Annotated in this window: 93 protein-coding genes and 2 pseudogenes (2 of these 95 running past the window's edge); 32 read left to right on the forward strand and 63 right to left on the reverse strand. The window is 39.4% G+C overall.

Annotated elements, in window-relative coordinates; genetic code table 11:
• On the forward strand, positions 1-174 hold the final stretch of the coding sequence (locus LXL81_RS04815) for an FAD-dependent monooxygenase (RefSeq protein WP_234645573.1). The gene continues 930 nt to the left of window position 1, outside the view; only the last 174 of its 1,104 coding nucleotides appear in the window; the start codon falls outside the window, past its left edge; its stop codon occupies positions 172-174.
• Positions 175-459: 285 nt separating this feature from the next.
• Here the strand turns inward: LXL81_RS04815 and LXL81_RS04820 are convergent, their stop codons facing one another.
• Positions 460-1,482, reverse strand: a complete 1,023-nt coding sequence (locus tag LXL81_RS04820; RefSeq protein ID WP_234645574.1) for an LLM class flavin-dependent oxidoreductase — start codon at positions 1,480-1,482, stop codon at positions 460-462.
• A gap of 390 nt (positions 1,483-1,872) precedes the next feature.
• Positions 1,873-3,486 carry a xylulokinase gene (locus tag LXL81_RS04825; protein WP_234645575.1) on the reverse strand — a complete coding sequence of 538 codons (1,614 nt, stop codon included), beginning with the start codon at positions 3,484-3,486 and terminating at the stop codon, positions 1,873-1,875.
• Positions 3,487-3,672: 186 nt separating this feature from the next.
• Between LXL81_RS04825 and LXL81_RS04830 the strand changes: the two genes are divergently transcribed.
• Together LXL81_RS04830 and LXL81_RS04835 are read left to right on the forward strand one after the other, a co-directional pair.
• A complete protein-coding gene (locus LXL81_RS04830; RefSeq protein ID WP_234645576.1) occupies positions 3,673-4,230 on the forward strand; it encodes a pyridoxamine 5'-phosphate oxidase family protein in 558 nt (185 codons plus the stop codon).
• A gap of 787 nt (positions 4,231-5,017) precedes the next feature.
• On the forward strand, positions 5,018-5,455 hold the full coding sequence (locus LXL81_RS04835) for a hypothetical protein (RefSeq protein ID WP_234645577.1): 438 nt from the start codon (positions 5,018-5,020) through the stop codon (positions 5,453-5,455).
• Between the two features lie 148 nt (positions 5,456-5,603).
• Here the strand turns inward: LXL81_RS04835 and LXL81_RS04840 are convergent, their stop codons facing one another.
• The 4 genes from LXL81_RS04840 to LXL81_RS04855 all read right to left on the reverse strand — a co-directional run bounded on the left by LXL81_RS04840 (position 5,604) and on the right by LXL81_RS04855 (position 11,667).
• The gene (locus tag LXL81_RS04840; protein ID WP_234645578.1) at positions 5,604-8,720 is read right to left on the reverse strand and encodes an efflux RND transporter permease subunit; all 3,117 of its coding nucleotides are present in this window, start codon (positions 8,718-8,720) and stop codon (positions 5,604-5,606) included.
• Positions 8,721-8,758: 38 nt separating this feature from the next.
• Entirely contained in the window at positions 8,759-9,829 is a 1,071-nt protein-coding gene (locus LXL81_RS04845; RefSeq protein WP_234645579.1) for an efflux RND transporter periplasmic adaptor subunit, read from the reverse strand.
• Between the two features lie 10 nt (positions 9,830-9,839).
• Positions 9,840-11,150 carry a TolC family protein gene (locus LXL81_RS04850; RefSeq protein WP_234645580.1) on the reverse strand — a complete coding sequence of 437 codons (1,311 nt, stop codon included), beginning with the start codon at positions 11,148-11,150 and terminating at the stop codon, positions 9,840-9,842.
• A 103-nt stretch (positions 11,151-11,253) separates the two neighbouring features.
• Complete coding sequence (locus tag LXL81_RS04855) at positions 11,254-11,667, reverse strand: MarR family winged helix-turn-helix transcriptional regulator (RefSeq protein WP_234645581.1); 414 nt, start codon at positions 11,665-11,667, stop codon at positions 11,254-11,256.
• A gap of 973 nt (positions 11,668-12,640) precedes the next feature.
• On the opposite strand from LXL81_RS04855, the gene LXL81_RS04860 reads away from it, so the two are divergent.
• Together LXL81_RS04860 and LXL81_RS04865 are read left to right on the forward strand one after the other, a co-directional pair.
• A complete protein-coding gene (locus LXL81_RS04860) occupies positions 12,641-13,705 on the forward strand; it encodes a sensor histidine kinase (RefSeq protein ID WP_234645582.1) in 1,065 nt (354 codons plus the stop codon).
• Positions 13,683-14,435 carry a LytTR family DNA-binding domain-containing protein gene (locus tag LXL81_RS04865; RefSeq protein ID WP_234645583.1) on the forward strand — a complete coding sequence of 251 codons (753 nt, stop codon included), beginning with the start codon at positions 13,683-13,685 and terminating at the stop codon, positions 14,433-14,435. Before LXL81_RS04860 ends, LXL81_RS04865 begins: the two co-directional genes overlap by 23 nt.
• 383 nt (positions 14,436-14,818) lie before the next feature.
• On the opposite strand, the gene LXL81_RS04870 is transcribed toward LXL81_RS04865, so the two are convergent.
• The gene (locus LXL81_RS04870; RefSeq protein WP_234645584.1) at positions 14,819-15,208 is read right to left on the reverse strand and encodes a response regulator transcription factor; all 390 of its coding nucleotides are present in this window, start codon (positions 15,206-15,208) and stop codon (positions 14,819-14,821) included.
• A 355-nt stretch (positions 15,209-15,563) separates the two neighbouring features.
• Here LXL81_RS04870 and LXL81_RS04875 point away from each other — a divergent pair, with 355 nt between their 5' ends.
• Positions 15,564-16,841: a sensor histidine kinase KdpD gene (locus LXL81_RS04875; RefSeq protein ID WP_234645585.1), complete on the forward strand. Its 1,278-nt coding sequence runs from the start codon at positions 15,564-15,566 to the stop codon at positions 16,839-16,841.
• A gap of 545 nt (positions 16,842-17,386) precedes the next feature.
• Here LXL81_RS04875 and LXL81_RS04880 read toward each other — a convergent pair.
• Positions 17,387-17,626: a helix-turn-helix domain-containing protein gene (locus LXL81_RS04880; RefSeq protein ID WP_234645586.1), complete on the reverse strand. Its 240-nt coding sequence runs from the start codon at positions 17,624-17,626 to the stop codon at positions 17,387-17,389.
• Between the two features lie 529 nt (positions 17,627-18,155).
• On the opposite strand from LXL81_RS04880, the gene LXL81_RS04885 reads away from it, so the two are divergent.
• Genes LXL81_RS04885 through LXL81_RS04895 form a run of 3 tightly spaced genes read left to right on the forward strand, consistent with a single transcriptional unit; the run spans position 18,156 to position 24,162 of the window.
• Entirely contained in the window at positions 18,156-19,565 is a 1,410-nt protein-coding gene (locus LXL81_RS04885; RefSeq protein ID WP_234645587.1) for a redoxin domain-containing protein, read from the forward strand.
• Positions 19,566-19,589: 24 nt separating this feature from the next.
• A complete protein-coding gene (locus LXL81_RS04890) occupies positions 19,590-22,814 on the forward strand; it encodes a SusC/RagA family TonB-linked outer membrane protein (RefSeq protein WP_234645588.1) in 3,225 nt (1,074 codons plus the stop codon).
• A 10-nt stretch (positions 22,815-22,824) separates the two neighbouring features.
• The gene (locus LXL81_RS04895) at positions 22,825-24,162 is read left to right on the forward strand and encodes a RagB/SusD family nutrient uptake outer membrane protein (protein WP_234645589.1); all 1,338 of its coding nucleotides are present in this window, start codon (positions 22,825-22,827) and stop codon (positions 24,160-24,162) included.
• Between the two features lie 71 nt (positions 24,163-24,233).
• On the opposite strand, the gene LXL81_RS04900 is transcribed toward LXL81_RS04895, so the two are convergent.
• The 5 genes from LXL81_RS04900 to LXL81_RS04920 all read right to left on the reverse strand — a co-directional run bounded on the left by LXL81_RS04900 (position 24,234) and on the right by LXL81_RS04920 (position 27,291).
• On the reverse strand, positions 24,234-24,482 hold the full coding sequence (locus LXL81_RS04900; protein WP_234645590.1) for a hypothetical protein: 249 nt from the start codon (positions 24,480-24,482) through the stop codon (positions 24,234-24,236).
• A gap of 128 nt (positions 24,483-24,610) precedes the next feature.
• Positions 24,611-25,039: a MauE/DoxX family redox-associated membrane protein gene (locus LXL81_RS04905; RefSeq protein ID WP_234645591.1), complete on the reverse strand. Its 429-nt coding sequence runs from the start codon at positions 25,037-25,039 to the stop codon at positions 24,611-24,613.
• A 169-nt stretch (positions 25,040-25,208) separates the two neighbouring features.
• Positions 25,209-25,769 carry a Crp/Fnr family transcriptional regulator gene (locus LXL81_RS04910; RefSeq protein ID WP_234645592.1) on the reverse strand — a complete coding sequence of 187 codons (561 nt, stop codon included), beginning with the start codon at positions 25,767-25,769 and terminating at the stop codon, positions 25,209-25,211.
• A 21-nt stretch (positions 25,770-25,790) separates the two neighbouring features.
• Positions 25,791-26,978: a hypothetical protein gene (locus LXL81_RS04915; protein ID WP_234645593.1), complete on the reverse strand. Its 1,188-nt coding sequence runs from the start codon at positions 26,976-26,978 to the stop codon at positions 25,791-25,793.
• 169 nt (positions 26,979-27,147) lie between these two features.
• Positions 27,148-27,291, reverse strand: a complete 144-nt coding sequence (locus tag LXL81_RS04920) for a hypothetical protein (RefSeq protein WP_234645594.1) — start codon at positions 27,289-27,291, stop codon at positions 27,148-27,150.
• 472 nt (positions 27,292-27,763) lie between these two features.
• On the opposite strand from LXL81_RS04920, the gene LXL81_RS04925 reads away from it, so the two are divergent.
• The gene (locus LXL81_RS04925; RefSeq protein WP_234645595.1) at positions 27,764-28,603 is read left to right on the forward strand and encodes a class I SAM-dependent methyltransferase; all 840 of its coding nucleotides are present in this window, start codon (positions 27,764-27,766) and stop codon (positions 28,601-28,603) included.
• Positions 28,604-28,844: 241 nt separating this feature from the next.
• The gene (locus LXL81_RS04930; protein ID WP_234645596.1) at positions 28,845-30,170 is read left to right on the forward strand and encodes a sulfatase-like hydrolase/transferase; all 1,326 of its coding nucleotides are present in this window, start codon (positions 28,845-28,847) and stop codon (positions 30,168-30,170) included.
• Positions 30,171-30,406: 236 nt separating this feature from the next.
• Here the strand turns inward: LXL81_RS04930 and LXL81_RS04935 are convergent, their stop codons facing one another.
• The 6 genes from LXL81_RS04935 to LXL81_RS04960 form a co-directional block, all read right to left on the reverse strand.
• Complete coding sequence (locus tag LXL81_RS04935; protein WP_234645597.1) at positions 30,407-30,928, reverse strand: hypothetical protein; 522 nt, start codon at positions 30,926-30,928, stop codon at positions 30,407-30,409.
• A 40-nt stretch (positions 30,929-30,968) separates the two neighbouring features.
• Entirely contained in the window at positions 30,969-33,647 is a 2,679-nt protein-coding gene (locus LXL81_RS04940; RefSeq protein ID WP_234645598.1) for an outer membrane beta-barrel protein, read from the reverse strand.
• Positions 33,648-33,737: 90 nt separating this feature from the next.
• Positions 33,738-34,295: a hypothetical protein gene (locus LXL81_RS04945; RefSeq protein WP_234645599.1), complete on the reverse strand. Its 558-nt coding sequence runs from the start codon at positions 34,293-34,295 to the stop codon at positions 33,738-33,740.
• Positions 34,296-34,690: 395 nt separating this feature from the next.
• Positions 34,691-35,122: a hypothetical protein gene (locus LXL81_RS04950; RefSeq protein ID WP_234645600.1), complete on the reverse strand. Its 432-nt coding sequence runs from the start codon at positions 35,120-35,122 to the stop codon at positions 34,691-34,693.
• A gap of 20 nt (positions 35,123-35,142) precedes the next feature.
• The gene (locus tag LXL81_RS04955; RefSeq protein WP_234645601.1) at positions 35,143-35,766 is read right to left on the reverse strand and encodes a porin family protein; all 624 of its coding nucleotides are present in this window, start codon (positions 35,764-35,766) and stop codon (positions 35,143-35,145) included.
• A 166-nt stretch (positions 35,767-35,932) separates the two neighbouring features.
• Positions 35,933-36,226 (reverse strand): helix-turn-helix transcriptional regulator, encoded by a 294-nt coding sequence (locus tag LXL81_RS04960; RefSeq protein WP_234645602.1) that lies wholly within the window; start codon positions 36,224-36,226, stop codon positions 35,933-35,935.
• Between the two features lie 812 nt (positions 36,227-37,038).
• Between LXL81_RS04960 and LXL81_RS04965 the strand changes: the two are divergent.
• Positions 37,039-37,920, forward strand: a pseudogene (locus LXL81_RS04965) (IS982 family transposase).
• A gap of 188 nt (positions 37,921-38,108) precedes the next feature.
• Here LXL81_RS04965 and LXL81_RS04970 read toward each other — a convergent pair.
• Positions 38,109-39,116 (reverse strand): serine protease, encoded by a 1,008-nt coding sequence (locus tag LXL81_RS04970; RefSeq protein ID WP_234645603.1) that lies wholly within the window; start codon positions 39,114-39,116, stop codon positions 38,109-38,111.
• A gap of 1,232 nt (positions 39,117-40,348) precedes the next feature.
• On the opposite strand from LXL81_RS04970, the gene LXL81_RS04975 reads away from it, so the two are divergent.
• From LXL81_RS04975 to LXL81_RS04985, 3 genes are all read left to right on the forward strand, one after another.
• A complete protein-coding gene (locus LXL81_RS04975; protein ID WP_234645604.1) occupies positions 40,349-40,678 on the forward strand; it encodes a transposase in 330 nt (109 codons plus the stop codon).
• A 215-nt stretch (positions 40,679-40,893) separates the two neighbouring features.
• Positions 40,894-41,541 carry an IS3 family transposase gene (locus LXL81_RS04980; RefSeq protein ID WP_310589553.1) on the forward strand — a complete coding sequence of 216 codons (648 nt, stop codon included), beginning with the start codon at positions 40,894-40,896 and terminating at the stop codon, positions 41,539-41,541.
• Positions 41,542-41,921: 380 nt separating this feature from the next.
• Positions 41,922-42,116, forward strand: a complete 195-nt coding sequence (locus tag LXL81_RS04985) for a hypothetical protein (protein ID WP_234645606.1) — start codon at positions 41,922-41,924, stop codon at positions 42,114-42,116.
• 135 nt (positions 42,117-42,251) lie between these two features.
• Here the strand turns inward: LXL81_RS04985 and LXL81_RS04990 are convergent, their stop codons facing one another.
• From LXL81_RS04990 to LXL81_RS05005, 4 genes are all read right to left on the reverse strand, one after another.
• The gene (locus tag LXL81_RS04990; RefSeq protein WP_234645607.1) at positions 42,252-43,370 is read right to left on the reverse strand and encodes a sensor histidine kinase; all 1,119 of its coding nucleotides are present in this window, start codon (positions 43,368-43,370) and stop codon (positions 42,252-42,254) included.
• 28 nt (positions 43,371-43,398) lie between these two features.
• A complete protein-coding gene (locus tag LXL81_RS04995) occupies positions 43,399-44,238 on the reverse strand; it encodes a LytTR family DNA-binding domain-containing protein (protein WP_234645608.1) in 840 nt (279 codons plus the stop codon).
• Positions 44,239-44,363: 125 nt separating this feature from the next.
• Positions 44,364-47,441, reverse strand: coding sequence for a lantibiotic dehydratase (locus LXL81_RS05000; RefSeq protein WP_234645609.1), 3,078 nt, complete (start codon positions 47,439-47,441; stop codon positions 44,364-44,366).
• Between the two features lie 925 nt (positions 47,442-48,366).
• Positions 48,367-48,891 carry a response regulator gene (locus tag LXL81_RS05005; RefSeq protein WP_234645610.1) on the reverse strand — a complete coding sequence of 175 codons (525 nt, stop codon included), beginning with the start codon at positions 48,889-48,891 and terminating at the stop codon, positions 48,367-48,369.
• Between the two features lie 807 nt (positions 48,892-49,698).
• Here LXL81_RS05005 and LXL81_RS05010 point away from each other — a divergent pair.
• Positions 49,699-50,304 carry a DNA alkylation repair protein gene (locus LXL81_RS05010; protein ID WP_234645611.1) on the forward strand — a complete coding sequence of 202 codons (606 nt, stop codon included), beginning with the start codon at positions 49,699-49,701 and terminating at the stop codon, positions 50,302-50,304.
• Positions 50,305-50,730: 426 nt separating this feature from the next.
• Here LXL81_RS05010 and LXL81_RS29240 read toward each other — a convergent pair.
• A pseudogene (locus LXL81_RS29240) lies at positions 50,731-50,934 on the reverse strand (helix-turn-helix transcriptional regulator); the annotation flags it as partial.
• Positions 50,935-51,497: 563 nt separating this feature from the next.
• On the opposite strand from LXL81_RS29240, the gene LXL81_RS05015 reads away from it, so the two are divergent.
• Positions 51,498-52,835 carry a T9SS type A sorting domain-containing protein gene (locus LXL81_RS05015; RefSeq protein ID WP_234645612.1) on the forward strand — a complete coding sequence of 446 codons (1,338 nt, stop codon included), beginning with the start codon at positions 51,498-51,500 and terminating at the stop codon, positions 52,833-52,835.
• A gap of 278 nt (positions 52,836-53,113) precedes the next feature.
• Positions 53,114-53,596, forward strand: coding sequence for a hypothetical protein (locus LXL81_RS05020; protein ID WP_234645613.1), 483 nt, complete (start codon positions 53,114-53,116; stop codon positions 53,594-53,596).
• Positions 53,597-54,443: 847 nt separating this feature from the next.
• Here LXL81_RS05020 and LXL81_RS05025 read toward each other — a convergent pair.
• Positions 54,444-55,088, reverse strand: a complete 645-nt coding sequence (locus LXL81_RS05025; protein ID WP_234645614.1) for a porin family protein — start codon at positions 55,086-55,088, stop codon at positions 54,444-54,446.
• 515 nt (positions 55,089-55,603) lie between these two features.
• Between LXL81_RS05025 and LXL81_RS05030 the strand changes: the two genes are divergently transcribed.
• Positions 55,604-57,106: a choice-of-anchor I family protein gene (locus LXL81_RS05030; RefSeq protein ID WP_234645615.1), complete on the forward strand. Its 1,503-nt coding sequence runs from the start codon at positions 55,604-55,606 to the stop codon at positions 57,104-57,106.
• A gap of 477 nt (positions 57,107-57,583) precedes the next feature.
• Here LXL81_RS05030 and LXL81_RS05035 read toward each other — a convergent pair whose 3' ends face one another.
• Both LXL81_RS05035 and LXL81_RS05040 read right to left on the reverse strand, forming a co-directional pair.
• Complete coding sequence (locus LXL81_RS05035) at positions 57,584-57,916, reverse strand: hypothetical protein (RefSeq protein WP_234645616.1); 333 nt, start codon at positions 57,914-57,916, stop codon at positions 57,584-57,586.
• A gap of 240 nt (positions 57,917-58,156) precedes the next feature.
• Entirely contained in the window at positions 58,157-58,771 is a 615-nt protein-coding gene (locus LXL81_RS05040; protein WP_234645617.1) for a DUF1579 family protein, read from the reverse strand.
• Positions 58,772-59,944: 1,173 nt separating this feature from the next.
• On the opposite strand from LXL81_RS05040, the gene LXL81_RS05045 reads away from it, so the two are divergent.
• The 3 genes from LXL81_RS05045 (at position 59,945) to LXL81_RS05055 (ending at position 62,379) form a co-directional block, all read left to right on the forward strand.
• Positions 59,945-60,529: a sensor histidine kinase gene (locus LXL81_RS05045; protein WP_234645618.1), complete on the forward strand. Its 585-nt coding sequence runs from the start codon at positions 59,945-59,947 to the stop codon at positions 60,527-60,529.
• Positions 60,526-61,260: a LytTR family DNA-binding domain-containing protein gene (locus LXL81_RS05050; protein ID WP_234645619.1), complete on the forward strand. Its 735-nt coding sequence runs from the start codon at positions 60,526-60,528 to the stop codon at positions 61,258-61,260. The genes LXL81_RS05045 and LXL81_RS05050 overlap by 4 nt, the downstream gene beginning before the upstream one ends.
• Before the next feature lie 498 nt (positions 61,261-61,758).
• A complete protein-coding gene (locus tag LXL81_RS05055; RefSeq protein ID WP_234645620.1) occupies positions 61,759-62,379 on the forward strand; it encodes a DUF2490 domain-containing protein in 621 nt (206 codons plus the stop codon).
• A gap of 548 nt (positions 62,380-62,927) precedes the next feature.
• Here the strand turns inward: LXL81_RS05055 and LXL81_RS05060 are convergent.
• Positions 62,928-63,353: a hypothetical protein gene (locus LXL81_RS05060; protein ID WP_234645621.1), complete on the reverse strand. Its 426-nt coding sequence runs from the start codon at positions 63,351-63,353 to the stop codon at positions 62,928-62,930.
• Positions 63,354-63,530: 177 nt separating this feature from the next.
• Positions 63,531-63,917 (reverse strand): helix-turn-helix domain-containing protein, encoded by a 387-nt coding sequence (locus LXL81_RS05065; protein WP_234645622.1) that lies wholly within the window; start codon positions 63,915-63,917, stop codon positions 63,531-63,533.
• A 107-nt stretch (positions 63,918-64,024) separates the two neighbouring features.
• Between LXL81_RS05065 and LXL81_RS05070 the strand changes: the two genes are divergently transcribed.
• From LXL81_RS05070 to LXL81_RS05080, 3 genes are read left to right on the forward strand one after another with little or no spacing between them, the layout of a single operon-like run.
• Positions 64,025-64,777, forward strand: coding sequence for an SDR family NAD(P)-dependent oxidoreductase (locus LXL81_RS05070; RefSeq protein WP_234645623.1), 753 nt, complete (start codon positions 64,025-64,027; stop codon positions 64,775-64,777).
• Between the two features lie 56 nt (positions 64,778-64,833).
• Complete coding sequence (locus LXL81_RS05075; RefSeq protein ID WP_234645624.1) at positions 64,834-65,457, forward strand: NADPH-dependent F420 reductase; 624 nt, start codon at positions 64,834-64,836, stop codon at positions 65,455-65,457.
• A 30-nt stretch (positions 65,458-65,487) separates the two neighbouring features.
• Positions 65,488-66,246 (forward strand): SDR family NAD(P)-dependent oxidoreductase, encoded by a 759-nt coding sequence (locus LXL81_RS05080; protein ID WP_234645625.1) that lies wholly within the window; start codon positions 65,488-65,490, stop codon positions 66,244-66,246.
• Positions 66,247-66,447: 201 nt separating this feature from the next.
• Here LXL81_RS05080 and LXL81_RS05085 read toward each other — a convergent pair whose 3' ends face one another.
• From LXL81_RS05085 to LXL81_RS05105, 5 genes are all read right to left on the reverse strand, one after another.
• On the reverse strand, positions 66,448-67,389 hold the full coding sequence (locus LXL81_RS05085) for a glycerophosphodiester phosphodiesterase family protein (protein ID WP_234645626.1): 942 nt from the start codon (positions 67,387-67,389) through the stop codon (positions 66,448-66,450).
• A 365-nt stretch (positions 67,390-67,754) separates the two neighbouring features.
• Complete coding sequence (locus LXL81_RS05090; protein WP_234645627.1) at positions 67,755-69,242, reverse strand: alpha/beta hydrolase-fold protein; 1,488 nt, start codon at positions 69,240-69,242, stop codon at positions 67,755-67,757.
• A 377-nt stretch (positions 69,243-69,619) separates the two neighbouring features.
• A complete protein-coding gene (locus LXL81_RS05095; protein WP_234645628.1) occupies positions 69,620-70,054 on the reverse strand; it encodes a response regulator in 435 nt (144 codons plus the stop codon).
• Positions 70,055-70,079: 25 nt separating this feature from the next.
• Positions 70,080-71,222: a PAS domain-containing sensor histidine kinase gene (locus LXL81_RS05100; protein WP_234645629.1), complete on the reverse strand. Its 1,143-nt coding sequence runs from the start codon at positions 71,220-71,222 to the stop codon at positions 70,080-70,082.
• 1,846 nt (positions 71,223-73,068) lie between these two features.
• Positions 73,069-73,422 carry a response regulator gene (locus tag LXL81_RS05105; RefSeq protein ID WP_234645630.1) on the reverse strand — a complete coding sequence of 118 codons (354 nt, stop codon included), beginning with the start codon at positions 73,420-73,422 and terminating at the stop codon, positions 73,069-73,071.
• 258 nt (positions 73,423-73,680) lie between these two features.
• Between LXL81_RS05105 and LXL81_RS05110 the strand changes: the two genes are divergently transcribed.
• Positions 73,681-73,887 (forward strand): hypothetical protein, encoded by a 207-nt coding sequence (locus LXL81_RS05110; protein WP_234645631.1) that lies wholly within the window; start codon positions 73,681-73,683, stop codon positions 73,885-73,887.
• Between the two features lie 857 nt (positions 73,888-74,744).
• On the opposite strand, the gene LXL81_RS05115 is transcribed toward LXL81_RS05110, so the two are convergent.
• From LXL81_RS05115 to LXL81_RS05135, 5 genes are all read right to left on the reverse strand, one after another.
• On the reverse strand, positions 74,745-76,532 hold the full coding sequence (locus LXL81_RS05115; protein WP_234645632.1) for a HAMP domain-containing sensor histidine kinase: 1,788 nt from the start codon (positions 76,530-76,532) through the stop codon (positions 74,745-74,747).
• Between the two features lie 321 nt (positions 76,533-76,853).
• On the reverse strand, positions 76,854-77,189 hold the full coding sequence (locus LXL81_RS05120; RefSeq protein WP_234645633.1) for a hypothetical protein: 336 nt from the start codon (positions 77,187-77,189) through the stop codon (positions 76,854-76,856).
• Positions 77,190-78,058: 869 nt separating this feature from the next.
• A complete protein-coding gene (locus LXL81_RS05125; protein ID WP_234645634.1) occupies positions 78,059-78,700 on the reverse strand; it encodes a response regulator transcription factor in 642 nt (213 codons plus the stop codon).
• A gap of 641 nt (positions 78,701-79,341) precedes the next feature.
• Positions 79,342-80,805 (reverse strand): T9SS type A sorting domain-containing protein, encoded by a 1,464-nt coding sequence (locus tag LXL81_RS05130; RefSeq protein ID WP_234645635.1) that lies wholly within the window; start codon positions 80,803-80,805, stop codon positions 79,342-79,344.
• Positions 80,806-81,239: 434 nt separating this feature from the next.
• The gene (locus tag LXL81_RS05135; RefSeq protein ID WP_234645636.1) at positions 81,240-81,890 is read right to left on the reverse strand and encodes a response regulator transcription factor; all 651 of its coding nucleotides are present in this window, start codon (positions 81,888-81,890) and stop codon (positions 81,240-81,242) included.
• 660 nt (positions 81,891-82,550) lie between these two features.
• Between LXL81_RS05135 and LXL81_RS05140 the strand changes: the two genes are divergently transcribed.
• Positions 82,551-86,765, forward strand: a complete 4,215-nt coding sequence (locus LXL81_RS05140; RefSeq protein WP_234645637.1) for a hybrid sensor histidine kinase/response regulator — start codon at positions 82,551-82,553, stop codon at positions 86,763-86,765.
• A gap of 288 nt (positions 86,766-87,053) precedes the next feature.
• On the opposite strand, the gene LXL81_RS05145 is transcribed toward LXL81_RS05140, so the two are convergent.
• Genes LXL81_RS05145 through LXL81_RS05155 form a run of 3 tightly spaced genes read right to left on the reverse strand, consistent with a single transcriptional unit; the run spans position 87,054 to position 89,237 of the window.
• A complete protein-coding gene (locus tag LXL81_RS05145) occupies positions 87,054-88,133 on the reverse strand; it encodes a hypothetical protein (protein ID WP_234645638.1) in 1,080 nt (359 codons plus the stop codon).
• A gap of 21 nt (positions 88,134-88,154) precedes the next feature.
• The gene (locus LXL81_RS05150; protein WP_234645639.1) at positions 88,155-88,958 is read right to left on the reverse strand and encodes an RNA polymerase sigma factor; all 804 of its coding nucleotides are present in this window, start codon (positions 88,956-88,958) and stop codon (positions 88,155-88,157) included.
• A gap of 45 nt (positions 88,959-89,003) precedes the next feature.
• A complete protein-coding gene (locus LXL81_RS05155) occupies positions 89,004-89,237 on the reverse strand; it encodes a hypothetical protein (RefSeq protein ID WP_234645640.1) in 234 nt (77 codons plus the stop codon).
• Positions 89,238-89,397: 160 nt separating this feature from the next.
• On the opposite strand from LXL81_RS05155, the gene LXL81_RS05160 reads away from it, so the two are divergent.
• From LXL81_RS05160 to LXL81_RS05175, 4 genes are all read left to right on the forward strand, one after another.
• Positions 89,398-89,619, forward strand: coding sequence for a helix-turn-helix transcriptional regulator (locus LXL81_RS05160; protein WP_234645641.1), 222 nt, complete (start codon positions 89,398-89,400; stop codon positions 89,617-89,619).
• A gap of 548 nt (positions 89,620-90,167) precedes the next feature.
• The gene (locus LXL81_RS05165; protein ID WP_234645642.1) at positions 90,168-90,401 is read left to right on the forward strand and encodes a helix-turn-helix domain-containing protein; all 234 of its coding nucleotides are present in this window, start codon (positions 90,168-90,170) and stop codon (positions 90,399-90,401) included.
• 467 nt (positions 90,402-90,868) lie between these two features.
• The gene (locus LXL81_RS05170) at positions 90,869-91,096 is read left to right on the forward strand and encodes a helix-turn-helix domain-containing protein (protein WP_234645643.1); all 228 of its coding nucleotides are present in this window, start codon (positions 90,869-90,871) and stop codon (positions 91,094-91,096) included.
• Between the two features lie 312 nt (positions 91,097-91,408).
• Positions 91,409-93,163: an alpha-L-rhamnosidase C-terminal domain-containing protein gene (locus tag LXL81_RS05175; RefSeq protein ID WP_234645644.1), complete on the forward strand. Its 1,755-nt coding sequence runs from the start codon at positions 91,409-91,411 to the stop codon at positions 93,161-93,163.
• 129 nt (positions 93,164-93,292) lie between these two features.
• Here the strand turns inward: LXL81_RS05175 and LXL81_RS29245 are convergent, their stop codons facing one another.
• Positions 93,293-93,394 (reverse strand): hypothetical protein, encoded by a 102-nt coding sequence (locus tag LXL81_RS29245; protein ID WP_409013860.1) that lies wholly within the window; start codon positions 93,392-93,394, stop codon positions 93,293-93,295.
• Complete coding sequence (locus LXL81_RS05180) at positions 93,391-94,023, reverse strand: Fic family protein (protein ID WP_234645645.1); 633 nt, start codon at positions 94,021-94,023, stop codon at positions 93,391-93,393. The genes LXL81_RS29245 and LXL81_RS05180 overlap by 4 nt, the downstream gene beginning before the upstream one ends.
• Positions 94,024-94,562: 539 nt before the next feature.
• Here LXL81_RS05180 and LXL81_RS05185 point away from each other — a divergent pair.
• On the forward strand, positions 94,563-96,389 hold the full coding sequence (locus LXL81_RS05185) for a gliding motility-associated C-terminal domain-containing protein (protein ID WP_234645646.1): 1,827 nt from the start codon (positions 94,563-94,565) through the stop codon (positions 96,387-96,389).
• 138 nt (positions 96,390-96,527) lie between these two features.
• Here the strand turns inward: LXL81_RS05185 and rfbD are convergent, their stop codons facing one another.
• The 18 genes from rfbD to gmd all read right to left on the reverse strand — a co-directional run.
• On the reverse strand, positions 96,528-97,379 hold the full coding sequence (gene rfbD / locus LXL81_RS05190; RefSeq protein ID WP_234645647.1) for a dTDP-4-dehydrorhamnose reductase: 852 nt from the start codon (positions 97,377-97,379) through the stop codon (positions 96,528-96,530).
• Between the two features lie 79 nt (positions 97,380-97,458).
• On the reverse strand, positions 97,459-98,589 hold the full coding sequence (locus LXL81_RS05195) for a YjbH domain-containing protein (protein ID WP_234645648.1): 1,131 nt from the start codon (positions 98,587-98,589) through the stop codon (positions 97,459-97,461).
• Positions 98,576-99,436: a YjbH domain-containing protein gene (locus tag LXL81_RS05200; protein ID WP_234645649.1), complete on the reverse strand. Its 861-nt coding sequence runs from the start codon at positions 99,434-99,436 to the stop codon at positions 98,576-98,578. The genes LXL81_RS05195 and LXL81_RS05200 overlap by 14 nt, the downstream gene beginning before the upstream one ends.
• A gap of 9 nt (positions 99,437-99,445) precedes the next feature.
• Complete coding sequence (locus tag LXL81_RS05205; protein ID WP_234645650.1) at positions 99,446-100,483, reverse strand: hypothetical protein; 1,038 nt, start codon at positions 100,481-100,483, stop codon at positions 99,446-99,448.
• A 121-nt stretch (positions 100,484-100,604) separates the two neighbouring features.
• Positions 100,605-101,969, reverse strand: coding sequence for a sugar transferase (locus LXL81_RS05210; RefSeq protein WP_234645651.1), 1,365 nt, complete (start codon positions 101,967-101,969; stop codon positions 100,605-100,607).
• Positions 101,970-102,373: 404 nt separating this feature from the next.
• Complete coding sequence (gene rfbA, locus LXL81_RS05215; protein WP_234645652.1) at positions 102,374-103,231, reverse strand: glucose-1-phosphate thymidylyltransferase RfbA; 858 nt, start codon at positions 103,229-103,231, stop codon at positions 102,374-102,376.
• A gap of 114 nt (positions 103,232-103,345) precedes the next feature.
• Positions 103,346-104,413: a dTDP-glucose 4,6-dehydratase gene (gene rfbB, locus LXL81_RS05220; RefSeq protein ID WP_234645653.1), complete on the reverse strand. Its 1,068-nt coding sequence runs from the start codon at positions 104,411-104,413 to the stop codon at positions 103,346-103,348.
• A 35-nt stretch (positions 104,414-104,448) separates the two neighbouring features.
• Positions 104,449-105,006, reverse strand: coding sequence for a dTDP-4-dehydrorhamnose 3,5-epimerase (rfbC, locus tag LXL81_RS05225; RefSeq protein ID WP_234645654.1), 558 nt, complete (start codon positions 105,004-105,006; stop codon positions 104,449-104,451).
• Positions 105,003-106,103 (reverse strand): DUF1972 domain-containing protein, encoded by a 1,101-nt coding sequence (locus tag LXL81_RS05230; RefSeq protein ID WP_234645655.1) that lies wholly within the window; start codon positions 106,101-106,103, stop codon positions 105,003-105,005. Before LXL81_RS05230 ends, rfbC begins: the two co-directional genes overlap by 4 nt.
• Before the next feature lie 30 nt (positions 106,104-106,133).
• Positions 106,134-107,243: a glycoside hydrolase family 99-like domain-containing protein gene (locus LXL81_RS05235; protein ID WP_234645656.1), complete on the reverse strand. Its 1,110-nt coding sequence runs from the start codon at positions 107,241-107,243 to the stop codon at positions 106,134-106,136.
• An 11-nt stretch (positions 107,244-107,254) separates the two neighbouring features.
• A complete protein-coding gene (locus LXL81_RS05240; protein WP_234645657.1) occupies positions 107,255-108,070 on the reverse strand; it encodes a glycosyltransferase family 2 protein in 816 nt (271 codons plus the stop codon).
• Complete coding sequence (locus tag LXL81_RS05245) at positions 108,067-108,831, reverse strand: glycosyltransferase family 2 protein (RefSeq protein ID WP_234645658.1); 765 nt, start codon at positions 108,829-108,831, stop codon at positions 108,067-108,069. Before LXL81_RS05245 ends, LXL81_RS05240 begins: the two co-directional genes overlap by 4 nt.
• On the reverse strand, positions 108,812-110,056 hold the full coding sequence (locus LXL81_RS05250; RefSeq protein ID WP_234645659.1) for an O-antigen ligase family protein: 1,245 nt from the start codon (positions 110,054-110,056) through the stop codon (positions 108,812-108,814). The genes LXL81_RS05245 and LXL81_RS05250 overlap by 20 nt, the downstream gene beginning before the upstream one ends.
• A 55-nt stretch (positions 110,057-110,111) precedes the next feature.
• Positions 110,112-111,347, reverse strand: a complete 1,236-nt coding sequence (locus LXL81_RS05255; RefSeq protein WP_234645660.1) for a glycosyltransferase — start codon at positions 111,345-111,347, stop codon at positions 110,112-110,114.
• Between the two features lie 26 nt (positions 111,348-111,373).
• Complete coding sequence (locus LXL81_RS05260; RefSeq protein WP_234645661.1) at positions 111,374-112,432, reverse strand: polysaccharide pyruvyl transferase family protein; 1,059 nt, start codon at positions 112,430-112,432, stop codon at positions 111,374-111,376.
• Between the two features lie 60 nt (positions 112,433-112,492).
• On the reverse strand, positions 112,493-113,845 hold the full coding sequence (locus LXL81_RS05265; RefSeq protein ID WP_234645662.1) for a lipopolysaccharide biosynthesis protein: 1,353 nt from the start codon (positions 113,843-113,845) through the stop codon (positions 112,493-112,495).
• 90 nt (positions 113,846-113,935) lie between these two features.
• Positions 113,936-115,099, reverse strand: coding sequence for an acyltransferase (locus LXL81_RS05270; RefSeq protein WP_234645663.1), 1,164 nt, complete (start codon positions 115,097-115,099; stop codon positions 113,936-113,938).
• 41 nt (positions 115,100-115,140) lie between these two features.
• Positions 115,141-115,343, reverse strand: the end of a protein-coding gene (gene gmd / locus LXL81_RS05275; RefSeq protein WP_234645664.1) for a GDP-mannose 4,6-dehydratase. 940 nt of this gene lie beyond the right edge of the window; 203 of the gene's 1,143 nt are visible here — the last part of the coding sequence; the start codon falls outside the window, past its right edge; the stop codon is at positions 115,141-115,143.

Consider the following 115,343-nt stretch of genomic DNA (forward strand, 5'->3'; position numbering starts at 1 on the left):
ATCTTAGCAGATGCCATAGCAGAATGTGGTAATCATCAAACTGCATTCGAAATTTACAATGAAACCTTTCGGCCCATTGTAGAAAAGCTGCAAGCAACTGTATACGATGGTATATCGTTTGTGCTTCCGCCAACCATTGATAAGATTTACGCGCGAAATAAAATGGGAGAATAAAATATCAGGCGGCAATCAATATCTCAGTCAACTTTCTGTTATTATCTTTTTTGTTAGCAATCAATCTTATAACAAAATGCGAATTGAACTGCTTTGTTGACCGCATATACATAGTTTAGGGTAATTTTCTTTTTGCAGGGCATACGCCTTAACTAAACAGATTATAAAATACAATGTAAGCCTCATTAAAACGTGTGGCAAAACTGTGTTAATCCGAGTTTTGCCACACGAAATTGTCCTAAACTAGTGTGCTGTTTTTCTTTCTGAGTTAACACAAATTCTAGGTTAACGCCACCCGAGTCCTGGTGCTACTTGCTCTAAAATAGAAGATAGCAGATGAAGATTGTAATCAACCCCTAGTGTATTAGGTATTGTTAACAGGACAGTATCCGCTTCCTTGATGGCTTCGTCCTTAGCTAATTCTTCGATGAGCTGTTCTGGTTCTGCAGCATAGCTTCTACCGAATATAGCACGTTTGTCCTGTTCAATCATTCCGATTTTATCTCTTTGATCGGATTGCTGTCCAAAGTAATAGCGGTCCTGATCGTTTACTATTGCAAAAATCGAGCGGCTAACCGATACACGTGGTTCGCGCTGGTGTCCTGCCTTTTTCCAAGCTTCTTTATACAACCTGATCTGTTCGGCTTGCTGCACATGAAATGGCTTACCGTTTTCATCGTATTTTAGGGTAGAACTTTGGAGATACATTCCGTTCTCAGCTGCCCAAACAGCAGTAGCATTAGAAGCCGCCCCCCACCAGATACGTTCGCGTAATCCTTCCGAGTATGGTTCCAGGCGTAGTAAGCCAGGTGGGTTCGGAAACATCGGGTTTGGGTTTGGCTGCGCAAATCCTACACCCTGTAGTCTTTCCAGAAATTCGAGTGCTTTGCGGCGTCCCATGTCCCCGTCGTTTTCTCCCTCAGCAGGTTCGTATCCAAAATGCCGCCATCCGTCAATTACTTGCTCAGGTGAACCTCTGCTAACGCCCAGCTGCAATCGCCCCTGTGAAATTAAATCTGCTGCGCTGGCGTCTTCCACCATATACAGTGGATTTTCGTAACGCATGTCAATGACACCCGTGCCTATCTCTATCCTGCTTGTTTTAGCACCAATTGCTGAAAGCAGCGGAAAAGGAGATGCTAGCTGAGATGCAAAATGATGCACGCGAAAATAAGCGCCGTCTAAACCGATTTCTTCGGCGGCAACAGCCAGATCAATAGATTGAAGTAAGGTGTCACTAGCAGTCTGAGCTTTATAAGCCGGATGGTCAGCCCAATGCCCAAACGATAAAAATCCAATTTTCTTCATGACATATCTTTCAGTTTCATTTAAGGATTAGAAAGAATATTGAGTGTTAAAAGTTCCTGGTTTAGGATGCGTTTTGGAATTAGGCGGCCAGTGTTAAGAAGTCTGGCTAAAAAGCCGCACCGAAGATTAAAGAATTTACCAAAACAACAATCCGAATACCAATGAATTGATGGGAGTATACAAATAAAAAGACTTCCCATGCTTAGAATAATTTTACATTTTTACTTGTTACGGTATAATTACTGGTTTACATGCAGGTACCTCACTTTGATCACTCTGCAAAGAAGGTTCAAAGTCTTGTTTCTATAAATCAGAAGGGGCAGGCAATTAAAGATTAGTAACAGCAACCGTATTTTTTCATGTTATATTCTTGTCAGTTGTTAGTCCTTCTCAATGCTTGCGGTTTTCGACGAAATGATCTACTGCGGCTTGTTGTATTACAAGCCCTTTTTTGTAGCGCTCCATGTATAGTGTAAAGCCATTCAAATCTTCATTGTCAGCGTAAAGCTTTTTGCCCTGTACATTCTTGAATATTTTATTGGCAAGGTAGCTAGCCAAGGTTTCGTGCTGCTCTTTATTAATTAGAAAACATGCCAGCACTGCCATTCCCCACGCGCCGCCCTCGCTGGCCGTGGGCATGACCGAAACAGGTACGTTCAGCGATGCAGCACACATTTTCTGTCCGACCTTGGGTATTTTAAACATTCCTCCATGAGCTAAAATACAATCAATGTTCAGGTGCTCTTTTTCGGTCAAAATATCAATTCCGATTCTAAGGGCGGCAAATGCGGAAAACAAATGCATCCTCATAAAGTTGGCAAGGTTAAACCGGCTTTCGGCAGAACGGACAAAAAGCGGACGGCCTTTTGCAAATCCGGTGATGTTTTCAGCTGAATAATAGCCGTAACTTAGCAAGCCGCCGCCGTCAGCGTCCGCTTCCATGGCTTTGTTGAAAAGGATGTTGAAAATCTGGCTGGTATCAGCATTCAAGCCCATTGCCTGAGAAAATTCTGAGAATAAGCTCACCCATGCATTGATATCGCTGGAACAGTTGTTGGCAAGAACCATTGCCACAGGACTACCTTCCGGTGTATTGATGATGTCAATTTCAGGATAAACGGAGGATAAATTTTTTTCGAGCACCAACATGGCAAAAATGGAGGTGCCTGCCGAAACATTTCCTGTACGCTTTTGAACACTGTTTGTAGCGACCATACCTGTTCCGGCATCGCCTTCGGGTGGACATAGAGGAATACCGGCTTTCAGGTTGCCAGATGGATCCAGTAACAAGGCACCGGCTTGATGGAGATATCCGGCATGTTCTCCGGCAGCATTTACCTTGGGAAGAATTTCTTTAATGTTCCATCCGTAATTTTTTCCGGCAGTCAGATCGTCAAAAATAGCCAGCATGCCTTCATTGAACTGCTTTGTAGATTCATCAATGGGGAACATACCGGAAGCATCGCAAACACCAAGGGCCCTTTTGCCGGTCAGGCGCCAATGAATGTAACCGGACAAAGTTGTTATATAATCTATGTGGTTTACATGCTCTTCATTATCCAAAATGGCCTGATACAGATGTGCTATGCTCCAACGCTGCGGTACCTTAAACTGGAATTTTTCGGTGAGCTCCGATGCAGCCGTTTTCGTAGTGGCATTGCGCCAGGTGCGGAATGGAACCAGCAAATCTCCTGCCTTATCCAAAGCAATGTAGCCTTGCATCATGGCAGAGCATCCCATAGATCCAATTCTTTGTAACGTAATTTCGTATTTATTTTCAACATCTAATTTTAACTGACGGTAAGCTTCCTGTAGCCCATAAATCATCTGATCGAGTGAATATGTCCAGTAACCGTCAATTAATTGATTTTCCCATTCGTAGCTGCTGGATGCAATTATTGAAAAATTGCGGTCTATCAAAACAGCTTTGATTCTGGTGGAGCCCAGTTCTATTCCCAGTGAAGTTTCTCCTTTGATGATTGCATGTTTAATATTTTGATTCATAATGGTTTGATTTTTTTTTGACTTACTTATGTTTGATAAAATAGATACAGTCGGAATTCTTTAATAGAATAATCTAATTTAATAATGGTTCAATCTTACCGGAGACAAATGTAAATATTAAATGTCAAAAGTACACTTAAATCCAAATTTTAGTTATTTTTGGTAAAAAAATTAGAATAATTCAATATGGGAAAGCAACTGGAACAGATTACACCAGAATTACAGGCCTTTATTAAGGACCAGAAAATATTTTTTGTGGCCACCGCAGCATGCGACGGATTGGTCAACCTGTCGCCAAAAGGAATGGATAGTATCAGGGTTTTATCTGCAAACCGTGTTATCTGGCTTAATGTTACCGGAAGTGGTAATGAAACGGCTGCACACCTTTTAGAAAACAACCGGATTACAATCATGTTTTGCGCTTTCGAGGGAAAACCGTTGATCCTGCGTCTGTACGGCAAAGGCCAAGCTTATCATCCTTACGATTCTGAATGGAATCAATACATTACCTATTTTCCACCCATGACAGGTGCAAGACAAATTTTTGATATCAAAGTCGATATGGTACAAACCTCCTGTGGCATGGCAGTTCCTTTCATGGATTACAACCGTGAAAGGGACGAGCTGAACAAATGGGCAGATAAAAAAGGAGCAGAAGGTATCAGGGAATATTGGAACGAAAGAAACACTGAAAGCTTAGACGGACTGACGACTGGTATTTTGGAGCCTAATGCGGATTTATGAATAGTACGGCGATTTATTAACTGCCGGTAAATAAGTTAGTGCGCTTTAACACAATTCGATCTTACAGATTCTGGACTCTTCATCCCAGGGGTAATAGCCTTGGGTGATGTATTTGAATCCGAATTTTTCAAAGTATCCGGCAAGATCTGTGGATAGGTGAAGAAATGCGGCGAGTAACGTCGTAAGGAAAACTCTTGAAATGGCTGAAACGCTTAAAAAAGTATCCTAGACCCGCTCGTAACTAATCGTTATTATTGATCCGGTAACAGCGCAGCATGAATGCAGAAAACTCTCTGGCGTCTGGGGCAACGCGTTACTTTCTTAGAATTTTTTCATAACCTTCATGAACATAAGAACGTGTACCGAAATACTATTGTTTAAATCAGTACACTTTTTTGATTTATAAATCATGAAGCAAACCGGCAGCGGCGCTGTTTTGATACTTGTACTTTAAATCGGTACAGCTTCACTATTATTGGATTCTATCGGCATATCAGAGCGGCGTAAGGGTGATCTACAAACTCTGAGGCAAAAAGGGATTATACCTTTACTCAAACCAGTAGATTCAATGTGTAAACCGTCAGAACTCCACCCGGCGCCCAAAAATCGATCATTAAGTATAAAATTCGAATACTGCCCTGTCTAAGCTCTAATGAGTTTAGGGGAAATATGGGGAGCAGAACAACTCCTATATTCTCCTTAAATGAATTTAATTGGTTATCATACAACGTCTTGCATAACAAGATTCCGGCAGTAGTGTTACGTATTAACTTTGACATTTAGTACTATGAAATTCTATCAGTTAAGAACTGCGATGTTTTACTCGGCTGCGCTATTATTTCTTATTGCTTCCGTAGTGTTTATCATAATTCCGCCTGCAAAGCCGTGGGCGTTATTTGCAATTACTTTTTTTATTGTAATCATTCTTGCGGTATTTTATAAGTTAGAAATTACTTTGACTGAAAGGGCTCTGTTTTTCAGCTTTGGAATCGGACTGATCCAAAAACACATAGAACTTTCAGAGGTTTTTAAGGCCGAAGCGGTAAAAAATCCCTGGTGGCTGGGCTGGGGCATTCGCCTGGGTACTGACTACACTTTGTATAGTGTTTCTGGATTACACGCAGTTGTTATTTTTTTGAAAGGAAATAAAAAAAAGTTAATTATTGGCACCAATGCACCCGAAGAGCTTGCAGCCAGCATTAATCAAAATTTAGTAATTCGATGACTAAGCGTCAGCAAAAGAATCTAGCCTCGATTTTTGGTATCTGATAATTTAGTGTCCACCGTGATAAGAGCAGACCATCTAGATCGGAGTCAGGGCGCGGCCTTAGCTTAACTAAGGCCTTGAAGATTTCACCAATCACTATAATATTTCAGGGATACCGGCTATCTGGTTTGAGAAAAATTGCATTGAATCTATCCTTCCACTTTTCAATTATTGTGTACATCACAGGCACGAATACCAGCGTAAAAATCAGTGAACTTGTCAATCCACCAATAATCACCCACGCCATCCCATTCTTGGTTTCCGAACCAGCGTCAGAAGATAATGCCATAGGTAACATGCCCAGGATCATAGCAAGCGTAGTCATCAGGATCGGACGTAGCCTTTCTCTGCCGGCGGCAATCAACGCATCTTTTACAGACAAACCTTTTTCTTTTTCTTGGTTGGTAAAGTCAACAATTAAAATAGCATTCTTTGCGACCAGGCCAAGTAGCATAATAATGCCCAGGATGGAGAACAAATTGACCGTATTCAAGGTCAGTGCCAGAGCAAGTATGGCACCGATGACTGCTACCGGTAAGGAGAATAGTACGACAAAGGGATAAACAAGGCTTTCGTATAAGGCGACCATAACAAGGTAGATCAGTAGTATACCCAGACCAACTGCCAGAAAAAGGCTGCTAAATGCATCGTTTTGGTTCTTGCCAAATCCTGCTTCAATAACCTGTACACCTGCCGGCATCTTTGTTTTCGCTAATTCTGTTTTGATCTCGGTCGAAATACTTCCTGCGGGGCGCCCCACTGCAATAGCGTTTACAGTTACTGAATTGAGCCTGTCCTTCCGTTCCAACACCGATTGGCTCGTAGTTTCGGTAATATCGGCGACGGCTTCCAGTGGTATGGTGGCACCTTTTGAATTATGCAAATTAAACTTTTTTACGTCTTCAATTGTCCTTGTGTTTGAAGCATCCAGTTGCAGATTGATGGCATATTCGTCACCATTCTCCCTAAATTTAGTGTTATCGTTGCCACTGAATGCAAATTGTACGGCGCTTCCTGCATCATTTACCGATACATCATATTGCGCCAGCTTTTCCCTGTTTAGAGCAATTGATATTTGGGGTTTAGCTTCTTTGCTGCTGTACTGCACATAGTCAGTTCCAGGAATTTTCTCAACAATATTTTTGACTACCGCGGCGGCTTTCATAATTGAATCTCTGTTTACGCCTTCCAGGGCCAATTGGATATCAAAGCTTGCATTTCCAGTCATTCCTACGGTTTTGATTGTTGGTTTTACGCCGGGTATGTCAATAATTTCGTCGCGGATTGTTCGTCCGAACTCGGCTGTGCTCATGCTGCGTTTGTCTACATCCACAAGCTGAATTGATATTTCTGCCAGATTACTGTTGGATGAGGCGTTGCTGCCCATCGAGGCACCGGTTTGGGAACCCACATTTGAAAAGACGTTAACCACCTCGCTATGTTTTAGAATGATCTTTTCGATCTGGGCAATCTTGGCATTGGTTTCTTTCAAAGGTGTATTTCCGGCAAGGTCTATCTGAATGTTAAGCTCTCCGCGATCTGATTGGGGAATGAATTCAGTCCCTACAAAGCCCGCAGGAAGCAAAGCGACTGAGCCGATGATCAGGGCCATAACGGTAATGATTACATAGCGTCTATGAGCAAGCGACCACATAAGAACTTTGGTGTAAAACTCACGGAAGCTATCAATCAGCGATTCAAACCATAAGTTTATTTTACCCCATAATGTGTCGTTGTCAAGATGTGTGAGCTTTCCCCAGCGTGATGCCAGCAAGGGTGTAAGTGTAAAAGCGACCAGTAAACTTAGCAGTGTGGAGAAAACTACGACCAGCGCATACTCTTTTACGATATTTCCGATCATACCGCCGACAAGGCTTAATGGTAGAAATACAACAATGTCCACCAACGTAATGGCCAGCGCAGTGAATCCAATCTCATTTCGGCCATCTAGTGCTGCGGTTCGCTTATCTTTTCCCATTTCCATGTGCCGGTATATGTTTTCAAGAATTACGATGCTGTCATCTACCAGGATACCTACCACTAGCGATAGGCTCATTAAACTCATCATATTTAACGAAAAGTCAGAAGCCCACATGAGAATAAAAGTCGGAATCATAGCTGATGGCAACGCGACCAAAACAAACATCGAGCTTCGCAGGCTATGCATAAAAAACAGCATGACGAAGGCGACAATAATTACTGCCAGAAACAAATCGTGGGCCACTGCGTCTACTGACGCCTGCGTGTAAATGGACTGGTCGGAAGCGATGTTGTAGTCGAAATTAGTGGATGCATAGGTCTTTTTTAAATCTTCCATCCGCTGCTTGGCAAGCTCACTGACTTTTACGGTATTGGCATCTGATTGCTTTTTTATTTCAATACCAATCGCTGGCTGACTATTCAGCCGGTTCAGCTGTGTTGCGTTCTGCTTGCCGTCGGTAACCGAAGCGACATCTTTCAATAAGACCCGGCTTCCATTGTCACCCTGACGGATGACAACATCTCTAAGCTGTTGTACTGTCTGAACTTTGGCATTCAGATCTAATGAGTATCGGCTGTTTTTACTTTCTATTTTACCGGCAGGAAAAGAAGCCCCGCTGGAATTGACTGCAGTATTTACATCCAATAAAGAGAGGTTATATGCTTTGAGTTTATCATTGTCAATTTCAATGTTAATCTGCCGCTCAGTTCCGCCGATTACATTAATCCCCGAAACGCCGGATATATTGGTGAGCATTGGTTTAATTTCTTTGTCGATAAAATCATACAGCTTGGTGTCGCTCATATCAGAGCTGATACTCAATTTTAGAATAGGCGCATCATCGGTATTCATACGGCTTACCACAGGTTCATCCACGCCATCTGGCAGAGAGGCTTTTATCTGGCTGATTTTTCTTTCAGCATCGAGCTGAGCCTCGTTGGTATTAGCACTATTGGTCAGTTCCATTGAGATAGATGAGGAACCTTCCTGAGAAGTTGAACTGATTGCGTCTACGCCTTCCACAGACGAAAGCGCATCTTCTAATGGCTTTGTAACGCTGGTCTGTACTTCTTCGGGGGATGCACCTGTGTATGTAGTGCTTACTGAAATTACGTTAGCGGTGAACTTAGGTAGCAAGTTTAGACTAAGTGAATTGTAGCTGATGACACCGAACAGTATCAAGGTAACAAAGATCACCGTTATCAGTAACGGACGTTTTATGGACAGTTCTGTAATACTCATGGTTAATTTTTTTATTGAAGCACGTTTGAAAAGTTTGATTACCGCCCCTGATTTATTTGTGCTTGGCTACCATTAGATAAATTGATTTGTCCACTCGTGACAATCAGCTCACCCTTGCCCAGGCCACTTTTTACTTCAATGTAGTCTCCGGATTCAAGGCCGGTGACCAATTTTCGCTCAGCAACAACACCATTGCTGTATACATACACGAATGGATTTTTAACACCATCAACTAATGCATTTTTGGGTATCATCATCAATGACCGGCTTGAAGCAGTACCCGGGAATTCGACGTCGATATACAGTCCGACTTTCAACGGGACTGAGGCTGCATTGGCGATCAAAAGCTGCACCATGTAATTATGATTTTCATCTCCTTTCGGGCTGATATAGCTGACAGTTCCGGGAAACTTTTCTGCCGAATATGCACTTGAAGTAACCCAGGCCGTCTGTCCTTTTTTGATAGCCATAATCTGACTTTCAGGCACACTGACATTAGCTTTCAGTGAACGCATATTTGTTACAGAGGCGATTACGGTTCCAACCCCTACATATTCACCCAGTACTTTTTGCTTCTCTGTGATAATACCGCTTGCCGGAGCGACAATGTTTGACTTGCTGATCTGTGTGCGCAGCTGTGCGGCTTCCAGCTTTTTTGCATCAAGCTCATATTTGGCATCCGTTACTGCATTGGCGTTTGTGGCATTGCCGGCCAGCAGTATTTTATTTCTTTCGTAATCAGAAGTGAGCTTGGTTATTGAAAGTAATGCCGCATCCAGTTTTTGCCGGGATTCGGTAACGTCAATATTTCCGATCAACTGCCCCTTTTTTACTGTTGTACCTAACTGAATATTTAAACTGGCTATTTTCCCCGCAACTTCTGCTGTAATTGCTGCATCTTCGTCGGCAATAATGGTTGCCGGCAGCGAGAAAGACCCATCGATCGTTTTTAATGAAACGGTATCCACGGTTACTTTAATTGCAATCTTACTTCTATCAACGGGCTTTTTTGCATTTTCGAGCTTTTCTTTATTGTTTGCTAATCCAAAGAAGATGGCTATCGGTATAAGTACTATAACCAGGATGGTTATGATTCTTTTTGGTTTCATTATGTGAGCGTTATTTAAGTTCGTTTACAAATTCAGTAATCGTTCCGGTATTCTTATAATAGCTTAGCTGGGCATTTAGGTAGTCAAGTAATGTTGTAGTGTAATTGGTTCTGGCCTCTTTATAGGAATAATCAGCGTCAAGCAAGGAAGACAATGTGGTTGTGCCTTCCCGGTATTCGACCGTTGAAGCATCCATCATTTCCTTGGCCAATGTCAGATTTTCTTTATTCTTTTTGAGATTTATGTAAGTGCTGGTAATCTCGGTAGCCGCATTTTCTACATTAAGTGCATAAGTCTGTAGATTCAGTTTATTGGTAAGTTGCTGTGATTTAAAATTTAACTCGCTCTGAGCCAGCTGGCTTTGCTTTTTAAAGCCGCTGAAAAGTGGGATCGTAGCTTTTAGCCCAACGACTGAGTAGTCATACCAGTGGGTGAGCGCCGGAACAAATTCCGTGCCGAATGCGGTACCTCCATATTTGGCATACAAAGAAAGCACCGGCAGAAATGCTGCTTTTTTCTGACGAACATCCAGACTTTTTAAATCCAGATTTTTCTGATCTATCTGATAATCAATTAAATTGTTGTTAATAAGTCCACTATTTTTTTGTAATGACAGCTGGCTTACATCTACATTATTGATACTATCAGCAATTGTTATCGGCTTGTCTATATCAAGACCCATATGATTTTTCAATGTGTTTATGGCTAATGCATAGGCACTGTTGTTGGCTAAAATCTCCGATTGCACGTTGTTGTAATTGACCCTGGCACGATCATATTCACTTTTCTTAACAACCCCTTGTTCATAGCGGAGTTTGAGTATGCCAACCATGGCTTCGTATTGCTTTTCACTTTCTTTAAGCAGGCGACCTTTTTCTTTATACGTAAGCGCCTGGTAGTAGGAAGTAGCAGTATTGAATACCAACGTTTCATTTTCTTTGGATACGGTAAGTTCAGCAACCTCTTTATTCACCTGCGAAGTCTTTATGCCGAGCGCGGCACTTTTATCATAAATATTCTGGTCTGCCTGTATGGATGCCGAGTTGCTAAACTTATTTCCCAGTTGCAGTTTGGTTTCTGTTGGTGAGAAACTCCCAGCCGGGATCACGTTGGTCTGAAGTTTCAGATTGTAGTCAAGGCCTATACTGCCCGACACTGATGGCAGAAATGCAGCTTTGCTTTCTCTGACCTTTTGCGCAGCTGACTGAGCGGAATATTTATAGATCGCTCCATTGGGGTGATGCTGTAATGTATACTCGATACAGCTTTTAAGTGATAATGTTTGGTCCTGGGACCTAGCCTGGAATGATACAATCATCATGGTTAATGCGGTCAAGATGCATTTGCTCACCGAATAAATACTCATTTTTTCTTTAGTTGATTAATAAGAAAGTTGATTAAGTCAATTATTAGGTCAAAAAAATTTAGGATACCTTTGATTTCATTTTATCCAGAACCGAGCTGAAAACTTCCAGATCTTCCGAGGAAATGTCCTCTAGCAGTCCGTTGAAAATGTCAGCCTCGATTTGTCTGAATGTCTCGACTTTTTTAACGCCAGCCGGGGTAAGAACAATTGCTTTTCTTCTTCTGTCCTCGTTGTCCGGAACACGTACAACCAGATTTAGTTTTTCCAAAACATCAATCTGCCTAAGCACGCCGGATTTATCCTTTTTCATAATATTTGCAAGATCATGTTGAATAATATCATCTCGTCCGTATAATATATTGAGAAGGAAAAAATATTCCATAGACAGTGGTGTTTCATCACCCGACAGGGCCTCATCAATGCGCTTTCCGATGGACTTGATTAATTCCCCCATTTTAAGACCAATGTTCATAGCGAATGCTTATCTATTCAACTTCCAAAAGCAAAGATACTAATAATGTTGATAAAGTCAACTATCTTAATTTGCAAGTATTATTTTTTTAGTTTTGAGAGCCTGGCATATTTCAAACAATTAAGTTTACCATAAGTGTACATATATTGATTCGGGGCAATCTGGTATTTTAGTATATAAGAGCCTGGCGCGTCATTTGGATCGATATCGTGCTTGTAGCGATCTGTATGTTCGGTCATTTATATCTCCATGGAATTTCGAGAATATACCTGTTATTCCGCCTAATAATTTGGAAAGATTTTTTTTGATTCTTGTAGTTTTCTCACTACGCAGCATTTTTTAAATATTCCTGCTGTTTTCAAAGTAATAATACATAGGTTTGCGTTTAAGAAGCTTTTTAAATAACTATTAAATTTAAATTTGGGTAAATTTTAATCCCTTACTCCGGTGATCTACTGCGATTGCCAGATTCATAAGAAATATTTAAGTCCAACTTTCTGTTAGCATGTTTAAGAAACTTACCACTCCAACAATGACTGAAGTTAAATCGAAACCTAATAGTACTACCGAGCTTAGAGGCTGCTTGCCGGTAGATCTAACAACCCTATATACTTATTTGCAACCCGGTAAGACAAATGCTCCCACTGAGTAAACAACACTAGGATAGCTATTGCGAGCAAAGCGGAATTGTTATTCAACCAAAAGCCTTTTAAAGGAGAAGGTCGAAAGTTAGGTAGCTACGATTTAGCCCGGTTATTAAATAAGCATGTTTCCTTAAATGGTTTGATGCCAAATTTACCGGTCTACAATGATTCTATACCGGATATACTCACACAATGGGTTTATGTCTTCAATTATTCTAAGTGCGAATAATCATTGAAAATGCCTGTAATGGAAAGAATCCGGTATCGAAACTGACCAATCGGGCATTTGATTTGTCGCATGACAATGAATGATATCAAAGTTTATTTGCATGAAAATTCAAACATTAGAACAACTAAGAATTTCCTTCTACGCGCATAGACTTAAAATCTTACGTGGATTGCTGGTTGCCATTGCGATGCCATTGCTTGTTTTGCCATCACGCATTGAAAGACCAGAATTTGAAACCCAGTTTAATTTAATTGGCTCGGAGGCTTCCATATTTTTGGTAGGGCTTTGCATGTGGGTAATAAGCGTAATGCTTTTGACCGGGGTTAATGGTAAACATCGGCTGGTAAAGATAATTATATGCGTTCTACTGTGCATGGTGCTGTCCACAATTATCTATGAGCTATCTCCTTTTGAGGATTATCCTATTTATTCTTTGAAAAAAAGAGAATGGCCTTACCGGGTGACGCGTATGATGCTTAGAGGTTTGTTTATGGCAGGCTTTGTGATCCCTGCGTTTTATTATTTTGAGAACCGCGATAAGCGCAAAAAAGCGGTACGGGACATGGAGCGCTTAAAGCAGGAGAACCTGGCAATCCAGCTCACTGCTTTAAGGCAGCAAATAAATCCGCACTTTCTATTTAATGCTTTAAACGTGCTAAAATCAGGTGCTAATGAAGAGTGGGTAAAGAATTACGTAATCAAACTTTCTGACATTTACCGGTATATTCTCACACACCAGAATGATCAGAATCTTGTTAGCGTGGCCATAGAGCTCGAGTTCATTCATGCATACAATTTTGTTTTGCAGGAACGTTTTGGTGAAGGTCTGTCTATTGTAACGGATCTGGGGCCAGAAGTGGAAGATAAACAGATCCCAATACTTGCTTTGCAGGTCCTTGTCGAAAATGCTGTTAAACACAATATTATTTCTGCCTCAAAGCCCTTGAAGATCCAGATTTTTAGCGACGAGGATTATATTACCGTAAGAAATAACTTGCAGCCAAGATCCAAAGGCTGGGAGTATAGCGAAAGTTTGGGGACTGGTCTTCTCAATCTTCAGGATCGCTATGAATTGCTGAGTGAAATGGGTATTTCCGTTAATGAAGATGCTAACTTTTTTACAGTGAGAATCCCGATGATTTATGATAAATGTGTTGTTGCTTGAAGATGAATACAAGGCCGCTCAGGAAACAAAAGTTCTTTTAGAAGCGATGAGTGAACAGGTTAGCGTATGCGGGATTTTGCAGACGGTGGAAGAGGCTGTTGACTGGTTTAACAAAAATGAGATGCCACACCTTATTCTGTCTGATATACAACTGGGTGATGGTTTATGTTTTGACATTTTTACCCAGGTGCAGGTTACGGCGCCCATCATTTTTTGCACAGCTTATGACGATTTTGCATTACGGGCATTTGAAAATAATGGGATTGACTATTTACTGAAACCTGTTAAAAAGCAGGATCTTGAAAAAAGCTTCAACAAGCTCCATCAGTATAGCAGGCTTTGGGCGCTGCCCGAACATGCAAATCGGTTTAACAATATGCTGCAATCTTTTAAACCGGTATATAAAACAGTGCTTTCGGTTTATCTTGGAGACAGGATCATGCCTGTACCAGTTGCTGAAATTAATTATTTCTACACCAATAAGACAGTAGTCGTTTACCATCACGGACAAACTTTTGAGATCAGAACGACCCTGGACCGTCTGGCGGCTCAGCTTGACCCAGAGTTATTCTACCGTGCGAACCGTCAGTTCATTATTTCAAAACATGATATTGAAGCAGTCAAATATATTGATGCTAGAAAACTGGAAGTCATTTTGAAGTCAGAAACTCCTGAAAAAATAATTATTAGCAAATCCAAGTCCGCCCAATTTGTGAAATGGCTTAAGTAATGGTTTCAAAATAGATTTAGGCCGGCTGGTTGTTTTCTGATGGTCCGTGTTTAAGATAACTTGGTGAGTGAAAGATGTGTTTGGTGACTATTCAGTAAGCAAAGTATTTAGCTTTATTGTATAGATTTAAAGGAGGAGTAAGGTGTATATGAATTGGTTTAAATTTTCTTATCAATGCAATTACATTCTTGGCAAGTATTTTTTTAAGTACCCAAGGCTTACAGGTGCTCACTGTTAAACTTTTAAATTTTAGATCGTGAGTAATTTGCTTGGTCTATTTCCCACTTATCAGCTGTGTGAGGATCTGTTTTTACCAGGAATTAAGCAAATCAAATGGATCTGAGCTCCTGTTGCGCAGTTGACAAAATAAGCGACAATTTGGATTAAACTTTCTTTCCAACATACTTCTTATTGTTCAATACCGTATTTATTGCAAACTCGAACTCGATTTCAGCAGCATTTTTGTTCAGAAATCCGTTTGCTCCTGCGGCCATATAACTAGTAGCATGGCCCATTTCATTTCTTCCGCTGTAGACCAGAATCCGGGCCTCGTTTTGCAAACTTTTGATCTGTGATATCATTTCTACACCTAGTCCTCCCGGAATACCAAGATCCAGTATCACCAAATTCATGTACTGGTAGCCAAGTACTTGCATGGCTTCTTTAAATGTTCCAGCAGTGTGGGTCTGAGATGGTTGGATAATCCTTATAACGCTATTTTCTACCGCGAGCCGAACCAATGGGTGGTCGTCCACAATCAGTATATTTTTCATAAAAATGTAAATATGGTTTGTTTACAAAACTACGTTGCTACCAAAAGCTATCCTAGCTTTAGGTGCCCGTCTTACTCTCTTTTTCGCCCGTTCCAAACTATAACATTCGATAATATAGTTGGTATTATTCTAGATTTGGTGGCAAATGAGCCTTTGAGGTGACTTAGAATCAATTCTATGTCAATGCTTCAAATTCTTTTGGTACTTCTTAACCAGTGCCAAATTAAGCTGTATATACTTTCTCGGACGATATCACTGACGAAGAGGAATAATAAGAATCGATGGATATAACCAGTAAAAAAACTCAGGCCAAAAATTAGATGGCCAAGGTTAACAATAAAGAAATATTATTACCATGCGACAGAAACACATATTAGCCATCACTTATCTTTTTTTTAATTTAATTACCTGCTTGTGTATCCAGCTGCACGGGGTAAGACAGCAGATTCATTCCGTGCAGCTGCCGCGTAATGGCTGGTTTGCAGCACTACATGCAGAGGATAAAAATGTAGGCCCTAGAAATTTTTACCGTTTTCAAAACTTTAAAATTGCACCTTTACTTTTTTTTCCAGTAGATGCTGGCTATTTGATTGAGCACAAGCGTTTTGTTCGGATGGGTTATTGGCAGTCATCCATTTCGTTGCTTTACATTTTAGCCGTCCAAGTGAAAAAAGATGTAATGCAACTTGGCATTCCTTTCGTTAACGGTAACGCTTATAATAAGAAGTTTAGTCCCGAGAGTTACAAAATTACTTTTGAATTTAAAAAGCAGTGGTGGAAGTCTGGTTGGGCTTTTTTTCTTTTGAGTGGTATTTTTATGTTTACTTACTTTACACTGAAAAAGCGGCGTGCTGCTTTGAGAAATAGAAAATATCAAAACATTTTGGCAACTGAGCGTATTTGGAATTTAAAGCATGCTATCTCAATCCTTGATAACTCAAAAAAGAGCGTAGAACAAAGGCTTCGTGTGCAGTCGCATCTTCTCGCATCTATTTCTCATGATATCAAAACTCCATTGAGTTTTGTAAGTGCAGTTGCTAAGGAAGTAAAGGTTCTTACACAGACAGGACAGTACGACAAGGTATTGGAAATGACTGAAGTAATCGCATTCACGGGTGAGGAGATAATTAAACTAATCGGAAATTTAACTTCATTTATAAAAAATAGTATGAATGGAAAAGAGATTGAGCTTTTTCATGTAAATTTAAAGGAAGTAGTTTTACAGAAAACAAAGGTTTTCGACCATGTGATAAGTTTGCAAACTGGCCATCTGACCATCAATATTCCACCAAATATCTCTGTCAGGACCAACCCTGAATTGTTAGGCGTAATGATCCATAATCTGGTGGATAACGCGATCAAAGTTAAAAATGGTAATCATATCAATATTACTACAGTTACTATTGCTGGAAAGATTCACCTAATAGTCAGTGATCATGGGCCAGGAATGCCAGCTCATTTCATTGATTGGCTATCGTCAAATGACTCCAAGCAAATAACTATTTCCAGAGGGCCGTCTACAACTATCGGCCTTGGATTAGTGCTAGTCAAAGAGATTTCCTGTATGCTTGGGATAGATGTTATGATAGAGAACCGTCCTGGCGCAAGTATTTGCCTAAAATTTCAGCAGTAGGCGATAAGCTGTAATGCATATTTGGCAAACAAAATATATAGCAGTACATTTTGAAGCCGGATTATTTTAATAAGCTGGTTTAGGTTCAAATTTCATCGACACACATGATAATGTGCATAACCGCCAAACTTCAATGTGTTTGGCTAGACAGAACTTTGTAGTTCAATAATACTATTGCAAGGTGAATATTGAGGCACTAATTTTTAAAGCTGCGAAGAGTGATTTGTATATTTATTCCTGAAACTAAATTTTTTTTGAAGTCTATTCTTACCATGCCCTCCTAACTTAAAGGTTTTAAGTCTTCAAGGGATAGATTTGGTAAGTACAAAGGAAAGTATCGAAAGAGCCTTGAACAACCGTGAAGCCTTTCAGGATTAAAATTCAACATTTTTATTCCACCTTCCATTTCATACTTCAAATTAAATGCAAGCAATAGGTCTACACAATAATGAGGTACAGATCTATATTAAAATTAAATATCAGAGATAAAGGGAGTAAGAATCATTTCATTAAAGAAGATTGTTTCACGGGCATATTTGGATAAGTTAGTCTACTGGCAAAGGCCCATCGTAATCAAAAAATTCTTTTGTCTTAATCTTTAATGCATATGCCAATTTGAATAAGGATGTCAAGGCGATATTTTTCCCATGTTCAATTCTACTTATATCACCATTGTTAATCCCAGAAAGTATTTCTAAATCAACCTGAGTTAAGTTTCTGAATTTTCTCAATTGCTTTATTCTTTTTCCCAACTTTTCGAGTTCCTCTTGTGATTCTTCCGCCATTGCCTGATTTTATTAGACAATATTGGTATAGAAACTTGGAATATAATTTGGGTTTTAACCCAAATTATATTATATTTGTAGAGTCATTTGTATTTTTAACGAATTACGGACCCTTTAAATAGTTTTGAAGCGTTCGTTAATTGTAAAAATTATAAAACTGATAATTATTGGAACTGTAACAAGTTGAATAGCTTACGACCTAGGCGTGGGTTCGGCTTCTTGGTCCCGTGTCTACCAGTACCTCTAATGAAACAAGTTGAGTTCCAAGCCTTCCAGGGTATTTGCCGCATTTTGGAACTGAGCTAACTTTAATGCCTTTTGTTTCACGCTGCTTTATGTAGCACAATCAAATTGCGCTTATGATGTCGATTCTTACATTAGTGATCTGTCCTCCTGATTGAAAATCTAATTTTCTTGAATTGCTCGCCTTTATACAGTTGTATGCGGTGTGCAGTTTGTTCGTTTTTGTGCGCTTCGGTTTACATTTAAACGGACTGGAATTTCTATGTTTTCTTTAATCTTCATTGCAATGAACTCACGTTTTTGCTCTCTAGGCAGACTTATGCCATATTTTTTTTATTTCACTCTTTTTCTGATCCTGCTCTGGTGTTGGAAACCCGCTTCAGCGCAGACTGTTTCATCGGCCACTCAGATCCCTGCCGTTTCACCTGGCGCACTTCGGATAGGCGAGAAGGTACCACAAATGGCCTTTCCCGGCGCCTTACGGTATTCGTCATCTTCCATTAAACTGTCTGATTTTAAAGGGAAGGTGCTGATTCTTGATTTTTGGGCCACTTGGTGTGGGCCTTGTGTAGGCATGGTCGGGCGTATGGATTCGCTTGAAAAAAGATTTTCAGGCCGGGTGCAGTTTCTTCCAGTCAGTTCCCAAACTGCGCAGGAGGTCATGTTGTTTCGCCAGAAACTTACAAGGCGTACTGGCCTTCGTATAGAGTCACCGGAAGTCGTTGGGGATAGTCAGTTGAAAAACCTTTTTCCCTACTCCGAAGTGCCGCATTACATCTGGATTGATCCGGATGGTATATTCAGGGCTCAAACCGGTCTGGGTCAGATTACCGAAGGGCATCTGGAAGCTTTTCTGAAAAATCACAGCGCGCCGCTTGCTGAGAAGAAGGATGAGAACCTACTTGGCTATCATACTTCAAATGGCTCTCTACTTGATTTTTTTGGATCGCAGAATTCGCCACTTGGAGCTCTGGAATATTTTCATAGTTTCTTTTCTGGCCGAATTGCAGGACTTCAATCGGCAATGAGTTTTAGGACTCCTGGGCCAGGGCGGAAAAACTGGAGGATTACTTTCACTAATTCCGTCCCGCTTGGAATGTTTAAATATGCCTATGGCAAGGGGCAACAGTTTTTATCGGCCGGCGAAATTATTCTTGATGTAAGTGATCCATCGCTTCTTCAGGGGCCAGGTAAGGAAATATCATACCAGGACTGGCAACAGCAGCATACCTATTGCTATGAGCTTGTTGTGCCACCGATGCTTGTGGATAGCGCCTTTTCGGTTTTTAAAAAAGATCTTAGCAGTCTGTTTCCACAGTATCAGGCTTCGGTAGAAAAAAGAAATCTTCCAGTGCTGGCATTAATACGGACAAGCAGTGAAAATAAGCTTCCGGCAGGTTCGGGTACTTTTCAGGAAAGCTACGATGGTTTTAACTACCAGCTTCGGCACAGCACCATGGAAGGATTCACAACCAGTTTGAATGGAATTTATATGACCAGCTCAAAGCTTCCTATTGTTAATCTGACCGGTATCACTTCTGCTTTTGATATGGATATGGAAGTGAAGTTTTCTGATTTAGCCGATTTGAATCAGGCACTTTCAAAATTTGATCTCAAAATTGTACAGAAGCTTGAAGTCATTGAAGTGCTCGTCATCAAAGACCGTCCTAAGTTTAGCGCGCGGTTATCAAAATAAATCCTAACGCTGGATACCACTCCTATGAAAATATCTTTTATCGCAATAATGATCAGCATTGCCATGCTTTTGAGCGGCGTGATCTTTCGCGCTCATGCGCAGTCAACCATTGAAGGAATGGTCATTTCTCTTTCGGACAGTACGATTCTGCCTGGTGCCGTTATTAAAATCAAAGGCCGCCAGGTAGGTGTCAATGCCGATGCAGCCGGCCGTTTCAGTTTGCCTATTGAAGTGTTTCCTTCTGATATAATTGTTTCTTACATTGGTTTTACGTCAACCGAGGTCCATCTCGAGGGGCCTCCGGCTGGCCGTTTTATTATTGGGCTTGCTGTGGATGTCAATCAACTAGCTGAGGTGGTCGTCTCGACCGGATACCAGAACATTCCAAGGGAGCGGGCCACAGGGTCATTTTCCTCTGTAAATACCAGCCTTTTAAACCGCAGGGTCTCTACGGATATTCTTAGCAGAATCGATGACGTAGTACCAGGGCTGATCACCAATAAAGGGAAAGGCAATGCGCTTGGGCTCTTGATCCGGGGTCAGAGCACCATTAATTCATCGACTCAGCCACTTATCATTATTGATAATTTTCCTTACGAGGGTGATCTGGGCACGCTCAATCCGAATGATGTGGAAAGTGTAACCGTGTTAAAAGATGCCGCAGCGGCTTCGATTTGGGGATCCAGGGCCGGAAACGGGGTTATTGTCATCACCACAAAGAAGGGTGGTACTAACCGCCCGCCGCACATCAGTTTTAACAGCAACCTTACCATAAGCGAAAAGCCAAATCTTTTCTACCAGCCCAGAATGAGTAGTAGTGATTACATTGAAAGTGAAAAGTTAATGTTTACCAAGGGGCGCTACACTTCCGCTGAAAAAAATGCGAACAAATATCCTTTCACACCTGTGATTGAACTTTTAATCGCAGCCAGGGATAAAAACATTACCCAGCAGCAGGCTGATGCCCAGATGGATGTTCTCAAAACCCAGGATATTAGAAACGATTACGAAAAGTATTTTTACCAAAACGGGGCAACTCAGCAGTATTCACTGGCCCTAACCGGCGGTACTGAAAAACAACGTTATAACTTTTCAGCAGGCTATGACAATCGCATTGCTGTCGAAACAGGTAACCGCTATCAGCGTTATACGATAAGTGCAGGAAATACCTTTCAGCTTTCCAAAAGGCTGGACCTGACGACTAACATCTATTATGCGCAGAGCAAAAATGTTGAGAATAACCCCGGGCCACTAACTTACACCAACGCGATTACCGGTTATACCGGAGCCCCCATGTATCCATATGCCCAGATCGCAGATCAAAACGGTAACGCTCTGGCCATTATTAACACCAACCGGGCATCTTTTACGGAAGCATCGCAGAATAAAGGGCTTTTGAATTGGCAGTACAAGCCACTGGACGAGCTCAGGCTGGCTGATAATAATACTGGTCTGACCGACTACCGTATCAATGCGGTGCTCAATTACAAGCTGCTGCCAGGGCTGGGCTTTGGTGTGCTCTACCAATACGGCCGTGGCATCACCAGCGGCAGTAAATACCAAAGTCAGCAGACATACTATACCCGCAATTTGATAAACCGGTATACTTCGATCAGCTCGGCAGGTGTTCTGACAAGGCCCATTCCGCTTGGTGGAATTATGGACCGAAGTGGAAGCGAGTACACCAACCAGAATCTGCGCGGTCAATTTGACTACAACAAGAGCTGGAAGCTGCACGAGCTGAGCGCGATCGCAGGAATGGAACTTCGTGATCTGCAAAGACAGGCCGAAACCAGAAGAATCTACGGCTATGAAGATGAATATGCCACCAGCAAAGCGGTCGATTACATCTCATCCTTTACTTCGTTTATTAACCCTGCGGCAAGTCTAAAGATCCCTTATTTGGATACACAATCTGCCAGTACGGATCGGTACCTTTCCTACTATGTTAATGGTGCCTACAGCTTCAAGCAGCGCTACACTGTCTCTGCCAGCGGAAGGATCGATCAAAGTAATCTGTTCGGGGTCAAGACAAATGCAAGGGGAGTGCCGCTATATTCAGTGGGCACGGCTTGGAACCTTTCACAGGAACCTTTCTATCATCTGTCATGGCTGCCTGCTCTAAAATTGCGTGCGACGCTTGGTTATGCTGGTAACAGTAACAAAAATGTCTCTGCTTATACGACTGCTTCCTTTGGAAGCCGCGGCGATGCTGGGACAGGAGCCACCTATGCAAGTATCCAAAACCCGCCTAACCCCTCTCTTCGCTGGGAGCGGATCAAGACGTTTAATCTGGGACTTGATTTTGAAAGCCGCGGAAGGGTGATCACTGGAACTGTGGAGTACTATCATAAAACGGGAATAGACCTGATCGGGCAAATGCCGTACCCTGGCTCATCCGGCGTGAAGACTTTTACAGGTAACTATGCATCCACTTCGGGTCATGGTATGGATGTTACCCTAAGCGCAAAGATCCTTGATAAAAATTTTAAATGGCACAGCCAGTTGCTATTCAGTCAGGTAATAGATAAAGTGAAAAGCTACGCAGTTGTATCTACTGCGGCCTACTACCTGGGAAGTGGTGATGGCGGGCTAACGATTCCTTTGGAGGGCAAACCACTTTATTCAGTTTACAGTCTTCCCTGGGCAGGGCTTGAAGCCTCAACAGGTGATCCGCAGGGATATCTGGGTAAGGAGGTCAGTAAGGATTATGCCGCGATGCTGCAGATCGACCCTTCAGCTATGACTTATCACGGAACCGCGCGGCCGAAATACTTTGGGTCAATTCGTAACACCTTTAGCTGGAAAGCGCTTAGTCTTTCGGTGCTTTTTAACTACCGTTTAGCGTATTTCTTCAGGGAAAATTCTGTTTCTTATACACAGGTATACCAGGGCATTGTCACGCACGGCGATTACAGTCGAAGGTGGCAAAAGCCGGGAGATGAGCGAAGCACCAATGTGCCTTCAATGCCTAATCAGATCAATTACAACCGTGAGAGTTTCTATGCGCTGTCGGCAGACCGTGTCAAAAAAGCGGATCACCTCAGACTCCAGGATATTAATCTGAGCTACACGCTTTTAAGACCATCTGCTTCCAGACTGCCTTTTCGGACAATGCAGCTTTACATGTATGCCAGTAATTTGGGCATCGTGTGGAAATCTTATAAAGGTAAACTAGATCCGGACTATGCACAGGCTTCGTTTGCGCCTGTGCGAAATTTAAGCCTTGGTATTAAAATGGACCTTTAATCTTGATGTTATGCTCAAATATTTTAAGACCCTGTCAATTTTATGTCTGGCCGCTGCTTTCTTGTGCGCGTGCGACAGTGACTTTCTGGATAAAAAGCCCCAAAAATCACTTTTGATTCCCAAGACTGCTGATGATTTTCAGGCACTTTTAGATAATAGTGATGATTTGATGAATAAAACGCCTGTGTTGCCCTTGGTTGCTGACGGTGATTTTTGGGTCACAGAGCCCGTGTTTCAGAATCTTTACAAGGAGACAAAAGATACTTATCTTTGGAGTGGTGAAACCCAGAACCAGCTTACTGACTGGGACAGCCCATATCAGCAGGTATTTTATGCTAACGTGGCACTGGATGGTGTCAGCAAATTAAGTGGCGAACAGGCCGGACGCATCCGCGGGCGCGCTTTATTCTACCGGGCATTTGGCTTTTATCAGCTTCTTGTGCAGTTTGCCGCGCCCTACCAGAATTCCCAAGCCCAGTCAGATCAGGGAATCCCGCTGCCGCTGACCGCAGATGTAGGCCGCATATTAAAGAGAAGTACGCTTTCGGAAAGCTATCAGCAGGTACTTGACGATTTAATTAATGCCATTCCGATTTTAGAAGATGTTCCCCAGTATCTGACACGGCCATCAAAACCTGCGGCACTGGCGCTTTTAGCACGGGTGTATCTTTCCATGGGCGAATATGAGAAGGCTGCAGATTTCTCACAGCAGGCGCTGGATATAAAAAATACGCTGATCGACTACAATACGCTTGACACCACCCTGGCCGTTTCCTTTCCGCTACCACTTGTAAGCGGTAATCCGGAAATTCTATATTACAGCCGTGGCTTGACAACTTTCTTTGCTGATCCGGCAGTGATGGTCGATAGTACTTTTTACCGGTCTTACCAGTCGGCAGACCTAAGAAAAAGCCTGTATTTCACGCCTTCACTAAATTTCAAAGGCTCATATACCGGGACAACTTTTCCTTTCGGTGGGCTGACTACCAGTGAGCTGTATCTAATCAAGGCTGAATGCCAGGCAAGGATGGTTGGCGTAGAACAGTCGATGAAGACACTAAACTCACTGCTTGAAAAAAGGTTTAAACGTACCTCTTTCAGGCCTGTGACAAGTGGCTCAGCGCAGCAGGCGCTCACGCTGATTTTGGACGAAAGAAAAAAAGAGATGGTACTTCGGGGAGTGCGCTGGGGTGATCTGAAAAGACTTAACCTGCAGCAGGGCCTTGCAGTCAAATTGACCCGGTCAATGGGTGGCAAATCCTACGAGTTGCCCGCCAACGATAAACGTTATCTTTTTAAAATACCACTCGATGAGCTGTCTGCCAATGAAATACCGCAAAATCCATAATGGCTATGGTTTCAGCGGTGATGTTCAAAAAAAATCCGCCGGTTTTAGTCCGGCGGATTTTCAATCAAAAATTAGAGCGATGCCTGACCGGACTGCACATCGGAAATGACAGTGCCTGTTCTAACCGCCTTACACTGTGTAGCGGCAGCCGAACATTCCACATTTTGCCCTGCCGGGATATCCGTCCAGGTAGGTGTCGGCTGATCCGGCGTAGAATTAAATACATTGTAGTTGGGCTCAGCGGCTGCACCAACCACACCAAGTGAACCGCCTAAAAGCATGGCAGCAACAAACAGATAATCAAGCTTTAACTTTTTCATAACCTTAAAATTTAAAATTTTAAAATGAAACATGCAATGGTCGCTTACTCTGTTTTCAGGTTTTCAGCACTCCCTGGCGATAGTAGGGCAGCCTTCCGGGCTGAGCCTGCTTCGTCTGTTGGTATGGTTCAGCCGGTCTGCTGGTCAGCATTTCCAGATTTTAGCATCCAGATTCCGGTTACTGAGACTAGTAGTAAAACCAAGTTAAAAACAAAATGCACCCCAAAGCTCATATGCTTAAGAACGCCTCCGCAGCTGCAAGGCACCCGCTCAAAAGCATTCAAAAGCACCAGGCCCATGTACCCTGTGAAAACACTCATTAGTAGTGCAGATCCATAAAATCCGGTTCTTCTTGTCTTTTTAGTGCACAGCATTAGGACCACCAGCGCTTCGGATAGCGGAATCAACCATAGTAAGTAAGGTACCCAGACTTTGGGTACCGCTTGATTCATCAGTTCACTTTCAAAAGTTGAAAGGTTTGAGAGTTTAGCAACTGCTGTATAAACAAAAAGTAAAATCAGCATTGCCGTGATCATACGTAACAGGTTTGTTTTCATCGCATTTATTTTACATCCTTGGCCAGTGATTCGGAATGAAATTTGCCCTCACCCATTGACACGGCAATAAAACTAGAATGAAAAAAAAGGATGTAACTTCCTGTATCGTAAGTGAATAAATATTTATTTTTTGTATGAGCACATGTTTATGCGCGATTTTTAGATCGTTTTAATCAGAATTTCTCCGGATTCCGCTCATTCTGCCGGGAGAAATTTCCAGGTAGCTGGCAATGTCTTTTAGCATAAGGCGGGGAGATGGAAAAATCTCATGAAATTGCGCGTATCCCTGGGCTGCCGGCAGTGAGCACAAAAACGATTTGAGCTCACTGTAATTTCGGTCTTCAAGAATGATCTTGCTGGAAAGTTTGGGTGCCTCGCGGAAACTGTGATATAAATAAATAATGGAGCTGTCTGAGAGCGTTGTCACAATACTGTCTTCTAAAAACAGGATCCGGTCTGCTGCTGTTTTGTGTACCGGCCCGTTTGCCAACAGCATAATTTGGCCTTCTTTCCAAAAACGGGTCACATGTTCTTTGCCTTCCTGATCTTCATAATAACCCTTAGCAAGACCACTCTTGATATACCAGATCATAGGCGTCTGACCTTTTTGTCTGAGAATATCTCCCTTTTTGTAATGCTTTTGCAGCAGCGCCTGATCTAGGGCGAGTGTGAATTGTTGACCAAGTGGATAGAGCGACGCAAAATGATCGGTTAGTTTTAGATTTTCCATAATATAGATCTGTTTATGGTGTCAGTATTCTTTAATCCAGGTAATAATTGATTCGAGCAATTTGATGACTGTCTGTTTGTCCTTTTCTTCAAAACTGTAGGATTTTGAGCGCATACTGTCCCAGGATATTTCCTGTTTTCTGGGTGTGGAAAGAAACGGTACAATGCTCTCGAAGACAGCGTTCATAGAGCGGGCTTTAAGGATTCTGAGTGCGTCGAGTGCCCTGAGAAAAAGGCCGATTTGATCAACTGAGAGTAGTACCATTACCTTGAAGGGTTCTGTGCTGGCCGGCACAAGACTTTCAGTCGGGGTAGTAGCCCAGCGCGACTGCTCTTTCAGGTATCCGATTTCCTGATTAAACCAATTTGAAATAACCTTTTGCACATCCGAATCCAAAGGGCTCAATTTTACACCCTGTTTGCGGTGCATCTGGTTGAATTGCTTATAGCTCAGAAGTAGCTGCGTGATTTTCTCACCAAGCGGCTTGACAGAATCAACACGACGGGACAAATGCTGCGTGTAATAGTTTATAAAAGGACGGCTGTTAAAATTCAGATAAACCAACAGCTCCAATAAGGCATGATCCATATCAGTGGTTTGATCCTTGGAAAGAATCTGCTCAAGTCCCCGGAGCACTTCCCGTTGATAGAAAATGTTGCGAAAACTTGTAGGCTGTATCTTAGCATTACTGGTGTCCGCACCCAAAGATCCCAGTAAGATCATAACCAGATCCGGATCAACATTTCTTCGGGTTAGCTCTTCTCTGACCCTGCTGATGCAAAGTTGGCGCTCCTTGCCAAACTGGTCCAGGTATGCCAGCGGTACACGGTCGTCCAGATCCAGATATTCTTCAAAACTGCTTTCGATGAAGTTAAGCAGATCATAAACACAGATCGTAGTTATGTGTAGCGCGCTTGCAGTCAAGGTATTGAGCGGGTTGATCTGTGATGCTGCCCGGGCAGTCTGATCGAGAAGAATTAAAAGACTCCCGTAATGCTGTTTGATTACATGCTGACTTTTGCGTCTGCTGGCAAGAGTCAGGCTTTGGTTGTTTAAATAGGCAATGTATTTTTGTTTTTTCAGCTGAACTTGTTGGGTTATGTTTTCATACTGTGCACCGCTAAGCGTATTTACTTCGGATTCCGACGAATCCAGGGCAATGGTGATGATAAAATCCAGCCATTCCAGGGTATTCTGCTTTTCTATCATGAGAACATCGAGTTAAAAAAAACTAAAAATCTTCAATCGTAGAAGGGAAGGGAGCTATCGTGATTTGGGGTGATGATAGAAAGTTGTAAATAAGCCGTTTAGGTCAAGCTTATAAAAGCGCAAAAGCAGCTCTTTAAGAGCTGCTTTTGCCGTAGGGACTTAAATAATTTTACCCTCGGGTATTCAGCGTGCAGATCATCCCGCTGGTAGTGATCGGGTCTGGACCTGATTTTTCTGACTTTTTCTGCCAGATCCGGCTTTTAAAATAGTTCAGGGGAATCTCTTTGAAAACGATCTTTTGATGCTTTTTCATAATTATCTGTTTGGTTTGTGAAAAATAGGACCGGTGGCAAAAGAAATATTACAGACTTGGATGAAAAAAAATATGTTGCCACGGGTAGTCATTTTGATTTGAACAGCTCCACTTCAAGTTTAAATCGTGCTTTTACCATTGAAACCCGGGATCAATGGTAAAGAATAGTTTTCTTGCTAAGAGACCGTCCTTGTTGGGGTTAAAGTGTTGAGTGCAGCCAGTCTTTTCGCTTGACGTTTGCCATGACCTAATGACTACTGTATTTGACGATCAAGACGGTGAAGCAGAGATACTGTGTAGCACCATAGTCTATCAGAATGCAACAGATTAATGATTAAATAAGTAGAGTATTGGGAATAACTAATGTTAATGTAAGTAACTATAAATTGTTTACTTTACAGGGACATTGTGCTCTATTGCAATCAGACGGTTGTGAATTAACTATTTATTTAAAATCTAACATTAGACGTAAATGATAAAGAAATTCTTCCCGTTGCTCGATAAATGCTTCAGCAAGACAGATAGAGAGCATATTATACGAACAAAGAATATCCGGCTAATTCCTGATTTTCAGAATAGAAGAGGGGGCAAGTTGTCTTATGCGGAATGGGCCTATGTTATCGGCATTTTTCAAACAATTATCTATCAATCACTTCAAAAAACGAGTGCAAATAATATTTTAGACATAGGATGCGGTACTGGATTATTGGGTATATCTTCTGAGCCTTTTGTTAGTGACGATGGACAGTACACTGGAATTGATATAATGAAAGAAGATATTGAATATTGCACAGGGCATTATCCATCTGATATATTCAAATTTATCCATTTGGATGTTGCCAATGCAACGTACGCCAATATACAATCCGAAATTCTTAAAAAATGGCCAATTAAAGATAATAGCCAAGATTTGGTAACTGCATTATCTGTTTGGACTCATATGAATGAGAATGATGCGATATTTTACTTTAAGGAAATTTATAGAGTGTTAAGGCCGGGGGCAAAAGCAATAATAACCTTCTTTTTATTAGATCAGGCATATATTACTTCACTTGGAAAAAGGAGTAACGAAACAGGAAGATTTCACTTTACAAATCAAAATGACTGGATATTTGATGTTACTGCTTACAATTCTGAAAACTGGATGACTGTTAAATCGGCAAGATATCCGGAGGATGCAATAGGTGTTACTCAAAAAGGTCTTGAGATACTTCTATCTACTAGCGGTTTGAAATTAGTCCAGCTTTATCCTGGTAACTGGAAAGAAACTCCAGGTATTTTTTTTCAAGATATTATAATTCTTGAAAAATAGTTAACGACTAATTAAGTTGGTGAAAAGTTAGCCGTGAACAAACCATACAAATCTTAACGCGCATTTTTACTTTTGCTGGCCTTCTCATGGATCGCTGCCTAGTAATTTTACTTGTAAAATGAAAATTTTTAAAAGGCATAGTTGGAAGTACATTCTGGTTATTTTATTTACTACATCGGTGGGGGTAATATTATTCCAAAGGTATCGATTAGAGCATGTAGTCCCAACGATATCGGCCGCATTGAATGACGAAAGAGATTTTGCCAGAGCAAATTCTACCTTAAGACGGCCTAATATTATTTTCTTGCTCACAGATGATCACCGCTGGGACGCATTGGGGGCAATGGGTAATAAAATAATTAAAACGCCGAATCTAGATTCACTTGCGGCAGTAGGTATTTTATATTTAAATGCCTATTGCACTACATCTATTTGCTGTGTTAGCCGTGCTAGTATTTTAAGTGGGCAATATCAGTCAAGGCATAAGATAAATGATTTTACATCTGACTTTTCCGATAGGGCTATTATGAATACTTATCCTATTCTTTTGAAGAAATCAGGATATCAAATAGGGTTTATTGGGAAATTTGGAATTGGTGGAGTCCGACAGCCAGACTCTCTTTTTGATTATTGGTCGTGTCCGAAGGAGGATCAACCGGATTATGAAATAATAAATAAAAGTGGCAAGCTGGTGCACCATACTGATAGCATAGGCTCGAACATTAAAGTATTCCTTCAAAAGTTTTCAAGAAAAACCCCCTTCTGTTTATCTGTAAGTTTTAAAGCTCCACATGAATTAGATGGAAACCCTCCAACTTATCCAGTACAAAAAAGATTTAAAAACCTTTATTCTGATATTCCAATCGATCAACCTTTAACGTCAGATCCTCGGTTTTGGGATAGCCAGCCAAATTTCTTTAAATCAAATGAAAATATTGGTAGGACGAGATGGAAACCATTATTGTCAACAGCTAAACGTCATCAGGAGACAGTGAGAAATTATTACAGACTAATTTCTGGTGTTGATCAAGTTGTAGGCGATTTATTAAAACAGCTTAAAGAACTGGATATAGAAGACAATACGGTAATTGTTTTTATGGGTGATAATGGGTTTCTATTAGGGGAACATGGTTTAGAAGGCAAATGGTTTGGCTTTGAAGAGTCAATTCGCGTTCCTTTAATTATTTCGGGCGCAGGTATTGCCAAAGGGATCAAATCATCTGGAATTGCTTTAAACATTGATATTGCCCCAACTTTTCTTGCCTTAGCAGGACAGTCAATTCCAGAACAAATGCAAGGAAGAGATTTGCTGAGAAAGGAAAACAACCTAAGACAGGACTTTTTTTACGAACACACTTTCCTTGGAAGCCCTCAAATTCCGAAGGTAGAAGGTGTCGTTTCAAAGGACTTCAAATACATGAAATATATTGAATATGGCTACGAGGAATTTTACGATCTTGGAAAAGACCAGTATGAAACGAAAAATCAAATTAAAAACGACTCATATAAAAAGAAAATAGAGCATTATAGAATAAGATATAATGAGCTGAAATCGAAAGTAAAATGATATTCAGTATAATCTGAAAACTTAAAATACTTATTCATAATTTGTAAAAGTCGAGACATCTTATGACATTTTGGCTAAAACTAGCTGACTGCCATCTGACAAATCCCCATTTTTTCTTAAAACCCTCCGTAATTGATTGAGAGGGGATTTTGAGAAAAAATGTTCGAGGCAACTTGGAACATTTGGTGTCAACTAGTTCTCACTTGTCCGAAAAATTAAGTTTTGGTTAATTCACATTATTTAATAACAAGGGTTATACAGGAATAATATTCCTTATCATTCGGTAATAATACTTCACTAAATGTTTGTTGGGCGTTGTGAAGGTAAAGCGTAATCTGTTCGCCGGGATTGACAAATGCTGACTGACGAATCAACACTTGGCTATTTAATTCTCCCATTATTTGAGAAACAACTACCGAGTCCGGTTTTCTGGAAACGTTCCTTAAAATGATATAACTTGATGTAGAATCTAATGCGGTATCTATGGTTAGTGGATATCTTTCTGATGGCTGTCGAGGGAATGTCCCCAAACCAACTTGTTGTGAAATTCCAGGGGATAAAAATAGGCTGTAGACTTGAATATCTAATGTTCCGGATGGCCCATCTTTTTGAATAACTTTCCCCTTCATTACCAAATCGATAGCTTTAAAATTTTTGCTGTTATTTTGAGTGGAAATGCCAAAGAAATTTTGACATAGTGAAGTTTCCGGTTTCAAAAGCAAAAGGATCACAAATGCAGCATACTTGGTTAGTCTCATATGAATTTTGGAAGATATAATGAGTGTAATTAGTCACAATTTAGAATTTTCTGAAGTTGTATATTAGTGACAAGAGAAGGTATCTTCCTCTTGAATTAATTTGCATTGATTGAATGGAATTTTGGTTGACAGAAGTAGAAGCAACTTTATTTTTATTTAGCAGATCACTGATTGTTATCTTCATTTCCATTTTTTTGTTTGTGAACAAATACTTACCTGCCGATATTGATAAAATTGGAAGCAAAAGGGCTTTTTGTTGAGCAAGTCCGCTGTTGTGGTTAATATCAGACTTCAAAGATAGAAAGTATGATGGAGCGGGGAAATATTTAATGTTCGCTAGCAAATTTTGGAGAAAGAAATTTGTTTTTATTTTCTTTTCTGAGACATATGTAGCGTAGCCCAGAGTCGTATTATAAGTTAGAGTCATAGAAAAAGATTGGTTAATGGTACTATTAACTCCTATTTTGCCTCTCAAGTTATAGTTATTTGTATTGACCATTCTATCATTTAGCATGGCTCGGTTTTGAGTGTAATTGATAGACGAGTTAATTTGAAAGCTCGATTTTTTGAAGGGTAAACTATAGTCTAAGGATCCAGTAACTAAATATGATCCGTTAACATTGATAGGTTGGGTTACTTGGGTACCATCTTTTAAAATTGAAGTTGAATACTGTATATCGTTATGAATTAATGTTCCATTCAAGTCAAAGTTGATGACTGATTGATTTGACTGAAAATTTATCCGGTACCCTAAAAGAACATTATGAATCCACATCTGCTTAAGAGAAGGATTGCCCTTTTGAATGTATAAGGAATCATTAGTAGTAGTCAAGTTCTGTAACTGTGAGATGTCGGGTTGTTGATTTGAAATATTGTATCCAAATTGTAAAAATTTGCCAGCCGTTAAATTATATTCTAGATTAATGCTTGGTGTAAAAGTTTTGTATTTACGGGTAGTTAGGCTATTGGTGATTAAATCATAAACTTTAAAAGTCTGGAAGTTCAAGGTATTTGCTACAAATAGTGAGAAGTTTGATTTTTGGATTTGATACTTTAATAGCAACTCTTGGTTGATTAAATTGCTTTTTGTTTTGTTAGATTGAAGGGAGTCGTCAATATCTGAAGGCCTTTCCAAAGTGTCAAGACTAAAAACTTTGGTAAAAATAGATTTTTTTACAATTCTGAAATTGTAACTAATCTGTACCATTTGATCTTTGGCTACTGGTTCAAAAAAGGAAATTCCGGAAGTCAGGAATGAACTATTGGGGTTGGAATTTCTTTTCTGATTAAGGGTAGACTCTTTTTTATTAGGACTTACATAATAATTTTTCGAAAAATTACTATCAATTGATTTACTGTCGGTACATCTAAAATCCGTTGTGTACACTAATGATCGTTTATAAGTTTTGAAAGAATGGGTAAAAAGTAGGTTGCTTCCCAGCTCAAAACTTTTAGAAGAAACATTGTTGGTATTGTTAGAGTGATAAATTGTGTCTCGATTGTTTAGTTTTAGTATTGAATTTTGTAATTGATTGTTGAACAGTCTATTCTTATTAAAATTGGAGCGGATGACTAAGTTATTTCTGTTGCTAAATTTTCCTGATATGTTCAAGTTTATGCGTTGAGATTTGCTATCTCTATTTGAACTGTTCTTTAACGTTTGAATTGTTGTAGAGTCAGGTGTGTAGATATTTTTGGCTACAATATCTTGTATACTTTTATTTGTTTGATTTGTTTCAATATATGTCCCATCGGCCTTCCAATTTTTGCCAAAATTATTTTTAAAATTTCCTCCCAGGCCACTGGATTTATTGATGCCAGTATTGATGCTTCCCGTTGTTATAAACGAACTGAAAAGTGGGTCATTTGCATTTGTAATTTGTGAAACTAGGGAAAGCTGCTTCTTATTATTGAAGTTATTAAGGCTCCCTCCGAAACCGAAGAGATTGTTTGTTCCAACACTGGTTGCAGCCTGGCCGAATATCCCTTTTTTTCTATTTTTTTTTATTTTCAAGTTTATAGTTTTGATTCGTTGCCCATCATCTATCCCGATAAGATTACTTAATTCGCTATTGGAATTATATAATTGAATTTTATCAATAATTTCTGCTGGTAAGGTTCTCGTTGTTAATTTTATGTCTCCATTGAAAAACGGTTCGTTATCAACTAGAATTTGACTTATTTCTTTACCATTAGCCAGTATTTTTCCTTCGGCAGTTATAATTAAACCTGGAAGCTTTCTGAGTAAATCTTCAACACTAGCATTATGCTGCGCTAAAAAACTTTCAGCGTGATATTCAATTGTGTCTTTTTTGAAGGTTATCGGTTCCGGTGTATTTTTAATTATTACCGTGTCTAATAATATCACATACTTAACTAAATAGATCGTTCCGGAACTCAAGATTGTATTTTCAGCACTTGATTTGACATTTTTGGAAATATGACGATAACCTAGGACGTCAATGTTTATTTGATAATTACCTGTTGGTATATTTTTGAAATTAAAAAATCCGGCAGAGTTAAGTTCGCTTTCCGCCATCAAGGTATCGTCTATGGACCGTACTAGTTTTACTTTAGACCCGCTTAGATCAGAAAAATCTATTGTGTCTTTTACAAAGCCATTAATTGAGGTGTTTTGTGAGGCTGCAATGTTCCCAAGTAAGAATACCAGAGAGGTAATCATTAATAAACATCTTATATGTATTTTTTTTTTATTCAATTAAGAGAATATTAGACACTAGAGATCTCCCAGGGAAATGAGTTGACAAAAAGACTATCTTAGGTTTTTCTAAGATAGTCTTTTTTCTTTTTAGTTATTTACAATGACTTTAACATAGTAGGTAGCATGTTCAGCTTCGGTTTGTGGAAAACTATAGCCTCCATCTAATGCAGCCCTTGATGTGAAAGTTTTTGCTGCTCCTAATACCCATAAGTAGGTATATCCAGCAGTTCCTGTTGATGCGGGAACTGTGATAGGCTGAGTTGAGATAAGAGTTGAATTGTAATATTGTTCCAACGTCACACTTTTTGAAGTTGTAGCAGTATTAATAAGGGTAACGAAAGACGTATTGGCGGCAGGTCTGGATCTCAAAACTAGGGGTGCTACAAGACTTGGGGGATCAGTTGGATATGATCCATAAGCGGTAAGCATCGTGTTCCCTCCAACCATTGACATACCATATTGCTCAATTGTAAAAGAACCGGTAAGCGAACCTTGAACGGCTGAGCCGGCAACATAAACATCTTTTAAAAAAACATAATAGGGGTTACCAGCCATCACAATACCTGTTGTAAAATAGCCCTGGGCCTTAGAATAGTTTGGAATCAAACCGATGGCAAACATTAATAGCACTAGAATCCTTTTCATAAATAATTGATTGAATTGATTGAAATTATCGATACCGCCTGGATTTTCAGCTTTTATTCATAGATGATTTGAAAGACTATTGCCTTTTGGGTTTATCTTCTAAAATACCACTTAGAAAAACTTTCAAATAAGACTATTGTAAGCCTAATTTGGAGCATGCTAATTTTAGTTAATAGTGGTTTAAAGCCTTTATTTGACATATAACTATATATAATATACGTTATAGCCTATTTAGCTTCATTATTTTATTCTAAAAAGATCTGAATCTTTCAGAGTGTAATTTTTTTTACGAAGAAAAAATAGTTGAAAAGATAAATCACCACTTAATTCCGTGAAATGTTAATGAACTAAGGGGTCTTGTTAGTTGGTATTAATGGTCAAATTTTTATTGAGATTTATTCAAAAACCTTAGCTCCTACAAATGTGTAGTTGCTACGAATTTTAGAAGTGTCCGTGTATTCAGATTCTGAGTACACAAACTTCCAATTTCCTGCGATGGTTATTGAGTTTTGTTCAAAGGACCCTGTGACTGAATTTACGTCATTATCAATTGAATATGGGGCGGCAACAAAGTCAGTCAAATTAGATAGGTTTATTGGAATGTCCACCGTATCAAACCCTCTAATTAAATATCCATTGGTATCTTTTATGATAGATATTTCCAGAGTATCGATCCTTTTTTCTTCTCCATTTTGCGGCACATAATTGGCATAAATAAGACTTTCAGACCTGATACCATGGTATTTTCCGGTATAATCTGGTTTAGGATCCGTCTGGCATCTAAAAACGAGAAAACAGATTGAAATCAAAATCGACAATTTTTTCATACTTATTATAAACTTTGAATTTATTTTTGAAACCGATATCCGATAGTTAAAATAAATCCTGTGTTTTTAATAAAAAGATCATCGCTCTCGAAATTATCTATCTTATTAACACTGAATTGGTATTTAAATGAAAGACCAATGTGATTTCCTGTTTTTAAGGGGAAATAATATTCTGCTCCAAGTAATGCTGCAAAATCAGTTTTTCGTAGCCTGTTTACACTTTCAAAATAACCAGAATAAGTCTCGAATTTTTTACTTACCAAATAGCCGTATTGGGGACCGACAAATATTCCTAAATTAGATTTTGGAAAGTTAAGCTTGACTAAAACGGGTATACTAGTGTAATTTAAGAAATATTTTTTATAACCTTGAATAGGGATTATAAGCGTATTGTCGGATCCGCCTCCTAAACTTTGGTAATTTATTCCGCTTTGTAGGCTCCAAATATTTGATAATTTGAAGCCCGCACCAAGGCCTGCGGTAAATCCAGGTTTATAATTTGTTGTTGCCAAATTACCGGAATTCCCCCCCTTTAAGGCCGAAACACTTACCCCTGTTTGCAGATCAAAATAGAACTTTGATTGAGCCAGCAGCGAGTGTCTCGAAAAAACAAAAAGTGCTGCTATAACAAAACATTTTTTCATACTTTCTGGAAAAAGTTCTACTTATGCCGGTATTATCCTCTGAGTTCAAAAAACATCGTTTTTATCTAGATGTCTCAGAATGATACAAATGTATCAAAGGATTTCTTAATGTGATGTAGACGTAGGTCTACAATTTATATGAATAATTCATTATTCATATAAATATTTAAAGAAAGTAGTGAGAGTAGTACTCCTGCAGCCAATCTTTATTTTTTCTGGCAAATCTTGCAAGTTGATCACGTCCAAGTAATGACAGTTTAATGGCAATTCTTGTTTTATATGTTTTAACACTTTTAAGAGCAAGGGAGAGATTATCGGCAATGTTTTCATTTGGTACATCGTCTGCGACTAGGAGTAATACATCCCATTCTCTTTTTGTTAGTGAGTCAAAACTTCCTTCAAAATCGCAATCAAAAATCAGGGGTTTATTGAATAATTTCTCTGAGACTTTAGGGTTCATAAATTGGTTATATTAAATAATTAAATACCTTCTATCTAATGTTAGGGGACTTATTATTAATATATTTTCTTTACTGTAACCGCAAGTAAATACTTATTTTCGTCTTTTAAAATCTAATGACATGTATAAAACAGACCCAATTGTTCCTTTAGCAGTCATAATTGCTAAATTTTCGGCTTCGGTTCCGTAAGTCGAGCCGGGAGTTCCGTAATTTCCTGATTTTAAAAATATTATTGTACAATCCAAAACGAATAGGTAGCCATGCCGGTGGACGATACGCCACCTTTATCTTTTAATCTTGCTACTGGAAGGTTAAAAAACAGAGACCTTTCAAGAAGTAGTAATATCTTTTTCATTTGTTTGGACGATAGTGGTGGTAACTAATGCTATGTAACTGCCGTTAAACGTATAATTTTTATTTTAAATAGTTTGTAGAATAAAGTATAAATTTATTTTTTGGTCAAAAGCAAAAGTGTGGGTCGTTTCCAATGCCTGTTCCTAAGGGAGCAGTAACTCTTTACATAAACTAACAGAAACGTGCATGCAGGCAAGTCATCGTAACTTTTCCATTTACTTCAATCTTTGACTTTTTAGGAACAGGAAAATCCAGCTGAACGCTATTTGAAATTTAGTTTTTATCTAGTATTCTGAGTTAAGTTGTTGTGATTTGACAGGTTATTATTTTTGAAGTAAAAACCAGAAAGTATAAAAATCCGTTGGGTGAAATAAAATAGAGAAGACAAAATGCAATCGTTTTGGGTTAAGATACTGAAATTCAGTATCTTAAAGTCGCCAAACAAACCCCAATATGTATGTCAAAATTAGTAAAAAGTTATTATAAAATTCTGCAAACAATTGAATCACTACATATCGATTGTAAAGTAAATAAGGTTGGAAGAAAGCCTAGAGAGTCTGATAATGAGATTGTTGCTTTGAGCTTAACTGCGGAGTGCATGAGCATAGATAGCGAGAGTCTGTTGTTCCAAATGATACCAGAGAACGGAATCTCAAATATTTTGGAAAGAAGTCAATTCAACAAGCGCCGCCGAAAACTATTTACGCATACTGAATTAATCAAAACAAAATTAAAACATAGTTTCGTTGAATTTGAAGACTACTTCGTAGTTGACTCAATGCCCTTAGAAATATGTAAAATGGCTAGACATAAGAGGATCAAAATCTGTAAGGAACGTTTTGAAACGGCTCCCGAAAAAGGGTTTTGAGCATCTCAAAACACATGGTTTTATGGTTATAAACTGCATGGAGTTTGCACAATGTCCGGTGTTTTTCATTCAATTGATACTAGTAAAGCAAACGTCCATGATATTGCTTATTTAAAAGATTTTAAAACACAACTGTCTGATTATATATTACTTGTGGGCAGGGGGTACATCTCAAATGAACAACAATTAGACCTGTTTCATTCTGTCAATGTCCGACTAGAAACTCCCATGAGAAGCAATCAAAAAAAATACAAAAAACAAGCTTATGTTTTCAGAAAAGCCAGAAAAAGAATCGAGACACTTTTTTCACAATTATGTGATCAATTTATGATCAGGAGAAATTACGCGAAAAGTTTTGACGGCTTTAAGACGAGAATTCTTGCAAAAATTACATCTTTAACCCTGATTCAATATCTTAATAAGTTTGTGTTCACAAGGAATACAAACAATATCAAAATTCAAATCACATAATTTCACCCAACGGGTTAAGACACAGTATTTATACGTCATATGACAGTTGACTTAACACTAGTACATTTATTTCAACCCAAGGATCCTGATATCATCCAGCAGGCGGCATGAGGTTCCCACACTTTTTGATGCTCTCGTTCTAAAGAACAACATATGCTAAAATTCATCATATTTAATCTCATGCCTGATCATATTTCACCACTTATAAATGGTCTTATTCTGCTCTTGTCCGTTTCAGGTAGGCTATTGTAAAATTCGATCATAGTAGATTTAATATGAGAGATTTTAACTGCTCTGATGATTTTGGGGGCATTTTCCTTGTCGCTTCCTCTAACCATGATCCCCAATAATTGCCCATCTGCATTAAATACGCCTCCTCCGCTCATACCACCTATTGCCTGCGCTTCTATTAAAAATTCGGCACTCGAATTATACGGTATATCTCCTTCGGTGTCTCCGGCAATCTTCAATTTTTGGATGACTTGCATAGCTTCTGTATCTGATAATATTTTACCATAAGCAACTGCCCCATTGGGATAGTTGGTCTTATCCTGAGGATAGCCAACTGCAATTACTTTTTCACCTGCAATAGAGGTATTCCATGTTTGATTTGCTCTTGTACGGTTTTCGGGATCATATAGCTGTAATGGTGCAGAGGTTTTAATAAGCTCAGGATATTTGGGCAACCGACTTTGCTCAGCTCGTTGATTATCGATGATGCCTATATAAAAATCTTCTACCGGTAATATCGTCGTATTGGTAGCACCGGTAGAAATATTAAAATGAATGAAGGGAAAATCTGCTATCAGCGTATTGCCTAAGGCTATGCTTCCGTTAATTGGGGGAATTTGTGAAGTTTCGAAAATGCCAAGGTTTTCCGATGATAAATCAAAGAATTGGGCATTTCGGGAATTCCATCCAGATATGTTATAAACATGATTAGCACTTATATACAAACCCAAGCCATATTCGTTTTTTGTACTCCATATGGTTTTTGACCCTGCGCCTCGTCTTCCAACGCTTCCCCTTACCTTGTTGAGCAGATTGATCAGATTTTGGTCGTTACCATTTAGTATTTCCTCAATTTTGGGGACGTGCAGATCACTTCCTGGAACAATTGGATTATTTCGTTTGCATGATTGGAATGATGTTCCAAAGATTATTAATAAAACTGATAATACTGTTTTTGCTTGCATATATAATGAGCTTAGAAAGGGTAAAAGTATTTGATATGGTTGACTCTCAAATTCCGCGTGTCTTTTTCGTGAATTTTGCTTTCACAAAAATGCTGTCCGCTTTTCTCATGGTCAATCCTGGCAGCTTCCTGAAATTCGAAGAATAAAAAAGGGTTTGTCTTTTGTAGACGTCAAAAAACCATAGACTTGAATTACTTATAACGGAAAGGGGCTTCAGATATAGATGTATACCTATTGCCATGAAATAGGCTAAGCAGTTTTTTTTTAATTGATATTGCAAGAGATATCTGAAAAAGATTTCTTCTATACTGCTTTGTTGCGACATGGTCTGGTTTTTAATAAATATTCACTAAGCATCAAGAAGAATATGTTCCCGTTTGCTATTTACTATTTATACGATTCGATTGCTTAAAACGGATTAAATTAAAAGAACGGCGAAAAACCGTCACGACTTTCGTATAAACGATTTTGTAGGTCTTCATCCCGGTTGTAAGAACCCAAGCCCCTACCTGGTTATCTCGCTCCTTAATGATGACACAGGATTCATTAAGGCCGCCTTGATGGCCTGAAAACTTATCGTGAACAGGGCTATGCATTTAGACATTATGCCTGTAAAAGCAATCAGCTACCACGAAAATTCAACCTTAGACGCAAACTGACTTAGCCAATCATTCATCAGGTACCGGGATGGGAATGCCGCTTTTTCTTATTTATGAAGAGTCTAAGTGCTCTGAACCAGAGGATTAACCCTTTTAACTTATAATTCGCAAAATTCTAATTATGATTTCTTTCGAATAGACAAAATTTTAATCCGGTTCGTGGCTTAACTGCAACTATCTGGACTGGCTGATTCGTAGCGTATCCAACCTGAGTCCGGCCATGAGCTTGGGTTTTCGTAATAGGATGGAATTGAGTTACTAATTAAATAGCTATCAGCGCTAATTTTAATTACAAACCCCTCGCTATTACAGCCTCTGTCCCAGTTATCGGAAATCACATACCCTTTTACAGTAGCTTCAATTTCACCTGGCTTGATGTCAGTGCCTTTTTTGCAGCCTAGCTGCAAATGCAACAGTACCAGAATATTAAGTGCTTGTCTCATAAGTGAAAGTCCATTTCTCAATAAGACTCTAAAACTTATGCATTAGTTGGAACACCGTGCGCCGGTTCAATACCAGGTAACTGAGGTGGCTCCGAAAATCGGCACACATTTTTGCACAACATGATGCAAAATGAAAGACCCAAAATCTGTAAAAAATCGTCGGAGCTACGACGCTGAGTTCAAGCAAGAAATGATCAGAATGCTCGTTTCGGGCAGAAGTGCCAGGGAAATTTCTGAGGGTTTTGGAATTGCCGAGAATGTTCTGTATCGTTGGAGAAGAATGGCAACAAAAAAGACAAAATCGAATAGCGGAGAAAGTGGCAATGATAAAGCGGCGAAGCTAGCTGTGGAAGTTGCTAAACTACGAGCGGAAAATGAACGGCTTAAAACCGACCGCGAAATCTTAAAAAAAGCCTTAGGTCTTTTGAGCCAGTCCGACTCAGGGACGTCTATGAGTTAATATACTCGTTTTCTCGGACGCAAAAGATCAATTATCTGTGCTCACTTTTTGAAGTTAGCCGGACAGCTTATTATCGCTATCGGCGGGGAAAAAGCCATAATGCGGACGAAAAATATAACCGTCCAAAGCACGAGGTACGGATTGAGTTTATCCGGAATTTTAAGCGATACGGTAGCAGACGCATTAAGGAATCACTATAACAAAAGGGTATAAAAATAGGGCGCAGGAAAGTTATTGAAATCATGCGAAAAGAGGGTTTAAGGGCCATTCAACCGCCGAAATTCGTTCCACGAACAACAGACAGTAGGCATGGAAAGCGAGTGTCCCCTAATCTTCTGCTGGATCAACCTAAGCCAAGTAAGCCTAATTGTGTGTGGGTCTCCGATATTACATACATGCCTCTAAAAGGCGGCAAATGGGCTTATTTGTATGTCTGGATTGATTTATTCTCACGCCAGGTAGTTGGCTGGCAGTTAAGTGATAATATGCAGGAAAGTCTTGTTCGTGAGCCATTAGAAAGGGCTCTTTTGAGGCGGAAGGTAAAGCCAGGTATGATCGTACATTCAGATTGTGGAGGCCAATATCTGTCGCACAAAATGAAAAAACTGATTAAGACCTTTAAGCTGAAACAGAGCATGTCCCGGGCCGATGATCCGTACGACAATGCTTGGGCCGAGTCGTTTTGGAGTAGACTAAAGGCGGAACTGATTATGCCGAAAGGTGGATATGAGAGTCTAGAAAAATTGAAGACTGTACTACTTGAATACATTGACGGATACTATAATACAAGAAGGCTGCATTCCTCTTTAAACTATCTGAATCCTGCTGCCTTCGAGGCTGAGTACTATCGACAAACTGGATGAGAATTGAGAATTTAAATATTTACTAACTCGCAAAAGTGTAAACCAAAACGGAACCACGTCAAACTGCTGATGTGCCCGACGGACAGACCTTCACGGTGTATTCGGTGGATTTTGAAATAAGTCATAAATTTGGCTAAATACTATCTTTTGCATTCTTGTTACCAATTATGGTGCATTGTTATTTACCGATCACATCGCTTTTATACTTTGGAATTTTAACTTGACAGTTAAACCTTAGAACAAGCCATAGTGCACTCTTTGGACATGTTCCAGGTCTGGATCCGCGCAATCCGATCTCAGCAGAATATTGCCAGTATTTAAGCTGGTCAATTGGCCCGGTCATATAAAAGAAGAAGCACACAATAGAAAGGCGTTCAAATATGCACTTCTTAGACAATTACGAGGTAAAACAGTTTTCTGTGAGGCGCGCCAGCATGATAATACATATAAAAGCAAACCATATTAAAAGACAAAGAAGTATGCTGGAACGCCTGAGCGCACTCGGTGCTTGGTATATTGATGGAAACACAAAAAGGCTGACCGCGACAGTAGCCAAGGGCCGGTTTCTTAATTAGAGGATATTGAAGCCGGCCCTAAAAGTTGGTCAAGCAGCTCCTGGTGAGCCTGAGTGATCAAGTTCGCTATGATCATCAAGCATCACCTTCTGCCGCCAGCCACTTTTATTTTGATTTAATGCTGGTTTTAGCAATCTATGTCACTTGCGCTGCTGTGATCAGTGGCATCTCAAGTTCAACACTGTAAGACTGCTGGCTGTCTATAATATTTAATGAAAAATTATCATTAAGACTTATTTCGAGACGCTTTTTGATATTTTTCATGCCAATACCGGAATCTTTCTTGTTGGCTGGATTTGTAAAAAGAACGGGTTTGCTGTTGGAAATCGTAAAACACAGGCGGTCTGCGGACACATTTAGAACAATATTGACCCAGCAATCTTCAATTGTGGAATACACCCCATGTTTAAAAGCGTTTTCTGTCAGCGTAAACAGAACAAGTGCTGGAACTAGTTTATCAGAGCGGATTTTACCTTTTTGCTTAATTCTGACTTTCAGGCGGTCATCAAAACGCTTTGCTTCCAGATCAGTAAAATGTAAAAGTGCCTGCCATTCCCTTTTAAGTACAATCAGCTCGTCTGTTGTTTCGTAAAGAGTGAACCTAAGTACATCCGTTAAACTAACAAGGTATAAAGAGGCCTTTTCGCTCACGGGCAATAGCGCAGCTAAAACAGAATGGAGCGTATTTAAAATAATATGTGGGGCAAGCTGAGCGCGTAGTATGACCAGATCGTTTTTTAATTTGTCTGCTAAAAGATCTCTTTTTTCAATCTGCTGGCGAAAACCGTATTGTATCATTTTAAGCCCTAAGGGCAAAAAAAGTAGCTGTGTCTCGGTCACATCATAAATCAAAAGCATCAGCCAGTCACCAAGCTGGTTTTGACTTGCAAATTTTAGGTACAAACCTCCAAAATGCCGAAAAGCCTCTGAAAGTGTATTCAGCCCGTAGCACCTTTCGAGCAAAAAAAAGACTGTCACATTCGCTGCGTGCATTGCCAGTATCATAATGATGCCAGTCAAAACCATTAGACTTGTCCCGTAGTACTTTTCTTTAAGGCGGTTAAATATGCTAGCTGCCAGGTAATAGACAGGAATAAAGCGCAAATAATACACCCCGTAAGAAATCACCCAACTGGCTTGGTAATGAATTTTCTCTTTTGAGCCGGCAAAGTACAGAAGGTGAAACGCGATAAATGCCAGCCAGAAAACACTGTGGTATTTGATCCGCTGGATGATCGTCTGGGACTGCAGCATGTAACGGAGCGGGAAGTGCTTCGCATGTCTATCCATAAAGCGGCCCAAGTTTTTTTAAAACCTCACTTCTTAAATACCTTGAAAGTTTTGCTGTCTGCATGCCACCGTTCATCACGATCTCATTGCCGTTAAGTTTCTCAACCAGCTGACCGTTTATTATATACGACTTATGCGTTTTAATAAATGTCTCAGGTAGCCTTGCAGATAGCAGCGCCAGTGAGGTGCGCACCAGGTGCTTTTTCCCTTTGGCATAAATGTGTACATAGTTGCCACAGCCTGTTATCATTAATAGGTGCTGATATTCGACCGGAAGAATGATTTTATCCACGCGGATCCACATCATCTTTTCTTCGAAAGCGGGGACCTGTCTTAGGTTGGGAAGAATCTGATCACTAGCGCCATTTTTTACAAGTAGTTGAAACGGGTGCATCGGATCACAGTTATTAGCGCCCTGGCCTGGATCCTGCAAATCTGTTCGAATGGATTTATCTATCCGTAGCATACGCACTTTATGTACTGCTTTCAAAAATCTTTCCATCGAAAAGGGCTTCAGTAGAAAATCAGCGACATGATGCTCGAAGCCATCTATGGCAAACCGGGCGTGGGCTGTTGTCATTATTACTGATGCACTGATTTTTCCTGCGATCCTAAGAAACTCCAGACCCGAAATGTAGGGCATGTCCACATCCAGAAAAATGATGTCAAAGTCACGGGTCGAAATTACTTCAAGGGCTTTAACTGCGTTCATGCAGCCCTCAGAGAATTCCAGTCCTGGAATTTTGCTGATATAAAATTTAATGGTTTTGTGCGCCGCACTCTCATCATCAACGATCAGGCACCGCAGCGGATGCATGGTAGTTTGTTTCATTTGTGTCAGAATTTAAATACAAGGATATTTCCTGCTGGGTCAGCTTCTGAGATATATTACGATAGGGGCGTAAGTTAAATTTAGATAGCGCATCGGTTACATCCTACAACTTTTAGGAATAATTTTTAAATCTTACTACTTTTCATTTCATATGTATAGTATTTATTTAAATAATGATATACGGTAAATTCTTGATACCGCTGCTGGCTATCAAACCAGCGGTTCAAGAACATATGGATAAGATCCGAACCCAGCCGGGATTTTGCATTGCTTTCACTGAGGGCGGGATGAAGAATCAGGTGCTTAATTAATTTAGTTCGCCTTTTAAAATGGGAGCATAGGTTATGATGGACAGAAGGTGTTTGGCCCTGCATGATTTGAATGATTTGTTGTTTGTGAGCCCGGTAGTTCTGATCCATTTGCCTGCGCTTGACCCCGTCCGGGTCAAGTTCTGCCGAAAACTGCCGGTGCATGGTCTGGATCAGACTAATTTTGCCTGCTAAATCAAATCCCAGACTCTTCATCATCATATCTGTTCCCAAAAGTGCGCCTTGCCAGCGTAGTCCTGTATCTTTTGCGAGCTCAGCCAAACAATTGCCAACGGCCTGGCTGTCGCTGTGAAAGATGGATTCAATCCGGTGATAGATCTTTGCCGGATAACGTTCAAGCTCTCTTTGGTAGGTATCGGTATGAACACTTTTTACCATTCCGCTTTTTAAAAGTGGCCCCATCAGCCCGTGCAGCTCTTTGAGCACAATAAGCCAAAAATCTTTTTTTCTACTGTAAAAGCGCAGTCTGATATGCGGTTGTGGATCAAGGTAACGGATAAAGAACCATTTTTCAATGAACCTACGCTTTTCAAGCGAGCTTGCAAGCGGAAGCAGTGCCGTGGTAAGCACAGCATCCGAAAGCCTTTCAGCGCAGCAGATTTTCACATACAGCCACTGCGAACCTGTGGTAAAATCGCGAATTATCTTATCTTGATTGTAATTCAGAATATGCTTTTGTGGGACTGAAACTTTAAGCGGCTGTGTGCAATGGAAGGGAATGACAAGCTCATTTGAAAAATACTCTCCCTTATATCTCAAAAGGCCTTCGCCGGTCTTTTCCAAAGTCTCAGTGATGCGCAGGTGTCCCTCTTTTTTTAGCATTTGCGCCAGCAGCATCAAGGAGCGTTCATTTTTGCTGTCAATCAGTAGAGTCTGATCGCTGTGACCTATGGTAAAATACCGAGGAGTGTTCAGGTTTTTCTCAATCGCTTTCCACCAAGCAATTTTGTTTGGCTCGTTTTCAGGTGCATGGTTAATAAGCCAGCTTGCTTTACTAAGTACAAGCTGCTGATACTGCACCCGTGGAAGAAATGGGGCCTTTTGATATTGTCCCCAGTCCCAGTTAAGCGATATATTCTGTTGGTTGGACAAATCACAAAGAAAGCGGTAAACCGGAAGACCAGCGTTGTAATTATGGGCGGTGGTTAGAACTGGAATGATTGATTTGTTTAGCTTTGCAGAATTTAATACCAGATTTTTCCCATCCGGGCAGCTTAGCCAGAGATCTGCGGTACTGATCTTATTTGTATTGTCTTTTGAGCTTTCCGCCAGGTATACGATCTCAAAGTCTCTAAGATCAGGCCGTTGAACAATATTTGAAGCTTTACCGCCTGGCAGATGAGCGATCTCTGCATAGATTACATTTGCATGCTGAGACTCTTCGGTCTTGATGATATGCTCTGCATGCATGCTCAAAGAAGGATCTCCTGTGCAGAAACGGGTTAAAAGATTTAAAGCCGATGGGCCACTAAGCCCCTTGAGCTCAAAAAGAAAATCTCCCTTGTCCATGGCAAGCTGAGAGGCGGCGTGAAAACTTCCAAGCACATAAAAGCTTGTTGGCAGGCCTTGATCTGCCCCATTTGTCTGCTTTGCCAAAAGCGCATCGCTCAATACAATCCGCTTGCTAGCAATCGTAAATGCTTTCTGATAAAGCTTATCTGCAAGATCATTTGGATGATCGGCATCACTTTTGTTAATGAAAGTTTTATGGTCAATACCGGCCAGAAGCGGTAGCTCGGGCTGCGTTTCCCTGCTCAGCGCTCCATAACCTATTCCGTAATCATAATCCAAAGCTACAAGCAGCGGTATGGGCTGCTGACCGTATCTGGCTGTAAATCGGCGGGTGAAATCTTTCAGCTCAGGACTTTTCGCCTGCTGCGTTAAAGATGCTATGCGGCTGATCTGAGTGCCTAGTTTTGAAAGCACCTTCTGGCTGATCTGGGCATTTTCAGTCTGGAAGTTAAGCGTCGTCTGGATTGTGCTTTCTAGGGGGTGATCTGTCTTCAAGAAACTTTTTAAGCACATGTTGATTTGACTTGCCGAAGCGTTTTGATCGAGCTGCTTTTGGATGTCATTGATTTTTTTCGTTATTGTTTTGGTACCCCTTAAAATGCTCAGTGTGTCCGCTAGACGACTAAGGTATGACTGCCCTGTTACATTAAGCTCAATGCTACTTACAAGAATCTGAGATCCTATCAGCGCTTTCACATAGGATTTAGCGCCGGCAGCACTTAGGTTTTCATCAAGCAAGAGCTTACAGAGTTGGCTGGGCAGAAGACCTACTTTCGCTTTTGATATAAGCTTTTCAAGTGCAGGGTGCATAGCAGTCTGAGATAAAATGAATGATGTCTGACAGTTGTCCTCCAGCCTTTTAATAAACCGGAAGTTTTCTCCGGCCCTGCAAAGAGAGCTGTTAGGATAAAATAGTAGTTGGGCGCTGATGCCAGGCTTTTGAAGAATATGTGTTTTAAGTGCTCCGAGCAAACTGGCATCCAGACGGCTATATCTTTTTACAAGACTTTGCGTTGCAAAGCTGATCTGGGTAACCGGGCCAGTCTCTACGGTAAAATAACCTGCGAAAAGCCCGAACGGCGTGCAGCGGCTTGCCATCCGGATCAAGAATTTATATAATGATACCAGCAGCTTTTCTTTTCCGCTTACATGCTCATCTCGCAGCAAAGTTTCTGTCATCTTGTAAAGTTCGCCAGAAGCGACTCTGAGGCCTTCCAACAGGGTAGGATCAGAAAATATCCTTCTCAGTTGTGATTCAAACTCAGAGGGGTCACTGGCAATTTTGGCATGAAAGTTTTCCAGTACATCTCTGGAAAGTAGAGGTCTGCGAAACATGCAGAAGCCGTAAGAATTAATTTTCATTAGGACGCTTTTTAAAAGGTACAGCACTGGCTGTAAAGTTTTAAAGGCACCATTGTAAGCTGATATTTATGTTTCAGTCGGTCCTAATCGGGCTCTGAAAGGACCTCATCAGGATTTGAAGTGCTTTCAAATTGGTTTAAAAGGTTTCGAGCCAGTTATGGTCTGACTCTAAACGGCCTAAATGGAAAGCCAAGGCAGTGTCTGTGGTTTTGTGCTTTCACTTGCGCAAAATCGTGACGTTCGCAATATTTCGGGTACTCTAAGAAAAAGAGATAATGGTCTCACGATCAAGAAGAACCGCTGAATTCGCCTAAGTTTGGTGGGTAATTACAGGATTATGCAGAAAAAGGGAGTTTGAGTATTTTCGAAGGTACTGCATCTTAGCAGGCATGCGTATTCAACCGCGGAGCGTGCTTGAACAAGCGCAACGCATTTTTATCACTACCAAACTTGCTGGACGGGTTAGGACAAGTGAAGTATTAAAAGTATAGTTCCGGCCTAATTGCCAAGACGTATTTAGCAGTATCTCAGCTGCGTTCACCTCTGTAAGAATTCTTTTCTTTAAAGGCGGCAGCCCTTGCAAATAAATTCTCAGTGCTCACAATTCGCGATATCTCTGTAATCGAAGAACGTCTCGTACTTATACACGATATTACAGTGTCCTGCCAAAGAATACTCATAAAGCAGGTAGCAGGATTGTTTGCTACGCTGCTAAGTTCGTAAAACTTAAGTTTTGCTGTGAAACGTTTTGCCAGGACTGTGGGTCTTATATTTTGCACTAAATTTCCTATTTGATTAAAATCCATTTGGCGGTTTTCATCCAACTGACCACCTCCCTCAAGCTACAACAGACAGACAGAAGAACCTTCAGCGATGGGAAATAGGACTTTTTGGAACTAGCAAATAATTTAAAGGATAGAATCCTTTAAGAGCTAAAATTATTTGGGGCTGCACATCTTATCCAGTACTCCATCATTACTTTAATCATTTCTTTGGTTTCATCAAATCCAGTTGGCTTCACAAAAAAACCTTGTACTGAGGTACTATAGGCATCAATCACTGCTTGATGGTTTAAGGCTGTGGTAAGAAACACATAAGGAATGCATTTGAGGTTAAGCGCTGCATCAGTATGCAATTTTCTTCTGAGTTCCAATCCATTCAACTTAGGCATATTTACATCTGAAATAATAATAAACGGCCGGTCTGGAGTTGTAAGAAGATATTCCAGCGCTAACTCACCATCAAAAAAGTATTTTCTTGGGTTTGGATAGGCCAGTTCAGTAAAAATTTCCTCTAAGACAAATTGATCATCCAGATCATCCTCGATAATAATAATTGTTCCACTTTTATCCATTAACACTATTAGAATATGTACCCAGAGGCAATTTAAATATAATGTCATTAAATCGTATTTATTTTTTTTATTTGAAGAAAGTAGATGAACTGTCATGTATTTGGTTAAAAAGCTACAATGCAAAAAGTTGTGCTGGCTTATTCCATATTTCAATCCATTGTTTTTGGCTAATGGCTTTTAAACATGCTCGGCCGCCAATCGTTGCATTGCTGACATAAATTCATTTAAAATTTCCGACATTTTATAACAGCATGCGGCATTTATCTATGGTATCAACTATTTTGAAATGCACAAAACCCTTTACAAAAGCAGTTCTAAATTTTAATACAACTTATCGCTCGGGTGTCTTGACATCTTAACAATTTACTTTGGGATTCATCCAATTGTCAATCTCAAGATTTTATAGAATACTGTGGCATGCTTAATACCTTCGGGCTTATCAGAATAATGGTTTAAGGAAGCCTCTCTTGGAATATAATCCGAGCTTTAAGAAGATGACTATCTCTGCGCACAGAAATCTCGTCCCTAACATTTTAAATCAGCTGTTGCTGTATAAATAGGCTATAGTTTTCTCTTGTAAAGATTTTGCTTCACTATTAAATGGCTGGATTAACATCAGAGATTTGTGAGAAAATAGAAAGGCGAATTTGCAGAAGGAAATACATAAAAATATAGATGACTTTTCTCATTTTCTACCTGCTGGTTAGCCTCTCACTTCGTTTAGAAATAATAAAAGCATCAACTATTTTTTTCTCATAATAAACTCCTAAAACAAACGCCCGCGTCTTGGGACGAAAGAAACTTGCCATCCAAGCTTATTAATTATGAGCTTGACCAGATATAATAAATCTCTTAATTTTATTTACATAACTGGAAAAAAATAAATGTTAAAAGCACTGATATATGCAGATACAACAAATACTAGATGATATCAAGAAAATCGAACACGGCTTTAAGCATATTATTGAAGCAGGTAATAAAATTCTATCCGCCCCGGACAAAAGACATTTTGATGTTGCAAAAGGACTTTTAGCTGACAAAAATTATCAGGTGCGCATGCTGGGAACATATATACTTGGACAGCTGGCTCCGAATAATCAAGATGCACTGTCGATCTTAGAGACTCAGATACCTTTGGACAATAATTGGCGGGTTCAGGAAATGCTGGCCAAAGCTCTGGACCATTATTGTCAGATGCTCGGCTACGAACAGTGCCTACAAGCGATTAAAAGATGGCTCAGTGATGAAAATGCAAATTTTAAAAGGGCTGTTGTCGAAGGGTTTCGTATTTGGACAAGTCGGCCTTATTTTAGTGAAAATCCTGCTGTGGCAATTGCTTTAATAAGTAAGCATAAAGCGGACCCAAGCGAGTACTTAAGAAAATCCGTTGGTAACGCTTTACGGGACATAGGTAAAAAGCACCCGGATATGATTCGGAACGAAATTGCAACCTGGGATCTGTCAGAGTCAAAAACTAAATTCACTTATAAGTATGTAATTAAATTCTGATTGCAGATAAACTCATTTACTGAATGAGCCGCACTGAGATGCATGCTGTTTCTTGGGCACTGTCAAATGAACTAATAGCCCCAGTATGCAAGCTAAAATCACAGTTGCATCAAGTAAACAAGTTGATAATCAAACAAAATGGCCGTTTTTAACCGGTGTTACCAAAACACAAGTTTAGTTTATCACCGAATAAAGTTTCTTGTGACATTTTCAGAAATAATAAAATTAGCTTCTTTAATTACGGTCGATATATTGTTGTGTGGCAGACAATTTATAGATTTCTTGAAAAGTAAGCACGACCAAAAGGTGTTGCTTGCTTTTTTTTTTATCTCTTTAAGCAGGCCATACGATGCTTCATGTTACTAGGAATCTTACAGTGGTAAACAAACCATAATGGAATTTTATTATTGGATTATTTTTTTAAGGTTAACACAGATAATGACAATGGTTCAAAGTGTTTGGAAATTTAATTGAATGATGGAGATCTAGGATCAAGCAGTTAATAAGGCAAATTCTTTGCAAGAACTCGTATAGTTCATGTTTACCAGTTAGCTTTAATTTTGCATTGATATTTTTAACGTGCGTTTCTACTGCCAGGTAATTTTGTCCGAGCTGCTTTGCAATCTGATCAGTGGTATGTCCTTACACAAGGCCAACAGAATTTAATTTCCCGTTTTGCTAGTAGATCTTTTAGGGCACGATAATTCTTTGCATTCTTCTGTTTGTGTATAGTCTGGACACTGATGTTTTAAATCAAAGGTTTAACATTCAAGCATTTGTTCTGCTTTACCAAAGAGAAAACTGGTAATCTTAACCAGATCAGGTGATAGCTCAAAAATGGAAACATAAGTATTTTTTATAATTAGCACACCGCAATTCCCTAAAGGAAATGGAGCCTTTTTCCGGCATCAAAAACCTCGGAGCCAACTTCGGAGTAAATTCTTGGGTAGTTTACACTTTGTATTCAAATTTCAATAATCGCATAAGCCCTAATATTAGCCCATATATAAAGTGTCTGGTTGATAAGGTTTATCTTTTAACACACTCATTACAAAAACGTTAGTCGTATATTTTCACTATAATAAGTTTCTGTTATAATAGTATTTATTTTATTAATATTTGAATACTTTTGATTTTCTTTAAGAACGGCGTTCATTTTCCTATTTTTTAACTATCCTGTATTTGCTTCTTTTATGACTAGAAAATTACTTCTTAATTGTGTTATTCTTGGTTTGCTTATTTTTAAAGTGAGTTTGACCTTTTCCCAACCAACAACGTTATCGCCAGGCGATATTGCCTTTACTGGTTTGAACGAAACATCCAGTACAGTGAACGGTGCAGCTTCAAACCGTGATTTTAGTTTTGTCTTGTTAAAGAACATCAAATCAGGAACCATCATATATTTTACCGATTTTGGCTGGAGAAGTGATAGTCCTGCCTTCCAGACGGCCAATCCTTGTCCATCACAGGTTCAGGGAAGTGGAGCTTTGACAGATGGCGTCATCCGTTGGACAGCATCTACTGATATGAATTACGGAACACAGGTGCTAATTCGGTGTCAATATGCTCCAACAACAAATTTAGGTTCTGTAGTAGGGTTTCAGGCCACCTACAATAGTACTCTTCCAAGTTCTACCGCGCCTCAATATGTTACAATGTCAGTTTCTGGTGAAAGCGTATTCGCCTATCAGGGAAGTTTGGCAGTACCAACTTTAATAGCAGCTCTGAACTCTTCAACAAATGGTTGGGCATCCACCTTATCAAATTGCGATTTCAATCCAACACTATCGACGCTCCCGTCAGCATTAAATGCCAATAATTTTGCATTTTCGTTGACACCTGCGCAGGGTATTCAAAATATGCAATTTAAGCCAACGGTAACTATTCCAGCGACGGCGTCTGATGCACGGGCAGTAATTGCTGACAAAAATAACTGGAATTTTTCGGCTGCTACTGCATACTCCCTTCCAGGAGCAAATCCTTTGCCGGTTCGCCTGATATATTTGAATGCGAATGCCAGCGAAAATGGCGATGTTCTTCTTCACTGGAAGGTAACAGAGGCAGTGAATTTTAGTGGCTTTCAAATAGAGAAAAGTCTGGACGCTAAAACTTTCACATTGCTTGCAGAAATCAGCTATAAGGATGGCCAGGAAAACTATTCATATACGGATAATCTTAAAGTTAATCACAAAGGTCCATTATACTACCGGCTGAAATTAAAAGACCAGGATGAAAGTTTCGCTTTTAGCCAGATATTAAGCGTAGAAACAAAAGGTAATGATCCACTTTATTTTGCATATCCTAATCCCTTTTCACAGCAAATAGAAGTCGTTTCGGAGGATAATGAAAACACCTTTGTATCGGTAAGGTTAATTAATAGCAAGGGCGTTAGTATAATTACAAGGGATCTAATGGTAAAAAATCGGAAAATTAATTTGCACATTACAGAAAACATACCTGCCGGAATTTACATCCTGGCTGTGGACACCAAAATGGGGCTGCAGAGAATTAAAATGGTTAAAAGTATCTGATCTTGTTGTTGTCCAACTGTTGATGCGCCAGTTGCAATGATTTAATTCGGTTCTACTATAAGCATATAGAGGGTGTCTCAATTTTAAATTGAGGCATCCTCTTTGTTTTGTATTCATATTTTTCATTTGGTGATTGAAAAAAACGCCATTCAATTCTACAGATCTTTATTAAAAAAAACCGATGAGCAATACAGAGATCTTTTGCTATCCAGAAAACTCATGTAATAAGCCAGATACTCAGCAGACTATAACCGATCAACTATATTAATAAATAGAAAATGGAAACATCTAAGAGAACCCAGTATGTAAGTATGGCAGCTGCCGCACTATTTATTACAATTGTTTGTATTCAGGGCTTCCGCTTTATTAGTTTGCCTCCGGTAATCATTGTCGGTGGTTCTGGGGTTATCGGCTTTATTATGTGGTACAGAACCTATCTGAAATATCCGGTAGATCCAAAAATGATCTTGCTCTTATCTCTCGTTACAATTGCTGCATTAGAAATACATATGTGTGAGGAGTACCTGACAGGTTTTGGCCCATCTATGAGCCGTTTGTTCAATATTATATGGACTGAAAAAGGCTTTCTGTTAGTATTTGCGTTCATTAGGCCCGTTCTTTACAGCATGACTGCACTTGGTTTATGTTACTGCGTACCAATAGCAGGCTTTATTGCTTGGTTTATTTTCATCGGACCGGGCGTGGCAGAGTTCACACATTTTATTTTCCCACTGCTCAAACCCGATAATTGCGGGAAGTAACCCAAAGCTTATCACAGGATGTAAAAGGAATTTTTATATCCGGCATGCATAATTATTGGCTTAACGTGACGGGCAAATACTTTTTTTCGGGGATGTATACTGCCGTTCTGCCGATGATACCCGGAATCTGGGAATTATTTCAATGATCAAAGCCGCCAAAAAAGTAAGGGTTTTACAACAAGGCTAATTGAACACAATGATATACGAATCAGAATCACTAATGAGTGATATAGCGGGCGTAAATAGATAGGAACCTGCACTTTATGAACGTAGTGCATAGTCAAGTATTGTCGCTACGACAAAATTTACTGTAGATTTACCAAAGCCACTATTTACGTGTTGCAAACCAGCAAAACCTTTTGCCTATCAGATAATCAGTTATATTACAACAGGTCCTTGTTCAAATATTTCTTCGACTATCTCGTGTGGACCGCTACCGGTTATCAAGATTACAGATTGTATTTTTCTTTTCTTTTTTTGGGTATAGTTAATATAGCTACGAGCGAGATGTCTGTTTGGATGTTAATAATTCAGATTCTTTTGCTGTAATTAGGTGGTTTTTGGCTCCTGTTATTTTTCTATGATAGGATTTAGGCAAAACAACCTATTTGAGGCACGGCGCTGATTTTGGAATTAGAAATAAGGATATTTCTTTAGTATGATCTGCTAAGAATGTTTTCAAACAAAAATTCCAATGTCATGTCAGTAAAAAGTAACGCTTCCAAAGAGCTTAATACGCATAGGTGAGGGGAAAGCACTGCTCGGGTCAAGACTAAAAATAGTCTATCAAGACATGTGTATAAAAGAATTCTAGAAAAGAGTGATTTAATCACCCTTTTCTAGTGAACTAATTGCCAAAGCGGTATCCAACAGAAAACCGTAGCACTCTGTTTTTGGAGGAATAATCTTCTTCCGTCACAGCAGATGTGTTTGAAAGCCCTAGGTCATATGATAAACCGAGCTGTATCATGTTAAACTCTACACCTGTACCAAAGGTAACGCCTACTTCTGTACGTTTATACATATCATCATCATTTGATCCCCAGACCACTTTTTCATCAACTTTTTGGCCGCCAACATCTGCTTTGATTTTCCCGGATAATCCGATACCCAGGTATGGCCCTGCTGTGGCGAAAATTCTCATATCATTTTCCATCTTTTGAGAAACCTTCAAATTGACGGGTATATCAATATAATTGAGACGAATACTTGCATCAATGTCGGTGCCCAAAAGGGTTTGTTTGTACTTTGCCCCCTTTTGATCGAATACAAGTGCTGGCTCCACAGCAAGCCAGGTGTTGATTGGAAATGCCACTGCCATTCCAACATGGAAGCCGGGATTCATGTTGTAATCCGGATTAATACCCCCGCCGCCTTTTTCTTTGACATTGCCTAGATTTAAACCGGCTTTGGCGGTAAATGTCTGAGCCTGGGAGTGTGAAATGAAAAGAGTGGCTGTAAGCAGCAAAAGAAAGGTTAATTTGTTTTTCATCGCATGATTAGGTGAGTAGATATAAATTGGAAAATTAAGATTCAGGACATAAGTGGAAATATAAACCAGTTTTTTATGAACTAAGTATCTGCAAGTCGACAGCGAAATATAGTAAATATTCTAAATCCAGTTTATCACTGCTGCGTTAAATTTTTATATTTAATTAAGTCGGTTGTTTACAATTTAGTTGATCTCTAAAATTCTTTAGACGGCTTTGGTAAAAGGTAAATGAGTTGAGTGTTCACTTGTTTCTTCTTACGCAGTACCACATAATCCGTGTGTTATTATCCAAACTCTCTAAGGATTACGACATATCGATGCAATAAGCTTTTAATCAAATAAAAATTATAGTGGCGATATACGGCGGAAATTGGGGCCATTTATGCCAAAAAATGCAGTCTGATTCAGAGCGGTGGCGTGTGAAGTCCAAAGATTAATAAATTGTTATGCTTTTCAGATTTATCTATTTAGGACTGCGGCATGCTTAATTTTAGTTTCTAACTACTCACAATCATATGTTGCAAAAAATTACTATTCCCGGCATCACTTTATTTGCCCTTTTTGTGATCGGTTGTACCGATCACGATATTGAGGGGCCTGTCACAGAAAACCCGGCTTCTTTTAAAGAAGTGGCCGCAGTGGATCTTGGAGGTACAGCTGCCTCTGAAATATCGGCTTACGATCCGGCGACAAAACGCCTTTTCACCGTTAACAATGAAGCCTCAGCGCTTGTAGATGTGCTGGATCTTTCTTCTTTTCCTACAATTACAAAGCTGCAGCCGATCAATGTTTCAGCATTGGGTGGTGTTGCCAACAGCGTGGCAATTTCTGAGGGTAAACTAGCGATTGCCCTGGAAGCAACAAACAAGCAAGCTAGTGGCAGTGTGATTGTAGTCAATACAAGCACACTTGCTCAGATCAAACAAATCCAGGTTGGATCATTGCCTGATATGGTAACATTCAGCCCTGACGGAAGATACATCGTAACAGCCAACGAAGGTGAGCCCAGTACGGATTATAAGGTTGATCCGGAAGGTTCCGTTTCAATTATTGATATCCAGGACAACTACGCTGTGAAAACATTGACATTTGGTGGTTTTGCCAGTTCTTATTCCCAACTGGCTGCCAGCGGCTTCCGTATTTACGGCCCGAATGCCAGTTTTGCACAGGATGTAGAGCCAGAGTATGTTGCGGTTTCTCCCGATTCTAAAAAGGCGTATGTGACGCTTCAGGAAAATAATGGTATTGCCGAAATTGATCTTGTCAACGGGGTTATTTTAAAAATTAATCCTTTGGGCACCAAGGATTTTAATATCCTGTCAAATGCAGTTGACCCAAGTGATAAGGATAATAAAGTTGAACTTGGACAATGGCCAGTAAAATCGTTTTTTCTGCCTGATGCCATTTCGTATTTTACAGCAAACGGAACCGGGTATCTAATCACTGCCAATGAAGGTGATGCCCGTGAGTATACTGCTTTTGATGAACAGGTCCGGGTGAGTTCTTTAAAACTAGACCCTTCCATATTTCTTAATGCTGCTGCCCTTAAACTACCGGAAAATCTTGGACGTCTGCGGATAACTAATACGCTTGGTGATACAGACAAGGATGGCGACTATGATGTCCTTTATGGTTTTGGAGGAAGAGGTTTTAGTATTTTTAATGCTGCCAGCGGCCAGCTTGCCTACGAGTCTGGAAAGGGATTAGAACAAGAAGTTATCAAGGCTAATATTTATGATGATGATCGTTCCGACGATAAGGGTGTAGAGCCCGAGGGCGTGACAGTTGGAATTATGAATGGAAAACCAATCGCTTTTATCGCACTTGAACGCGTTGATGCCATTGCAGTTTATGATTTGAGTGATCCTGCAAGTCCAAAATTTTTACAGATGATCAAAACAGGTGATGCCCCGGAAGGAATTTTATTTGTGGCCGCTGACAAAAGTCCAAATGGAAAAGTAATGCTGGTTTCAAGTAATGAGGGAGACGGCACGGTTAAGTTTTATCAGCCAAACTAAGACAATCTTTAAGAGGATATAGTAATAGTGAAATACTGGATAGCCCTTAAAGGGGCTTGTCCAGTATTTTTTTTGTAAATAAATTAGGTTTAAGCGTAAAGTTATAAACGGATTTCCCTGATTCTGTAACTGTTTATTTAACGCGCGTTTTTTGCATACAACATGATGAAAGATCGAATGACAGATTTAACTATTTTCGGTGTGCATGTACAAAACACTCATTGAGCATACTGCCGTCGTCATACAATCTCAAAACTGCATATCTTTGGGCCTTACCCTATTTTGATGCGGTAAGTTGTCAAGTAATTATTCAAGAAATAGTTTGCTATGAATGGAAGATGACGGAAAAAAATATGGGCAGTAAAATTATTTTTGAAGAGACAAGCATCTTGATCTGAAAGTACTTAAAAAAAATCTCCCTGGCAAATGGCCAGGAAGATCCAGAAAACAAGATCCACAAATCAAGTTACTTTCTGATTATCTTTCAAATTCAAGCTTAACTTTTTCGTAAAGGCTAAGAACCTGGTTGGTTAATGCAATACATTCCTGTGAGCTCATCTTGTCTATGGTATTAATAATTGCATTCGCGCGGATCAATCCATCACTGCCAATACTGGGACCATATTTTTTAATCTGCCCGGTAATATCCTCCCATTCACCTATTAAAGAATCTGAAAAGTATTTTGGCGTAATAATGTTAAAATAACCTGCCTGAGATTTCAGATTTTGTTTTACCTGCTCACCAACCGTACTCAGTCCAGCGCTGAGTTTGGATAACTCTGTATAAACAAAAATATTTGATTGGTGCATAGTAAACAGAATTTTAAATTATTAACAACACAAACCATTGAAAGGACCAGATGTATTTGTTTAACAACTTTCTTTGTTGTCAATACAAAGCTAGTAAACCGCAATTCAATATGATGTAGGCAGATTATGCATTTGTTGTAGTATTAATTCGAAAAGCAGAAAGGGCTAGCCCAGGTAATGGTTAGCGAGGTCGCAATGCCTTAATTATGTCTCAGCAGACAAATTTCTGCCAAGAAGCGATCATTTTTCTTCGGTCTTTTCAAAGCTAATGGTTCTGGTAAGCACCTGCTGCCCGCCGATCTGCTGATAATATTCTTCCAGGTAATGAGCATTGTCCAGTATTGTTAATATCTTTCGATTTGATTTAATACGGCCGGGAACTAGCTCTTCATCCCAGTCGTAAATAAATGCTTTTTTATTGGGATCGAAAGTTCCCTCCTGCATTTGAATACCGCTGCCAATGTGGTTGTTGATTGAAATGGTCACGAATTTTCCTTTTACATTGTCATATCCTTCAATAAGAAGGTTTTGATAATTACCTTCTTGAAGCTTACCATCTGCTACAGGAAGGGCTAGTTTACCACCTGTGATCTCAATACTATAAAAGCGTCCGTCGTAAATGGGTGTCCTGGTGAGTATGCCCTTAACAAAAGGACGTTTGGGATCAGAGAATTTCCAGATGCCCGCAAGTTGATCAAGAAGCATGTGATATTTCCCAGGTCCAGAATAAGCAAGCATAAGCTTCATATCATCATTGCGTTTTCTTGCAGTATCTGAAACCGTTGCTTTTTGAATTTCCTGTGAAAAGCATGCTGTCGCCGAAAAAACAGATATCAACATTAATGCTGCGCACATGGTTTTGCATAAGCATCTTTTCCTGATTGGTAATACTATGGTTTGGTTTACAGAGATTGGGAGTACAGATCTTATGAACATATCACTTTATAATTGTCTAAGATATTGTTTTAGATGCTTAATGATTTGAATGCGAGTTTATTAGCAAAAATTGAATGAAACAAGGATTTCACCCAGAGCAGTATCAATAATCCGGGTAGTACTGATTCAAGCCGCAAATAGATAACCATTCTGCTGATATTCATCGAAAACTGCAAGATTATGATTTTGTTAACATCCTTTCTGATGTATCAAAATCTTTCAAACCCGTAAATTATTTCCCGAAACCATGCCGGGGATAAACCAGTACCTTCTGAGACAGCCCGTAAAATATATATCATCTTGCCACCAAGTGTGAAGGCCGTTCGCTTGATGCACAATGCTCAATAAATACAGCAGAGGGACACTTTCTATGACTAGCTTTCCTTGGCATTAAAATATAGGCATGAACAATTCCTGTTGCAGCGCGAAGGGAATCATTCGTTCTGGCTTTGGCGCAAATCAATATTATATTCCGTTCTTATTTATGGCATATAGCTATCTGCATCTGAAAGTTATTTGTTCAAATCGTAGGCTCAAAATTTAAGATCTTTTAAGCTATGTTGAAAGACAGATTAAATAAGTTAATTTGCCTATATATTTACTAGACTTACTATACTTAATTTGCCACCAACAAAGATTTGTAAAGAGCTTCGGATATCCAGGCGAATCTTTGCTTTATTTCAACACGAATAATGGTGGTTTTTTCTGTATTGATCTATTGATACCGCACTATTAATGACGATAACAAGCGGTCTGTGGTTAACAAATGAGTTGTTTTTTCCTTTTTCATACTCAACCCCAACATGTATCTTCGGCGTTTTGGGTGGCATCACTTGATGAAATGGCCAAATCGATCAAACAGGTATCAGAGATTGAACTGGGGATAAATAAGATTTGAGGCTGGCAGTTTAGATGATTTTAAACCAATTTTAGTAAAAACATGTCTAAGATTAGAATATTTTCCAGTGTACTGATTCTGTGTCTGATTAATGGCTTTGTTGTAATTGCTCAGAGTAAGATAGCTGAAAGTAGGAAACATCCAAACATAATTATCATCCTGACTGGACAAAACAAAACAGCCAGATTATAGCTTTGGAAAAAGAAAAAACCCGAACTGAGCTGGATCTGCTGAAACTACAACTCAACCCACATTTTTTCTTTAACACCTTAAATAATCTTTATGCGCTGAGTCTTCAGCAATCCCCAAAAACACCGGAAAGTATTCTTCAGCTTTCGGAGTTAATGCGGTATGTCATCTATAAAGGTCAGCAGCCGCTGGTGCGTATTGAGGAAGAAGTAAGATATCTGACGGATTATCTGCACTTGCAGCAGCTCCGGCTTAGAAAAAATCTGGATCTGCAATTTGAAAAAAATAAGATTGAAAGTCAGCAGACACTGGCTCCGCTGCTACTGATTGTTTTGTTGGAAAATGCGTTCAAACATGGGATCGAAGTTTCCGAAGACGCTGCATTTTTGCGTCTGGAACTTTCATGTGAAAATGAAAGGCTTTATTTCCGCTGTGAAAATTCTTTTGAGCCTCAGCCATCCAATGAAAGCGGGATAGGATTGTCAAATCTTAAAAGACGACTTTTGCTGCTGTATCCTGAAAAGCACAGACTTGATACCTTTATAAAAAATAATACCTTTACCGCTGTTCTCGAACTTGATCTATCATGAAAATGCGTTGCCTGATTGTTGATGATGAGCCACTTGCCCATGATGTGATACTTAATTATATCAACGAAGTGCCGTTTTTAGAAACAGCAGGCCAATGTTACCGCGCTACGGAAGCGTTGGAATTTTTAAATAAATCAGAAATTGACCTTATTTTTTTGGACATCCGGATGCCGAAATTAAGCGGTCTGGATTTTCTTAGAACGCTCCAAAAACAGCCGCTTGTAATAATCACTTCCGCCTACGAACAACACGCGCTGGAAAGTTTTGATCTGGATGTATGTGATTATCTGCTCAAACCTTTCCGTTTTGAGCGTTTTCTAAAAGCGTGCAATCGTGCGCTCACTCGGTTTAATATGAGCAAAGAAAACAGTTATCCGGCTCCAACAGAAGAATTTGTCAAAACCGGTGAGCCAGCGGGAATTTACCTGAAATCAGATAAAAAATTTGTGTTGCAGCAGCTGAATAGGATTCTTTATCTGGAAAGTCTGGGCAATTATGTCAAGGTGTGGGAAGGGGCTGGATTTATATTAACACCCAGAACGTTAAGCAGTTTTGAAAGCCAGCTACCAGCTGACAACTTCGTACGTATTCACAAGTCCTATATTCTTAATAAACGCTTTATCCATTTCATTGAAGGTAATTCGATTCATCTGAAAAACGGAAAAGAGCTGCCCCTTGGCAAAAACTATAAGCATGTTTTGAAAGCACTGCTGACAGATGCAGGGTTATGAGATTTTGAACTCATAGCTGGTCTCCGCTTCAAGGGCAATCGCCAGGTGTTCGGCACCGCAAGGATCTCCTGTCTTTGCCAGAAATTACCCAGGCCATGCCGGTGCGTTAGATATTATTTTATAGAGCAGTACTTGAAACAGTGCCCCACCGGGTTTGCGGCAGATCAGGCAGCTATATCACCCGATGGCAAAAATTGAAAGCAAGTGTATAGGAGTTGAGTCTAACCGCTTCATTTTAAACGGTTAATGATTCTATTTGTCCAATTTTTATTAATGACTGCATCAAGCAGGCACCTGGCGCAATCAATATAGGATAGGCATTAAAGGTACTAAATCCCGCAAAACTCTGTGCAGTGAATAAACTGTATGAAGGTCAAAAATTGATCATCAGTTGAATACTCATATTTGTGATTAAACCATTTTAAGCGGACTGCCGTTAAAATTTGTACTTTTGTAATCACATAGTTACAATCTATATAATACCAAAGTAATCCAGATATGAGTATTCCGCGTTTTGGCTTGCACCTGTTTTTGTGTCTGTTCTGTGGAGTTGTTACTGCCCAGGTTTCACCTCCTGGACTAGATGGTACGCGCTTTGTTTTTTGGGGAGCTGTTGGCTTTAGTCAGACATTGAATCAAAAACTTACACTGTCGATGTATGCGGGAGGTGCTACAATGAGTGATCCTGACAGCTGGTCTTTACTTCATAAATCCGGCATTGCAGTATACAATCACGAATTTCAGTATAAATTCAACCCAACCTGGCAGGTTTCCATAGCAAACAGTTTGCGCCTTCAAAGCCTTTATACCGATGAGTATCCTTTTAAAAAGGAAGATCCGTCTTACCGATTTGAACTGAGACATTATGCCCGGTTGTACTATAAGCAGCAGTATAGAAGACTGTCCATGAACTATTCCTTTCGTCCTGAGCTTAGAACTTTTTATTCACCGGACTGGCATCTTTCTTCGCGTCCGGTCGAACTGCGTTTTCGTTTAAAAGGGCAAGCCAGTCTTCCACTAAATGAGAGTAAAACAAATCTTATTATTGGTGCCAACGAGTTACTAAGTGCGATCGATGAGTATAATTCATCCTTACCTTCTGAGCCCCGTCATTCCTAGTCATCCTATCATTTTACCGAGGACCGATTTTCATTATTTTTCAGGCATGTTTTTAAAGAACCGGATCTGATCCTTGATCTTGGATTAATGGAGCAGTTCAAATCCGGAGATATGATGAATCCGGTTTCGTACCTGTCTTTGGATGTAATTTTCCAAAATCCCTTTTCCCAAAATTAAGCTGACTATTTTATAGACGAAATAGTTACCTACTCAGTGCGGCTGCTCATCTTCAAATACTGACGTTTTGAAAAGTTGCCTTTTCGGATCTGCTCTTCGGACATGATTCCGTAGGCCCCAAGGATAGGCTTTCAAGTATATGCAAGCGCATATTTGCGCGTGCGATCATGCGAAAATCAGCAAATTTACTTTTTGAGCCACTACTGTTGCTTGTATGCATGATGGCCCAAACATCTTCGGTTATGGGCGGGTCGTTTCTGAGAGAAGGATAGAAATAAGGTAACTAGCTATCTGTGGACATCTTTTTAAAAGGAAATCCCGGTTAATAAAGAAGGTTGGATTGTGTCAGGGTGCATTGGATTTCTGACTAATCAAAATTCATGCACCGGTGCAGGATTTGTCTTTGCTCTCACCACCAGGTAATCCAACATCTTCTGGTAGTCCGTATTGACCGAGATCGTGTCAGCAAACTGATGCAGTTCAGCGGTGGTCATTGCAACACCGACGGTATATCCACTTGTCATTTCCTGCCCAAAATATAATGCTCCGGGCTTCTGGAAAAACCGGAAGAACATACATTGGCCATCAGAGAGAACCAGTACGTCGTTATGCTTTCTTTTAAGCCAGCTATTTTCAACCAGTTCGCTAAGTGCTTTTAAACTCTGCCCGGCGGCGTTCTCACAATTTTTTACACGCAAAGTTTTAATATGGCTAGAATCAACCAGATACCATATAAAACTGGCAAAAACAAAAAGCAAAAACCCCAGTAAGACACCTTTAAATATACTCCAAATCATGATTTTTTGTATTTGCCAGATTATGTGTAGGAGATAATCATACGCGGGCTAATAATCAAGGTAGTCAGAAAATATATTGGTTATTTAAAATGTTGAAAACTTTTTATCACAAAACTGCTCCCATGTTATATGAAGGCCAAAAATGTTATGAGCTCACTGCCGACTATTCTATATCATTCAAAATACCGGAGCATCGTCTTTTGTTTTAGATCCATATTGATAATCAGTCTCTTTGGGTATCAGCGCTACTTCATATTTTAAATTCCATTCTTTGATGTATTCTAAAATTGGTAAAAACGCCAGGCCTTTTTCAGACAACTTATATTCTACCCTTGGCGGCAGTTCCTTATAGGCCAATCTTTCTAATAATCCATCTTCTTCCAGTTCTTTTAACTGTTCTGTTAGTACTTTTCTTGAAATGTGTGGCACTATGGCATGTAACTGACCAAAGCGAATACTACGGTTGCCAAGTACATTTATAATCATCGGTTTCCATTTATTACCGATAGTGCCAATGGCTCTGGTAAACGGGCAATTTGAATTGCAAAATCTGTCGTCTCTCATCTTTTAAAATTTGTGGTTACCTACTAGTAACCAGAACAGCCAATAATAGTTCCAAAGCTAAACTAATGATAGTTCCTTTGTGAAACTAATATAAAACAAACCAGCAAATGAGTAGATTAAAAAACAAAGTAGCCGTGATAACAGGTGGTAATAGTGGGATTGGATTTGGTATTGCCCAGGAATTTAAAAATGAAGGTGCCGTAGGCGCTATTGTCGGTAGAAATCAGCAAACCTTAGACAGTGCTGTGGCTGAATTGGGCGGTAATTTTATTGCTATAAACGCCGATGTAACCAAGCTTTCTGACCTGGAAAGCGTCTTTAAAGAGACATTCGAAAAGTTTGGTAAGATAGATGTGCTTGTAGCCAATGCGGGTGGTGGAACCGTAGGAACTGTGGCAAATCTGGGAGAAGCCGAATTTGACAAGACCATTGATTTAAATCTGAAAAGTGTTTACTTCACTGTTCATCATGCACTGCCTTACATCAACAATGGTGGTTCTATTATTCTTATCGGGTCAAATGCAGCCCACCGTGCATATCCGTCTTTTACGCTCTACGGTGCTGCAAAAGCGGCTGTAATATTTTTTGCAAAGGGTTTTTCAAGCGATCTTTTAGATAGAAAAATCAGGGCCAATGTTATAACACCAGGTACAACCGATACACCGGCATTTGACAAGTTTGTTCCGGCAGAACAAATTGAAGGTATAAAAAAACACTTTGCAAGTGAAATGCCAATAGGCAGAATCGGGCAGCCATCTGACATTGGCAAAACAGCGGTTTTTCTGGCTTCTGATGATTCTTCGTTTTTGCTTGGTGCCGAGCTGCTCGTTGATGGTGGTATGACCTATTTATCTAAATAATTGACCCAGTGCGGCGTGCGTATGTACCATGCCGTTAAATAATAATACATTTCAAAATGAGCAAATCAGAAAACAACGTAGCAAGCTACGCAATTATCGGTTTCGGTAAGATCGGCCGCGCGCTGGCGAAGGCATTTGCCCGTAGCGGCATTGAAGTATTGGTTGCAACCACGCGCGAGCCGGGTAGCTTTACATCCGATGCGGCCGCGATCGGACCCGGAATTATTCCCACAACACTGGCCGAAGCGGTCAAAGCGGAGATCATCTTTTTGGCTGTAGGTTTCGCGTCGCACCCGGATGTAGCCAGGGCACTGCCCAGTTGGCATGGGAAGACTATTGTCGATGTGACCAATGCCTACGGTGTTTCCCTTCAGAAGTTGGGATCAGAACCTTCGGGTAGGGTGGTTGCCCAGGCATTCACCGGCAGTAGACTCGTTAAGGGCTTCAATCATTTAGCTGCTGGCATCCTTGAACAGGATCCGGCTGTGCATGGTGGCAGAAGAGTCGTGTTTCTGGCAAGCGACGATGACAGTGCTGCTACGCTGATAGGTGGGCTTGCGGAAAAACTTGGTTTTTCACCAATCAATCTTGGCGGGCTTTCCCAGGGCGGACTGCTAGTGCATGCACGTGGAAATAGTTGGGGTCAACTAATCTTTAAGGACCTGGTCAAATTTGACTGATAAATCGCTAACAATAATTTCAAAAGAACAATGAGTAAATTAGAAAACAAAGTGGCGGTTATTACCGGTGCTTCAAAAGGTATAGGTGCATCTATCGCCAAATATTTCGCCTCAGAAGGCGCAAAGGTTGTTGTAAATTATGCTTCAAGTAAAGATGGGGCAGATAAAGTGGTTAAGGAAATAACCGACCATGGGGGAATAGCCATCGCGGTACAGGCCGATGTGTCGAAAGAAGCCGATGTAAATAGGCTTTTTGAAGAAACAAACAAGGCTTTCGGCGCGCTGGATATCTTGGTTAACAACGCGGTCTTTCAGCAGTTCCTGCCTATTGAACAGGCATCGGAAGAAGCTTTTCATCAGCATTTCAATGTTAATGTTTTGGGCCCTGTACTTACTATTCAAGCAGCCATGAAACTGTTTAGCGGTAAGGGTGGCAATATCATCAATATCAGTTCAGGAGCGAGTAAGACGCCGATGGCGGGAGTCTCGTTATATTCTGCAACGAAGGCTGCACTGGATGCCATAACGATTTCCTTGTCGAAAGAACTGGGAGCAAAAAACATTCGTATCAATTCTATTTTGCCGGGTGCTACCCAAACAGAAGGTGCACAAAGTGCTGGCGTTACCACTGGCAGTGAATATGAAAAAATATTTATTGCCAATACTCCGCTTGGCCGCAGAGGGCAGCCCGAAGATATTGCCAAAGCAGCCGTATTTCTTGCTTCCGATGATGCAGCCTGGATTACCGGAGAGCAGCTTTCAGTTTCGGGTGGTATGTATGGTTTTTGATTCAACGGAGAGGGATTATCGGCTGAGGAAAAGTTCAGCGACTTCGCACTGTATTAAGTTGTTTTTAGACGTATAATTTTCAAGTCCCTGTTTCCGTAAGAAGCAGGAATTTTGTTTTTTTTGATAACTTTATCAGAAAGAATAACATTTTTACAGGCAATGAGACTTTCAAAGATGCGTAACTACAACTGGTGTTGTCTTTTAATCGTTTGCTTTTCCAAAGAACTTTTGCTTTGGACTGTCTTTTTTAATAAAGCTTTTCACAGCTTCTGCCAGCTCAATCGGGTAGTCGGATTCAATGATCGAGGCGCCGTCTTTGGCAATGGAAATATATGCCTCTTTTCGTTCTTGTGCACTTTGAAGTTTGTCATAGGAAGATGCCGCAGAAATCATGCACATCGCACCGGCTTTGTTAAGCAGGCCGTATAATTCCTGATTTTCGGGTTTCACCAGTGGACCAATATAAGCAATCAGCTGGGTGAACGGAACGCGGGCTTTTTGGTAACTTTCAAATTCTGCTTTGCTTTTAATAAAGGCCGAAAATGTGCTGTTTGGATTGTCTTTTAGATAAAATACCGCTTCCTGTGGTTTATGTACAGTCATCATCACATACGAATCTGCCTTAAGGCGGCGAATCAATGCGGCAGTCATTTCCAGTGGCACATCCTTATGATCCAGATTAAGAATCGTTTTGCCGCGTCCCCATTCAATCACTTCGCTTAGCGTTGGGATCGGGTAATCAGTCACATTTCCTTCGGCATCTTTTAACCTGAATTGTTTTAGCTCAGCGAATGTGTAATCCGAAAGTTTTCCCTTTCCGGTCGTAGTGCGGTCCAGCGTAGGATCGTGCAAGAGCACAATCACGCTGTCTTTTGTCAGCCTGGGATCGATCTCGAAAAATGCCGGCGTGTGCTTTAATGTATTTTCAAAGGTGGCAATAGAGTTTTCCGGAAAACCTTTCACCATTCCACCGCGGTGCGCTGCTATGAGCAGTACATCATTTCCTGTAAATTTAAAGAACGCGTGAAGGTCTTTTGCGGATTTTAGTTTGAATACATTCATTGTATTCTGAGCATTCGCGGCATTTATTGTAGCGTGAAGCAGCAAAACGGTAAAAGCAGAAAGTAAAATAGACTTTTTCATAACAATCGATTGGTTATATCAAAGGTATTGTATTGATCGCCGTAAACAGTTCAAAAGTTTCAAAGCCGCTAAATTAGAGTTCTTTTGGGAAAGAATTAACGACTTTGCGATGCTACTGTATAAATAGCTTAATAAGATACTTTTTACCTTGTCAGTCAAGGAGACTTGAATCAAGTTACTGATCATTTTGCCCGCAGATTAGTTGTAGTTCCGGGATATTCCGGCCTTGTGCTTCGGGTTTTTTAGAAGTTTGTGCCTTATTAAGTACAGTTTGGTTCACCGGGTAAATTAATTTTTAGTGAAATCGGATGTTCAGGTATTTCCCACAAGAAAGCCCATAGGGATAAAAGCTGCTTTGGTTGAGCTTATAACATGATGTCATTCTCCCACCATCTGTCGCTGGACTCTGTCGTTTTAAATAACCGAAATTCAGGTTTTTTAGAAGTCTCTTTCTGAAATAACTGCACATTTACTGTATAGTAACCTGGTTTTAAATACAGAGCAAAACTTTTCATTCCGGATTTAGGGCTCTTGGCATTGTCAATAAGCAGTGTTTTTTGGATTAAGACTCTTGAACCGTCAGGCGCGTCTACGGCAAAAATGAAATATCCGTCCTGATGTACTTGCAGCGTTTTCTTTATTAAATAGATTTTACTAGTAGACTGACTCGTAGTGCTGTCAGAATAATCTTTTTGCAGTGAAGTTGCTGGATCAATATCTTTCAAAGGTGGCAGCTCTTTCCAAACACCTTTTGAGATATAATGCATCGAGAGTGTATCTGCAATCTTTGCGGGTTGGATATCATTTCCAAGACCTGTTCTGTTAAAAAACAGATTCATCGAGCGCTCATACTGCTGCCGGGTAGCTAAATTCTTAATTTTTAAAGTTGTCGGATTTGAAATCACTATTGGATTATCAGGCGATAATCTGCCGGATTTTTCATCAGGCTCTTTTCCGTCCAGTGTAAACCGAACAGCAGGATTTTTATTTGTTATATACAACCGGAGCGGTTTGCCAGGCTGTACGACTGCCTTCTGAGGAATAACATCGAATTTTTCTGGGCTAAAACCTGCATAACTAAACCTGATCGCATCGTAAAACGCCTTGTACTGCAAGCTGTAATGGGTTTCGTTTTTATAGGTTTTTACCTGCCATTTTATTGAACCTGCGGCTTTTGTCTTCAAGGCTTCTTTAAAATAGTATCCACCATTGGCTTTAAAAGAGTAGTCATTGGTGGCGATGAAAAGAACCGTTTTTTTACTCTTTAAACCCGGCAGTTTTTTGATGGCCAGCTTTGTTACATACGCATCGTTCCAGTCCAGATTTGGATCACAGGTAAGATAAGCCTGAAATGTATCAGGTGCTGTCAAAAAGGCATAAATCGTAAATAAGCCACCAAGAGAACTACCGAGTAGGCTTCTGCTTCCATTATTAGGGTATTTGCGGTCAACAAACTGAAAAAGCTCTTTTTGAAGGAAAGATAAAAATGAATCGTAGCCGGCTGAGTTCTCTTTGATAAAAGGTTCAAAATCACGGTTCCTCTGATTTACGCCTCCTATATAGGTGTTGGGAATCAGAACTAAGATTGTATTAGGTGCAAACCCTGCAGATTTTGCAAACCCGTAAGCATCTGGCAGTAGTTTGGTATACCATTCTCCATCAAGCATATACAACACATCGTAGGTATCGTTAAGTGTTGCATCATAATCTTTTGGTAATAAAACCTGGATTTTCCGGGTTTCTTTTAATGATAACGAAACAAGTGAGTCATTGTGAAAGAAGTCAGTCTGGGCACTGGCATTGCCAGAGGATATTGCAAAAAGGGCAAGCAATAACACGATTTGATTTAACATCTGAGAAGAGAATATGGCGTTGATTTACTAATTGGCGTTCGGGAGCTGAATCTTTTTGATAGATCCAAAATAGATTACCAATTAGCTCCACTGACAGGTAGATGACCAAAGCAGCCGTCTGGTTGCATAAGCTGGTAAGAAATAATGTTGAATGTGTTGCACCAAATGGCTAGCAAGAGGAGCCATACAGTTTTTCAATAACGGGGGGAATTATAAAATTGCCAATAGAGCCTGATCAGAACCAAGGCAAAAATCTGGATTTGGTATTTGCAGGGAAGCGACATTGCGCCAAGCCTGAAAGCTATGTGCATGGGTTGCATTAATTTGTCTTACATCGCATCGTACAGGTTATAATCCAGAGCCAATGGTGCAATCATTCACATATTTGCAGACACACCCTGGCAGGTTTGGCTTAAATACTCAGTCGTGAGCGGTTTGGAAAAAAAGCCGCTTACCATATCATGTTCTTCTGCTTTTTTGATATCAGATGGATCTATCGAAGAGGATATAATATAGATATGAAAGTGTGAAAGATAATTCAAATTCAGTGCTTTAAGCGCCTCTAAAAACTCCCAGCCATTCATTCTTGGCATGTTGATGTCCAGAAGCACCAATGTGTTTAGCTGTTTTGGTGAAGTGTCATTTAATTGCGCAATGAAGTCTAATGCCACTTCGGGATCAGTGTACACATGAAGCTGTACATCTTTGGTAAACCGGTTAATGACGAATTTAGAGACAAGATTATTAATCTTATCATCATCAATAACGATGAAACGCTGATAAACACTGGCAGGATTGGTTTGAGAAATCATAATATCTGTTAAGTAAGAGTAATCTTTAAACGGTGACCGTTTTTATTATTTTCTGGTTAAAATAAAGTTTGAAAGTTGTGCCGATACCAACCGTACTTTCTACTTCTATACGTCCGTTCATAGCCTCGATCTGAGTTTTGGTTATATACAAACCCAGTCCTCTTGAATCGTTATTTTTATGGAATGTTTTGTACATACCAAAAAGCTGATCTCGGTATTTTTCAATATCAATACCCAATCCATTATCCTGAAATGTCAAAACTTTGTATTGTTCCTGCGCGTTGAGACTGATCGTAATTTGCAGGTCCCGCTCCGGTGATTTGTATTTAACCGCGTTGGTGATCAGATTCAGTATAATACTTTCAAAATACGCCGGGTTGGTCTGCATGACCTGGTTTTCTTCAAATTTATAATCAATCTTGGTACCCGCCCTGTTAAGCAGTATTTGAATACTTTGTACGATCCGGTTAATTTGTTCAAAAACATTAACCTCAACAATAGGAAGGCTCGTATGCGCCTGTATGGATATGATTTCGTTAAGATTACTTAAAATTTCATTCAGACTTGTGGTGCTTTCCTGGATCAGACCCAAAGCCAGATCATGGTCTGCCAGTTCCTGACTAATGTTTAGAATACCAAGAATATTCGCTACATGCGAGCGGATATTATGCGAAATAATATAGGTGAAATTCACCAGTCGTTTGTTCTGCTCAGCAGCCACATCAACCATGTTGCGCAGTTCCTCCTGTTTCAGAATCAGTGGCGTAATGTCATGGCCTATACAAAGAAGTTCTACCGGATTGCCTAGTTCGTCTTTGAGAATTTTAAACTCCCACTGCGTAAAAAGAGCCCCATTGGGAACTGGTTTTCTAAGCATTACCCAGTGTGATTGATCCGGCTGAGCAAAACAGCGTTCCACTGTTTCTATACAGATAGCATGATCTTCGGATAAAATCAGAGACAGAGAATTTTTTCCGATATACTCCTCGGGCGTAACACTTAGCATTTTACAGAAGAAGGGATTCAAATACGAATAGTTGCCCTCCAGATCTGTTTTGATGATATAAAACGAATTGTTTTCAATGATCGATCTGAAATAAGCGTCATCATTTTGAGATTGTTTAACATTGCCTGTATTCTCTTCACCCAAAATGTTTTCCTCTGTCATACCCTGGCAAAAAATAAGTTGTGATGGTAAATTTTATCAATAGCCCGTAAGTGTAAAACGCCTTCGTGAAAAATATTGCCTGTTGTGTACAACAATAATTACCTATGCCAGAATCATGCCTTGCCCAGCTTTGCGTTGACGCTGCTTGGCAAATCAGTTCAGGGAATTCAAAATAATAACACAGCAAATTGGGGATATGCAGTTCATACAAGCTACGGCCGTGGGGCTATCACCAAATAATAAGAATAATTATTTGTTTGGCCTGAAAAAGCAATGAATAGATTTTAACCTATTTTGATTTTATATTCATTTTCTGGTAACCAGGTGTTGACTATTTAAAATAATTGTTGTTTTTACTCTACACTTTATCTGGTAGTGTGGATTAAGAAATATTTTCTTGGTGTTGCACCGAAATCAGATGCTCATGTTGGTATAAACTAGCAATGATCAAAAATGTGCTGGCAGGTCCAGATTTTTCGGGGAATATATTCTGATTATGTAGCCGGGTTATAAAGCAAGGTTTAATACTGTCCTAACCGGGATATTTCATTTATTTTGTTTGCAGGTTTTAAAAAAGGGCATCAGCCGAAATGTTTTAATATTAACCATTACTGATACTTACATTTTAAAGCATCACACGGATCATATCTATAAAGTGCTTCAAGCATGCAGCGGTGCGGTGGGTTTGCATTAATATAAACAGTACCAAGATTTTGAAGGTATTTACCAAGGTGAGTCAAATGTCTGTTTTTTGGTATAAATGATATGACATTGGTTATTGCAGTAAGAAAGAAGAGAAAGAGCACAGGAAGATCCGGAACCTTTTACTAAATATTTCTCATATCAGATTCTGAATCTGATGTAAGAAATATAGTTGTACTAATCTACAAAACGAAAAATGACTGGATCTGCTTGCAGCAGAATGCGTGTAAAAAAGCCCTCCCAATGTAAATACTGGGAAGGCGCTACTGCTTTGGCTGTGAGAAATATAAAATTTATCTAAGATAATAATACTTTTGTGCTAAATCACTATTTGTAAAAGTTAGATTATTTAACGGTAAAATGCAGTTTTCTTTTCGTGAAAATTATCATTTCACAAAGATTTATGGGGTCTATAAATCAGCTTGTACCTTAATAAACAATCTTAAATGTGTATTTCAGACAGTATAAGTTATTCGGAGCGTATGGTGTAAGCCTTTATGGGATCATCATCCCATTTTAATTGCTGGGACCCTGAATAAGAACAGTGTTAAACCTACGCTTGATACCTTAACATTTCAATATTATTGTATCTGTTGCCTGTGACAATAACATCGAAGAGGTTAATGGTATTCATTATAAAGGATTATCATCTGCCCTCGAATTAAGTTCACTGATATTTTTTTGGCAAACCCATTGGTTGCATGGGCTGCACTTTTCCGTATTAGATTACAGCTCTTGGGACTACGAATTGCTACCGGATCAAGGACATAGCACTGTTGCAAAATGGCTGCTGGGAAGTTTCCCAGATATTGGCAAAAAACTAGTTGCTGTCCAAATCTAGAAAACCATGTAAACAACAGAAGGTGAGGCATCAGAAAACGACCCGTTTAAAATTCAGCATTCTTTGGTATTTACCTCTCGAGAAATTTTAGTGTTTGTAAACTGTTTCAAACCTGATCTTGATCTGAAGTGTCTGCGTTGTATGTGAAGGCTATACAATAAGCAAGATATTACAGACCTTGCCGATTGAAACGCAGGTAGGAAAAAGGTTCCAGGTGAATGTATTGCCTACAATTCAGAATTTGCAATAATAACGAGAAGAAAAATCCGACTCCACAAATTATTCTTATGCGTTTTTTTTAGATCATTCCTCGCTAAGATGTTTTAGGATTTCTATAAGTGGCTGTGTGATATCGTCCTGTTTTGTCACGAAAAAGTCTTTTCCGTTAGCCATTAATTTTTTAATGGAATCCTTATCGTTTTTACTGGAATAAGCAATTATTTTTAGGAAGGGCCATTCCCTTTTTAATATTTTTGCTGTTTCAAAGCCGTCCATTACAGGCATTTCGATGTCAAGAATTATCACAGAAGGGAATCTGTCCGCCTGACGCATTCTATCGATACAGATCTGGCCATTTTCTGCTTCAAAAACTACACTGGCCTGATGTAGAGAAAGAAAGAAACTTATTAAGATGCGGACAACAGCACTATCATCCACGATTGCAATCGCTAAATTTGGAAATAATTTAATAATTTACGCTGAGTTTGAGGTATTGCACATGAATATAATTATAATTTCAAAATTTTTATTTTCTATCAAAGTGATTCCATGTGGAGCATTGCCTTTAGTATGCTATGTAACTTCTGGTTACCATTTAAAAAAGAAAACGGAAACCTGAAATAAATATGTATCCGCTAATAGTGTCAAATTGCTATTTTTACAGTTCAACTAAATTCAAAAATTTACCCTCCCGTAATGAAAACGAACAGTCAACATCTTGCACGCATCAATGATTTGTTGGTGCAATACAAACAAGAAATAGAAGGAACTACTATGAAACCCTTGAGTAAGAAAACGTATACAATCCATGCGCAAAACTTTGTTCGGTGGATATCAGGTGAATTTGTGCCAGGGGGTAATCTTAACACCAAGCAGATAACTGAAACAGGTATTGTTGATTAAATAAATTGATGTTTGATTTATTCAGCTAATCAGTTCTGGAAATTTAAGATTGTTTTTAATATGCGCATGTTTTTAATATGCGCATGTTTGTATGAGGTGTTTGTTTTTTAAATACTAAAAAATATGCATACTTTATCGGGGAACGCATTTTTGTAAACGTTTAAATTATTTAAATGCGTATGGTCAGGCGCGTGCATTTTACAGGGGTGCCATTTGAAAAATGCCCGTTTAAGTTGCTGAAAATAATTTCCTATAATCTCCGCCTTCAATAAAGATATTATATAGCGCTAGTGGTGCTGGCTAATAGAAGATATCCAACCTTGCAGCATCTTTTCAATTCCTATGGTGGGTATAACGTACAGATTTTGATCTGGTCCTACGAAGGAAACATGTAGTCTTTGCAGATTTTCATACTGGCAGAAGTTATGGCAGCGGATCAGGAAGGACTCTAAGTCAACTTCTTCGGTTTCAAAGATTAAATCACGAAACTGATCCAACACAAAAATATAATACATTTTTTAGGGTGCTCCAAGATCTTAGCCAAGGAGTAAATTATAGAATGAGGGTTATATTTAAGCAATGTATTCAAAAAAAATATCAGAGCAAAAGATGGGTAAGCATTTTTTGCCAAATGGATTTAATGGTTTCCCAGCAAATCCGTATTGACAAAAGCATGCGTTGTAGGTGTTGGTGCAACGCTGACACGGGTGACTTAGGTGTACCGGATCCTTATCAGATGAGTATAACAAATTAGCAGGATCTAATTATACTATTCATTTGGCCATTTAGGTGCGCTAAAAGGCTGTCATCTACAACCGCGATTTGATATTAACCACTTTCTATTGATGGATCTATGATCAGGCCATATTTGTTTGCGGCAAACATACGAAAAATGTTGCCCCTTGTCCGGGGCTGCTTTCAGCCCAGATTTTTCCTCCCATTTTACTAATCATATCCTGCGAAATACTCAGGGCCAGCCCAGCACCGCCATCGCTGCTGAAGGTACTTCTGGGCTTAAATAATTGAGAAATTTCCTGTTGACTTAGTCCAGGACCGTTATCTGCCACTGCAATGGTCACAAAGTTTCCGGTGCTGATAAGAAAAATTTTTATTATACCACCAGGACCACAGAATTTTGTGGCATTGTCAAGCAAGTTTCTTAACACAAAAAGTAGCATTTGCTCATGAGCCCAGACCATGGCATCATCGTCGATGTCGGTAGATAGGGCTATATTGTTTTGTTGCTGCTCATAGGCATAAAAAGAATTAGCTTCGGCAATGACTGATTTGATATGCAGCGGCACGGCAACCAGCCCGTTCTGCGTTTTTCTTGACTTAATCCAGCTTAAAATCCCATCCATAAAAGCCATCGCTTTTAAAGAGATATGTTGCAGCTCTGTCATAATTTCTGTTTTCTCCTGCGCTGTAACGTGGTCCGAAGAATTAAAAACCTTGGCCATCATGGCAATGCTCGAAAAGGGTTGTCTGGCATCGTGTGCTATGACTGATATCAAAAGATCCTTAAAGCTGGCATCAGTCTCCATGTCCAGGATCAACTTTTCGTTTACCGTATTGAGCTGCTTTTGAACGGTTACCATCTTTTTCTTATTTAGTAAAGACTGGTAAAGAAAAAACACTGCGAAAAGTATCAAAGCCATCAAGATGGACATCAGAAGTATTAAATTCGTCTGGGTCTGCTCATCTTTCCTTGACTGAGCCAGTTGATTCTCCTTTAATATAAATGAAAGATAACTATACCCGGATTTTTTTAAATTATTAGCCATCTGATTTTGCTTGGCAAGCAGTAAGGCAGCATACGCGTAGGCTTTCTCGGGCATATTGCGGGTTTTATAATAATCAAAAAGCCTGCCTGCAAGCATGATATATCTTTCAGCATAGGCGTATTTTTCCGATGTTTGAAGACCCTTATGATAATAGTCCAGCGCTTGCTTATCCTTACCCTGGTCAAGCATCATTTCGCCCAGCGTCATGTAAGCTGCCACTTTTATGTACTCGCAACCGATGCTGTCTGCTTGTTTTAAGGAATTTAAAAGAATACTGATTCCTTTTTGTTTCTGGCCCGCATTATAAAGCATGGTCCCGCGATTATTTTCAAACGAAACAATCATTCTTGTATCATTGTATCTGCGCGCAATAGCCAGTCCTTTCTTATACAAGCCATATTTGGATTTTTCAGAAAGGCCCGCGTCAAGCGTTAAGATATCGCTTAGTATGATCGAACGTATAGAATCGTTGTCCAGATTTTTGCTTATAGCATCTGCCTTGTAAATGTATTGCACAGCCTCGGATCTGTTGTTGCTTATAAACATCAGAACGGCAATGTTCATCAGCAGCTGTGCCTGGTTTGATGTATCACCAAGGGTCTGGTAGATCTTTAAGGCGTCATTAAAAAGTTTTGCGGACAAATAATCGTTGTCTGACATGTAATAAATACCCTGGCAGTTCAGCGCGTCAGCAATTCCCTTTTGATAATCGATTTCGGTAGCGATTTCCCTGGCCTTGGTAGCATAGACAAGACATGAATCCCTAAACCGCAGATGCGACAAGATCGCCAGCCGGTTTAAAGCATCTACGTGAGATTTCTTACTGGTTATGTGAGGCAACCCGGCTTTTAGACGTGCCATCTCCTGTTTTTGAGCATATAACGGATGACATGCCGTGGTCAGGATTGCAAAGACGCTGAAAAAAACTACCCCACACTGGCCAAGCCGGTGCAGTTTTAATCTAACAAAAAATTTTACAACCAGTTGAATCTTATATAGTAGTAACATTACCACAGACAAAATTGATACTAACTAAGCAGGGGCCATTTTCACTTTGGGAGTGAAAGGTATAAATTTTCCAAAGGTTTGTAAGCGGTTGGGCAATGAAGTGAAGCCAGAGAATTAAAAAGTTTTTATGGCCTCTTGCACTGTTTAGTCCGTCTAGTCTTATTAGGGAAATGCTCATGCAAATTCTTTTTTTACCTCACTTAGCAAACTAACAATCGAGTCCACAAACATTTTGCATTCCGCTGCGCTCCACTGGCCAATAGTATTGGCAAATGCCGACAAGACGATTCTGCCATCAGCATCTTGTTTTACACCCTTATAGCTTGCCAGCTTTATAATTTTCTCCCACTTGATTTGCAGCGGCTGCGGAAAAAGCTTGGGCTCTATGATTCTGAAATAAGCAGATTGTTTCAAAAGTGTTTTTTTTAGGTTTTGATCATCACCATCGCAGCTTAGCGCGCCGACCATTTTTGAAAGCTCGATATAGACAAAGATATTAGACTGTTTCATCGGGTTGAGTATGTTAATAATAAAATTGCAGCTTAAATATGGGAAGAAATCAGCCTGCTGAAAGATCCGGCAGGCTGAATGTCTTACTGTTTTACTCGCAGTGTAACTTTGCAAATTTAGTTTGGTTAATTCCTGATGGCCGTGACAGGTCCGATCCGAATGATCAAAAAGGAGTTAGCAAGAGATTTATCTTGCAGTCTGATCAGCCTTATCGATGATCAAAGGACCCATTCCGGTTTAAATTTTAAAACTTCTGACGCGGTTTTTGATAGGGCAGCATCAATCCTTATTTAATTTTCCATTGTTGCAGATAAATTTAAAACCTTGCGGCAGATCATCTCAGTCGTCTGAGCGGCTAAGGCTGTTGACTAAATTTTGGTCATAAGCCCGCTACCAAGCATATTTGTCAAATTGATCTGTGGTTAAGCATGGCAAAGGATAGAAAAAATAAAAACGATAATGTATATACGTATGGTGAGCTTTATTGCAGGGTAGCGTTAATAAATTAAATAACACCGGCTCGGTTTTAAATTTTTCATTAAGATGAAGATCTTCTAGGATCAAATAATATTCATCTAACTACGACGCTTCAATAATTTTGTAAAATTCAAAAAACCGGAAACAAAATGCAAGTCGGATATAGCTACACTGCTATGGCTTTTCAGCCACAGCAGTGTAGCTATAGTTTGACCCGTGCCGCCATAATGGCTGGCCAGTAAATTCAAGCCGCACCAAGTTGGTAATTGGTTTTTTGCAGCAATACGCCGGTTAAGGACCTTGTTGTGTTGCAAAATTACCAGCGCATGCAACAACAGCGTTGGTAGCCGCTTTTGAAGACTGCCCTTCAATAGTGTGCCAACAAATGGCCATCAAAGCTCAGATGAAACTCCGTAGTGCCGAGCCAAGGCTCTTAGCTCAAATACATTTTTCAGCCCGAGCTTCGAAAGGACCCTTCCGCGGTATGAGCTGGCCGTCGAAGGACTTATAGACAATACACTGGCAACTTCTATGGCGCCGGAGCCTTTTAAAAGCAGCATAGCCACTTCAAATTCCCTATTAGACAGACTCTCAAAGGGATTCGATTCAGCTGCGCTTAAAAAAGAGTTGGTGAACATTTGCATTTGATCTGGTGTCAAATAGCGTTTGCCGCCGCGAATTGTCCTGATGGCGTCAATCAGCACCTTTTCAGGCGCGTGCTTGCTAACAAATCCGCTAACCCCGGCCTGCATGTAACGAAGGGCAAATACATTGTCCGGATTTACTGTGACGACCAATACCTTCAAGCTGCTTTGGATTTTGAAAGCGTCGGTAATCATAGACAATCCATCTGTGAAGGGCATATTCAAGTCGGTGATTAAAAGATCATAACTTGACTGCTTTATCTTTTCGATAACCTCTTTGCCATTTTTTGCAAAGTCGATCTGGCAGTCGTCATTAAATTCCTGCCGAACGATAACCTCCATTCCTTTTCTAATCAATAGGTGATCGTCAGCAATTAAAATCGTGTTCATACTCCTTTAATATTTCCTAAGACGTTTTCGTTGGGTTAAAAACTTTTAAAAAGGCAACGTGATTTGTTTTAACAAGCTTCAATATAATGGCTTGTTTTTTTACTTTCAAATAAACTGATCCCTTCTCATACAACTTATTTTCCAATGCCGCTATCTACCGCGGATTTAACATTACATAGGTACATATATTGCTACACAGACTTTACCCGTAAAAGATTCTGACCGTTTTTGAAAGCAGAACTGTTTAAAGTTAATTTTTTCGCTGACTTAAGAGCTTCACATCGGTGCATCAGATCGAAAGATGAGTGGTTAGCATATTATCATTCCAAAAAAAAGAGGAACTTCTAATAATAATGGTTATTGAACGGGCATTGCTACGATTCTGGCAGCGGCTATGCCTTGACTCACAGCGTGCAGTCTATTCATCGGTGGTGTATTTGATCTTCGAGCAGGTCTGACTGAGCTGCTGGTGGTCGTAATTATTTGGTTTATAAGACAGGTAAATCTCTGATTTGTTCTGATTGGCTGGTAGTTTTACCAGTCAGCATAAGCTTAAAACAAAGTAATAACCCGTGTCATTTGGACACGGGCCATTTATAGTGATCACCAAATTAGTAAAGAAGAGGGCTTATTATTTCAAACTATTTTTTTACCATTTTGTGTGTGGCTAGCGTTCCGTTTTTTAATTGGAATTTTACCAAGTAAATACCGGATTGAAAGTTTTTTATGTCAATTAAACTTCCAGAAACAGGCTCATTGACCGAGTAAACTTCGGTACCGTTCAGGTTTATGACAGACAGGTGGGCAATGGCCGGGGCCGCTTGATCAATCTGAAGATAGTCAGATGCAGGATTGGGATAAAAGCTGATCAGCTGACTCAATTCAGTATCAGCACTTCGGATGCCGCTGTAGGTGAAACTGGCATCCTGATCAATCATTTTCAGACGGTAATAGTTTATGCCTGGCACAGGAGCTGCATCAGAAAAGGTATATGAGAGAACGGCTTTACTTTCTGCGCCAGCGTTTACCGCTCCAATAACCGACCATGACTTGGCATCGTTGCTACGCTGAACCTGAAAATGATCGCTGTTTGTTTCCGATGCTGTCTTCCACAGTAGATTTACCTGGCTTTCGCTATACTGCGCCTGAAAGGAAATCAGTTTTACAGGTAAGGGGTCAATGTCATATATATAGGTAAGACAAACGCCCGCTGCCGCATAGGTTTGTTCAGAGCTGCTGGTATTTCCTCCGTTGGTCGTAATCGTCTTTGATGCAAATGCATCGGCACTGAAATCAACGGTTCCACTACCCTGATACTCAGCTGGAACAGGACTGATCACAGTCACTGCGCTTTGCGCTGATGAAATATCGTAATAGGTTAACTGCTGGCCTGCTGCAAGATTAATGTTTTGCGCGGCAGGGGTATTGGCAAAAGTTTTTAAGGATTCAAGCTGATCAGAATAGCCAGGGCCGTCCAGGGCAATATCTGCGCCGATTTTCAAAGATCTGATCGTCGAAGCCGTTGTGGCATGCACATCAATAAGCGGATGTGCGACTTGGGTCGATGAGAACACTGCTACTTTTTTTAAGACTGCCTGGCTATTAAGTTGAACAGCTTTTGCTACTGGGATCGTAGCGCTCCAGTCGGTTAGCTGCTTTTCAGTGACATTGCAATGGGTGATAGTGTTTTGAACCCTTTCCAGCGATATGCCCCCGTCAGGTGCAGTCTGATTGCCTGCGGTTGCAGTGAATGAACCTGAGGGATTGCTGCTTTTAGCGGTAAAGCCATCGGTCGGGAAAATATATTCGATCCGGTAAACCACACCAGACTGGCCGGTTAAAGAAAAGTTTCCATTCTGATCACTTAGCGCATAGGAAACAGCTACATAAGTATCAGGCGAACCTGCAACCACTCGGGAAAGCTTTGCAATCGTGCCTGACAACACGTCTGATTCCGGGGAAATGGTGATTTTACCTGTAATGACCGCGTCATGGTTTATTTCATGATCGGGCGAAGGATAAATAGGAGGGCTTTGGGCAGTGGCGACAGAAGATCCAAGCAAGATCATTAAAAATAATTGTAAAGCGCGTAGTTGTGTTTTCATATAAGCTGAGTTATTTGTAAGTACATCGTCATATCGCCGCGTCCAATGAAGCATGCCATATTTATTGTTTTTCAACAGGGGCTGACCCAGGGTTTAGCTAAACATCAAAATAATCATCAGGTTTTTCTTATGGCTATGATCGTTTACCACCAAGTCACAAAGCATAAACCGCTGCCGATGAAGCTGACAGGATTCTGGGCCTTTTATGATGCTGATTTTGATCCGATGATCATTTTTACAAAGGTCAAGATTGCTTGTTTGTCAGAAAATAGGTAAAAAGACCTGTTTTTAACGCCCGGCAGCTCTTAGAGACGGGTTGGATAACCAGCTTGCCGCAAAAGTCTTGATCTGACTTATGCTCTTCGAGCCATGCTGATACATGATAGTGTATGGTCAGAAGGCCGGACTTGCCCCAGTTTAATGAACAGAGAGTTTCAAAGTGTAATTAAGCCTTTGCGGACCGCATGTAAAACAAGTCCAGCGGTATTGCGGCTTTTGGTTTTGGCTAAAAGGTTATTGCGGTGCCCATCCACTGTACGCACGCTGATAAATAACTTATCGGCTATTTCAGCATTGGTAAACTGCTTGCAGATCATTTCTAAAATTTCCAGCTCCCTGCGACTGATCTCGATCAGGTCTTTTTCAATATTTTTTTTGGCAGACTTATTTTTTTTAAGCGACTGCATCATCAGCCGGTCCATATAAAATCCGGTTTTTGCCACGGCAAAAATGGCGTGCTCCAATTCTTTGCACTCGCAATTTTTGTCCAGATAACCAGATGCGCCCGCGTCAATCATTTCGGAAATACGATCAATTTCATCATGCTGTGAAAGCACTATAATTTTGATCTGCGGATATTGGAGCTGGAGCTTCATGGTCAGTTCTTTGCCATTCATAACGGGCATATCCAGGTCTAAAATGATGATGTCAGGTAGGCGAGAACTGGCCGTCAGGAAATCAAGACATTGCCTGCCATCGTTAAATGAACCGATCAGCTCAACACGCTGATGGTTGTTAAAATAGAGTGTTAACATCTGCCGGAATATTTTCTGATCTTCAACCAGCGATAGCGCTATCTTATGCATGTAGTATTACTTTTTAATACATTAAATTCCCGCCGGCTTAAAATTAAAATTATTTGACGCATTCTGCTGTACGGTTTCATTACAGATTTATCTGAATTAAAAAATTTGTGCTGTTTTTAGGCTCGTGTTTAGCGGCTAAGCAATCTAACTACAGATTCTTTTTAATTTCATTTCACTGGCTGGATATTTTTTTATGGTGCTCGGCTGTAATGGGCATTTCTGTTATATTTAAAATCCAGCTCCGCATTCAAACCCAGGCAATGCAAAGAGTCCGATGTAAAAAGTTCGATCTGAGGCTTTCAAAGGCTTAAATTAAAATTAACACAAGATAATAATTGTTTGACCTTTTAATGAAGTCATTGCAGTTAAAAAAGTCACGCACTTAAATTCGCAAAATTTGATGCTGCAATACCAATAAATATTATAGATCAGAAGGCTTGGTGAAGTAACAAGTCTTCTGCGGCGCCCAAGGTGAATCCAGCAGAAGTGTGCAATCAAGCATGCAGCTACATTTGCAGTTTTCCAGAGTGGCTATGGGCTTTGGATAATAAATCAATAAAAGACATCTGCATTGAAAGGTTACTTTTTAGTAGAATTAATTTTATATATTGTAGAAAATGTTGAAAGGCCAACATATCTTTTTGAAAATTTTTTGACCGTATGATGTCAGAATTTTTACTGACCATTGCTCACCGCTCTTCTATTCAAATGAAACACGCTATTGGTCTGATCTTAATTTTATTCTCTATTCTGAGCCGGGCCTTCGGGCAGGATCCCAGTTTTAGTCATCTTACAACAAATCAGGGACTCTCTCAAAGCCATATTACTGCTATACTCAAAGACAAGCAGGGATTTATGTGGTTTGGTACAGAAGACGGTCTCAATAAATATGATGCATACAAATTCACCTATTATAAACACGATCCTTTTGATGAAAGCAGCATTAAGGATAGTTACATTCAGGATTTACTCGAAGATGAAACCGGAAATTTATGGATTGCCACGTCAAGCGGCCTGGATAGATTCGACAGAGACAAAAACAGTTTTAGACATTATTTGACTCAAGATATTTTTGATCTTTTTCAAGACAGTAAAAACCGTATTTGGCTCGGCACCCAGAAGGGGTTATATCTTTTTAATGCGAAGACCAAATCTTTTACATTGTATTTAAATGCGGCTCAAAACAGCAGTGGCCAGAACGATAACCCAATCTACCGTATTGAAGAAGATAATAGCGGCTCACTTTGGCTAGCAACAGAGAATGGGCTGTATCATGTAACAATAAACAGTAAAAACCCTACTACTCGTCGCATCAATTTAATCGGGAGAAACAGCTTGTCTGGCCGCACTGTCAGGGCTTTGTGTAAGGCCCATGATGGAAATCTATGGATCGGTACCAAATCTGACGGCGTTTTTCTTTACAACCAAAAAACGCAATCCCTTAAAAATTTTTGTTACGATCCGTCTGATAAGAATTCTATTGCACACAATGATATTCTTTCAATTACAGAATCCAAAGATCGCAAAATATGGATAGGGACTGAAAATGGGGGCATCAGTGTTTTTGATATAAAAACAAAGCAGTTTTCCCATTATGATCACAGGCCCAACGAAGCAGCTACGCTAAGCAATAATTCTGTGTATTCGATTTATCAGGATAATGCTGATATTATCTGGATAGGCACCTACGCGGGCGGCGTTGATTTTCTACCCAAGTTTAAAGAGAAATTTGTCTCCTACGAGCAGATTCCGGGCAATTCGAACAGCCTTTCAAATAATGTGGTGCTATCAATTTGCGGAGATAGTTCAGATAGCAAAATATGGCTGGGTACTGATGGGGGCGGTCTGAATGTTTTTGATTACAAAACTAATACCTTCTCAAATTACCGGCACGATCCAAAAAATGCGAACTCTATCAGTAATGATTTTGTCATTTCGATCGTGCGGGTTTCCAGCGATCTTTTGGCCATTGGCTACCACAGCGGGGGTTTTGATTTTTTTGATACGAAAACCGGCATTGCAACCCATCATATGCCAAACGCGAAAGATGCTAACAGCCTTTCTATATCAGATGTAAACAATCTGTTTTTAGACCGTGATGGTAATCTTTGGATAGGCACCTGGGGGGGAGGACTGAATTATTACAATATCAAAAATAACAAATTCAAACATTACCGTACCAATTCCAAAGATAGCACAAGTATCAGCTCTGATATTGTCACAGCTGTTTTTCAGGACAAAAAAGGCCAGATATGGGTTGGTACCTATAACGGTTTAAATAAACTTGACAAGGCCGGAAAATTTTTTACGCGCTACCAGGATGATCCCAAAGATATGTTATCGCTCTCCCATAATAAGGTGCAGTGTATCCGGCAGGCAGTTGGCGATAACTTATGGGTAGGCACAGTTGGCGGCGGGCTAAATTACTTTGACATTAACAAGCAGACCTTTACAGTTTACACAGAAAGGGATGGGCTTGCCAGCAATGTTGTTTTTGCGATGCTCGAAGACGCCCATAAAAATCTTTGGATAAGCACCAATAAAGGTATTTCACGGTTTGATCCCCAAAACAAAACATTTAGAAGCTTTGGTGTAAAGGACGGGCTTCAGGGAAACGAGTTTAGAGATAATTCATGCTTTATGACCAAAAGCGGCCAAATGTTTTTTGGCGGTGTAAACGGTTTTAGCAGCTTTTATCCGGACAGTATTCAGTATAACAGCTTTATTGCACCTGTCTATCTTACCGGCCTGCAGATTTTCAATAAAAACGTTTCTGTCGGGGACAAATCAATGATTCTAAAAAAGGATATCACCCAGACCAGCGAGTTGATTCTTCCATTCAAGCAGTCTGTCTTTACACTTGAGTTTGCTTCGCTTAGCTACACGATTCCTGAAAAAAATCAGTATGCCTATAAACTGGAAGGATTTGATCCGCATTGGAATTATGTTGGAACCAGGCGATCAGCGACTTACACAAATCTGGACGCGGGCACTTATATATTTAAAGTCAAGGCTTCAAACAATGATGGGGTATGGAACAACAAAGGCACCTCTATAGAAATTATCATTACCCCGCCATTCTGGCGTACCTGGTGGTTTAGGCTAAGTTTACTTATTTTGGTCGTCGCCCTTTTGGGCTTATTTTATCAGATCCGTACGCTTTCCAGCCGAAGACAGAAGAAACTGCTTATTGAAAGGGTCCGTCAGCGCACCGAGCAGCTTCTGGTAGCGATCGAAGAAGAAAGAAAGGCCAAAAGGATCGCAGAAATCGCCATTGAAGAAGAGAAAAAAGCAAAGCAGCAGGCAGAGCTGGCCAGCCGGGCAAAAAGTGCATTTCTGGCTGTGATGAGCCATGAGATCAGAACGCCGATGAATGGAGTGATCGGCATGGCTTCGCTTTTGGCCGAAACCGAGCTGGATGAAGAGCAGCGGGGGTATACGGCCAGTATACAGTCTAGCGGAAACAGTCTTTTGACTGTGATCAATGATATTTTAGACTTTTCAAAAATAGAATCCGGAAATATGCAGCTCGAGCAGGCACCCTTCAATCTGCGCAGCTGTATTGAAGAGGTCATGGATGTTTTTATATCAAAAGTCTCTCAGAGTGGCCTTGAGCTGCTATACAGCATTGACCAGGATGTGCCCGAGCGGCTGATAGGGGATAGCCTGCGGCTTTCTCAGATCCTGATCAATTTGATCGGAAACGCTGTCAAATTTACCAAAGAAGGAGAAGTTGCCTTGTCGGTCCGTATAGCTGAGCCGCAGCAAGAAGATTTGATCGGACTGCACTTTGAAGTAAAGGATACTGGCATTGGTATTTCTGAGACAAAAAGGGACCGTTTGTTTAAGGCGTTCTCTCAGGTAGATTCTTCTACAAGCCGCAAGTATGGAGGGACTGGTCTGGGCCTTGCGATCTCTGAAAAACTGGTAAGTCTGATGGGTGGAAGCATCAGCGTAGACAGCGAGGAAGGACAAGGCAGCACTTTTTATTTCTCAGCACTTTTTAGAATAGATACTGCTGTTAACGTTAATGAAGCTGAGTATGCATCCGGATTTTCAAAAGCTACCATACTGGTGGTTGACGATAATGAAAGCAGCGCAAGGATCATTGCAGGCCAGCTTCAAGCCTGGGGACTGAATGTTTTAACATCTGACAACGCGCAAACGGCGCTTGAAATATTGAAAGTCAATGAAAAGATCAGCCTGGTGATCACTGATATGCACATGCCGCTGACAGATGGCATTCAGCTGGCAGGACAAATCCGTTTACAGCATCCTGATATGGCAGTAATGCTTTTATGTCAGACAGTTAATGAACTTCCCCAAGAGCAGAGAGATTTGTTTTGTGCTTTGCTTAAAAAGCCTGTCAGAAAAAAGGTGCTTTACAGTAGTGTCTACCAGCAGCTAAAAAACAAAGATGAGCACTCAGCAGATATGGTGGTGAAACAACAGGTATCAAAGAATATACTCTACACAGATTTTTCCAGACAGCATCCCCTTCATATTTTGGTTGCTGAGGATAACAAGGTCAATCAAATTGTGATTATTAATGTGCTTGGCAAACTTGGCTATACCGTTGAGATGGTTACAGACGGAGCCCAAGCTGTGCAAAAAGCAGCACAAAACGTTTTTGATGTGATATTAATGGATATTCAAATGCCTTTAATGGATGGTCTTGAAGCCACCAGAATTATTAAAAAAACCAATCAACAGCGCCCTTACATTATTGCCATGACGGCCAATGCGATGCCTGAAGACAGAAAAGAATGCCTGGCCGCTGGCATGGACGATTATGTTAGTAAACCAGTGAAACTGGAGGAATTAATGCTGATACTTGAAAGATGGTCAAATAAAATTAAAGGCCTTACCGCTTAAAAACTTATTGACTGCTTTTTAACTAAGCCGGTTAAAAATCTGTCTGAATCTGCCATCACGCAGGCTATTAAGCGACTTACTAACCGCCCAGCTCTAATTTAATGCATTCGCTAATGGCTTATTATTTGGCAATTTCTGTCATCTACTTGAAACTGGTGCAGACTGCCTTTTCATTTTGGTACGCTAAAAAAAAAGCCGAACCCAGTTGTATATGTTCCCGGTGAACATTTAATGAAACGGCGCTGCGTTTCACCCTGCGGCTTTACAAGCAGCCTCTAAATATTTTTTCTATTCCACAATAACCGTAATACCAGCGCCAGCTGCTTTTCTTTGGATCTTGTCTTTAAGACCAGCTGCGCCCCAGTTCCGTAGAATAAACGAATTTTCCTGCACTTTTTGATCACTGACCAAAAGAAGGGTCGCCGCCTGATTTTTAATACAAAGCTCGATCAGCCGCTTGCTGTAAAGGTGCTGTTTTTGGTTTACATACCGCTTTTCTGCATCCTGTAAACCAGCAATGGTATTTTCCTTAAATCTTTTTTTTGTCTTCTTATTCATAAAGCTGACTGCATTTTTCTTTCTTTGAATCGCAGCTTGGATCGATAAGCGTTTATAAAGGAATTCATCTTTGTTTCCAATCGTATACCTTGTTTTGCCCACCGTTAGCATGATCGGGTAATCAAGCGATAGTGAAGCTTCGGCAATGATGTTTTCATCCAGCGGTAGCGGCTTGTTTTCTTTTTCAAAAACAGCCATCAGAAAGATTTTTCCTTTTTCGATCACCAGTGAGCTGGTGCAAAGCTTTATTTCTTTTTTTACCAGCCTTTCAAGCAAGGCCCTTTTGTCAGAAAAATCCCTTCCCAAATACGTTTTGAAAGGGATATCAAATAGCTTGAAATAAAAGATAGTGCATGTGCTGTCTTGGCAAAGAGACTTGATATCGGTTCCTTTAAAAGGGATCGGAATATCCTTTTTAAAATTCGGAAGTGTTTTCTCTCCTGTGATATAAGAGACAAGATTCTTGTTAAAAGTGCTTACCAGGCTGCAGTTTAATGAGCTCATGATATGCATTGGGATGCTGCCCTTGAAATTTTTAGCCAGTATCTGATAACTTGTATTCATTCTGGATGTGCTTAGTATTCCATCTTGATCCCGGTTTGCATTTGCCAGCTTGACTTTGGTTTCATCCGAAAGATAAATAATCTCTTTAAGCTGCTGCTGCAGATAATGGTGGGTGAAAATAAGATTCGATGCCTTAAAACAAATCTGACGCCAGCCGTACAAGGTTTTAAAAACCTTCTCGCAGTACTCCGGATCAGTGCTGTCTATTTTTAGCTGGATTTTGCGGGTAAAGAATATTGTTTCCATTTGCAGGGTCAGTTTATTATATTAGAACGGCTTGCTTGGGTTTGATTGGTTTTGAAGCAATTGATGCGCCTTGATATACTGCTGCTGGGCCTGCAGAACAGGAATTTTAAGTTTTTTTGAAATATCGATGAAAGAAAGTCTGTCATTTTTTCTTAGCGCATATATTTCTGACTGCTGACAATTTAAGATTGCACTGGGCATTTGCGGCTGCCGGGCCCCAGGGCTAATCATTTGCTTTCCAGCAGAGACATTGATGATGTTTTTAATTTTGTTTACACTGTTTTCAATTTGATTCGAAACATAAAAGGTGCTTTTCCCAAGACGGTCCGCAATTTGTTTGTGACTTAACCCCTTCTTAAAATAAAGCGTTGTTATATTCTGGGCTTCCAAAGAAAGATAATTTAAGGCTTCAAGAGCCGCTTTGATTCTTTCACTTTCTTGCTCTTTTGATTCCTGATTGGCATCAAAATCTTCAAAATCTCCGATCGTTTTCTCGAAATGATCTATGAGCATTGTTTGCCCGTGCGTTGTTTTGGGCGATTTTTCAATATGCCGAAGGATCTGCCAGCGGACGTTCATGCGGATAAAGCGGTAGATGTGCGCCAAACTTTCCATTCTTGCGCGGTTAGTCCAAGCTTTAAGGTAGCACTCATGAAGAATACATGTGATAATGAACTCATCATTTAAAAGGCTTTTTCCAAAATACAGAAGACTGTCAAATGAATTTTTATATACATAGTCCATTCCCTTTCTTTCTCCCTTTTGAAAGAGATCAAGAAATTTTTGGGACTTTTCATTTTCGTTAAACAGTTTCCGGATGGCCATAACATTGTGCGTTTGAAATATTTAACATGATCCTGATAAGAAGGACTAGGCGCGTTTTTGATCCGCTGCCGGCTCTGATTCAGTTTCGCTTTCTATGGATAGATAATCAAGAATCTCATAAACGGATTTTAAATCATTTTTAAAATCTTGTCTGCAATCCTGAATCGGTATTTCGGCCAGAATCCGCAGAATTCCTTTTCTGTACCGCGCCAGATCCTTAAAATCTTTATTTGGAATATAGATCTCCAACTGGGATAAAACAGAGTTGTATTTTACCATAATATTTATGATTTTCTGTAAACATATTAAGAAAGTCTTAAATATCAAGCTGTCATATTTAAATATTTGACCAGGTTAATATAATTTCATGTCTACGGATTTTAAGAAAATCGTAAAAAAAGTGCAACTTTGTTAAGTTTATTTTTAGATTTTAAAAAATATGGCAACAAAACTGGGAGAATATTTCAAATTGAAATCTGTCAACAAGGCTGATATTGCTAGAAAAGCAAAATTAACCAGTCCCAGATTGACTGAATTATCCAATAATCCTACCGCGAAGCTTAGAGCTGATGAGCTTTACCTGATCGCTTTGGCAATGGATGTTTCTCCGTGCGAACTTCTGGAATTTGTATGCGGAGATTTGAAACTATCCAAATCCTAGATACACCCTGCGTTATTCTGAATTTATGGTTTCTGATCATCGGAATTTGATTTACTTATTGTACACTGGCTAGGAATAAGAAATTTGGATAATCTGATACAATTTCGACGCCAGCCATTAAGGTGTCAAATAAATGTAAGAAGTATCCATAATGTGTGCCGTTGACATTCATCATGATCATCCCGGTATAAATATCTTTTCCATTTATATGCTTATTCGTTTTGTTACATTCAGTGCGCGAACATTTATGCACTGAAATGCTAATGATAACAATATTATCTAACAGCTCTTTACAGATGTCAGCGAGAGTTTGCAAAGATTTAATGTAACTGCAGCCCGTACTCAGATTGTAGACCAATTAAAATAGAAGTGGGTGGTTGGTTTCTTTTAGATTGTCTAATTATCATTCCCTGTTAACGGTTTTAAATTTTACGTTGCTGTTATTTCAAATACGGACTATGGTGTCTTAGAGTTACAAAGATATAAATAATGCTAGAAACATAGCTATGGCTATGTATAAATTTTATGCTTTATAATTTGTTTCGCCAATGAACAAATTAAGTCCAATTGAGCAGTATGTTATCGACCAGGTTAAAAGGCGGCGCCTGGAACTTGGAATCAGTCAAAAAGAGCTTTCTTTCCATTTAGAAGTCTCAGAGGGCTACGTGGGTTTGGTTGAAAGCTCAAAAACGGATGACAAATACAGCTTGAAAAGAATTAATGATTTGGCCATTATATTACATTGTTCTCCAAGAGATCTTTTACCAATAGAGGCACTCTAGGTTTTGTATTATAACAGACGTATCAATCAAGCATTTATATTCTCTCTGGTTAATGCCTCACGATAAAAGAGCATGGCAAATTTACGCTTAGACTGATCCAAGTAGCCTAAATCGTTTTAATGGATTTTGTAATTATAAAACTCAGTGTTTGATATTTAATCGTATTTAATTAGATGCTCTTTTCAAAAACTCTGTACAGTTTGACTTCAAATTATAACATTTTTTGCACGACACTCTAATAGGTGTTGATTACCTTTTGCATGTCAATTCTAAATTCCTTAAATCTCAGAGTAGATTCCAAAATAGAATAATTGTAAACTATTATGTGATAGTTACTACATCAATTCCCTGGAATTCAATTTCCCACTATGAGTCATCAATATTTCCCATCTTATGACCATTCGAAATATTTGCTTAGTAATAACTAAGCAAATATCTAATAATCTTTTTTGTTCTTGCAAAGAATCATGGCAGAAAAAACTGATTTTGAAATCGCAGTCATTAATGAGGTTAGAAAAGTTCGAAAATCGAAGGGCTTTTCTCAGGACGATCTTGCCATGTTTCTGAACTTAACAAGAGGCTTTATCGGTCAAATAGAAAGTCCCAGATTTGCAAGTAAGTACAATATCAATCACTTGGGTATCTTGGCCAAAGAGATGAACTGTTCTCCAAAGGATTTTATGCCTGATCTTTAATGTTTAGTTATGCACGAGATAAATAGTTAAAGTTATAAATATTATCTTCCGGTAATTCTGCCAATTGATTTGCTAACCTTAGTAGAAATCACTTCTATAACAGGTAGAAGAGATCTTACCTGTTAATTTCCAAAGCAGCTCTTGTTAAGTTTAATAATCGGATATTTTAAATAGTTCGGAAGTCTGCGATGTCCTTTACAATAGACCTATTATGAGATGCAGGATAGCACAGGCTAGTTCTCTGGGTACAATTGATTTATTTTCGAAGATTTTTATGATACTGAAACGTTATTTCTAAACCAGCCTTTTCCAGTGAAAAAACTCTTTCTCCTGCTGATCTGTTTATTTTACTTTGAAAACCAACCGATTTTGGCGCAGAATCTACCCCCGATCTTTGGAAATAATGTGATCTCCGAAAAAGATGCCAGGGTCAAACAGTATCTGACAGCGACAAGAATTGTCTGGAAAACAAGCGGGCAAGGCATTTCAGGAGAACAGAATCTTTTGCGGCCCGGCACAGGACAAGCCGATCTGGTGCATCAGAATATCTGCGTGCTGACCAGCAAAGACGGTGAAAAACCGGGATTGATCCTTGACTTCGGAAAAGAGATCCAGGGCGGTATCCAGCTAGTAACAGATCAGCCCAGCGACCACCGACCAATAAAAATCAGGCTTCGTTTTGGAGAATCCGTCAGTGAGACCATGTCAGAGATCGATACGGTCAGCGGTGCGACCAACGATCATGCCATGCGCGATTTTATCATTGAAGTGCCATGGCTCGGTGTCATGCAGTCTGGTAATACAGGTTTTCGTTTTGTTAGAATCGATCTGGTTGATGAAAACCGTGAGCTGCAATTAAAAGAAGCGCGCGCTATTTTTGAATACCGGGATCTTGATTATATCGGATCATTCAAAAGTAATGACGAAAGACTGAACACGATCTGGAACACCGGTGCATACACGGTGCATCTGAATATGCAGCATTTTTTGTGGGATGGAATCAAAAGAGACAGACTTGTCTGGGTTGGTGATATGCACCCTGAAATTATGACGATCAACAGCGTTTTTGGTAAAAATGAAGTCGTGGCAAAAAGTCTTGACCAGGCGCGCGACATCACACCGCTTCCGGGTTGGATGAATGGTATCAGCGCGTATTCCATGTGGTGGGTGCTCATTCACCGCGACCTTTACAAATACCAGGGCGACAAGGAATACCTTCGAAAACAACAAAAATATCTGGTAGCACTACTTGATCTTTTAATGAGCAAAATAAAAGACAACAAAGAAAACCTGGACGGCACCCGGTTTCTGGACTGGCCTTCCAGCAAGAACCCGAAAGCCATTCATGCCGGTCTTCATGCCATGATGATCATGACACTCGACGCCGGTGCCGAGCTCTGCACAATTCTGGACGAGCCCGCACAAGCCGCGAAATGCAAAACCGCGTCTACCAATTTAAAGCTATATGTTCCCGACGCAAACGGTTCCAAACAAGCCGCTGCACTGCTGGCACTATCAGGCCTGGTGCCAGCAAAGCAAGCGAACAGTGAGGTACTGGCCGTGGATGGCTGCGCACGTATGTCCACTTTTTATGGTTATTACATGCTTCAGGCCAGAGCCAAAGCCGGTGATTATCAGGGCGCGATCGATTGTATCCGTAATTATTGGGGCGGTATGCTTGATATGGGCGCGACGACATTCTGGGAAGATTTTGATCTGGACTGGACAAAAAATGCCGCTCCGATCACAGAAATTGTACCCGAAGGAAAAGATGATATCCATGGAGATTTTGGTGCCTATTGTTACAAAAACCTGCGTCACAGTCTCTGCCACGGATGGGCATCCGGTCCAACGGCCTGGCTGAGCGAGCACGTACTGGGCGTAACCGTTCTCGAGGCCGGCTGCAAAACCATCCGCATCCAACCCAACCTGGGCGACCTGCAATGGGTAGAAGGCACCTTCCCAACACCCATGGGTGCAGTCAAAATCAGACATGAAAAACTCGCAGACGGCAAAATCAAATCCACCATCAACGCGCCGAAAGGAGTCAAAGTGGTGAGGGAGTAATTTGTAGCTTACGTGGTAGGTTACATAGCGTTTCACAGAGCGCAGGAGAGGGTGCACAAGGGTTTGGAGGTGGTACATTGACCATCAATGACTATTTCCTTGACAACCCTTGACAAAATCTAACCACCCCTAGTCCGTTGAAAGTAATTCCATTAATTTATGATTTATAAAAAAGGTGGTCCTTCCTATTTTTTTTGGTCTTAATATGTCTGTCTCCGTTAGTTTTTTCAGCCATGTTGATGCTGTCTGGCGATGAGCAAATTCTTTTTTTCCAGGAGTTCAATCTTAAGATAAGGCAGTGTAAACATTAGTTGCAATAATTCATAACTGAAAGAAGCACCCAAAACCTTTTTCATACCTATTTCTGTTGCATCTTTAAGTATGAGCATGGCCCTTATTTTTTTTGTTGTCAGTTGAGCTGTTTCGATCAGGGCAGTAAGTATATACATGATCCAGTCATGCCAGTTATCTGTTTCGGTTACTTCCCTGAGCAGTTGGTAATAAAGCGTTTTCTGTTTTATAATGTAGGAGCTAAGGTATAACACCGGTTGCGACAATAGCTCTTGTTGAACCAGATATAAAGCATTGATGATACGTCCTGTGCGCCCATTACCATCGGCAAATGGGTGAATCGCTTCAAACTGGTAATGTATAAGTGCCAGTTTAATTAATGGGTCAATTAGAGAAACTTCCTGGTCATTGATAAACCGTTCCAGGCTGGCAAGCTTTTCTCTCAAAATATCTTCACAACAAGGAGGCGTATATACAACCTCTCCGTTAATGGCGTTTTTTAGCGCGGTCCCCGGTATATTTCTAATCCCGGACGTATTCTGTGTGACGGTTTGAACGATTTCGACCATCGTGTTGGTTAGGATTAAGTTATCCTGCGCCGGAATATTTCAGCAGACTCCATGAAATTGGCTGGAGGTAAGTCGGGCAGATCATTGTAGGGTTTATTTCTATCTTGCATGATGTCTGCTTTATTTTTTTAATCTGACAGGTTTGGAATCCCTTTTTAAAATGATTTTAAGTAATACTTCTCAGGCAATAGTAGCACTTAGCGGCGTTGCTTTATGTCTAACGGTTCATCATGACTTTCCTTCATGTCGAAAATAGTACTAATTTTCGACATCAGGAAAAATTCATGTTGAAGTGTTCGACATTTCATTTGGCAAATGTCGAAAATTTTAGTTTTTTTCAACATGAACAATATCTTTTCGTACCTACCATCCCTGACCATTTCCTGACAATCCCCTGACCACCTCCTGACCACTTCCTGACATTACTATTTTTTGTAACTAATATTAATTAACCATTAACAACCTTTCATTTCCAAGACGAAATTTCTATCTTAGTCCACTGTAAACCAGTTTGTTAGTTCAGTGTGATCATTTGAATTATGTTTCGTTATTTAGTTCTATTTCTTTCAATTTTATTGCTATTTGGAGAAGTCCGTGCGCAGGAAAACAAGCGGGCTAATGTCTGGTATTTTGGATATAGGGCCGGGATAGATTTTAACAGTGGAAAACCTGTTGCGTTGGACGATAGCCAAATGAACCAGAGAGAGGGAACTGCTTCAATTTGTGATGAGAATGGGAAATTGCTTTTGTATACAAACGGGAAACAGATCTGGAATAATAAACACAAAGTGATTGACGGTGCAAATGATCTTGGAGGAGATGATACTTCAACACAATCAGCTGTCATAATTCCTAAGCCAGAGAATCCCTATATCTATTACGTCTTTACTACTTTTATTTATTTAACTTGTATAATAGTGGATATTAGATTAAATCAAGGGGAAGGAGGTATCGTATCGAAGAATACCTTAATGGAACATTCAACAGAGAAGTTAGTTGCGGTTCAACACTGTAACGGACAGGATTTTTGGCTAATAGCACATGAGGTTGGTAGTAATAAATTCAGATCTTATTTGCTTAATAAAAACGGAATAGAAAAATCATATGTTACAAGCGTTGCAGGAAGTTATGAATTTTCTTCGGTAGGTAATCTAATGTTCTCGCCATCTGGAAGTAAATTGGCAGCAGCTTTATGGGGGAAAGGTATTTTTGAACTTTACAATTTTGACAATAGTGCTGGCATAATTTCAAACCCAATAGTTATCAAGCACCCAGATTTTTTAAGAGCATATGGTGTGGAATTTTCTCCGGATGAAAATTTTTTATATGTTACCGAAACATTAAAAACTGCGAATCGGATCTTTCAGTTAGATATCTCCGTTAAAAATTCCGTTGAAATTATCAAATCAAAGATGACAATTGGAAAAACGACGGAGTCTTATTTTGGAGCCCTAAAACTTGGCCCGGATAACAAAATTTATGTAGTGAAAAACGGGCTGAAAAGTTTAGGAGTAATCAACAGTCCCAATAATAAGGGACTAAGTTGTGATTATGTCAGTGACGGTTTTGAACTAAGTTCGCCTGGTGGAATTGGCTTGCCCAATTTTGTTTCAACCTATAACGCACCGAAACCTAAAGTGGAGATTTTGGAAGAACGAAATTGTAACGATGTTACACTGACTGCGGATTTCTCCCCGGTCTCTTTAAATATTTCATACCAATGGTACAACGGCACTTCCAAAATCATAGGCGCTGAAGACAAAACGTATAAACCAAATCGTTCCGGTAAATATTTGGTGGTGGTGAGCAGTACTTGTTTGACTGATAAAATTACCTCACCCGAGAAAGAAATCAAGATACTCAGCGCAGAACCGACAGCGACCAAACTAAGCTGCGGTTTCTATAAACTAGTAACAAACGCCAATAGTGATTTTCAATGGATATCGGATGAAATCAGGGAATCAGATCAAAATACCGACTCTCTGGTTATCAGCTCATCCGGGGTCAAAACTTTTCAATTGAAAGTATCTGACAAGGACGATCCGGGCTGTGTACTTGAAAAACAACTGGATGTAGATTTTGGTACCTGTGACGCGCGGGTATTTATTCCGGATATTTTCACGCCAAATCACGATGGCAAAAATGATACATTCAAAATCATCGTCATCGGTGGAACCGGGCTTAAACTTGATATTTATAACCGCTGGGGTTCATTGATCCATACTGACGCCAACCCAAATCCTGAATGGAGGGGCAGCATCAATTCAGCCGAATGTGCCAGTGGTAATTATATTTATGTTTTTAAATATAAGACTGAAATGGGGGAAGAGTTTGTGAGAAGAGGGAGTGTTTTGTTGCAGAGATGAATTTAGTTGAAAGTGGGAGCCGCTCGGTTAAAATAGGCGTTTTGAGGTATTAGGCTGTAATTTTTTACTTGGATTATTAATAGAAAACGGTCACGAAATTTGATTTCATGACCGTTTGTTGATGTTATAATTCTTGAATTAAATTAGCTTTTTAATACAAACTTCCAGGCTGTCTCTCCAATAGGGGATCTGAATTCCAAAGGTGGATTTGATCTTGGTTTTATCCATGACCGAATAAGCAGGTCTTACGGCCCTTGTAACATATTCCGATGTTTTGACCGGGTTCACTTTGACTGTGGTATGGCTGATACCAAAAATCGTTCTGGCGAAATCGAACCAGGATGTAACCCCTTCGTTGCTGTAATGATAGATACCATAAGCCGTGCTGCGCGATTCAATAATGTCCAGGATAGCACCAGCCAGATCAATGGCGTAAGTAGGGGAGCCGGTCTGGTCGATGATAACACCCAACTGATCCCGCTCGCTTCCCAAACGAAGCATCGTTTTTACAAAGTTATTTCCGTATTCAGAATACAACCAGCTGGTACGTAAAGTAAAATGTTTTTCCAGAACATCTGCAATAGCAGCTTCCCCTTCCAGTTTTGTAAGTCCATAAATATTCTCAGGCTCGGCAGGATCTGTTTCTGACAGGATTTGCGTAACATTGCCTTTAAATACAAAGTCCGTAGAAACATGAATTAAAGTGGCATTGTATTTGGCACATAACTTTGCAATATTTTCAGCCCCATCCCTGTTCACTTTCCGGCAGATGTCAACATCATCTTCCGCCTTATCAACGGCCGTATAAGCAGCGCAGTTAATAACAAATTCAGGTTTTTCTTTTTCAAAAAGTATATCCAGAAGATTAATGTCTAAAATATTACCCTCCTGTTCCGATGGAAAAGAAATTTCCTGATTTCCTCTTGTCTCGGATACATTTTTTAAACAATGCCCAAGTTGCCCGGATGCGCCTAATACGAGTATTTTCATTTTATTAAAAGCTGTGGTTGTAATGATGAGAAAAACTGAGTTGGTATTTTGGAAAGATAAAAGTACGTAAAGATAGCGCTCAATCTCCTCTTTGTGAATTCAAATAGGTCGTGTGGTACTGACGTAGTTTCTGATCTAACTGATAACCAGTACGATAACGTTCTCCAATCTTGAACCCTCTTGTATAAGAATACTCCCATCTGAATTGATCGGTTGTGCGTAAACGTGCGTTCCGACCTTGCAAAAGTTTTCCTGGTGGTATCGGAATGGCGAAGTTAAAGCCTGCTGTGGCACCATTGGTTGTCTTCATGGCATAAACACCAATTTCAACATTTGTAAACTGACGGATTAAATCTACTCTGGCACCACGATCTTTCCATAGATACTGACCACCCGATAATTTAAGCGTTACGTCTGGTCTGTTTAGTCTGTAGGCAACATCTGCCTGTAAAAAGACCTGGTTTAAGGAGCTGCTGTAAACGCCATCTTTGGCATAATAATATCTGCCGGTCAAACCTGCTTCCAGGCCATAAGACCAGGGATTAGTCATGTCTGTGTGTCTGTATTGTACATTAACCCCGTATTGATCATTGTAAAAGGTACCGGCAGAAGCACTGATGAAATTTTTTCCAAATGCAAAGAACTGATTTAGAAAAACGGGAGCCGGCCTGATAATTTTTGGATTGTTATCCATGTCGTTGGTGATAGGAAACAGAATTCCGGCATTTAGTACCATTCCCTGCCACAAATAAAACTGTGTTTGCAAAAGAACACTGGTATTACTTTGCAGCGTTTGCTGGCGGTATCCAAAGATAGCCGAAAATAAAGGCTGTATCCAGAAATCAAACTTATACCTGTCCGGATGTGCAAGAAATTTTAAACGCTGAACTTTTCTTTCTTCCGGGGTTGGCACCGTTGCAGTTATCTGTGGTCCCAGCTTGTAATTAGCCATAATGATCCCCTGAAAAATTGGAAGGTATTCATGGATGTTAGTGTCGGCCAAAGACTTGCGCATTTCCAGTAATCCATACAAAGGATTACGATCCAGACGCTGCTCATAATAGATTTTCCCATTCGCAGGATCAAGGGTTGTGTTTTCATAATTCAGCCAGAGTGACTTCCTTATTGATTCCATATCCTCAGTCTGGGCGAAAGCAGGGAACGTTAGGAACATCAGGACAATACCTGATAGCAGATTACTGATTTTCATTCGCTTTTTTTAATCGCTTTGGCAGCGTTTTAAGATTGAGGGCGTAGGAGGTTCCGAATGTCACCTGATCAAAGTTAAGGATGCCAGCCTGAACAGTCCATTTTTTGAAGAGTTTTCCATAGGCACCAACATTAAAATGTTTGGAATCCCATTCAAACAATAAACCACCTTTTTGACCGTAATGAAGATTCAGCCCTCCGATAGTGCCGGATAAATAGGCATAAGCCAGTTCTTTTTTCTTCCTGAATTTCAGATCCTGAAATATATTATAATTCGACTTTTCATTGTCGTCACGTTGAATATAATAGGGACTGCCTATTCCGGCTGTAAAATCTGCACTGAAAGTAGTACCAAGTTTGAAAGACTTGGTCGCTATAAGTGCATTGGTTGTAAGTGAGTTATCAATTCCAAATGGAGCAGAGATAATAAGAGCGAGTGAAGGCTGGTATTTTTTTTCTTTAAGAATCAGGTATTTGATATCAATTTGCCTGTCCCCAATCCCTTTTTGTCCTTTAATTTTTTCATTATTTATTCTTAACAGATTCACATTGATTTCAAGGCGTGGTATCAGTGTTAAGTTAATAAAATAGATGTTTTCTGAATTCTTCTTATTGAAGCGAAAGCCGTAGTCAATCGGATTGTAATTGACGCCAAAGCTGAATGTGCCTTCTTTCGTTTCAGTAGCGGATGGCACATAGATTAAACCTGGCTTACCGGAAATATTTGACTGCGCGTTGACGCTTATTTGAAAGCATAACATTAAGAAAAAGGGCAATAAAATATTGCCCTTTTTCTTAATGAAAATCCTTACAGAAAATAAAAATAAGTCTGCTAGATTTATGTTCATAGGTATAGCTTAGTTACCACCACCTTGGTTGTGGCATGATGCCAACGCCTGTGTATTCAAATCCTGTGCTTGTTTCAACGCAGTATTGTAAGCAGCATCAACTTTTTGCTGGTTAGATTTTTTTGCGTTTTCAGCAGCAGTAGTTGAAGCGGCAGCAATGGCTGCACAAGTCTTAGTTCCTGCTTTCTCCAATTGGTTGATGGTGTCAAGCGCATCTACCAGGGAAGCATTAGTCAATGCTACAAGATAATCGTACTGAGCACCTAAAATACTCTGAGCAGCTAAAAGCGCAGCAAGTGCACTATTGGCTTGTGTAGTAGCCTGAGTTCTAAATCCGTCATATAACGTAGAAGACGTAGATGAACTTTCGCAAGTAGTTTGAGCAGGTGCAATAAGCGCAATCGCGGCAGCATATGAGTCATTTACAGATTTAGTCTGCGCAGTTTTTGACGCGTCCAATGCCGCCTTAACCGGATTAAATATGGCAGCAGCTGCAGCCTGGCAGTCATCGATAGCTGCATCAGATTTTTCTACTTTTTCAACAGCATCAACTCCGCCTATACGGGCAGTTACAGTTACACCAGCAACAGTAGGAAAAGTGAATTTTGGTAAATATGCAGCCAAAGCTGGATTTGCTTTTACCTTTTCTAAAACTGCTTTAACATCAGCAGGTACAGGGCCACCATCTGCAATAGAGGCCAATGTAGCAGCAGATATTGAGTTAATTGCAGCAACATCTGAAGCAGAAAGTGCCGAAGATACCGCAGTTGCAGCAGTTGCCACGCTCGCTGGTACTGTACCAGACGCAGCAATTCCGCCAAGTGCGCCGTTCACTTCAGTGGCCTGTGCAGAAGCTGTTACACTAGCTTGGGTTACAGCCGGAGCAACTGGAGCCTCAGGCGTAACAGTTGCCATAGTGATCGCCTTTAATTGATCAGTGATTGCTGTATCCGGAGCTGTTGGTTCCGAATCATCCTTCTTACAGTTGAACAGAACTGCGGTCATCATCATACCGAGTACTGCTAATTTGAATGTACGTTTTTTCATTTGCGAGTAAAATTGATTTGTGGAATTAATAGTTTAAATTATTTATTTACATAAATACAAGAATTCAAAACACTCAGAGGTAGTTGCAAGTATAATGCTGGTTTACTAAATATGAGTCAGATCACTGTCCGCGTCCTAATACCATTACCTGCATGGTTTTAAAAATCAGGCTGATATCTTCAAGAACACTGTAAGATTTAAGATATTGGAGGTCATATTTCAAACGTTCAACGTTTTTGGCCACAGTATCTGCGTATCCTACATTGATCTGGCCAATAGAAGTAATACCTGGTTTTACTGTAAGCAGACGCTGAAAATCATGGGGTTCAGCTTCCATCAACATGTCAACGTCATATTTGTAAAGCGGACGTGGGCCAACCACAGACATATCACCTTTCAATACATTGAAGAACTGAGGCAATTCATCCAGTCTGGTTTTACGCATGATCCTGCCAATCGGCGTTATACGCGGGTCATTATCACCAGTCGAATGTTGTCCCATCTTATCGGCATTCAGACACATGCTGCGAAACTTGTATATCTCAAACATTTCACCCCATTGACCGCAACGTTTCTGACGGTAAAAAACAGGCCCGGGAGAGGTAATTTTCACCGCCGCCATGACCGCAAGGAATATAGGAGCTCCAAGGATCATAACGATGCTTGAAAATATCAGGTCAAATGAGCGTTTCAATGTCTGCTCATTCACGCTGGAAAAAGGTTTGGTATTAACCTGAATGATTGGATACATGTCGTGGTATTCGATCGTAGCCATGTTTGTCATAAATCCACGAAAATCAGGAACCAACCGGATTTGCGTTTTCTGACGTTCTCCCAGTTTAATAACCCCTTTAACCTGTTCATCTGACATTTCAGAAAGACAGCAATAAACATAGTCAAGTTTCTCTCTGCTCATCAAAACTTCCAGATTCGCAAGTTCATCTCTATGATCATTAAATTCAAGCGTACCACAAAAGCGATAACCAAGTTCTTTACGATCGTTGTAAAATCCCCGGATTAGTGACGCCAGATCTCCTTTACCTACAATCGCGTAACGACTGTAATTGTAACCAGCCTGACGGTATAATTTTAACGACAATACTGTTGCAGCACGGACTGTAATGGCCAGCACGACAAACATGCCGTAAGTCATTAAAAACTGCTGCCTTGAATAATCATCTCCTTTTTGTGACAAATACAAAAAAGCCATGATGGCTGCTGCATGAATAGATGTGGCCTTAAAAAGGTTGCCGATCTGGTTATTGAAGTTGTAAGAAAGTCTTGTGAAAAGGTATGTTTTAAGAGAATAAATGGCAAATATCCAAAGCAGGTTTGAAACCAGTAATAAATTAATGTATTGATTGTCAAAGAGGTTGGATAGATTTCCAAAACGAACTGAATAGGCAAATAGAAACGCTCCGTTGAGGAGGACAAGGTCTGTCCAGAGGTGGGCCTTAGGGAGGAGCCCTGGGTATCGGTTTTTCATGATTTTTATAATAACGTTGAGTATGTATTTAGCACTCCCGCATATTCCTCTTTTTTAGGTAAAACGCAGGTATTCTTTTTTTTCTATTTCAATTATAAAAAAATTCTATTTAATATATCTAAAATTTTAAATAAGATTTTGTAGTAATTGTTTCAACATTCTTGTAGTTGAATAGTTTTAACAAGTTTACGACAAATCTTTGGTAAATCCCAACATATTTTATTTAATAATTTTATATATTATTAATATTCAGTTAGTTACCGATAAATAAAGTTTAAAAACGACTAATATTTCTTGATAATTTACTATAATCATATCTTTTTTAATGTAGAATAATTTTATGATAGAATTTGATTTTGGCTTATTGCTCAAGATTGGGCTAGTGCAACCGTTAGCAATAAGAACTAAACAAGTCTGAGCAAATATTTTCCGTAACCACTCTTTACCAATGGTTTGGCAATCTCTGCTAATTCTTCCTTTGTTATGAATCCCATGCGATAGGCAACTTCTTCGATACATCCGATTTTCAGTCCCTGCCGCTCTTCAATAACCTGAACAAACTGGCCGGCCTGCATCAAAGATTCGAAAGTTCCGGTATCTAGCCAGGCCGTTCCACGGTCTAACACACCAACCTTCAATCGGCCCAATTCAAGATATTTTCTATTAATATCCGTAATTTCCAGCTCTCCCCTTGGTGACGGCTCTATGTTTTTGGCAATTTCGACAACTTCGTTGTCATAAAAATATAATCCCGGTACAGCATAATTGGATTTAGGTTTTTCCGGTTTCTCTTCAATGGACATTGCCTTGAAGTCAGGATCAAACTCTACCACACCATAACGCTCCGGATCATGTACCTGATAAGCATAGATGACACCGCCATCGGGATCGTTGTTAGCCTGTAGTAATTTAGATAAGCCCGAACCATAAAATATATTATCTCCTAACACCAAAGCAACCTTGTCTTTTCCAATGAATTCTTCCCCAATGATAAAAGCCTGTGCCAGGCCATCGGGACTAGGTTGAACTGCATAGGAAAACTTACACCCCAAACGACTTCCGTCACCCAGAAGCTTCTCAAAGTGAGGGAGATCGTGTGGAGTAGAAATAATCAGGATTTCATGGATGCCCGAAAGCATCAAAATTGATAATGGGTAATAAATCATCGGTTTGTCGTAAACCGGCATCAATTGTTTGCTCACCGCCAGGGTCAGCGGATGTAAGCGTGTTCCGGATCCACCGGCTAAAATTATTCCTTTCATATGTGACATCGGCTTTCAGCGGTCGGCTGTCGGCATTTTAAATAAAGTTGAAGTCATTGCCCGTCGGACGGCTTTTTTGCCGTTCGACGGGTGAGAAAAATCATGTAAGCAAACTTATTTGCCCTCATACATGCCTTCATAATATTTTTGGTAGGCTCCGGACGTTACGTTGTTGAGCCACTCCTCATTGTTAAGATACCAGCTCACAGTTTTGTCCAGTCCTTCGGCGAATTGAAGCGAAGGTTCCCAGCCCAATTCATTTTTCAGTTTCGTTGCATCGATCGCATAACGCAGATCATGTCCTGCCCGATCGGTCACGTAAGTTATCAGCTGCGCGGATGTACCTGGCGCACGACCCAGTTTCTCATCCATCGTTTTACAAAGAAGGAAAACCAGATCAAGGTTTTTCCACTCGTTATGGCCGCCGATATTGTAGGTTTCACCTACGACGCCTTTATGAAATATTACGTCAATAGCGCGTGCATGGTCTTCGACGAACAACCAGTCGCGGATATTTTCCCCTTTTCCGTAAATCGGTAAGGGTTTGTTTTGAATAATGTTGTGGATCATCAACGGAATCAGTTTTTCAGGAAAATGATTCGGTCCGTAATTATTGGAACAATTCGAGATCACCACAGGTAATTTATAGGTCGCATAATAGGCTCTTACAAAATGATCAGAAGACGCTTTTGAAGCAGAGTAGGGTGACCGAGGATCGTATTTGGTTGTTTCAAGAAAAAATTCATTAGGATCATGCAATTCACCATATACTTCATCTGTGGAAACATGATAAAAAAGTCTTTCAGGATCCGGTTTGGATAAGTCTTCTTTCCATGCTTTGCGCGCCGCATTTAACAAATTCGCAGTACCCACAACATTTGTCATTACAAACGACAAGGGGTCAGAAATTGAGCGGTCTACATGTGATTCCGCCGCCAGATGAATAACCCCATAAAAATCATTTTCTGTAAACAGATTGTCTATAAACAACGCATCTGTGATATCACCTTTTACAAACGTATAGTTGTCCTTTTCCTCAATATCCAGAAGGTTTTCAAGGTTTCCGGCATATGTCAATGCGTCTAGGTTATAAATTTGATAGTCAGGATACTGGTTGACAAATCTTCGTACAACGTGCGATCCAATGAACCCGGCACCGCCTGTGATAAGTATTTTTTTCATAATATTAACGTTTTTCAATCTTAAACTAAATAGCACTAAACACGAACCCCTTCCAGATTTTTCTCAATATATTCCTGAAAAGTTGGAAGTATTTGATCCTTCGCGGAAACAATAGGATTCGTAACTCCCCAGGGAATGTTCAAAAAAGGATCATTCCAGTGTATGCCGGCTTCGGCCTCTTTGCAATAACCTCCTGTACATTTGTAGTGGAATATACTGTCTTCCAAAGCAACAAATCCATGTGCAAAACCCTCAGGAATATAGACCATGTTACCATTTTGAGCATCCAGTTCGAAAAGTTCAAATTTTCCAAAAGTTTTTGAATCCGGACGAATATCCAGGGCAATATCCAGGACACGTCCCGAAATTACACGGACAAGCTTACCTTGTGCATGTTCTCCCGTTTGAAAGTGTAAACCGCGAACAACACCCTTCGTGGAGAATGATTGGTTATCCTGAACAAATTGGTTTGTAAAGCCCTGTTTCTCCCAGGATGATAGATTGAACGACTCGAAAAAGTGACCACGGTCATCGTGAAAGATAGCAGGCCTGATTACGTAAACATCCTGCAAACTTGTGTTTTCAAATTTCATTTTTTCGTTGAGTAAATGGTTTTAAAATGATTTTCGTATTGATCAATGATATTATTCCATTCATAGATGTCTTCAACTTTTTTCAAATTCGCTTCTACAAACCCGGCGTAATCTATCTTTTTTACACTGTCAATACACTTTGCCACTTCTGTATTAGCAGAAAAATAGAAAGCATCCGTCCCAAGGATGGCACTGTTGAACATATTTTGATTCGCACAAATTAATGTCTGAGATGCCATGGCTTCAAGTAGGGAGGGGTTTGTACCACCGACAGAATGTCCATGAAAATATAAATTAGAATAATAACGTAAATTATTCAGGACATTGATATCATAAACGCCACCGATAAACCTGATGTGTTTATGCGCCATGAATTTTTCTTTAAGATATTCACCATATTTTGTGGCATGCTTTCCGATCACCAGAAATGGTGTTTTTAAAGTTGCAGCAGCCGCTCCTTCCAGAATCGTATCAATATTATTCTCCGGTTCAAATCGAGCCACTAGCATGTTGTAATCATATTGATTAACATCGTAAGGGAGCAAATCAGTGGTATCCGGGGTTAAAAATGGAAACGCACCATAAGGTATATACGTAGAGGGAATGTTGTATTTTTTAGTCAAATAATCCTGAATGCCTATGGAATCAGAAATCCAGTGATCACTAAAAACCGTCGCTAGATATTCTGCTTGTTTGAGGAACCACTGTACCGGCTTTGAATATTTGGAGCGTGACCATTCCAGACCGTCCATATTTGTTGTGATAATACTTTTACTCCTGGGTAGCAACCAGCCCCATATTGTGCTGCTTGTATAGCCCAGTTGAAGAATGATGTCAAAGGATTTTTTTCTTGTATCCAGAATGCAGTTCAGATCATAGATAAACTGCCCGACGGTTCCCCATTTATCTTCCGGATCCTGGCAATGGACAAGCTTAACACCGTTCCATTCAGACTGCTGGTAAGGGTGAAGATGGGAGTTGTAAACAGTAATTTCGTGACCGCGTTGTACTAGCCCTTTTGCTAAATATTCTGCAAATTGTTCGAAACCGCCGTAGTAATTTGGGATTCCGCGAGTTCCTATAATTGCTATTTTCATTATCGTGATGGTATTACCAGAAAGTAATAATTATTTTAAACCTTCTTTTACTCCTTGTAAAAGGCTATCCTTCAGTATTACAGAGGGAGTAAGCCATGCCCCCTCTCCATATTCGTTCCAGGCATATATTACCATAATTTTTTGCGCATAGCTACTTTGGTTTTTCAGAACCCACTCTTTACAGGCTACAACGGCATTTTTAATTGAATTTTTCGAATAACCAGTGAATCTTTGGGAATAAGTAACTGGTCCTTTATCCCAGCCTCGTCTGTCCCAATTTGAAGTTATACTCGGAATAACGGGGTGATGGCTAATTTGACGCTGCCAGTCCCATACTTGAACCTGCCTGTAATTCATGCTGTCGATTGGAACAATCTCTTTTTTTGATCTTCCAAAGCCATTTTCATGGTAATTATAGCCCGTGATAATATCAAATCCACAATCCTCTGCTAAACCTATTGCTTTTTTAGACGGATCTGCACACGCAGCAAAAGATATCCCCTTGAGACCTTCCGCTTTGGCTATATCTCTAAATACTTGGAAAGCACGATTAACTTCTTCACTAGAACCAAAACAATCAACCAGAGATTGTACCTGAAAGAAGGTAATAAGTGGCTTTTCATCAACTAAAAGATATGATGGATCTTTGAATTTTTTACACCAATATTTACACAGATCGATCCAATCAGTTTTGTCGAAAAGAAATCCTTTGTGATTAGCTATAAGTAAGGAGAATTTAATCTTCCGCTTATTTTGAGATTTAAGGTATAGTTTTAACGCATTATTTAATGGTATGTCATCTATTTCACCAGACTTAGGATTTTTCTGGAAATACCAACAAAAGTCGAAAAATGTAATTCCTGCATCGTAAGCGACTTCAATCTGTTTATTTATTATTTCAGGTGTGCTGGTAACCCATCCCCAAATCGGCTTTCTGTCCAAGAGACTGTCAGTAAGTCTCGAAGTAATATGCGGGGTTTTTCCAGTCCACCCATCAAAATAATATGCCCCGACTTGAATTTTAGGAGATTGGGCAAAAGTTTGAGAAAAAAAAGGTAAGCCTAATATTACAAATATCAACGTTCTGAAAACAGTCGTATTTTTTTTAGAGTACGTATTTGGGTTTCTTCTCAATAACATGATACATTTATTTATAACCTTTTCAATGAGAAACTAACTTTGTTAAATAAGAATTTTATAATGTTTACTTTAAAATTTAGATTGTGAATTAAGTCATAATATATTCTTATTTGTCTTACAGGACTGGAAGCCTTTTTAAGAAAATATTTAAGTCCAATGACTTTGCTCCCTACTGCATTGTTTCCATGTTGACGATATAGAATTGTCGCCTCGTCTACAAAATCAATATATCCATGCTTAGATATATTAATAGCTATCCACTGATCATGAATTATATGCTTTGACCGGATAGGAAGGATAATTGGCTTGGAAATTTTATTAAACATCGTCGTACAGCCGGCAACTACATTTAAAGCCAGAAGCTGATAAGGATCTTTAGCAACGGCTGGATTTAATTTTTGATTTTTTATGAATGAGTTGGCAATAATATTTAGTTCGCTATCAACTTCTGTTAAATCAGTGAATATTAATAAAGGTTTATCCGGATGGGCTTCCTCTAATTTTTTCATTGCATCGAAAGTAATTTCGATTTTTTTATCCATCCAGACGTCATCCTGGTCACATAGCATTACATACTCAGCTTTGGAATTTTCAATCAACTTCGCAAAAGAAAGTGTGGAACCCAGTCTAATACCATCTTTTTCTAAAAGCTGAATTTTTTCGGGATACTTTGAAATATAATCTTTAATTATACTTACAGTTTTATCAAGTGAACCGTCATCTCGAATAGTTATCTTCCAGTCTGTAAATGTCTGTCTAAGAATTGATTCAAATTGAGAAGATAAATACCTCTCCCCGTTATATGTAGATAAGAGGATTTCAATCATGATTGACGGTAAATTAAATTTTTCAGATTAATAATTGTATTGTAGTATAGTTGAAAGTATACAAATTCAAAATAATGTCTAATAGTTACACCGAAATACTTATTTTTTATTAGTAGGCTCTCTTTCATTGATTTTGTTATCAATTGATTACTCACACCCCCATATCTCATGTTCGCCACGTCGGATTCGATAAATTTAAAAGGAGTACCGGCATTATAGGCTCTAAGAACAAAATCATAATCCATTAATATTTTATAATGCAAGTCATAGCCACCAATTGTATCGTATATAGACTTGGGACAAAACATGCCTGGATGCCATATTGACATTTCCTTTTCAATATTCTTTAAAGAGCTTTTCTTACTTTTAAATGTGTGCTCATTCTTAAATAATTTCACATTACCACAAATTATTTCATTGGTAGCCGAATAATTATTTACTATAAGCTCAACGGCATTTTCTTCATACCAATCGTCTGCATTAATCATACCAATCAAATCTCCCGAAGCAAGTTTTATACCTTTATTAAAGGCATCCGAAATTCCCTGGTCTTTTTCAGAAATAAACTTAGAAATGTCATTTTCATATTTTTTTACAATATTTAATGTTCTATCGTTTGAACCACCATCCACAATAATATATTCTATATTTTTATATGATTGAGAAAGAACACTCAGAATAGTATCTTCTAAGTATTTTTCACCATTGTAGACAATAGTAATTATTGTAACTAACAAAGGTTTAGATTGTAAATGACTCATTAAAGTTTCGCTGTTTTAATTTTGAGTGAAGTTGCTTCTCGTTATTGAGTAAAAGACTGGATAAAGGGAAAAGTAGAAAAAATGCAGTGTAGGTAATCGGTTCAGATATAAATGTCAAGCATAGTATCAGAAAAAATATTATTCTCTCCAATGTATTATTATTGACGAAATTGTTTTTGTAAAAAAGATAAAAAATAAGTAAACCCATTGGAATACCATACCAGGCAAAGACTCCCAAAAGCCCATTGGTAAAGCCACCGGTCATGAAGCCGCTTTGATCTAAATATGTCGTGGATAAAATTTGAGTTTCAATAAAGTTAACATAGGATTTTGATGTCAAATAACTTGAGTCAAAGAGGCCATGACCTAAAATAGGGTTTTCCTTGATTAATTTCACACCGATTACAAAGTCTCTGTACCTAATTAACCCTGATGTATTTTGTCCGTTGAACTTATCTTCAATGTTATTTTGCACAACTACCACTGTACTTGCCATTAGTGTAATTAGCATTAGTAAAAAGAGAATCCTGGTTGCATTTTTTTCTTTAACCGTCTCAATGAAAAAGAATGTAAAGTTTAGTGCTAAAATAATAAATCCTGCCGTGGAGAATGTGGTAAGGATCAATGCAACAATTGAAATCATTAACAATCTCGATTTCCTATTTTTAATGGCATAAAACAATAGTAAGTTCAACATTAGTTGTAAAAGGCCGGGTTCCCATAAGATTCCTGTGCTTCGGGCAGAGAATCCAGTTTGTTGAGTTACGAAAAATATAAAAGCCAAGGTCTTATATGGCATTCCAAGACCTGCCGGATAAAATAGGTTAGGCGCTAGTGTGTATAAGATGAATCCAGCAGCCGCATGAATAAAAATGATAGACAGACATTTGTATAAATCGTCCATCATCTCATTACCTTTCTTGTATAGTTTAAGAAACAAGTATGACTCGAATATGAGTAAAAGTTGATATGTTAGCATTGAAACCTGAATCTGAGAATTGAAAAATTTGCCAATTAGCAGAAATGAGAATATAGATAGAAGTATCAAAAAGTCTTTACCTTTTAATTTATAAAAGGTTTTAGGAATAAGTAAGGCTAGAATAATGATTGCTAGAAAACTTCCCTGACCATCAAAAAATCGAATCCCACAACTTTGGATGATAATTAACATCAAAGTAAGAGTTCTGTAATTAAAATTTTTTAAAATTCTCAATGCCCCGTCCATTTGTTTTAATATTCATCGTGTTTAAAAGACTTAAAGTCAGTAATAAATTGAAAAATTAAGCGGATTCTCCAATCGATTTATATACAGCAATATTTTGTAAAATAATACTGTTGATATTATGCCTTTCGGAAGCTTTATCCCTAGCTCTTTTTCCCAAATTAATTGCGATATTTGGGTGATCTTTGATATAGAGTATTTTGCTTGTTAACGAATAAGGATCATTAGATGATATCATTAAACCTGTCTTTCCTTCTTCAATTAAACTTGGTATTCCCCCGACATTAGTTGATATAACGGGCATACCAATAAGCTGAGCCTCACATAAACTATTTGGACTATTATCTATGTAAGATGGATGAATATACATATCAGCTTCCTGCATTGATATTATTAACTCATCGGCTGTAGCAATACCTCTTAAATTTACATTTGTTTCCTTCGAAATTATCTTTAGCTTTTGCTCCCAAAAGGGAAATTCAGATATTCCAAACACATTCCATTCGAACTTTTTGTTTGTGAATTTCTGTAATAATTTTGCAGTTTTTAAAATTAAGTCGAATCCCTTATAATCAACTTTTGAAATGGTTGTAATAATTTTTATAACTTCTATTTCTTTTGAAACCAGGCACCATGGTCTCGCGTTGTAGAATTCTGATCTTAAAATTTCACTGCAATAATAATAATTTGCTTTCGGTGAATAGAGTTTGATAATATTCTCATCCCAATCAGTCCTTCCCATAAAATGAACATTATTCGATAGAATCTCTTCCTCTCGACGGGCGTTGTGAGTAAAGAACCTTAAATCTTTGTTTTTCTTTAAGCGACCTGCAAAAGTTGAATATTTATTATAATCGTTTAGATTAGTGTTAGCTGGAAAGAAAGCGTTTAAATAAGGACCTAAAATACCCTGGATATGTATAACAATTGGTATATCTGTAACTTTATGAATCAAGCCAAAACCTTGTTCACTCCCAAATATGTGAATTACGTCCGGTTTAAAATCATCTACGACTTGCTTATAGGCATTTGTCTCAATTCCATCATATTTGTCATAGAAGAGATTATGTTTTAACTTTTTTAAGTACGTGTTGTACAGCGATATTGGGTAGTACGTAACGTGCCCCAGCTTATCTTTAAAGACGTTATCAGGATGTAGTAAACAAATTGCTAATTCAATATCATCTCTTACTGAAATAGCTTCGATGAGAGACGAAATCCAACCACAACCATTATAACCACTGTTTTGCTTTTTATATAAACCAGGCGAATCGCAAAACCATAATACTTTCATAATTTGTCTTGGTTAATGAATACTTATTACTTCATGAATTGGTTTTTCCATATGGTAATGTTCTCTTCTGGCAACTTTATATTTGTTCTATATTCATTATGGATAAAAGCATTACACTTTTCAAGCTCCTCTCGTCTAATGACATTTAGATTTGTATCCTTACTTATTTCAAACGCACGATTGTCAACAGCTACAATTAAGCTACGTTTACCATGTTGAATAGCCCTTATGCCCGCATGTAGCCTTGTACCTACGTATTCTATGTCTTCATTAGTAGCTAAGATTTCATCATAAAAATGTAAATCAGGATTGACAGTAATAATTCTTTCTAAATCGGGAGCAATTTCTTTTAAATACCCCATATCTTCAAAGCCTTGGATCCATATATAGACCAAATCATAATTTGCCTGCAATAGTTTTATTAACGCGGAGTCTTTGTTGTGGTCCTTATTGTAAAATGTGAGTGTAGTAATCACATTGGAAGCTTTTTTTGAAGGTATGGCACTGCAGGCTTCTTCATCTATACTCCAAAGGGTAGGGCAGGTAGTATTAATTACATTTTCAATCCCAATAGATTTTAACTTATCTTTTGTGTAAGAATCTCTTACGGAATGAAGAAAAGTTTTACTTAGTAGTCCTGAAAATAAGTTTTTTGTATAGTTGTTGGGCGTTTCTTGATATTGCCACCATCCCGTACCAAATAGAACCATTTTATTTGGGAAAAAGTAAGTGTCTCTTGGAGTAACTTTCCATTGAAATCTCGAATCCATGTTTGACGCAAGAAGATTTGTCCCTCCAATTAGGATAATGTCCTGCTCTTGCATAAGTGTTACTGAATCCATTTTCCTACTCAGTTGGGTAGGAAACGTAGAAACAAAGGAAGTAGGAAATATCTGTCTGATATTTTTCTTGATCGCATCTTGGATTATATAATCTCCCATATTACTGGTACCAATGGACGGATCCATCAAACCGATTCTTTGAAACAAAATATCTTCACCTTTTTCTTTTCGATCTTTTGACAGATAAGCATTTTTCCAATTACTAAGTTCTCTCTTAGATGCTCTAAATGTGTAATTAACCATTATTTGTTTTAATGTTTAGGGAATAAAAATTCTAAAATATATGTTTCCAGCCGCGATATTTTAAGTATTCCAAATACTTACTTTATCATCGAAGTTTAATAAGTTTTTATATTGAATGTACCTTACCGGTACAAGAACCAAAGCCCATAGCGCACTTGCAATAACAATCCCAGCAACTCCAATACTAAAAAATTTGACTAACAAAATAACAAATGGAATGTAGAAAATACATGTAAAAACGGAGGTTGTCATTTGTAATTTTACTTTACCTGTTCCATTAATAAAAGTGGTATACAAACTGGAATAAAGGAAAATAATAGTATAAATCGCGAATAGGAGAGTTAGCGAGAAAGATATTTCCACAGTGTCGCTAATCCATAATTTAAGTATATATGGTGATGCAACAGTCATTAAAATTACAAGGCCGGAAAATGCCAAATTTGTCAGGCTAAGCCTTTCCATTGTTTTAGTAAGCCAGTCTTTTTCCTTTCTATTATAAGCCTCAGTTATCAAATTCCAAAATGGTACAAGTATCATACTTTGTAGAATTAAGACAACACTAAAGTAACGTTGAACTATGTTAAACTCAGTTACCGCCCTATTACCAAAATAGTGAGAAATGATAAAGTTTGTGGTGGTTAAAACGAGTGTTGCTGCAATCTGAATTATAAAAAATTTCCCACTTAGAGACATCAGAGGTTTGGCGTATTTTAAATCTATTGATCCACCAGAAGGCCTATAATCTTTAAATTTAGTGCTAAATAATAAGAGTGTTAAAATAAGATTTACCAAGATTGGCGTTAAACAAAACACTAAGGCTAGGTATAAAATGTTGCCTGACGAATCAAAATGGCTAAGTACCAATACAGCAACCAAATTTACCACGGCAGCACAAAAATTTATTAATGGATCAATGTATGGTTGATGAAAAGAGTAAGCAATTGCAGAAATCGGTTTTAGCAAAAAAGTTATAAAAAAAGAGAATATTACTATAAACAAAAGTTGAAATAATGATGACTGTGGTAATTTTTCAGGTATGTCTAGGATCCCAGCCCAATTGGTATAGTAGGAAATTGTTCCAAAGAAAATAATTCCGCAGACTGCAATAAGTGATAAGATTCCATATGTTGTACTTATGTACACTTTACCCAACTCCGTATCGCCCGATATTTTTGTTTCTGACAATTTATTTCTCAGGCCATTTGAAAGACCAAAATCCATAATATTTAACCATGTAATCATAGAGCTAATTGTGAGCCAAAGTCCATAATACTCAGAAGATACATAACGTATTGAAATTGGTACAAGCAGCAACTGTATAAAGATGTTACCTCCCCGTAAAATAGCTAGAAGAAGTATATTTTTCGACGTAGCATTATTTAAAGAAATTTTCTCTGAAATGCGCCTTAACATAATATAATTAAATTAATACTTAGAACTAGATGATTATACCTATCATAGTGCCTCATATTGTGGATGTACTTGATTGTTAACATGATAATATCAAATTATTGCAGGTGATGGTTTCTTAGCAGCGAAAGACATTGACTTCCTTTCTACTGTATAATAAAAAAGATATGAAATACTGAGTGCAATTGATGTCGCTATGGTAGTCATAAAAAGGAATCTTGTAGCAATGCCCATTGGAACCTTAAGGAAAATTAAGTTAATTAATCCTAAAATAGGGCTATGAATAAGGTATATACTATATGAGAATGTCCCAAATGCAATAGCAAACTTAGAACATAATACTTGGGAGACTATTGATTTAGGCTTATTCTCAATTTCGTTTATTGTATATTTCATTATAATAATCGAGATCAAATAGCCACAAATTGTTTCAACTAAGATTAGAGGTAAGATGTAAAGGAATTTTGTTACTACAACAATTATTGGCAACAAGACCATAGAAATTGTTCCAAGGACATGCCAGTTGAAAAATTTGCGAATTTGCGAAACTTTATCATTATTGGAAAATACTACTACTGCGGCCATCATACCAGATGCAAAAAGCCCCACATACCATGGATGTGCCCAATAGAAATTATTACTTTTTGGTAGAATAATGTATGGAATAAAACCGATAACTGTGGCAAAGAGACTACTTGTTATTATTCCAAAACGATTCCATAATATTATTAGTAACGGAAAAATAAAATAGATTTGCCATTCGGTAGCAACGCTCCACATAGGACCATCAATTTTTAAAAACCAATCTTCTGACAAGTTGTGTACAAGAAGTATGTGTGAGACGACAGATCCCTGATCAATCGGTATTTTACTATCCCAAGCTGTATCTTGTTTCAACTGAAGTATTGGTAAAATGGCTATAAGTAGCAGAAACAATGATAGCGCACAATAATAAGGCGGTAGAATTCTAAATGCACGCCTTTTTATGTAAGCAAAAAATCCACCACGAAGTTTTTTATCATTGGATTTTACAACTGGTATAGTAAGGCAAAAACCTGATAAGACAATGAATACAGAAATTGAATAATGGCCGAAACTCAGAAAATAACTTATCGGTCTTAGAAACAGTGGCAAATCCGATGTTTCTAAACCGTATCCAGTAAAAAGCTGTGCATGGTACAAAGCAATGTAAATCGCGCAAATTCCACGGATTCCGTCAAGGAATAAGAATTTAGATTTTTTTTCAATAACCATCATTAAAATATTTTTTCGTTTGAGTAATTCTAATCACATGTTTTCTACTCAAAATAATTTAAAACCCCAAACCCTTCTTTCAACAACAATTGATCCTTCTGAAACAGACGTAAATCAGAAGTAGCCATATCTTCAATAAGCATATCCAGGGTATGTTTTGGTTTCCAACCCAATTTTTCGTCACATTTACCAGGATTTCCAATCAATAGTTCAACTTCAGTTGGACGATAATATCTTGGATCAATTT

This window comes from Dyadobacter sp. CY356 (genome assembly GCF_021440195.1).
Lineage (GTDB): Bacteria > Bacteroidota > Bacteroidia > Cytophagales > Spirosomataceae > Dyadobacter.

Bases quoted from the DNA above. Each gene is read 5' to 3' on its own strand.
- LXL81_RS04820 (WP_234645574.1), bottom strand. From the start codon at position 1,482: ATGAAGAAAATTGGATTTTTATCGTTTGGGCATTGGGCTGACCATCCG.
- LXL81_RS04825 (WP_234645575.1), bottom strand. From the start codon at position 3,486: ATGAATCAAAATATTAAACATGCAATCATCAAAGGAGAAACTTCACTG.
- LXL81_RS04830 (WP_234645576.1), top strand. From the start codon at position 3,673: ATGGGAAAGCAACTGGAACAGATTACACCAGAATTACAGGCCTTTATT.
- LXL81_RS04835 (WP_234645577.1), top strand. From the start codon at position 5,018: ATGAAATTCTATCAGTTAAGAACTGCGATGTTTTACTCGGCTGCGCTA.
- LXL81_RS04840 (WP_234645578.1), bottom strand. From the start codon at position 8,720: ATGAGTATTACAGAACTGTCCATAAAACGTCCGTTACTGATAACGGTG.
- LXL81_RS04845 (WP_234645579.1), bottom strand. From the start codon at position 9,829: ATGAAACCAAAAAGAATCATAACCATCCTGGTTATAGTACTTATACCG.
- LXL81_RS04850 (WP_234645580.1), bottom strand. From the start codon at position 11,150: ATGATGATTGTATCATTCCAGGCTAGGTCCCAGGACCAAACATTATCA.
- LXL81_RS04855 (WP_234645581.1), bottom strand. From the start codon at position 11,667: ATGAACATTGGTCTTAAAATGGGGGAATTAATCAAGTCCATCGGAAAG.
- LXL81_RS04860 (WP_234645582.1), top strand. From the start codon at position 12,641: ATGAAAATTCAAACATTAGAACAACTAAGAATTTCCTTCTACGCGCAT.
- LXL81_RS04865 (WP_234645583.1), top strand. From the start codon at position 13,683: ATGATAAATGTGTTGTTGCTTGAAGATGAATACAAGGCCGCTCAGGAA.
- LXL81_RS04870 (WP_234645584.1), bottom strand. From the start codon at position 15,208: ATGAAAAATATACTGATTGTGGACGACCACCCATTGGTTCGGCTCGCG.
- LXL81_RS04875 (WP_234645585.1), top strand. From the start codon at position 15,564: ATGCGACAGAAACACATATTAGCCATCACTTATCTTTTTTTTAATTTA.
- LXL81_RS04880 (WP_234645586.1), bottom strand. From the start codon at position 17,626: ATGGCGGAAGAATCACAAGAGGAACTCGAAAAGTTGGGAAAAAGAATA.
- LXL81_RS04885 (WP_234645587.1), top strand. From the start codon at position 18,156: ATGAACTCACGTTTTTGCTCTCTAGGCAGACTTATGCCATATTTTTTT.
- LXL81_RS04890 (WP_234645588.1), top strand. From the start codon at position 19,590: ATGAAAATATCTTTTATCGCAATAATGATCAGCATTGCCATGCTTTTG.
- LXL81_RS04895 (WP_234645589.1), top strand. From the start codon at position 22,825: ATGCTCAAATATTTTAAGACCCTGTCAATTTTATGTCTGGCCGCTGCT.
- LXL81_RS04900 (WP_234645590.1), bottom strand. From the start codon at position 24,482: ATGAAAAAGTTAAAGCTTGATTATCTGTTTGTTGCTGCCATGCTTTTA.
- LXL81_RS04905 (WP_234645591.1), bottom strand. From the start codon at position 25,039: ATGAAAACAAACCTGTTACGTATGATCACGGCAATGCTGATTTTACTT.
- LXL81_RS04910 (WP_234645592.1), bottom strand. From the start codon at position 25,769: ATGGAAAATCTAAAACTAACCGATCATTTTGCGTCGCTCTATCCACTT.
- LXL81_RS04915 (WP_234645593.1), bottom strand. From the start codon at position 26,978: ATGATAGAAAAGCAGAATACCCTGGAATGGCTGGATTTTATCATCACC.
- LXL81_RS04920 (WP_234645594.1), bottom strand. From the start codon at position 27,291: ATGAAAAAGCATCAAAAGATCGTTTTCAAAGAGATTCCCCTGAACTAT.
- LXL81_RS04925 (WP_234645595.1), top strand. From the start codon at position 27,764: ATGATAAAGAAATTCTTCCCGTTGCTCGATAAATGCTTCAGCAAGACA.
- LXL81_RS04935 (WP_234645597.1), bottom strand. From the start codon at position 30,928: ATGAGACTAACCAAGTATGCTGCATTTGTGATCCTTTTGCTTTTGAAA.
- LXL81_RS04945 (WP_234645599.1), bottom strand. From the start codon at position 34,295: ATGAAAAGGATTCTAGTGCTATTAATGTTTGCCATCGGTTTGATTCCA.
- LXL81_RS04950 (WP_234645600.1), bottom strand. From the start codon at position 35,122: ATGAAAAAATTGTCGATTTTGATTTCAATCTGTTTTCTCGTTTTTAGA.
- LXL81_RS04955 (WP_234645601.1), bottom strand. From the start codon at position 35,766: ATGAAAAAATGTTTTGTTATAGCAGCACTTTTTGTTTTTTCGAGACAC.
- LXL81_RS04960 (WP_234645602.1), bottom strand. From the start codon at position 36,226: ATGAACCCTAAAGTCTCAGAGAAATTATTCAATAAACCCCTGATTTTT.
- LXL81_RS04970 (WP_234645603.1), bottom strand. From the start codon at position 39,116: ATGCAAGCAAAAACAGTATTATCAGTTTTATTAATAATCTTTGGAACA.
- LXL81_RS04975 (WP_234645604.1), top strand. From the start codon at position 40,349: ATGAAAGACCCAAAATCTGTAAAAAATCGTCGGAGCTACGACGCTGAG.
- LXL81_RS04985 (WP_234645606.1), top strand. From the start codon at position 41,922: ATGCACTTCTTAGACAATTACGAGGTAAAACAGTTTTCTGTGAGGCGC.
- LXL81_RS04990 (WP_234645607.1), bottom strand. From the start codon at position 43,370: ATGCTGCAGTCCCAGACGATCATCCAGCGGATCAAATACCACAGTGTT.
- LXL81_RS04995 (WP_234645608.1), bottom strand. From the start codon at position 44,238: ATGAAACAAACTACCATGCATCCGCTGCGGTGCCTGATCGTTGATGAT.
- LXL81_RS05000 (WP_234645609.1), bottom strand. From the start codon at position 47,441: ATGAAAATTAATTCTTACGGCTTCTGCATGTTTCGCAGACCTCTACTT.
- LXL81_RS05005 (WP_234645610.1), bottom strand. From the start codon at position 48,891: ATGACAGTTCATCTACTTTCTTCAAATAAAAAAAATAAATACGATTTA.
- LXL81_RS05010 (WP_234645611.1), top strand. From the start codon at position 49,699: ATGCAGATACAACAAATACTAGATGATATCAAGAAAATCGAACACGGC.
- LXL81_RS05015 (WP_234645612.1), top strand. From the start codon at position 51,498: ATGACTAGAAAATTACTTCTTAATTGTGTTATTCTTGGTTTGCTTATT.
- LXL81_RS05020 (WP_234645613.1), top strand. From the start codon at position 53,114: ATGGAAACATCTAAGAGAACCCAGTATGTAAGTATGGCAGCTGCCGCA.
- LXL81_RS05025 (WP_234645614.1), bottom strand. From the start codon at position 55,088: ATGAAAAACAAATTAACCTTTCTTTTGCTGCTTACAGCCACTCTTTTC.
- LXL81_RS05030 (WP_234645615.1), top strand. From the start codon at position 55,604: ATGTTGCAAAAAATTACTATTCCCGGCATCACTTTATTTGCCCTTTTT.
- LXL81_RS05035 (WP_234645616.1), bottom strand. From the start codon at position 57,916: ATGCACCAATCAAATATTTTTGTTTATACAGAGTTATCCAAACTCAGC.
- LXL81_RS05040 (WP_234645617.1), bottom strand. From the start codon at position 58,771: ATGTGCGCAGCATTAATGTTGATATCTGTTTTTTCGGCGACAGCATGC.
- LXL81_RS05050 (WP_234645619.1), top strand. From the start codon at position 60,526: ATGAAAATGCGTTGCCTGATTGTTGATGATGAGCCACTTGCCCATGAT.
- LXL81_RS05055 (WP_234645620.1), top strand. From the start codon at position 61,759: ATGAGTATTCCGCGTTTTGGCTTGCACCTGTTTTTGTGTCTGTTCTGT.
- LXL81_RS05060 (WP_234645621.1), bottom strand. From the start codon at position 63,353: ATGATTTGGAGTATATTTAAAGGTGTCTTACTGGGGTTTTTGCTTTTT.
- LXL81_RS05065 (WP_234645622.1), bottom strand. From the start codon at position 63,917: ATGAGAGACGACAGATTTTGCAATTCAAATTGCCCGTTTACCAGAGCC.
- LXL81_RS05070 (WP_234645623.1), top strand. From the start codon at position 64,025: ATGAGTAGATTAAAAAACAAAGTAGCCGTGATAACAGGTGGTAATAGT.
- LXL81_RS05075 (WP_234645624.1), top strand. From the start codon at position 64,834: ATGAGCAAATCAGAAAACAACGTAGCAAGCTACGCAATTATCGGTTTC.
- LXL81_RS05080 (WP_234645625.1), top strand. From the start codon at position 65,488: ATGAGTAAATTAGAAAACAAAGTGGCGGTTATTACCGGTGCTTCAAAA.
- LXL81_RS05085 (WP_234645626.1), bottom strand. From the start codon at position 67,389: ATGAAAAAGTCTATTTTACTTTCTGCTTTTACCGTTTTGCTGCTTCAC.
- LXL81_RS05090 (WP_234645627.1), bottom strand. From the start codon at position 69,242: ATGTTAAATCAAATCGTGTTATTGCTTGCCCTTTTTGCAATATCCTCT.
- LXL81_RS05095 (WP_234645628.1), bottom strand. From the start codon at position 70,054: ATGATTTCTCAAACCAATCCTGCCAGTGTTTATCAGCGTTTCATCGTT.
- LXL81_RS05100 (WP_234645629.1), bottom strand. From the start codon at position 71,222: ATGACAGAGGAAAACATTTTGGGTGAAGAGAATACAGGCAATGTTAAA.
- LXL81_RS05110 (WP_234645631.1), top strand. From the start codon at position 73,681: ATGAAAACGAACAGTCAACATCTTGCACGCATCAATGATTTGTTGGTG.
- LXL81_RS05115 (WP_234645632.1), bottom strand. From the start codon at position 76,532: ATGGCACGTCTAAAAGCCGGGTTGCCTCACATAACCAGTAAGAAATCT.
- LXL81_RS05120 (WP_234645633.1), bottom strand. From the start codon at position 77,189: ATGAAACAGTCTAATATCTTTGTCTATATCGAGCTTTCAAAAATGGTC.
- LXL81_RS05125 (WP_234645634.1), bottom strand. From the start codon at position 78,700: ATGAACACGATTTTAATTGCTGACGATCACCTATTGATTAGAAAAGGA.
- LXL81_RS05130 (WP_234645635.1), bottom strand. From the start codon at position 80,805: ATGAAAACACAACTACGCGCTTTACAATTATTTTTAATGATCTTGCTT.
- LXL81_RS05135 (WP_234645636.1), bottom strand. From the start codon at position 81,890: ATGCATAAGATAGCGCTATCGCTGGTTGAAGATCAGAAAATATTCCGG.
- LXL81_RS05140 (WP_234645637.1), top strand. From the start codon at position 82,551: ATGATGTCAGAATTTTTACTGACCATTGCTCACCGCTCTTCTATTCAA.
- LXL81_RS05145 (WP_234645638.1), bottom strand. From the start codon at position 88,133: ATGGAAACAATATTCTTTACCCGCAAAATCCAGCTAAAAATAGACAGC.
- LXL81_RS05150 (WP_234645639.1), bottom strand. From the start codon at position 88,958: ATGGCCATCCGGAAACTGTTTAACGAAAATGAAAAGTCCCAAAAATTT.
- LXL81_RS05155 (WP_234645640.1), bottom strand. From the start codon at position 89,237: ATGGTAAAATACAACTCTGTTTTATCCCAGTTGGAGATCTATATTCCA.
- LXL81_RS05160 (WP_234645641.1), top strand. From the start codon at position 89,398: ATGGCAACAAAACTGGGAGAATATTTCAAATTGAAATCTGTCAACAAG.
- LXL81_RS05165 (WP_234645642.1), top strand. From the start codon at position 90,168: ATGAACAAATTAAGTCCAATTGAGCAGTATGTTATCGACCAGGTTAAA.
- LXL81_RS05170 (WP_234645643.1), top strand. From the start codon at position 90,869: ATGGCAGAAAAAACTGATTTTGAAATCGCAGTCATTAATGAGGTTAGA.
- LXL81_RS05180 (WP_234645645.1), bottom strand. From the start codon at position 94,023: ATGGTCGAAATCGTTCAAACCGTCACACAGAATACGTCCGGGATTAGA.
- LXL81_RS05185 (WP_234645646.1), top strand. From the start codon at position 94,563: ATGTTTCGTTATTTAGTTCTATTTCTTTCAATTTTATTGCTATTTGGA.
- rfbD (WP_234645647.1), bottom strand. From the start codon at position 97,379: ATGAAAATACTCGTATTAGGCGCATCCGGGCAACTTGGGCATTGTTTA.
- LXL81_RS05195 (WP_234645648.1), bottom strand. From the start codon at position 98,589: ATGAAAATCAGTAATCTGCTATCAGGTATTGTCCTGATGTTCCTAACG.
- LXL81_RS05200 (WP_234645649.1), bottom strand. From the start codon at position 99,436: ATGAACATAAATCTAGCAGACTTATTTTTATTTTCTGTAAGGATTTTC.
- LXL81_RS05205 (WP_234645650.1), bottom strand. From the start codon at position 100,483: ATGAAAAAACGTACATTCAAATTAGCAGTACTCGGTATGATGATGACC.
- LXL81_RS05210 (WP_234645651.1), bottom strand. From the start codon at position 101,969: ATGAAAAACCGATACCCAGGGCTCCTCCCTAAGGCCCACCTCTGGACA.
- rfbA (WP_234645652.1), bottom strand. From the start codon at position 103,231: ATGAAAGGAATAATTTTAGCCGGTGGATCCGGAACACGCTTACATCCG.
- rfbB (WP_234645653.1), bottom strand. From the start codon at position 104,413: ATGAAAAAAATACTTATCACAGGCGGTGCCGGGTTCATTGGATCGCAC.
- rfbC (WP_234645654.1), bottom strand. From the start codon at position 105,006: ATGAAATTTGAAAACACAAGTTTGCAGGATGTTTACGTAATCAGGCCT.
- LXL81_RS05230 (WP_234645655.1), bottom strand. From the start codon at position 106,103: ATGAAAATAGCAATTATAGGAACTCGCGGAATCCCAAATTACTACGGC.
- LXL81_RS05235 (WP_234645656.1), bottom strand. From the start codon at position 107,243: ATGTTATTGAGAAGAAACCCAAATACGTACTCTAAAAAAAATACGACT.
- LXL81_RS05240 (WP_234645657.1), bottom strand. From the start codon at position 108,070: ATGATTGAAATCCTCTTATCTACATATAACGGGGAGAGGTATTTATCT.
- LXL81_RS05245 (WP_234645658.1), bottom strand. From the start codon at position 108,831: ATGAGTCATTTACAATCTAAACCTTTGTTAGTTACAATAATTACTATT.
- LXL81_RS05250 (WP_234645659.1), bottom strand. From the start codon at position 110,056: ATGGACGGGGCATTGAGAATTTTAAAAAATTTTAATTACAGAACTCTT.
- LXL81_RS05255 (WP_234645660.1), bottom strand. From the start codon at position 111,347: ATGAAAGTATTATGGTTTTGCGATTCGCCTGGTTTATATAAAAAGCAA.
- LXL81_RS05260 (WP_234645661.1), bottom strand. From the start codon at position 112,432: ATGGTTAATTACACATTTAGAGCATCTAAGAGAGAACTTAGTAATTGG.
- LXL81_RS05265 (WP_234645662.1), bottom strand. From the start codon at position 113,845: ATGTTAAGGCGCATTTCAGAGAAAATTTCTTTAAATAATGCTACGTCG.
- LXL81_RS05270 (WP_234645663.1), bottom strand. From the start codon at position 115,099: ATGATGGTTATTGAAAAAAAATCTAAATTCTTATTCCTTGACGGAATC.